The organism is Streptomyces zhaozhouensis (genome assembly GCF_900230195.1).
Taxonomy (GTDB): Bacteria; Actinomycetota; Actinomycetes; order Streptomycetales; family Streptomycetaceae; genus Streptomyces; species Streptomyces zhaozhouensis.
Map to the genome: position 1 here is coordinate 56,310 of NZ_OCNE01000017.1, position 82,332 is coordinate 138,641.

Consider the following 82,332-nt stretch of genomic DNA (forward strand, 5'->3'; position numbering starts at 1 on the left):
CTCGCCGGGTCGCCGCCCGCAAGCTGGACCAGGCCGTCAGCAAGGGTGTGCTGCACCCGAACAACGCGGCCAACAAGAAGTCCGCGCTGGCCGCCCGGGTCAACGAGCTCCAGGGCTGACCGACTCCGCGCCCGGGGCCGAACGCGCCCCGAGCCCGGGTGGACGACGACGCCGGTCCGGCTCTCGCGGCCCCTCTCTCCGCGCCGACCGACGCTCACCGGCACCGCGCTGATCCCAAGTTCGCCACGCGGGTGCGGTGCTCACCGCCCGGACACCAACCGGCGGAGCCGGCAGGACCGGACAACACGCGCAACACGGCCGCACACGCGGCATTCGAGGGGCCCCGGCCGCCACCCCAGGCGGCCGGGGCCCCTCGGCGTGTGCCCGGTCCGGGGCTCAGCGACGGGCGTGGGCGATGGTGATCACCGCGTGCTCCAGGGCGTACGCCGGGTCGTAACCGCCGCCCTTGACCGCGGCGTCCGCGTCCGCGACAGCGCGCAGGGCGGTGGCGACGCCGTCGGCCGACCAGCCGCGGGCCTGCTGGCGGACGCGGTCCACCTTCCACGGCGGCATCCCCAGCTCACGCGCCAGATCGCCGGGGCGCATCCCGCCGGGCGCCGACGCCAACTTGCCGATCGCCCGCACCCCCTGGGCCAGCGCGCTCGTCACCAGCACCGGGGCCACGCCGGTGGCCAGCGCCCAGCGCAGCGCCTCCAGGGCGTCCGCCGTGCGGCCCTCGACCGCCCGGTCCGCCACCGTGAAGCTGGAGGCCTCGGCGCGGCCCGTGTAGTAACGGCCCACCACCGCCTCGTCGATGGCGCCCTCGATGTCGGCGGCCAACTGCGCGCAGGCCGAGGCCAGCTCCCGCAGGTCGGCGCCGATGGCGTCGACCAGGGCCTGACAGGCGCCCGGCGTGGCCGAACGGCCCAGCGCGCGGAACTCGCCCCTGGCGAACGCGACCCGGTCCGCCGGCTTGGTCATCTTCGGGCAGGCGACCTCGACCGCACCGGCCTTGCGGGCGGCGTCCAGCAGGCCCTTGCCCTTGGCGGCGCCGGCGTGCACCAGCACCAGACTGATCTCCTCGGCGGGCGCCGCCAGATAGTCCTTGACGTCCTTGATCGTGTCGGCGGCCAGATCCTGGGCCGCCCTGACCACCACCACCTTGCGCTCCGCGAAGAGCGAGGGGCTGGTCAGCTCGGCCAGCGTCCCGGGACGCAGCTCGGGGGCGGCCAACTCCCGCACGTCGGTGTCCGGGTCGGTCGCCTTCGCCGCGTCGACCACCTCGCGCACCGCGCGGTCCAGCAGCAACTCCTCCTGGCCCACGGCCAGCGTCACCGCCGCCGGCTGCCCCGTACTTCCGCTTCCCCTGCCAGCCATGCCGCCCAGCATCGCACGCGCCACTGACAGCGGAGACCAGGTCCACGTCGGCCGGTGCGCGGCGCGCGGGAGAATGGCGGGGTGACTGACGCGCGACTCATCCTGGTGCTGCCGGACCGCGAGGCCGCCGAGGAGGTGGCGGAGCGGGTGGCCGAGCTGCTGGAACTCCCGGAGGAGCCCGAGCCGCTGCGGGACGCGCTGGCCGGCGAGGACGACGCCGAGGACGCCCAGTGGCTGGTCGTCCTGGAGGGGCCGGTGGCCGACCCCGCGCCGCTGTCCGCCCTCGCCGAGGAGCACGAGGGCTGGCTGGAGCGGGAGTAGGACCCCCGGCCGACCCCGGGGCCCGTCGGCCTCGGCCCGCCGCCCGATCCGGCCGCCCCCGCGCGGGGGCTAGCCTCCGCCCCATGAGCGAGAACCCGAACACGCCCCGCACCGGCGCCCAGCGGCGGCGGGACCTCCAGACCCGGATGGAGCAGGAGCCGGACTGCTGGGTGGCGACGGCGGGCACGGAGGCGTCCGACGGGGGCGCGGCGCCGTGCATGGTGCCGCTCTCCTTCCTGTGGTGGGACGGGACCGTGCTGTGCAACACCCGGCGCACCAACCCGACCGCCCGCAACGTGGCGGCGAACGGGCGGGCGGTGATCAGCCTCGGCGACACCAGGGACGTGGTGTTGATGGAGACGACGGGCGAACTCCTGCCGGATGAGGCGCTGCCGCCGGCCGTGAGCGAGGCGTTCGTCACCAAGTCCGGCTGGGACCCGAGAGGGCGGGCGCCCTGGCGGTTTCTGCGCTTCCGCCCGCACCGGATCCGCGCCTGGCACGAGGAGCACGAGATCGAGGGCTGGGAACTGATGCGCGACGGCCGCTGGCTGGTCTGAGCCCGGCCGTCGCGGACCACCCCGCCGGGGCGGCCGGGGGCGGTCTCCACCACGGCCAGCGCGCCGTCGGTGTCGGTGCGCAGCACCAGGGCGCCGGCGTCGGTCAGGGCCGTGACCGTGTCGGGCGCCGGATGGCCGTAGGCGTTGTCCGCGCCGGCGGAGATCAGCGCCAGCCGGGGCCGCAGGGCCCGCAGCAGCGGCGGGTGCTGGTGGGCCGAGCCGTGGTGGGGGACCTTGAGCACGTCGACCGGGCCGAGGTCCGGATGGGCGGCCAACAGGCGGCGCTGACCGGACGGTTCGAGGTCTCCGGGGAGCAGCAGCGTCAGTCCGCCGGCGCGCAGCAGCAGGGTCACGCTGGCGTCGTTGTCTCCCAGCCCGGTCGCTTCCGCCGGCGGCCACAGCACCTGCCAGCTCAACTCGGGTCCCGCGCGGCGTCGTTCGCCCGGGACCGCGCGACGCAGCGGGACTCCGGCCTCGGCGGCGGAGCGCGCCACCCGGGCGGCCTCGACCGGGGACTCCCCCGCCGGCCCCGTCTGGATCGCCGCCACCTCCCGGCCGCGCAACACGCCCTCCAGGCCCGCCACATGATCGGTGTGGAAGTGGGTGAGCACCAGCAGCGGCACCCGGCGCACCCCGAGGCCGGTCAGGCAGCGGTCCACGGAGGCCGGATCCGGGCCGGCGTCCACCACCAGCGCCGTGTCCCGGCCCGCGGCCACCACCAGGGCGTCCCCCTGGCCGACATCGCACGCCACCAACCGCCAGGAGTCCGGCGGCCAGCCGGTGAGCACCCGGGTGAGGGGCGCGGGGCGCAGCACGGCCACCAGCAGCGCCAGGACGGCGAGCAGCGCCCACCGGCGCCGCCACGGTGAACGGCGGGCCAGCAGCACCACCAGCGCGGCGCTGACCGCGGCCAACAGCGCCGCGCCCCACCAGCCGGCCGGCCAGGCCAACTCGGGGCCGGGCAGCGCCGCGCCACCCCGCGCGACGGCCGCGATCCACCGGGCGGGCCAGCTCGCCAGCCAGGCCAACGCCTCCGCCCCCGCCGGCCACCACGGGGCCAGCACCAACAGCGCCCAGCCCAGCACCAGCACGGGTGCCACCGCCGGCTCGGCCAGCAGGTTGCACGGGACGGCGACCAGGCTGACCTGCCCCGCGAAGACGGTGACGACCGGGGCGCAGACCAGGTGCGCGGCCGCCGCCACCGCCAGGGCGTCGGCCAGCCGCACCGGAACGCCGCGCCCTCGCAGCGCCCTGCTCCAGCCGGGGGCGAGCAACAGCAGGGCGCCCGTCGCCAGCACGGAGAGCAGAAAGCCGAACGAGCGTGCCAGGGACGGGTCGTGGAGCACCAGCAGCAGCGAGGCCGCGGCCAAAGTCGGCAGCAGCGCGCGATGGCGACCGGTCACCACGGCCAGCAGCGCGATTCCGCCGCACAGCGCGGCCCTCAGCACGCTGGGCTCCGGTCGGCAGACGAGCAGGAAGCCCAGCAGCAACAGTCCGCCGCACAGCGCCGTGCCGCGCAGCGGCAGACCCAACCGGGCGGCCAGGCCGCCGCGTTCGCCCCGGGAGACGCTGCCGGGGGTGCCGATCAGCAGGGCGAAGAGCACCGCGAGGTGACCGCCGCTGACCACGATCAGGTGACTCAGCCCGGTCGCCACCACCGCCTCGTGCAACTCCTCGGGCACGCCGGAGCCGTCCCCGACGATCAGCGCGGGCAGCAGCGCCTCGGCGTCCGGGGGCAGCCCCTCGACCGCCTCGCGCAGCGCGGAACGCAGTGTCCCCGCGAATCGCTGGAGCGCCTCGGGCGCGTCGGTGACCCGGGGCGCGGACGCGCCGTCGGCGCGCAGCACCGCGCCCCACTCGCCGTCCCGGTGCGGCATCGGCTCGCCGACCCGGGCGCTCAGGCCCAACCGGGTGGAGGGCAGCAACTCCAGCCAGGGCTCCGGGTCCTCGGCCGCCACCACCAGCAGCACGGGCCCTGCCGAGGACCACTCCTCACCGGGGCCGGCCGTCAGCCGGCGCACCTCGGCGACGAGCAGGACCGGGCGCGTCGGCCGCTCCGGCCGGGCGGCGGCCAGGCGCGGGTCCTCGGTCAGCCGGACCTCGACGGCCACCTGCCGCCCGGTCAGCTCGGGCCAGGGGCCGGAGCTGACCGTCGCCACATGGCTGGTGGCGGCCACGGCGCCGGCCGCCGCGCAGAGCAACGCCAGGCTGAGCGCGGTCACCACCGGCCGTGGGCGGCGCCGCAGGGTAAGACCCAGCAGGGCGAGTCCGGCCAGGCAGCAGACGGCGGCGCCGAGGACGCCGGCCCGCGGGGGCAGATCCCAGGCGACGGCCGCCGCTCCCCAGGCCGCCACGGCGCCCGGCACCAGCCGCAGGTCCAACGGACCGCGCGCGGCGGGCGGCAGGGCGGACCGCCGGCCGCCCCGGGCGTCGGACGGACCCCCGGGCGGGGCCGCCGGCGGGTCGTCGACGACCGCGCGGAGAGGGCCGGAGGGCCGGGGGTGGTCGGGGCGGTGCGGGATGTCAGGGCGGTGCGGGAGGCCGGGGCGGTGCGGACGGTCGAGGGGATGGGGGCGGTCGGCGGAGTGGGGGTGGGGATGGGGGTGGTCGAGGCGGTGAAGGCGGTCGGCGGAGCGAGGGTGGTCGGGGTGGTGCGGGCGGTCAGTCGGAGGGAGGCGGTCGCGGGAAGGGAGGCCGTCAGAGGGTGACACGGTCGCGCAACTCCGCCAGCCGGCGCTCGCCGATGCCCGAGACCTCGCCCAGCTGGTCGACCGCGGTGAAGCCGCCCCGCTCCTGGCGGTGAGCCACGATCTCCCCGGCCAGCACCGGGCCGATGCCCGGGAGCGTCTCCAACTGCTGGGCGGTGGCCGAGTTGAGACTGACCGGGCCGGTAGGTGGGCCGCCGCCCGACCCGCCGCCCTCGGGTGTCGGCGCGGCGGCCGGGGCCGGCGTCTGTGCACCGACCAGCAACTGCTCACCGTCGATCAACAACCGTGCCTGGTTGAGCCCCTCGGCGTCGTCCGAGGCGACCGGACCGCCGGCGGCCTCCAGGGCGTCCGCGACCCGGGATCCGGTCGGCAGCCGGTAGAGCCCCGGCTCCCGCACCTCGCCCGCCACATCGACCACCACGACCGTCTCCGCGCCAGGCTCGCCGCCCGGATCGGCGGCGGTCTCCCCCGCGACGGAATCGTCCTCCGCCGCCCGCTCGGTCGCCAGCCCGGTCGTCGGCTCGTCGCCCGTGGTGGCCGGCTCGGTGACGGGGACGGCGCGCGCCCGCTCCGACCAGAAGTGATGGACGGCGAACCCGGAGGCGACGACCAGCACCAGCACCAGGGCGAGCCACGAGCGTGGTTCGAGGCCGCAGCGCCCCCGCAGCCAGGCCGGCATCCGCTCGGAGAGCGCCAGCCGTGCCCGCTGCCGCCAGGGCAGCGGGGCCGGCGAGGGCTCAGGCGACTCCGACAGCCCTCCGTGGGGGTCGTCGCTGTCGGGGGCACCGACGCGTTCCCCCGCCGCGCCCGGCGTGCCGGTGCCCGTGCCGTTGGCGGTGCCCGTGCCGGTGCCGTTGGCGGTGCCCGTGCCGGTGCCGTTGGCGTTGCCGTCGCCGTCGCCGTCGCCGACGATCTCGGTCAGACCGTCCGACGCCCCGAGCCCACCCGCCGTGCCCTCCCGTCGCCCCACGCCCACTCCGCCGGCCCATGGCCACGGCCGCGGCTCGGACGACGGGTCCAGTCGCGACCACGGCTCGGGCGGAGGGTCGAGACGGGCCGTCGTCGTCACCGGCGCCGGCGGCGCCTCCCGGCCGGTCGGGAAGAGATCCGCCGCGCGCCGCTCCACTCCGCCCGGCGGTGGCGCACCGGGCCGGCCGAGGCGCGGCCGACGCCGCACCGCGTGCCGTGGCCCGGCGCCACGCCCCGGCCCACGACCGCTCTCCCGCCCGTCGCCGGGCCCTCGGCGCCAGGCGCCCCTGTGGCGCCCCGGGCGCCCATCGAACTGCTGAGTCTCCATGGCCCAGGAAACTAGCCCGATTTCACACTCCGTGACCGAACAGGGGGAAATCTGTGGACAACCCGCCCCCTGTGGATAACCTCGTCACCCTCCGGAGTGAAACCGCGGAAACGGTGGCGCGGCGGGAACCGGCCCCGGCACCGCTCGCGTTCACCGAGGCGAGACCACCGCACCCAGCAGTCCGGGCCCCGTGTGGGCCCCCAACACCGCACCCACCTCGCTCACATGGAGGTCCACCAGCCCGGAGAGCCTTCCCCGCAGCCGCTCCGCGAGCTGACCCGCGCGTTCCTCAGCCGCCAGATGGTGCACCGCCACGTCGACCGGCCCCGCGCCCGCGTGCTCCACCGCCAGCTCCTCCAGGCGGGCGATGGCCCGGGAGGCGGTGCGCACCTTCTCCAACGGCTCGATGCGCCCGTCCGTCAGTTCGAGCAGCGGCTTGACCGCCAACGCCGAGCCCAGCAGCGCCTGAGCCGTGCCGATCCGGCCGCCCCTCCTGAGGTGTTCCAGGGTGTCGACATAGAACACCGCCCGGGTCGCCTCGGCCCGCTTCACGGCGGCGGCGACGGCCTCGTCCAGGGAACCGCCGGCGTCCACGACGTCGGCCGCGGCGAGGACACTGAAGCCGAGCGCCATGGCGATCATGCCGCTGTCCACCACCCGCACGGGCACCGGTGCCTCCCGTGCCGCCAGCACCGCGGCGTCGTGGGTGCCGGAGATCTCGGACGACAGATGAAGGGAGACGATGCCCGTGGCACCCCCCTCCGCCACACGCCGGTAGGTCTCGGAGAACTCGGCGGGGCTGGGGCGGGAGGTGGTCACCGGCTGCTTCTGCCCGAGCGCCTGCGCCAGCCGGCGGGCGGCGTGCTCCGTGCCGTCCTCCAGTGCCTCGTCGCCGAGCACCACGGTCAGCGGGACGACCCGCACCCCCCGTCGCTCGACCGTCGGTCGCGGCAGGTAGGCCGTGGAATCGGTGACGAGGGCGACGGGCATAGACCGGAGACTAGCGGAGCGGACCCCCCGGCTTCGCCTCGGACTCCCGGCGGCCGCCGCGCCGCCCCCGCCCTGCCGCAGCAGACAAACCTAGCCGCGCCGCTCCCCCTGCTCGTCACCCCGCGCGGCGCCGGGACGCTCCTCGCCCCCCGCGACACCCGAGCGCTCCTCGCCCGGCGCGAGACCGGAACGCTCCTCTGCCGGCGCGACGCCCGGAGGCTCCTCGCTCGGCGCCGGGACCCCGGCGCGCCGGCCCTCGGCCGGCGACCAGTGCCGCAGCGCCGTCGCCTCCAGCTCGATCTGCCGCTGGAGGGAGTCGAGGTCCGAGCCCTCGTCGTGCTGCGCGCGGTCCCTGGCCGCGTCCCGCAGGGACTCGGCCGAGGCGCGGATGCGCTCGGCCCGCTTCTTCAGCTCGGGGAGCCGGGCGCCGATCCTGGCGCGGTCCCGCTCGCCGCCGGCGACCAGCGCGTTCAGCTCGCCGTCCAGCCGTTCCGCGTGCCCGGAGAGCTGCTCGCAGAGCGCCAGCGCCTCTCTCAGCGACTCGTCCGAGGCGGAACCGGCCAGCAGCACGGACCTGGTGTTCTCCACGCTGGCGCGCAACTCCCTGCGCACCCGCGCCACTTCACCGACGGCGCCGGGCTGCGCCGCGCGCGCCGTCAGCGAGGCGTTGGCGGCACGCCGACGCAGCTCCTGGTTGGCCTGCCCCAGGCGCGCGCGCAGCTCGCGCACGACCCGTCGCACCACGACGACCGCCGCCGCGACGCTCATCGCGAACAGCACCAACAGGACGAGGACCCACTCCATGCCTCCAGAGTAGGCCCTCGCCCGGCGGAACCCTTCCGGTCAGCGGCGGTCGGATCCGGTCAGGCCCCGTCAGAGCCAGCCCGGGGAGCCGACCGGACTCCGCTCACGCCGGTCCGCTCACGCCGGAACGATGTTGACCAGCTTGGGTGCCCGCACGATCACCTTGCGGATCTCGGCGCCGCCCAGGGCAGCGACCACCGCCGGCTCCGCCAACGCCAGCCGCTCCAGTTCGGCCTCGCCGATCCCCGGCGCGACCTCCAGCCGCGCCCTGACCTTCCCGCGCACCTGGACCACGCACGTCACCGTCTGGTCCGCGACATACGCCGGGTTGGCCACCGGGAAGCGCGCGTGCGCCACGCTCGGCTCGTGTCCCAGCCGCCGCCACAGCTCCTCGGCGACGTGCGGCGCCAGCGGGGCGATCAGCAGCACCAGCGTCTCCGCCGTGCTCCTCGGCACCTCGCGCAGCTTGGTCACGTGGTTGTTCAGCGCCGTGATCTTCGCGATCGCCGTGTTGAAACGCAGCTGGTCCAGGTCCTGCCCGACGCCGTGGATCGTCTTGTGGGTGATCCGCAGCGTCTCGTCGTCCGGCTCCGCCTCGACGACGGAGACCTCGCCGGTCTCCTCGTCCAGCACGTTCCGCCAGATCCGTTGCAGCAGCCGGAACTGGCCGACCACCGCGCGGGTCTCCCACGGCCGGGAGACGTCCAGCGGCCCCATCGCCATCTCGTACAGCCGCAGCGTGTCGGCGCCGTAGGCGGTGAAGATCTCGTCCGGCGAGACCACGTTCTTCAGGGACTTGCCGATCTTCCCGATCTCCCTGCTGACCTGCTCGTCGCCGTGGAAGAAGGCGCCGTCGCGCTCCTCGACCTCGGCGGCCGGCACCGGGAAGCCCCGGGCGTCGCGGTAGACGTACGCCTGGATCATGCCCTGGTTGAACAGCTTGTGGTACGGCTCGGACGAGGAGACATACCCCAGGTCGAAGAGCACCTTCTGCCAGAAGCGCGCGTACAGCAGGTGCAGCACCGCGTGCTCGGAGCCGCCGATGTACAGGTCGACGCCGCCGGAGGCCACGCCCTCGCGGGGCGCCATCCAGTACGCGTCGATCTCCGGGTCGACCAGCTTGTCCCGGTTGCGCGGGTCCAGGTAGCGCAGGTGGTACCAGCACGAACCCGCCCAGTTGGGCATGGTGTTGGTCTCCCTGCGGTACCGCTTGGGGCCGTCGCCCAGGTCCAGGGTGACCTCGGTCCACTCGGCGTTCCGCGACAGCGGGGTCTCCGGCCGGGTGTCGGAGTCCTCCGGGTCGAAGGTGCGCGGCGAGTAGTCGTCGACCTCCGGCAGCTCCAGCGGCAGCATCGAGTCGGGCAGCGCGTGCGCCACCCCGTCCTCGTCGTAGACGATGGGGAACGGCTCGCCCCAGTACCGCTGCCGGCTGAACAGCCAGTCGCGCAGCCGGTAGGTGACGGTGCCCTCGCCCAGGCCGGTGGACTCCAGCCAGGCCGAGGTGCGGGCCTTGGCCTCGGGGACGCTCAGCTCGTTCAACGACAGCGAGTCGTTGGCCGAGTTGACCAGCGTCGCCTCGTAGGAGGTGAACGAGTCGTCCCAGGTGTCCGGGTCCGTGCCGCGCCCGTCCGTCGGTCGGACGACGCAGCGCATCGGCAGCCGGAAGGCGCGCGCGAACGCGAAGTCCCTGGAGTCGTGCGCCGGGACGGCCATGATCGCGCCGGTGCCGTAGCCGACCAGCACATAGTCGGCGACGAAGACGGGGACCCGCTCGTCGTTGGCCGGGTTGACGGCGTAGGCGCCGGTGAAGACGCCGGTCTTCTCCCGCGCGTCGGACTGCCGTTCCACGTCGGACTTGGCGCCGGCCTGCCGCCGGTAGGCGGCGACCGCCTCGGCCGGCGTCGCGTGCCCGCCGGTCCACTCCTCGCGGGTGCCCTCGGGCCAGGCCGCCGGCAGCACCTCGTCGACCAGCTCGTGTTCCGGGGCCAGCACCAGATAGGTGGCGCCGAAGACCGTGTCCTGGCGGGTGGTGAAGACAGTGACCGTGCGCCCCTTCTCCGCCTCCCCGATCCCGAACGCGATCCGCGCGCCCTCCGAGCGCCCGATCCAGTTGCGCTGCTGGATCTTGATGGCCTCCGGCCACTCCACCGTGTCCAGGCCGCTCAGCAGGCGCTCGGCATAGGCCGTGATGCGCATGTTCCACTGGCGCAGCTTGGACTTGAAGACCGGGAAGTTGCCGCGCTCGGAGCGGCCGTCGGCCGTGACCTCCTCGTTGGCCAGCACGGTGCCCAGGCCAGGACACCAGTTGACCGGGGCGTCGGAGGCGTAGGCCAGCCGGTACTCGCCCAGCAGCTCGGCGCGTTCGACGGCGGACAGCTCACTCCAGGGGCGCCCGTCGGGCGTCTTGCGCTCCCCCGAGGCGAACGCGGCGATCAGCTCGTCGATCGGCCGGGCGCGCCCCTCCTCGGTGTCGTACCAGGAGTCGAAGATCCGGGAGAAGATCCACTGCGTCCAGCGGTAGTACTCCGGGTCGATCGTGGCGAACGAGCGCCGCTCGTCGTAGCCCAGGCCCAGGCGCCGCACCTGGCGGCGGTAGGTCTCGATGTTGGCCTCGGTGGAGACCCGCGGATGGGTGCCCGTCTGCACGGCGTACTGCTCGGCGGGCAGCCCGAAAGCGTCGTAACCCAGCGCGTGCAGTACGTTGTGGCCGGTCATCCGCTGGTAGCGGGCGTAGACGTCCGTCGCGATGTACCCCAACGGGTGGCCGACGTGCAGCCCCGCGCCCGAGGGGTAGGGGAACATGTCCATCACGAACTTCTTCGGCCGGGCGGCCAGCTCGGCGTCGTCCGCCAGGTCTCCGGTGGGGTTGGGCGCCTCGAAGGTGCCGTGCTCCGCCCAGTAGTCCTGCCAGCGGGCCTCGATCTCGGTCGCCAGCGCCGCGTCGTACCTGTGTGTCTCGCTCATCGTCCTCGAAGTCCCCAAAAAGCGTCGTCGATCCTGCTGGCCCGGCGGCGCCGGCCGACGAACCGGCCGCGCCCGCCCACGAAAAAGCCCCTCGCACAGGAGGGGCTGGCCGCGCCGGCGTCGTCTCTACGTCGCTCAGCGCGGCCGGAGAAGAAGGAGGCGTACGGCACGCATGGCAGACAGGGTAGCGCACCGGGCTCCCTCCGGCGGATCCTCACCGGCCGGCCCCCCGAGGGACCGAAACGCCGTGGACCGGCTCAGGGCACCGGGAACTGGCGCCTGACGAACGCGTCGAACGCCCGGTCCGGCAGCACCCGGCGCAGCTGGATCGTGGTGCGCGCCAGCAGCCCGACGCGGTAACGGGCGCGGGGGCGGCGCGCGTCCGCCGCCCGGACGACGGCGCGCGCCACGTCCTCCGGCTCCACCACGAACGCACCAGCCAGCGAACGCCCCTCGCCCCGGAAGATCCGCTCGTAGTAGGCGGCGCCGCGCCGGCGGAACTCCCCATACGGGTCGCCCTCCGGCACCGTGCCCTCCGCCTCGTCGCGGAACCCCGCGACGAACCGTTCGCCGAAGCGGGTGCGCACCGGTCCCGGTTCGATCAGCGCGACCCGCACGCCGAACGGCGCGACCTCCAGCCGCAGCGCGTCGCTGAACGCCTCCAGGGCGTGCTTGGAGGCGTGGTAGTAGGCGCCGCCCGGCACCGCGTAGCGACCGAAGATCGACGAGATGTTGACGACGGTGCCCCGCCCCCGGGCCCGCATCGCCGGCAGCGTCAGCTGGGTGAGCCGGGCCGCGCCGAAGACGTTGGTCTCGAACTGCTCGCGCACGGCGTCGAGCGACGCCTCCTCGGCCGGGCCGGTGAGCCCGTAGCCCGCGCAGTTCACGAGGGTGGTCACCGCGCCGTGCGCGGACTCGACCTCGTCGACGGCCGCGGCCATCGACGACTCGTCCGTGACGTCGAGGGCGAGCGGTCGTGGGCCCTTCTCGGCGAGCGCGGCCAGCGTCCCGGGGCGGCGGGCCGTGGCGTACACGCGGTGTCCGGCGCGGTGCAGGGCGAGGGCGGTCGCCCGGCCGATGCCGGAGGAGCAGCCGGTGACGAGCGCGGCGCCCCGGCCGGTCGGCGCGGGTTCGGGCGGCATGGGTTTCCCCTCTCGGGTGGCGCGGTGCGGCGCGATGCGGCGCGGTGTGGGCGGGTCGAGTGGCGGGGGCGGCGGGACTCCGCGGTTCAGGGCGCGCGTTCCGACCGTACCGGCGGCGGGGGCGGCACGGGGTGCGGCGGGGCGGCCGGGCCGGGCCCTCCGTCCCCGGCCCGGCCTGCCTCCGCCAGCCCGATCCTGGCGTGCAGCCGGCGCAGCGGCCCGGGTGCCCACCAGTTGGCGCGGCCGGCGACGCGCATGAACGCGGGCACCAGCACGCCCCTGATCAGCGTGGCGTCCACGAGCACGGCGAGGGCGAGGCCCAGGCCGAGCAGCTTCACATAGGTGATGCCGGAGGAGAGGAAGGCGACGAAGACGACGGCCACCAGCGCCGCCGCCGCGGTCACCAACCGGCCTGTGCGTTCCAGGCCGACGGCCACGGCCCGGGTGTTGTCGCCGTCGCGGTCGTACTCCTCCTTGATCCGGGAGAGCAGGAAGACCTCGTAGTCCATCGACAGGCCGAACGCGATGCACAGCACCAGCACCGGCACGGGCGCGACGATGCCACCGGTGAGGATGAAGTCGCCGACGAGCCAGCTCAGATGGCCCTCCTGGAAGACCCAGACCATCGCGCCAAACGTGGCGGTGAGGCTGAGCGCGTTGAGCACGAGGGCCTTCAGCGGCAGCAGCAGTCCGCCGGTGAAGAGGAAGAGCAGGACGAAGGTGGCGGCGGCGACCAGCCCGAGGGCCAGCGGCAGCGCGTCTCCCAGCGCGTCCATGGTGTCGCGGAACTCGGCGGCGGGGCCGGTGACGTCGACGGGGAACGCGGCCTCGGTGGCCCGGACGGCGGCGACCATCTCGCGCGCCTCGTCGGTGAACGGACCGACCTCCGGCACCACGTGCACGAGGCTCGCCGAGCCGTCGTCGGCGACGTGGCGGGCCCCGGCGTCCGCCGGTTCGGCGATCCGGGAACCGTCGACGTAGGAGCCGGTGAGCGCGTCGACGCGGCTGACGTGCGGGGCCGTCGAGAGCCTGGCGGCGTAGTCGGCCAGTGCCTCGGGGTCGGCGTCGGGGCCGGTCGTCGGCTGGTGGGCGACGGCGCTGAGGCTCTCCGCCTCGCGGGTGGGGAAGTCCTGCCGGACGGCCTCGGAGACCTGGTGCGCCTCGGCGGACTCGGGCAGCACCCGGTCGTCGGCCTGGGAGAACTCGATGCGCAGGAACGGCGAACCGAGCAGGAGCAGCAGCGCGATCACGCCGGTGGCCAGCGGGATCGGGCGCCGCATCACCAGGGTGGCGAGCCGGTGCCAGAAGCCGGGCCCGGCGGCGGCCACCGGTGCGCGTCGCCGGAGCACGGGCAGCGCGTCGATCCGGTGGCCGACGAGGGCCAGCAGCGCGGGGAGCACCACCAGCGCCGCGGCGGCGGCGAAGAGGGTGACGGCCATGCCCGCGTAGGCGAACGAACGCAGGAAGTAGAGCGGGAAGACCAGCAGGCCGGCCAGGGAGAGCATCACGGTGAGCGCCGAGAACGCGACCGTGCGGCCGGCGGTGGCGAGTGCCGCGCCGAGCGCGTCCGGGACGGGCAGGCCGCGCGCCAACTCCTCCCGGTAGCGGCTGACCACGAAGAGGCTGTAGTCGATGGAGAGCCCGAGCCCGAGGCCGATGGTGACGTTCATCGCCAGGAAGGAGACGTCCGTGACCAGGGTGAGCAGGTAGAGGATGAGCGTCGTGCCGGGCACGGCGACGGCGGCGATGGCCAGGGGCAGTGCGGCGGCGACCAGGCCGCGGAAGACCAGCACCAGGATCACCATCACCACCGGGGCGATGATCAACTCGGCGCGCAGCAGGTCGCGTTGGGTCTGCTCGTTGGTCTCGACCGCGACCTGGGCCTCGCCGCCGACCCGCACGCGCAGACCGTCCCGGTCGCCCTCGTACCTGTCGGCGAGGGCGCCGACGCGTTCCTGGGCGCGGGTCTCGTCGCCGTCGATCCGGGCGAGGACCAGCGCCTCGGTTCCGTCGTCGGAACGGAGGGCGGCGGCGCGGTCGAGGCTCCAGTAGGACTCGGCGTAGGCCAGGTGCTCCTCGTCGGCCAGGGCCTCGGTCAGCGCCGTGCCGGCGGCGACCGCCTCCGGCCGGTCGACGCCCGCCTCGGTCTCGACCAGCAGCACCAGGTTGGCCTCGCCGGTCGCGAAGCGCTCCCCGATGACGGCGGAGGCGCGGGCGGACGCGGAGTCCGAGTCGGTGTAGCCGCCTGCGCCCAGCCGGTCGGCGACGCCGCCGCCCAACGCCCCGGCGAGCGCGGTGAACAGCAGCGCGGCGAGCAGTACCCACTTCTTGCGGCGGGCCATCAGCCGGCCCCAGGTGCTCAACATGTCTTCCCCCGTGTCGCGATGCCGGTGTGATGCTGTCGGTGGTGCCCGTCGGACGGTTCAGGAGGTCAGCGGCCGTTCGGTGGCCTCCGGGTAGCCGAGAGCGGCGGCGTGCGCGCACGCCCTGGCGACCACGGACCGGTCCCACGCCTGGTGCACGGTGGCTATCCGTCCCCACCGCAGGGTGAGGGTGTGGGTGCCGGTGTTCTCGAAGACGGTCCCGTCGTGCGCGGTGACCGGGTCGGTCCAGTGCACGACGACCGTGGCGCGCAGCGGCGAGCCGGTGACCTCGACGCGGTGGGCGCGCGGCCGGATCGAGGCGGTGAGCCGGAACATCCGGCCGAACCAGGCCCCGTAGGAGCGGCGTCCGACGCGGGCGCCGCCGAGGCAGCTGTCGCCGTCGGCGCTGTTGCGCACGTCGCCCGCGCACATGGCGAGCACCAGCCAGCAGCGCCCACGCGAGACGTGCCGGTAGAGCAGCGGCACGGTGACGCGGCGGACGAAGGAGTGGAAAAGGAACACGGGTCGCCCCCTCGGACGGATGGTGTGGGCCGTCTTGTCCGCCCCCGCCGCCCCGGGCCGCCCGGTGGTCGGGGCTACGCGGCGTCGCGGTCGGTGATCGGTGCGGCGTGGGCCTCCTCGGTGCCGCTGGCGGCGACCACGTCCAGCGCCCGCTGGAGGCGTTGCAGGTCCTCCAGGGTGCTGACCTCGGTGATCCGCCCCCAGCGCATCCGCAGGAACTGGTGGACGTCGTTGCGGTAGGTGGTGCCGTCCGGCAGCGGCGCGGTGATCACCGCGTGCAGCGCCACCGTGGTGCGCCAGGGCCAGCCGGCGACCAGCACCTGGCGCACGTCGAACGTGCCGCCGGGGATGAGGCGGAAGACGCGTTCCCACCACAGCCGCATCGCCGGCAGCGTGGTGCGGGTGCCGCCCAGGGCGTGCTCGCCGTGGAAGTGGTAGCGGAAGTCGGGGGCCAGCGAGTCCAGCACGGGCTGGTAGTCGCCCTCGTTGATCCGGCGGAAGGTGGCGCGGACCTTGGCGGCCACGATGGTGTGGTACACGGGGGTTTCCTTCGCTCGGGGTCGGGAGCGGGGCCCGTGCCCGGGTGGCGCTCACGACGGTCGGGGGGAGGACGGGGTCGAGGACAGATAGGAACCGAGCGGCCCCAGGCGTCCGTTGACCAGCCGTTGGCCGAGTCCTCTGGCCAGACGGGTGCGCCCGGCGGGGCCGCCGACCAGGGCGCGCAGCGCGCGCAGTCGCCAGTGTGTCAGCCCGCCGCCCGCCGGGCCGGTCAACAGGCGCGCCATCGACTCGATCGAGAAGAACTCCTGTGGCGACGTGGTCTGCGCGAACAGCCCGGACAGGCCCCTGGCGTGCGGTTCGCTGCGGGTGGCGGCGTCCAGCAGTTCGAGCACGTCGGGCGGGTAGTCGTCGAGGGTCGCGAAGTCGCAGGTGTACTCGTAGTACGGACGGCTGGCGGCGTCGCGGCGGCGCTGGTAGTCGGCGAGGGCCTCGGCCATCGGTCGGACGCCCGCGAGCCCGTCGTGGAGTGCGTCGGCGAGGAGTTCGGCGGCGCGGGTGGCCTCGGTGATGCCGGAGGCGGTGCAGGGGTCGCGGCTGTAGCCGGCGTCGCCGACGAGTGCCCAGCCGGGGCCGTGCGCGGTGCGGAAGAAGTTGGGCACCGACCCGCTCATCCAGCGTTCGGCGCGTTCGGCGTGGCGCAGCCGTTCGGCGAAGGCGGGGGCGATCTCCTGAAGGGCGGGCAGGAAGACGTCGTCGGCGCCGCCCGGCAGCCGTTTGAAGTCGGCACTGCGCCAGGCCATGCCGACGAGCACCAGGTCGTCGTTGGTGGGCCAGGCGAACGCGTAGCGGTGGCGGGCGCGGAAAGTGGGCACGTCCTTGACGGCGAGCCCGCCGAAGTAGCTCCAGTAGCTGGTCAGCAGGGGCGGGCGGGCGAGGTAGGAGGTGGCGCCGACGAGTCGCGCGACGCGGGAGCGGGTGCCGTCGGCACCGACCACGACACGGGCGCGTTCCTCCACGACCGAGCCCTCCCGGCCGCGTCCCCGGACGCCGACGACCGTCCCGTCCGGATCGGTGAGCAGCTCCTGGACGGAGACGCCCTCCCGCAGCTCGGCGCCGGCGGCGACGGCGGCGCGCACCAGGATGTCGTCGAGCACCCGGCGGCGCGGGGCGTAGGCGACGGTGACGCCGCCGGCCGGCGGCAGCGGCGCCATCAGGTCGACCGGGCCGCACTCCAACCCGTACTCGTGGATCGGCGGGCAGCCGGAGGCGCGCAACTCGTCGAGCAGGCCCCAGCGTTCGAGCCGCATGATGGCCGGCGGGTGCACCAGGTGGGTGGAGACCGGGCTGTCGCTGGGGAAGCTCGCCCGGTCCAGCAGCAGCACCCTGTGGCCCTGCCGGGCGAGCAGCATCGCCGTCGGCGATCCGGCGCAGCGCGCGCCCACCACGATCACGTCATACATCGCGCCTCTTCCCCCGATTCCCCCGCGCGGATTCCCGCTCCGCCGGGGAGTGATTTCGCAGCGAGGCTACTCAAGGGGGAACTCCCGACTCGACGGAACTGACCACTTGCTGTCATCGGGTTCCACGGAGAGCGGCATTCCGCATTTCCTATGTTGAATGCGAACTTCTACTTATGACAGAACCGCGACATAGGAAACCCACCGCTCACCCGGAGGTCGATCGACCGACCCCCTACACGACAGTATGTGAGCACATACACGCGGAGCGCTACGAAAAGTGCTGAACTCCGGCCTCGGAGGGGACTGACAGGGAGTTGCCACGGCGATTGACAGCCTTCGGCGCGGCCCCGGACGATGCTGACGATTCTTCGGTGAAACGCGGCACGGGGGTGTGCCGATCCCGGCGTCCGTCGCCGGCACCGCGCGCCTGTCCGTTCGCCACGTCGCCGCGCGGGGCGTTTCCCGGAAACGGAGAAAGTCCTTCCGCGCGACGTTTTCGAATGGCTTCCGCATTTCACCGTCGTGTACCGGCCGCCGTGAGGCGGCCTCGAAGACCATGGGGGTTTCATGTCTGTCGCACACACCACTCTGCTGTTCCCGGGTCAGGGCGCCTGGGCGCCCGGGCTGCTCGCGCGGCTGGCGGACCGCTCGGCCGTCGTCGACGAGGTCGTGGGGGCCGTCGCGCCGGTCGCGAAGGAGGAGTTGGGGGTCGACCTCACGGCGCTGTCGACGGACCGGACCTCCGATGTCCAGACGCTGCTGGAGACCTCGCCCGAGCTGCTCCAGGTCGCGATCTTCACCGCCTCGGTCGCCTCCGCGCGGGCGCTGCGCGAGGACGGGGTGGTGGCGCGTCTGCACATCGGCCACAGCTTCGGTGAGATAGCCGCGCTCACCGCGGCCGGCGTCTGCTCGGTCGAGGACGGCGCGCGGATCGTGGCCCGCCGCGTGCGGGCGCTCGACGCCCTGGCGGGTGCCGAGGGCGTGATGCTGGCGGTGCGCACCAGCCGGGAGCGCGCCGAGGGCCTGCTGGCCTTCCTCGACGACGCGTCGGTGACGATGGCCGGGGTCAACGCCGAACGGCAGGTGGTGCTCTCGGGCGGGACCGAGTCGATGCTGCTGGCACGCGAGGTGCTGCGGCAGGCGGACGTTCCCGCGGTTCGGCTCGACTCGCCGCACCCCTTCCACAGCCCGCTGCTGCGAGGCGCCGCGGAGGAGTTCGCCGCCGCCCTGGGTGACATCGCGTGGCACACGCCCGAGGTGCCGGTCCACTCCCCGATCCTGGGGCGGCGCTACGCCGAGGGCGACGACTTCGCGGCGCTGCTGGCGAGCCACCTGGTGACTCCGTTCGACTTCCCCGAGGCGCTGCGGACGGCGCGCGCGGAGGGCACCGAGCTGTTCGTCGAGTGCGGCGGCCGACAGGTGCTGACCGACCTGGTCGGCCGGGTGCTGGAAGAGGAGTCCGGGTGGACGGCGGTGGCCGTGGACGAGAGCGGGCGGCGCGGTACCTCGCTCGACGATGTCGCGCGGCTGGCCGACGGCGGCGAAGCGCGGCTGCGGGCCGCGGTCCGGCACCTGTTGGGCGACGACGCGACCGAGTTCGACCGGTTCTGGCGGGAGGAGGGGATCGCCGCGCTGCGCGCGATCCGGCGGTCCTACGACCGGTTCACCGGCCGGGAGTCCGTGCCGGAGGCGCCCGCCGCGCCGGGCGAGGAGCCGGCGGCGCCCGCCGTGAGGCCCGCGCCGCCCGTCGAGGAGCCGGCCGCGGCGGCGGAGCCCGCCCCGGTGCGGGCCGTCCCCGCGCCGGCCCCCGCGCCCGCGCGGGCGTTGGACCGGGCCACCGTCCTGGCCGAGCTGGCCGAGCTGTACGGGGCCGCGTTGGAGTACCCGACCGAGGTGTTCACCGAGGACGTGATGTTGGAGGCCGACCTCGGCGTGGACTCGGTCAAGCAGACCGACCTCCTGGGCCGTGTCGCCAAGCAGTACCAACTGCCGCCGCAGCCCGAGGAGTTCAACATCTCGGACTACGCCACCTTCGGCCGCGTCGCCGACATGGTGCTGCACGCCGAGCCCGAAGCGACGGCCGCGGCCGCCTGAGCCGGCGGCCCGACGACTCCCCGAGACCCGACGAGCGAGACAGGCATCATGCAGCGATTCAGTGGCAGGACCGCCCTGGTCACCGGAGGGGCCCGAGGCATCGGCCGGATCATCACCACCCGGCTGGCGGAACTCGGCGCCCACGTCATCGTCAACTGCTTCCACTCCTACGCCGAGGCCAAGTCCTTCCGCTCGGAACTCGCCGAGCGCGGCCTGTCGGTCGAGGTCCTCCGGGCCTCGGTGGGACGCAGAGCCCAGGTCGACCGGATGTTCGACGAGATCCGGCAGCGGCACGGGCGGTTGGACCTCCTCGTCAACAACGCGGCGAGCGGCAGCTTCGCCCGGGTCACCGACACCGAGGACGACGCGTTCGACCGTTCCCTCGACGTCAACCTCAAGGGCGCGCTGTGGTGCGCCCAGCGGGCGGAGCCGCTGATGCGGGCGGCCGGCGGCGGGGCGATCGTCAACCTCTCCTCGGTGGGCGCCGGGCTGACCGTCGGCAACTACGTGACGGTCGGCACCGCCAAGGCGGCGGTCGAGTCGTTGAGCCGCTATCTGGCGGTGGAGTTCGCCGCCGGCAACATCCGGGTCAACACCGCGTCAGGCGGGCTGATCGAGGGGGACGTCGCCAACCTCTTCCCCAGCCCGGAGGAAATGCACCGCCAGGTGGCGCGGAACACCCCGCTGGGGCGGCTGGGGCGGCCGGAGGAGCTGGCCGAGGTGGTGGTCTTCCTGCTCTCCGAGCAGGCGAGTTGGATCACCGGCCAGACCCTCGTCGCCGACGGCGGCCTCTCGCTGGGCGGCGCGATGCTCACCCCGCCCAGCCACTGGCACACCAGGGAGGAGCCGCGGCCGGCTGACACCACGCCCCCGGAGCGCCCGCGCGCCTCCCTCCATGTCGCCGAACCGGAGCGCGCGCCGGCGCCCACGCCGCAGCACGCGCCCCCGGCGCAGGCCCCGCCCGAGCCGGTGTCCACCGCCCCCGCCGTCGCCCCCTTGGAGGACGTGCCGGCCGCCGAACGCGCCACCATCGCCGTCGTCGGCATGGGCCTGGTGGTACCGGGCGCCAACAACCCCGAGGAGTTCTGGCGGTTGCTCGCCGAGGGCCCCGACCTGCTCGACGGGGACCGCCCCGACCGGTTCCGCAGCGAGGCGTTCTACTCGGCCGACACCGCGGCCGAGGACAAGACGTACCAGGTCCGCTCCGGCTACGTCGACGACTACGTCCCGCACCCCGCACTCGCCGCGGAGCTGGGCGCCGACCGCAGGGACACCGACTACACCACCCAGTGGTTCCGGCACGCCGTCCACGAGGCACTGGACGGGGTGCGGCTGCCCGCCGGCGACCGGCTCTCCTGCGTCATCGGCTACACCGCCGACGGCAACCAGCACCTGGAGGAGGCGCTGGTCACCGACAGCCTGCTGGAGGACCTGGACCGCGCCGGAGTCGCGGCCGGCTGGGGTGCGGCGCGCCGCACCCGGCTGCTCGACGAGGCCAGGAAGGCGCTGGAGGACCACTACCCGCTGCACCGCGCCCCGTTGACGACCCTGCTGCCCCACCAGGTCGGCAACCGCTCGGTCGCCGGACTGCTTCCGGACGGCACCGAGACGCTGATGGTGGACACCGCGTGCTCCTCCGCGCTGTACGCCGTGGACATCGCGATCAAGGGCATCTTGGAGGGCCGCCACGACGCCGCGGTCTGCGGCGGCAGCTTCGCCGTCGGGCCGCGCAACGCGGTGCTCTTCGCCAAGCTGCACGGGCTCTCCGTCAGCGGCCGGCTGCGCCCGCTGGACCGGGACGCGGACGGGGTGCTCTTCTCCGACGGCGCCGCCGCCGTCACCCTCAAGCGGCTGGACCTCGCCCGGCGCGACGGCGACCGCGTGCTGGGCTACGTCTCCGCCATCGGCACCTCGTCCGACGGCAAGGGCAAGGCCATCTACGCCCCCAACGCCGCCGGCCAGAAGCTCGCCATCGAACGCGCCCTGGCCAAGGCGCCCGACCCCGCGCGCCGCCCCGACTGGGTCGTCGCCCACGCCACCGGCACCCCGGCCGGCGACCTGTGCGAGATCACCAGCATCCGGCAGACCATGGCCGGCGCCGGGCCGACCTATGTGACCTCCAACAAGTCCCTGATCGGGCACACCGGTTGGGCCGCGGGCGTGGTCTCGCTGATCCAGGTGCTCCAGAGCTTCGAGCGGAACACCATCCTGCCGCAGCACCACTTCGCCCGGAGCCCCGAGGCGTACGGCCTCGACGACGCCGGGCTGCGGGTGCCGACCGCGCCGGTCGACTGGCCGGCCGACCCCGAACGGGCGCGGGTCGCCTCGGTCTCCGGGTTCGGCTTCGGCGGCACCAACGCGCACCTGATGGTGCAGGACCGCCCCGCGCCGCAGCCGCTCCCGCCCGGCCCCGAGGGGAACGGCGAGGAGGTCGTGGTCACCGCATGGTCCGCGCACGTCCCGGGGCTCGACGACGCCGACGCGGTGCGCGGCTGGCTCGACGGCACCGGCGCGGCGCCGGCCAACGGGTTCGGCGCCACCTACGACTTCGCCGGGATGGGGCTGCGGATGCCCCCGAAGGTGCTGCGCACCCTGGACCGCTGCCAGCTGATGGTGCTGCGCTGCGCCCAGGAGTTGAGGGAGTCCTTTGGCGAGGCGCTGTGGGACCGCCACCGCGCCCGCACCGGGGTCTTCCTCGGCCACATGGGCCCGACCCGGCACGCGGTGCTCTACGGCAAGCGCTGCCACCTGGACAACGCGCTGACCGCGCTGCGCCGGCTCCCCGCCGATGTCGCGCCGGACGAGGAACTCACCGCCGCCCTCACCGAGACGGTCCGCGCGGGCGTCCAGCCGTCCAACGAGGACTCGTTCCCCGGCATCATGCCCAACGTCATCTCGGCCCGGGTCTCGAACTACTTCGACCTCAACGGCCCCAACCTCACCGTCGACCTCGGCTTCGGCTCGGCACTCGGCTCCTTCGAGGTGGGCGCCCGCTATCTGCGCGCCCACGACGTGGACGTGGCCCTGGTCGGCGGCGTCAACGGCAACTCGACCCGAGTGCTGACCCGACTCGCCCGCGAGCTGCTGGGCTCGGCCGATGTCGAACTGGCCGAGGGCGCCTTCATGTTCGCGCTGACCCGGCGCTCCACCGCCGAGGCCGCCGGACTGCCGGTCCTGGCCCGGCTGGGCCGGCTCGGTCGGGACGCGGCCCGCGACGACCGGCCCACGTTCCCCGCCGGCGCCGCGCACCCGGGCCAGGACGCCCCGCGCTATCTCGGCGCCGACTCCGCCGTCGCGGTGCTGCGCGCGCTGCGCGCCGCCGAGACCGGCGACGTGACCCGCGCCGTGGTGGTCGCCGGAGACGCGCCGGGCGAGCCCGAGCTGTCCCTCGACCTGCGCTTCACGGACGGGGCGGCGGACGGGGCCGGACGGGAGACGGCTGACGGGGCGCCGCGCGACCTGGTGCGCCGCCATGTCTCGCGCTGGCAGCCGACCGCCGACGACCACGTCCACCCCGCCGTCGAACCGCTGCCCGCCGACGCCGTGGTGCTCACCGGAACGCCCGAACTGCTGGGCGCGCTGGGCACCGCGCCCGGCGACCCGCTGGTACTCTCCACGGTCCCGACCGAGGGCGTGCGCCGGCGCGTGCTCGACGAGATCAGCCGCGAGAGCGTGCGGGCCGCGCTGGGCGACGCCGTGGCGACCGTCACCCATCTGCGGCTGCTCACCGACCTGTCGGCGCCGGCCGACGCCGGGACGGCGCTGGACGCCGATCCCGCGCCGTACTTCCGGCTCCAGGACGCGCTCTTCCTCACCCTCCAGGCGTGCGAGCCCGCGCTGCGCGCCCGCGAGGGAACGGTGCTCGCCGCGTTCGCCCGTGCCTTCGACGCGGGGAGCGGGGTCGCCCACCCGTTCTCCGGACTCTTCACCGGGGTGCTCAAGAGCGCCGCGCTGGAGCTGTCCGGGCGGCGGGTCGCGGGGGTGCTCAGCACAAGCGACGAACTGCCGCGTCTGCTCACGGAGTTGGCGGACGAGTCGCGGTCGACGCAGCTACTGCCGGTCACCGTGCGCGTCGACGGGGTGCGCCACACCCTGGTCACCGACGAGGCACCCGCGCCCGCGCCAGGCCCGCTGCCGCCGCTGGGCCACGACAGCGTGGTGGTGGCCACCGGCGGCGGCCGGGGCATCACCTCCGAGCTGCTGAAGTCGGTCGCGGAGCGGTACCGGCCGGTGATCTACGCCCTGGGCACCAAGCCCGTCGCCGAACTCACCGACCGTATCGAGGGCTACGGCGGCCCCGACGCGCTGCCCAGCCGGGTCACCTTTCTGCGCGAGGCGATGGCCGCCGCCCCGGGACGCCCGGTGCGGGAGATCTCCCGCGAGTACGAGCAGCTGGCCGGCGCCGCCGAGATCCTGCGCAACCTCACCGCCATGGAGGCCCACTGCGGTGCCGGTCGCGTCCACTACCTGCGGGCCGACGTGCTGGACGCCGACGGGCTGACCGCCGCCTTCGACCGGATCGAGGCCGAGTCCGGCGCCGTCGACCTGCTGATCCACGCCGCCGGCGTCAACCGGGCCGGCGCGCTGGCCACCAAGCCGCTCGACCACTTCCGCGAGGTGCGGGCCGTCAAGGCCGGCGGGTACCTCAACCTGCGGCGCGCGCTGCGCGGCCGACTGCCAGGCACCTGGTGCAGCTTCGCCTCGCTGATCGGTCTGACCGGGCAGCTCGGCGAGACGGACTACGCCGCGAGCAACGACTTCCTCGGCACCGCCGCGCTCCACAACGCCACAGCCGGCCAGGGCGAGTTCGCCATCGGCTGGACGCTGTGGAAGGAGGTCGGGATGGCCTCCAGCGAGGTCCACCAGTCGTTCTTCAGCGACGGCGAGATGGCCAACGTGCTGACGCTGATGCCGACCGCCGAGGGCGTGCGGCACTTCCTCGCCGAGCTGGAGGCCGCCGAACGGGCGCCCGTCACCCACCACCTGGGCGACGTGGAACGCGCCGCGATGGAGCAGATGATCCCGGGCTACTTCGCCCCCCGGCGCGCTCCCGGGGAGGCCGCCGGAGCGAAACGGGCCGGCGGCAGGGGCCGGTTCTACATCGACCGGGTGGTCAGGAACGGGCCCCGCTCGCTGACCGTGGAGCGGCAGTTCGACGAGCGGGACGGCTACCTGACCGACCACGCGGTGCGCGGGGTGCCCACCCTCCCCGGCTGCTTCGTCACCGAACTGGCGGCGGAGGCCGCCCTGGAGCTGGTGCCCGACCTGCGGGTGGTCGGCTTCCGCGACATCACCTTCGACCACTTCCTGCGGCTCGGCGGCACCACCGACCGCAGCCCGCGCCGGATCACCGCCACGCTCGCGCGCCGCGAGGCCGGCCGCGCCGTGGTCGACGTCCGCGTCACCGGCGACGTGCTCGCGCCCGGCGGCGTCGTCCTGGTCCGCGACCGGCAGCACTTCGGCGCCACCGTGGTGCTCGCCGACGCGTACCCGAGCGCGCCGCGCTGGTCGCCCTGGCCGGCGGCCGAGGAGACGCCGATCCCCGACCCGTACCACGCGGAGGGCGCCTCCGTGCGGCTCGGCGGCGCGTTCGTCACCACCGCGGACACCCGGCTCCACCCGCTGGGCAAGCGGGCCCGCTACACCGCGCCGGTCGGTCCGGGCAGCGTCTACGAACGGTTCCTGGTGCCGGGGCTGATGCTCGACGGGATGGCCAGGCTCGCCGTACTCGAACTGGTCCGCGGTCGCTACATCCCGGTCGCCGCGCCCAGCGGCATCGGCCGGATCGACCTCTACCTCCCGGACAACGACGTGGAGTTGGGCGCGCGCGGCGTGGAGATCGAGCTGACCGCCACACCCAGGGGTCTGCTGCTCGACGGGTCGGGTCAGCCCAGCAGGTTCACCGCGACCCTGCCCGACGGGCGGATGGTGCTCCAGATGCGGGACGTGGCCGGCTTCGCGCTCGGCTACCTCGACACCCGCACCGGCCGCCACGTCGACCTGGCCACCGTCGAGAACGCGCCCGACGCGGCCGACGAACCCCACCGGATCGGAGCGTTGCCGCTGTGACCAGTACCTCCAGCCCCTCCCTGAAGCCCTCGTCGGGCCCCGCGCCCCGGATCGCCCCGGGACCGCGCGGGACGCCCGGGCTCGGCTCGCTCGTGCCCTACCGCCGGGATCCGGCGCGGTTCCTGCTGCGGCTGCAACGCGACCACGGCCAGCTCAGCCGGCTGCGGATGGGCCCGTACACCGTGCACCTGGCGACCTCGCCGGACGCGGTGCGGCGGGTGCTGACCGAGAACCAGTCCAACTACGTGCGCGGCAAGCTCTACGAGCAGTTCCGGCTGGTCATGGGCACCGGGCTGCTGACCTCCGACGGACGCGCCTGGCGCGGCCACCGCCGGGCGATGCAGCCGGCGTTCGCCAGGAGCGCGGTCGAGGCGATCGTGCCCAACGTCGTGCGCGCGACCGAGGAGATGCTGACCCGCTGGCGGGCGGCCGAACGGGCGGGCGAGCCGGTCGAGTTGGTCGCCGAGATGATGCGGCTGACGCTGCTCACCCTCAGCCGTTCGCTCTTCGGCTACGACATCGGGGCCAGGACGGCGCTGCTGAAGCGGGTCGTCGACGACAGCATCGAGGTGATGTTCCCGCACGGCTACGTCACGGAGATGCTGCCGGGCTGGCTGCCCACCTCCCGCAACCGGCTGATCCGGCGGAACCGCGCGATCTACGACCAGGTGGTCGCCGACATCAGGGCGCACCACGCGGAGACCGGCGAGGGCGAGCTGGTGCGCCTCGCCGAGCAGGCACGCGACCCCGAGACCGGCGCGCCGTGGACGGACCGGGAGATCCGCGACGAGCTGCTGACCGTCTACCTCGCCGGCCACGAGACCACGGCGACCGCCGCCTGCTGGACGCTGTACTCGGTGGCCACGCACCGTTCCGTGCGGGAGGAGTTGGAGGGCGAGCTGGCCACCGCCCTCGGCGGCGCCGCCCCGGAGGCGGGCGGGCTGCCCGCCCTGGAGTACACGCGGATGGTGATCGAGGAGAGCCTGCGGCTGTACCCGCCGATCTGGCTCTACCCCAGGGACGCCGTCGAGGACGACGTGCTCGACGGCTACCACATACCGGGCGGCAGCTCGCTGCTGCTGTCGCCGCTGGTCTCGCACCGCAACCCGGAGGTCTGGGCGAACCCGGAGGAGTTCGACCCGCGGCGCTTCACCCCCGAGGCGGTGCGGGAACGGCCGAGGATGGCGTACTTCCCGTTCGGCGGCGGGCCGCGGATGTGCATCGGCAACATGATGGCCATGCTGGAGCTGAAGATCATCCTGGCGATGGTCTGCCAGCGCTTCCGGCTGGAGCCGGTCCCCGGTGAACTGCTCGGCTACGGCGACTCGTTGATCTCGCTGCGGCCGACGGCCGAGATGTGGGTGAGGCCGCGCTCGCGCGGGGGCGCCGACCATGGGTGAGGCGACTGTGGACGCGGCGGCCTCGGACGAGGCGCTCCTCACGCCCGGAGCCGAGGCCCCGATCCTGCGGCACGTGCTCGGGCTCGCCCCGCTGCCGCCCGTGCCGGCCCCCGCCGCCGACGCCTTGGCGGGACGGCGGGTGCTGGTGCTCGGCGGCGACGCGCGGTTCCGGGGTTCGGTGCGGGCCGCCGTCGCCGAGCACGGCGGCGCGCCGGTCGACTGGGACGAGGCGGCCGGCGAGCCCGCCGAGCCCGGCGCGGTGGACGCCGTCGTCGACGGCGGGCTGGCGCCGGGAACTCCGGTCGCGGCGGGGAGTTGGAGCGCGGCGTTCGGGCGCACGCTGGCCGCGCTGCGGTGGCTCTACGCCGACTGGGCGCGGGAGACCGACGCGCGGCGGCTGTGCTATCTCGCGGTGACCTGGATGGGCGGCTCGATGGGGCTGACGGCCGCGCCCGACGCGCAGCCGCTCGGCGGACTGTGGGCGGGGCTGGCCAAGACGCTGCCCCGCGAGTTCCCCGCCGTCGACGTGCGGGTCGTCGACCTGGACCCGACGCTCAGCCCGGGCGGGCCGGCCGTCGCCGAGATGGTGGGCGGGCGGCTGTGGGAGGTGGGGCACGGCCCGTCCGGGCGGCTTGCGCTGCTGGCGCACGCCACCGAATCGGCCGGCGAGCCGGTCGAACTGGGCACCGGCGACACCCTGCTGATGACGGGCGGCGCGCGCGGCATCGGCTTCGAGTTCGCGCTGCACGCGGCGGTCCGCACCGGCTGCCGGGTGCTGGTCAGCGGGCGTGCCGAGCTGCCCGTCGACCGGCCGGTGTGGCTGACCGCGTCGGCCGAGGAGTTCGCCGCGTGGGAACGCCGCGCCTACGCCGAACGCGACCCGGCCGAGCCGCTGCCCGACGTGCGGCGCAGACTCGGCCGTATGCGCCAACTCCGGGAGATCGCGGCCAACCTGGAGCGCGCCAGGCTGGCCGGCGCCGAGATCGTCTACCAGCGGTGCGAGGTCACCGACCCCGCCCAGGTCGCCGCGCTGGTGGAACGCGCGGGCCCCGGGCTGGCCGTGGTGGTGCACAACGCGGGCCTCGACCTGCCGACGCGACTGCCGGGGAAGACCGCGGCGCAGGTGGAGCGGGTCGTCGGCGTCAAGGTGGACGGCTTCCTGCACCTGGTCGAGGCGCTGGGCGACCGGCCGTTGCGGATGCTCTGCGCGGTGGGCTCGCTGACCGGCCGCTACGGCGGTATGACGGGGCAGACCGACTACGCGGCGGCCAACGAGGGGCTGGCCCGGCTGGCGCTGCGCGCCGGGCACCGGCTGCCGTACCCGGTCGCCTGCCTCTCCTGGCCCACCTGGGACGGCGTCGGGTTGATCACCAACCTGGACGCGGCCGCCCGCTACATGACGCCGATCGGCGTGGCGGAGGGGGTCGCGGCATGGCTGGCCGAGATCACCGGCGGAGGCCGGGGCGAGATCTGCTTCATGGGCGGCATCGGACTGGTCTCCCCGCAGCATCTGCGGGGCATCGCGGTGCCCTCCGACTGGCACGGCCGCACCGCGATGCTCTCCCGGCGCTTCTTCCTGGGCGAGGTCGCCCACTACGCGCCGACCGCGCACGTCGTCACGGAGCACCGGCTCGACCCGACCTGGGCGACCTGTCTGACCGAGGTGGAGGTGGACGGCGCCCCCGCGCTGCCGCTCTCGTTGGCGGTGGAGTACCTGCGGGACGGCGCCGGCTGGCTGCTGCCGGGTGGCGAACCGGCCGTGGCCGTCGCCCTGTGCGACCTCGCCGTCCGTCCGGAGCGGCTGCGACTGCGCGGCCCGGCACTGGAGTTGACGCGCGAGGCCCGGCTGGACGCCGAGGTGCGCGACGGGCTGCGGACGGCCTCGGTGCGGTTGACGACGCGGGACGGCGGCGTCGTCGCCGAGGCGCGGGCGCTGCTGGCGCCGACGACGGGACCGTGGCCGGCCCAGGGGGCACTGGCCGCGGCGCCCGGCCCCCTCGTCGCCGCCGCGCGGTGGGAGGGGAAAGCGCCGCCTGGCGGCTACGCCTGGCCGGGGCGGCTGTGGGCCGTGGGCGAGCCGACGGCGGCCGACGGCGGGCGGCGGGCCGAGGTGCGGCCGGTCGCGGCGGCCGAGTGGTTCGCGCTGGTCGACCCGCCGCACCCGGTGCTGCCGGTGGCCGCCGTCGAGGCGGTGGCCGCGTTCTCACCGGTGGTCGGTGCGGCGGGCGCGGCGGGCGTCGGGCCCGCCGTGTGGCGTGCCGACCGGCTGTCGCTCGCCGCGCGCGGCGGCGAGGCCACCGAGGTGTGGCTGGCCGACGACGGCCGGGCCGCGCTGCGGGGCCCGGCCGGCACGGTCGCCGAAGTGCGGGGCCAGCGCTGGGAGTCGGCATGACCGTGCCGGCCGGGGTGCCGCCTGTCGAGATCTGGTGGGCGCACGAGGGGGACGCCGCGCCCGGGCTGCGGGCGTTGCTCGCTCCCCCGGAGCTTGACCGGCTCGACCGCTACCGGCTGCCGGCCACCGCCCGCCGCTATCTCGCGGGGCGTGCCCTGCTGCGGCTGGCGCTCGGGCGGCGGCTCGGACTGCCGCCCGAGCAGGTGCCGTTGGACTCCTCCTGCGCCGGGTGCGGGGGGCCGCACGGCCGGCCACGGCTGCCGGCGCGGCTCGGCCCGTGGAACGCTTCGGTCTCACACGCGGGCGTGCGGATCGGGGTCGCCGTCGGCCGCGGCCGGCTCGGCCTCGACGTCGCCGCACACGACGCGGCGCTCGATCTGACCCCGGACAGCGGTCTGGTGGACCGGGCGCTGGCACCAATCGAAGCACGCGCCCTGCTGCGGCTGCCGGGGCGCGCGCGCCCCGGCGCGTTCGCGCGCGTCTGGGCGCGGAAGGAGGCGGTGCTCAAGGCGTGCGACGTCGGACTGTCCCGACCGCCCTCCCGGCTCATCGTGACGCCGGCCGACGAGCCGGCGGACGTCCGCGCCGCCCCTCCCGAACTGCGCTTCGCAGTAGCGAACTTGACCCTGCGGGACCTGGAGCGGGCGCCGACGGGTCCCGGCTACGCGGTGGCACTCGCACACGAGTCCGCCGGACCGGACGGAGCGCCTCCTCCCCTGCGGACACGCGACGGGAGCGCGTTGCTTGCCACCGCCGCACGGACGAATCCGGCCAACCCGCCACACGGCACCCGAGGCGGAACCCAGGCTTCACCCGAGCGACGTTGACTCTCCACAGGACGTCCCCATAGGCTTCCTGACATAGTCGCCAGGCTTGTTTCACACGGGGGAAAGTGAGTGGCCTGACAGCGCGCCTGACCAGCTGTTCCGCCGGGCCTTCCGCCTGGGGCGGCGGCCCGTCGGGCTCTCGCGCTCTCCCATGTCCTGTCAGGGGTGCCCCTGCGGACGTGCCCGCGGCGCGTCCCTCCCGGGCCGGCGACGCCCTGACACGAACGGGGAATCGTGTTTGTCCTGGGCAACAGCAACGCGGAAAGCACGCCACTCGCCTCTCGTCCCACCGGCGCTCCCGGTGTGGAACGCACTCTGCTGGAGGCGACGGCGCTGATCGACACCGCCGTCACAGCCTGCCGGCGCCGGCCGACGGCCCGCTCCGCCGTCCGCCACCTCGACGGGTCGCAACTCCGCGCCACCGCGAGGCGGTTGATCGACGAAGCCGACCACTTCGTGGTGGTCACCACCAGTGGCCGACCGGACCTGACCACACTGCTCGCCGGCGGACTGCGCTCGCTGGAGGCGGCACGGGCACGCGGGGTGCCGGCCCGCGTGCTGTTGGCGCCGCGCGTGGTGCGCGCCTCCCGTGCACGGCTGCTCGCCCTCGCTGCCGACGGCTGCGAGATCCGGGTGGACGCGGGCGAGCCACGGGAGATCCTGCTGGTGGACGGCGTGCTGGCGCTGATCGTGCCCGCGCGGGACGCCGACGGTCAACGCCCGGCCCTGGTGCGCGACCCGGCCATGGTCGGCGTCACCTGCCAGCTGCTGAAGGGCACCTGGAACGCGGCCAGGCCGCTGCGCGACTTCCACGGCGCGGTCGCCAGGCTGCGCGCCGAACCGGCGCAGGACGTGCTGCGCTGCCTGCACGACGGCCTCACCGACGAGGCCGCGGCACGCCGGATGTCCGTCTCGCTGCGCACCTACCGGCGGAAGGTCGCCCAGATCATGGAGGAGTTGGGCATCACCTCGCGTTTCCAGGCCGGCCTGCGCGCCGCCGAGTTGGGCGTGCTACCCGCCGGCGACTCCTGAGGCGGAACCCGCCGGCCGACCGGCCGGTCGGCCCCGGAGGAGTGGCGGGGCCGCCGACGCCCCGAGCGGGCGGCACCCGGTGAGGACATGCGATGACACAGGGGGACTCGGCCATGCGCACCAACCACCCATCCGTTGACGACGAGAACGAGGAGCTGGACTCCGCGCTGCTCGAGGTGCGGGGGCTGCTGGACACCATCCTCAGCCGCCACCGCGACCTGCGTTCCAGCCGCGGTTCGATCACCCCGGTCCGCTGCGAGGGCGAGGCGCTGGCCGAACGGGTCGCGCGGCTGTGCGCGACGGCGAGACGCCACGTCGAGGTGATCCTCGCGCCCGCGAGCCTGCCCGGCCAGCCGTCAACCGACGCGCTGCACGACGCCCTCGCGCGGTACGAGGGGCCTGCGCTGGTGCGGGTGTTGACCGCGGAGACCGCCGAGACGGCCGACCGGGGCGGGCCCCGCCCGCCGGGCACCTGGCGCACGGCGCCGCTGCCCCCGATGCGGCTGCTGCTGGTCGACCGCGCCACGGCGCTGGTCCGCGTCGACTCGCCGCTCGGCCGGAACGCGGCGCAGGTCAACGACGCCACCCTGGTGGGCACGCTGCTGTCCCTCTTCGAGGGGCTCTGGCGGCGTTCCGCGCCGCTGGTGCTCCCCGAATGGGACGGCCGGGGCGACGCCCGGCTGACCCGCGCGGTGCTCCGGGCGCTGAGCGAGGGCGTGACGGACGAGACGGCCGCGCGCGAGCTGGGGATGTCGGTGCGGACCTACCGGCGCCATGTCGCGGAGATCATGGGCCGGTTGGGCGCCCGCTCCCGTTTCCAGGCCGGCGCCCTCGCCGCCGGCCTGGGGCCCCTCGGCAGCTGAGGGTGGCGAGGAGCACGCGCGGGCGCCGGCGGGGCCCGGCCCCGCCGTCAGCCGACCAACGCGGCGACCTCGTCCCGCAGTTGCGGCAGCATCTCGTGGAAGACGCCGGGGCACAGCGTGTCGCCGAAGTCCATGTGCCCGTAGATCTCCTGCGGGTCGATCGTGTACTGCCAGGCCGCGTGCGCGCACAACTGCACCAGGGCGTCCCACTGCGCGGCGGGCGGCGTGGCGCCGTCGTGGTAGGCGCCCTCGTTGGCTATGCCGATGCCGACGTCGTTCTGTCCCGACGTGTGGGCGCCGAAGACGAAGCTGCTGCCTCCGCGCAGCGTGGCGAGGCTGCGGTGGCGGCCCTCGGTGATGAAGCCGCCCCTGCTGACCAGGAAGTTGTAGCCGGTGTCCACCCAGCCGTTGCCGTCCATGTGCAGGTCCTGGACCCACTTGCTGTGCGCGTGGGCCTGGGCGCGGGAGAAGTCGTTGGAGTTCTCGCTCACCGTGTGGTGCACGATGATCATGCTGGGCGTGTAGTTGAGCGTGGATATCTCCCCGGAAGGCGGCCGCGCGGCCCAGGCGTCCGTGGCGTCGATGGGCGGCTCGGCCACCCGCGGCCGGGAGGAGGAACGCCCGGCGGCGCGGGCGACGCCGGGAACGGCGGCCGCCGCGGTGACACCGGCGGCGGCGGCGAAGAAGGTCCGGCGTCCGAGGGAGAGGTCACGTGCCATGGGGGACTCCTTGGGCTCTGCGGGGTCGCCGGGCGTCAGGGAGCGCCCGGCGGGGTGTGGGGGGCTGCGCGGCCGTGCGGAAGAAGCGGTGACGTGCGGGGGAGACGGAACACCCCGAAGGAACGGAGCGGGCGGAACGAACGAGCGGTGGGCCGGCGCCGGCGCCGGCCCACCGCGGGGAGCGAGCCAACAACCGTGTCAGGCGGTGTTGTTGGCGAGCGCCAGCAGCCGCTCCCTGGACCCGTTGAACTTGTTGCGGTCGACGCCGCCGGAGACGCCGGGCACCGAGCCGCGGTCGGTGTACTGCCAGGCCGTCCAGGTCGGGAAGCCGGCCGGGATGGTCGGGCTGCCGGTCGTCCAGTGGGCCACCCACAGCGGGGCCTTGGTGGACATCCCCGACCAGTTGCCGGTGCAGGTGTTCCACCAGCTGGCGGTCGTGTAGATCACCATGTCGCGGGTGGTCCTGGACTTGTAGGTGTTGTAGAAGTCGTTGATCCAGGTGCGCATCTGGGTCTGCGAGAGGCCGTAGCACTGCGCGCCGTACGGGTTGTGCTCGATGTCGAGCACGCCGGGCAGCGTAAGGTTGTCGCGCGACCAGGCGCCGCCGTTGGAGGCGAAGAAGTTGGCCTGGGTGGCGCCGTTCGACACGTCGGGGCGGGCGAAGTGGTAGGCGCCCCTGATCACGCCGGCACCGTGCGCGGCCGGGTAGTTGGTGTTGAAGCTGGAGTCCCGGAAGCTGGTGCCCTCGGTGGCCTTCATCCAGGCGAACTGGATGCCCGAGCCGCGCACGGAGGTCCAGTTGATGGCCCCCTGCCAGTGCGAGACGTCGATTCCCTGAACACCGGAGGTGTCCATCGGCTCGTTGGTGCCGCCGCCCCGGGCGTCCAGGTCACGGCCCTCGTGGATGGCGGTCCCCGCACCCATGAAAGCCTCGCCCTCGGCGAGCGTACCGACGGCGGCGGGCACCTCGCTCGGCCCGGCCGCCGCCTCGGAGGCGTCGGCGGCCGCCGACGGGGTGGTGAGCAGCAGCCCGAACACGGCGGTGAAGACACCACCCACGGTGGCCATGCGCAACCGCGCACGACGGGTGAGGGAACGGGAGAAGAGCATGACTGACTCCTGAGTCATCGAGGGGGATGGTACGGATCAGCTGCACTTGACGAGAGCACGTCACGTTGGGGCCAGTTTACGCACGTAGACCCGCCCCTTCGGAAGGGGCTTCGGCGCACCCCACCGGTCTAGCCCAGTGAAGAACCCGCCCAACTGCACCGACACACCCCCGTATCAGCGAACTTTCACCGCTTCGCCATCGCCCGCCACCTCGCGGCCACCTCATCCCCCTCAACCACCGAACCACGCACGGCGCATGACAGGCCCTCACCTATTCGGCGCCCGACCCGTCCCAGAACTCGCGCTTATTTCACGCCACCCAGGCGTGCGAGCGGCTCACCCGCCACCGCGAGAGAGGCAACGGGAGCACGGGACACCGACCCGACAGGTCCTCACTCCAGCAAGAACGGAGCCAGCCGCTCCAGGTCGTCCACCGCCGACGGAAGGTCAACCGTCAGCGGATGCAACAGCACGTGGTCGGCCCCCGCCTCCAGGTGCTCCCGCGCGCGTGTCACCACCGCCGGCGGCTCACCATGCGCCAGCAGCGCGTCCACCAGCGCGTCGCTCCCACCGTCCGCCAGGTCGGCGTCCCCGAAGCCAAGACGCCGATAGCTGCGGTCATACGCGTTCTCCACGCCCCCCTCGCTCCCCCCGCTCTTCTCGTGCTCCCCACCCTCCCTCAGCGCACGCCCGGAGCCACTGGCCCTGCGCACGGCCCGAATGGCCTCCCGCGCCAGCGCGGGCTCCGGCTCCAGACTCACCGCCAAGTGCGGCACGACCAGCGGCCCCTCTCCCACCACCCGTCTGGCGAACGCCGTATGCGCCACCGGCTGGAGGAACGGGTGCACACCGTCGACGCGTTCACGCGCCAACCGCAGCGCCTTCGGCCCGAGCGCCGCCAGCACCCGGGGATACCGCGCGCCCGGCAACGCGCGCGCCGCCACGGTGTCCAGAGCGTCGAGATACTCCCGCAGCGCGCGCAACGGCCGGGGCCCGCCCGCTCCGCCGAGCCCCAGCACCAGCCGGTCCGGGTACGCCTCGGCCAGCGTGGCCGACGCGGTGTGCGTCGCCGACGGCACCCGCGCCGCCACATTCGCGATCCCCGCCCCCAGCACCAATCGGTCGGTGGCCGCCAGCGCCACCGCGAGCTGGCTGAACACCTCGCGCCCCGCCACCGGCGCCCCCGCCGGCGGCTCCCCCGTCCAGAACGACCCGTAACCCACCCCCTCCAGCCTGCGCAGCTGCGCGCGCATGACGGCCACCGGCGTGGCGAGCAGCGTGGCCGGCGCGATCCACACCCCGAAAGGACCGAGTCGCGCCCTGGCCCGTTCCGCCGTCCACCAGCGGTCGGCCGCCCCGTCGAATCCCGCGCTCTCCATGCTCGTTCGCCCTCCCAGCCGCCGGCCGCCGGAAGCCCGCCAACCGAGGACAAAAACGGAGCCTACCTCCGTTTCCCGGGGAACTACCATACGGAGGCGACCCTCTGCTGCCCAGAGGGAAGACCGAACGGGGAGGTGGAGCAGTGCACGAGGCCAAGGGCCCGTCGCGCCGCGCCGACGCCAGGAGGAACCGCGAGCGGTTGCTCGCCGAGGCGCAGACGACCTTCGCCGAGCACGGGACGCGCGCCTCACTGGAGCAGATCGCCACCCGCGCCGGCGTGGGGATCGGCACCCTCTACCGCCACTTCCCCACCCGCCAGGACCTGCTGGAGGCACTGCTCGGCGCGCGCTTCGACACCCTGACGGCCACCGGCCGCACGCTGCTGGCGACGCGCCCGCCCGAAGCCGCCCTCACCGAGTGGACCCACGCCTTCGTCACCGCGACGACCACCTTCCGCGGCCTGACCGCCGAGGTCGCCAGGCCGCTGGACGACGAGACCACCCGGCTCCACGCCTCCTGCACCGCGATGCGCGAGGTCGGCGCCGAACTCCTGCGCCGCGCCCAGGAGTCGGGGACCGTCCGGGCCGACGTCTCCCCCGCCGACTTCTTCGTCCTGGTCACCGGCGTCGCCTGGGCCCACGAGCAGTGCGCCCCCGACGCGCCGGAGCGCGTCGCCCGACTGCTCGACCTGCTCTTCGACGGACTGCGCCGGTAAGCGGGGCACCAGCGACGGGGCGCGCGGGCGCCGGAAATCGCTTGCCCTCCCCCACGCGCGCCCCTAGGTTGTCTCGTTTGGATCTTCGTGGATCAGGGCGCGGCGTCAGATGTGGTGCATCGCAAGGCGCCGGATCGCAGCTCATACTTGGTCGTATTCGCGCGATTCGGTAACGCAGCGAGGTGCCGTAGCTGGCGTCGCGCCCCCGCGAAGATCCAAACGAGGCGACCTAGCCTCCGGCGGTGTGAACTCCGTGGAGGCTCCGCACTCACCGCTCTTCTCACGCGCCCTGTCGGCGCTGCTGACCGCCGTCGCCGAGACCCCCGACGAGGATTTCGCGTTGCCCTCCGGCTGCGCCGGCTGGCTGGTGCGCGACCTGGTCTGCCATCTGGTGATCGACGCCCAGGACGTGCTGATCACCCTGGCCACCCCGGCTGAGACGGAACCGACGGCGGACGCCGACAGCTACTGGCGCCTCCTCGTCGAGGCCCCGACCGGCGACGCCCCGCTCGACGCGCTGGTCCCCCGCCTCGCCGCCGCCTACGGCGACCCGGCGCTGCTCAGGGCCCACCTGGACGACGTCGGCTCCGCCGCCGGCCGCGCCGCCCGGCTCGCGGACCCGGCCGCCCGCGTCGGCACCCAGGAGATGGTGCTGACCGTGGAGGACTTCCTCTCCTCCTACGTGCTGGAGTGGACCCTCCACCACCTCGACCTGGTCGCCCACCGTCCGACCGCCCCCGGACCCGCCGCCGAACCGCTCTCCGCCGCGCGCGCCGCCCTGGAACGCCTCGCGGGCGCGGCGTTCCCCGCCACGCTCACCGACGCGGACGCGCTCACCGTCGCCACCGGCCGGCGCCCACCGACCGAGGCGGAACGGGAGACCCTCGGCGACCTCGCGGCCAGGCTCCCGCTCGTCCTGAGCTGAGCCGGCGCCCGGCCGCCGGGGCCGGCCCGGTCACGCCCCCGGCGGGGTCACTCGCTGATGCTCCACGGCATGACGATGCCGTACTTCCACACGTAGACCGCCAGCAGCGCCCCGCATATCACCAGACCGACCGTGGTCAGGATGATGTTCCGCCGCCGCACCCGGGGATCGAGCGCCCGCTGCGCGTACTCGGTGACCTTCCGCTTGGTCCACCGCAGCACCAGCTGCGCCCAGACGAACTCGGTGGCCCAGATCGCCATCCCCGCGAAGATCACCAGCCAGCCGGGGCCCGGCAGCGGCAGCATGATGATGCCGACCACCACGACCACCAGACCGACGATGAAGACGCCGACCTGCCAACACATGTGCAGTGGGCGCGAACCGCGCACGAACGACGGCGCGCGCGTACCGAGCGGCTTCTCGTCGACCGGAACCGGAACCGGAACGGGAACGGGCTCGGTGACCGCCCCCACCCCGCCGGGCGCGGCCGCGAGGTCCCCTTCGTTGCTCTGCGTATCGGTATGGGTCATCGCGTCGGGCAACTCCTCGTCAGCAACCGGCACCGTCCGCCCGACCCTGCCACCAGGACACCACCCGAGCAAACCCGGAACGCCCGCCCCGGACGCCCCGTACCTTCCCAGACGCCCGACCCCCCACAAAAGGTTGCGGACCACGGACGGTCATTTCCCGAAGTTGCGGCCTGCCGGGAGGGGAGAGGGGAAGAACGGGAAGGCGCGCGCGGCGGTGAGTGGCGGAACGACCCCGGGGTCCCGGCGACTGGCGACTGGCGACTGGCGACTGGCGACTGTACCTACTGGTATGTACAGTCGGGGCATGGACACTCGAAAGCGCCTGCTCACCGCGGCCCAGGAGCTGCTCTGGGAGCGGGGCTACGCGGCGACCAGCCCCAAGGTCATCCAGGCCGCGGCCTCAGCCGGGCAGGGCAGCATGTACCACCACTTCCACAGCAAGGAGGACCTGGCGATCGCGGCACTTGAGGAGAGCGCACGGTCGCTGCGGCACGACGCGCAGGCGGTGCTCTCCGGCCCGGGGACCGCACTGGAGAAACTGGAGGGTTACCTGCGTCGCCAGCGCGACAGCCTTCGCGGCTGCCGGATGGGGCGGATGACCTATGACGCCGACGTGCTCGCTTCGCCGGTGTTGATGGCACCCGTGACGAGAACGATGGACTGGCTGGTGGAGACGATCGCCGGTGTCGTACGTCAAGGTGTCGAGAACGGTGAGCTGCGCGACGACGTCGATCCGGAGGCACTGGCCTGCACCGTCGCCGCGGTCGTGCAGGGCGGCTACGTCCTCGCGCGGGCTCATGGCGACACCTCGCCCTTCGACGCCGCGGTGGACGGCGCCGTCGGCCTGTTGGAACGAGCCGCGGCGTGACCCTCCCGGAACATGCGACGTTCACCGGCCGGGTCAGCGCCAAGGCGCTGCGTGTCGCGGACGACGATTCGAGGCTGGTGGCCTACGAGGTCACGTTCGCCGCGCAGGCACGTACGCACTGGCACACGCATCCGCACGGGCAGCTCCTCCTCGTGACCTCCGGGACCGCCCGCGTCCAGCTCGAAGGAGCTCCCGTCGTGGAGCTCGGTCCCGGAGACTCCCGGTGGGTCCCGCCCGACACCCGGCACTGGCACGGAGCCGCGCCAGCCGGGCCGATGACGCACATCGCCGTGCAGGAAGCCGCGGCCGACGGCAGCACCGTGACCTGGGGTGAACCCCTCTCGGACACCACGTACCACGACGAACGACCCATGCCTTCGAAAGGGACCCTCTGATGTACGCCATGCAGTACTCCGTCCCGCTGCCCGCCGACTACGACATGCGGATCATTCGCGAGCGCGTCGCCCGCACCGGCCATCTCCTGGACGGATTCCGCGGCCTGAACTTCAAGGCGTATCTGATCCGCGAGAAGGCGAACGGGGCCGCGGGCAACGAGTACGCCCCGTTCTACGTCTGGAACGACATCGACGGGATGCGGGCGTTCTGCTGGGGCGAGCCCGGTTACTCCGCGATCGTCCGCGACTTCGGCCGGCGCCCCATCCAGGACTGGACCCTCGTCGGCCTCTCCGAAGGGCCTCGCGGTCTTGACCAGGCCCGCACGATGTCGCTCTCGACCCGACCACTGCCCGCCGGCGTCGCCCCCGTCGAGGTGATCGAGGATCTCACCGGGGACTTCCTCGCCTCGGGCGGCCCGTGGACCGTACGCAGGGTGGCCGCGGTCGACGTCACGACCTGGACCCTGCTGCTGGCCGAACTCACCGCCGACCAGCCGACGACGGACCACGGGGCCACCGGCTACGAGGTCCTGCACGTCTCACCGGGGCCCCGCGGCTGAGCCGGACGGCCCCGCGGCGCAGTGGCACGCGGGTCAGTGGAGGGGGAACGGTCCGAAGCGCCCCCAGGCCACGAAGATCATCGCGGCGAGAAAGACCAGGTCCCCGAGGAGTTCCCGGTACTCGGCCCGCCGGATGCGCTCGGTGACGGCACCGGCCATGTACAGGGCCATCCCCGAGGCGGCCACCGGCACGAGGACGGGCGCGATGTCGAACAGCCCGGGAAGGACCAGGCCGAGCCCGCCGAGGAGCTCGGCGGCCCCCATGAACCTCACGTTGCCGGGCGTGAAGTCCCGTGGCCAGTGCAGCTTCGCGGCGTACTTCTCGTACGGCCAGGTCAGCTTGACGACGCCGCCGACGACAAAGCCGGCGGCGAAGAGGCCGGCGACCACCCAGAGTGCGATGTCCATGGTTCCGCTCCCGCTCGCGATGACGCTTTCGAGACCGAGACGAGACGGCCTCCGCCGGTGTGACATCGCCTCGGGGCCGGCCCGCCGTGTCACAGCCCGGGGCGCCGCGTCGTCTCGTATCGGGAAGTCCACGGCAGGGAGGGGACGGAAGTGGGACGACAGAGCGCACGCGCCGGCGAACGGGTGGCCGAGTTCGAGGAGTTGCGTCCGACCCTCTTCGCCGTGGCCTACCAGATCCTCGGCAGTGTCGCCGAGGCGGAGGACGCGGTTCAGGAGACGTGGCTGCGCTACGCGAGGACGAGGGTCGAGCCGGACTCGCTCCAGGCCTATCTGTGCACCATCGTCACGCGCCTCTCCATCGACGTGCTGCGCTCGGCGCGGGTGCGCCGGGAGACGTATGTGGGACCGTGGTTCCCGGAGCCGCTCCCGACCGAGACCGGCGACGGCGGCTCGTGGCACGCGCACGGGGCCGTTGACCCCATGGCGGCCGCTGAGCTCGCCGACTCGGTGTCGATGGCGGTGCTGGTGCTGCTCGAACGGCTCAGCCCCGCTGGAGCGTGCGGTGTTCGTGCTGCACGACGTCTTCGGTTTCGACTACGCGCGGATCTCCGGGATCGTGGGCCGTACCGAGGGCGCGTGCCGTCAGCTCAGGTCACGCGCGCGGCGCCATGTCGACGCCGGACGCCCGCGCTTCGAGGCCGACCGCCGCAAGCGGTCCGAGCTCGCCGACCGCTTCCTCTCCGCGCTCCGGGACGGCGACGTCGAGGCGTTGGAGACCTTCCTGGCCGCCGACGTCGCCGCGCTCAACGACGGCGGCGGCATCGTCGGCGGCACCGGGGGGACCTACGGTCCCCGGCGCACCGCACGGTTGCTGGCGAACGCCGTCTCGCCGCTGCTCACCCTCGGGGCGACGCTCCGGCGGCGCGAGCTCAACGGGCAGCCCGGCGCGCTCGTTCTGGACCGTGGGGGAAACGTCCTCGCCGCGTGGGTGCTGGAGATCCTCGACGACCGGATCCAGACGCTCCGCTCCGTGACGAACCCGGAGAAGCTGGCGCATCTCGGGCCCGTCGGCGACCTCCGCGCGACCGCACGCGAACGCAACCGGGCCCGCCGGGACGCTCGGCGCGACACGGACTGAGCGGCGCGACGGCCGCCTCTCACCCGCCGAGGGCCGCCCGGACGATCTTCCGCACCTCCGCGTGCGGCGGAGGGGCGCACTCCCGTTCCGTGCAGAGCAGATGGACCGCGCCGGTGAGCAGCGGGGCGATGGTGCCCACGTCCGCCTCGCCGGCCAGGCGTCCTCGTCGCCGCGCGGCGGCCAGACAGGCGCGGATCGTCTCCGTACCCTCCCCCAGAAGCGGGATGCGAGCCGTTCCCGCCTCGCGCAGCCGGTCCCGCAGGGCGGGGCGAGCGATGATCAGCCCGACGATGGAGACCGTCACCGGTGAGAACAACCGCACCAGCGCTTCGGTGAGATGCTCGACGACATCGTCCTGTCCTGCGGATGCCGACAACGCGCTCGCCTGCCGCTCCCATCGGGCCGTGCGGTCGAGCACGAGACCGGCGAGGAACGCGTCGAAATCCGCGAAGTGCCGGTGCACCAGCCCTTTCGCGACGCCGGCTTCGGCGGCGACCGCCCGACTGGTCAACGCGCTCGGCCCGTCGCGAAGCAGGACGCGTTCGGCGGCGGCGAACAACTGCTGCTCCGCGTCCCGTATCGGCACTCCGGTGGGCACGCGGCTCTCCTTCCTTCGCGCGAACGCGCGTGTGCCGCCTGGTGGGCACCCGGCCACTCTACGTCGGGGACCATCCGCCGGTCACCGGGAACGTGACCCGTCGCTGGCTTTGTGGGCGTGCGCCCACTCATAATGGGCGCACGCCCATTCCATCCATCGGACGACAGGGAGCTCTCCCATGACGGACTCAACCCCCACCGACGTCCTGATCGTCGGTGCCGGGCCAGTGGGGCTCACGCTGGCGTGCGATCTCGCCCGCCGCGGCGTCGATGCGCGCGTCGTCGAGCGTGCCGACGCCCACCCGGTCGGGACGCGGGCTCGCGGGGTGCGCGCCCGCACCCAGGAGGTGCTGGAGGATCTCGGCGTGCTCGGCGACGTGACCAGGCACGCCGAGACGCCGCTCCCGACGCGCTTCTACGACACCGAGGGGCGGCTGGTGCGCGAGGCGACGCTCTACGAGGCACCACCTGTTCCGGGCGCCCCGTACCCGGGCAGCCTCATCGTGGGGCAGCAGTTCACCGAGGCCGCGCTGCGCGCGAGGCTGGCATCACTCGGCCGGCACGTCGAACTCGGCGCGGAACTGACCGATGTCGCGCAGGACCACGAGGGGGTCACGGCGTCGATCCGTGCCGGCGGAGAGCCGCGGGCGGTACGGGCGCGCTATCTCGTCGGCTGCGACGGCGCCGGCAGCACCGTGCGCAAGCTGGCCGGGATCAGCTTTCTCGGGGAGACCTGGGACCGGCAGCGCATGTTGTTCGGCAATCTCGGCGTCGACGGGCTGGACCCCGCGGTGGCGCACATGTGGGCCACCGGCACCGGCGGCATGGTGACCCTGTACCCGATGCCGAGGAGCCGCACCTGGTTCTTCACCGCGCCACTGCCGCCGAAGGACGGCCGGGACGACGCGCCCGTCACCCTGGAGACCGTCACCGCGGCGTTCGACCGGCACGTCGGGCTGCCCGGGGTGAGCTTCCGCGACGCCGTCTACCTCTCCGTGTATCAGGTCAACATCCGCATGGTCGACCGGTTCCGCCGGGGGCGCGTCTTCCTGGCCGGCGACGCCGCTCATGTGCACACCCCCGCGGGCGGCCAGGGCATGAACACCGGCATCCAGGACGCCTACAACCTCGGCTGGAAGCTCGCGGAAGCCCTCCGCGGCGCCCCGGCCTCGCTGCTCGACACCTACGAGGAGGAGCGGAAGCCCGTCGCCGAACGCGTGCTGGCCTCGACGACCGCACGCGGGAAGTCCTGGGCCGGCTCCGACACCGCGCGGGTATCGGGGCGCATCGTCGACGCCTTCCGGGGCCGCGACCCGTTCGCCGACACCAGCCAGCTCGCCCTCACCTACCGGGGTGGCAGCCTCGCCGTCGACTCGGCCTCCCAGATCGGGATCCGCGCGGGCGACCGCGCTCCGGACGCGCGCTGCACCAGCCCGGCGAACGGCGAACGCGTCAGGCTGTTCGACCTGTTCCGCGGCACGCACGTCACGCTGCTCGTCTTCGGCCGCGCCCCCTTCCCACACCTTCCGGCGGCGACGCGAAGCGCCGTGCGCGCCCACCGCGTCCTCGCCGCCGGCTCCTCGCCCGACCCCTCGGAACCGGCCCTCGTCGACAGCGCCGGTGAGGCGCACGACCTCTACGGCATCGCGGACAGCGGCCTCGTGCTGGTTCGTCCCGACGGCCATGTGGGGATGACGGCGGAGGGTCCGGATGCCGCCGCCGTGGCCGCGTACCTGCGAAGGATCACCGCCGCCGACCCGTCACACCCGGCCCCGTCCCGCGCGGAACGGTGCGCGACGCCGGTGCGCCCACGGACGAACCCCCGTGAGGGGTCCGACCACTTCAGGCTCTGAGACACCGCGGGGACGGTCCAGCAACCGTGCCCAGCGACACCAAGAGGCCGCCTCCCTCGCGGGAGACGGCCTCTGAGCTGTGGAGCTAAGGAGAATTGAACTCCTGACCTCTTGCATGCCATGCAAGCGCTCTACCAACTGAGCTATAGCCCCTTGCCTGGTCCGCCCGAGGTTTCCCTTCCGGGTTCCCCCTGGCGGCGATGCCTACTTTACACACTCCCCCGGGTCCTTTGCCAAATCCGTTGAGGGCGGCCGCCGGACGGGCGGGACAGGGGGCGGGTCAGACGCTCGCGAAGGAGTAGAAGCGCTTCAGAGCGCAGTGTTCGTCCAGGAGACGGCCGTAGATCGGCTCGCCCTCCAGCTCGCGGTAGACCTCGATCGGGTCGCCCTTGATGATCAACGCGCGCGCGCACTCCACGCACCAGTACTGGTAGGCGACGTTCACCGGCTGGAGGTCGCGCACGATGGGCGTGCCAGCGCCGCACCAGTCGCACTTCCTGCTGTGTGCACCCATACGGTCAGCTCCACCCTCGGTTGTGGGCCGTGCACACGAGGCATACCCCTCCGTCGCCGCCGGGTCACTCGCCGGAGCGCCCGCTGCCCGGCGTGTCCACGATTCTGCCATGTCACGGGCTTTCCGATAAGCCGCTTGATCCCGCCTCCCCGACAAGGAGACGGGATCGAGACCAGCGAACCCCCCGCGTCGCCCGCCGTTGGGCGGGATGTCACCGGCCCTTCCCGCCCGCGCGAGCGGCGCGGGATCGCCCCGGCGCGCCCGGGAGGATCACCCCCCGGCGGTCAGTTCCTCCAGCACCGGCACCAGCTGTTCGAGGGCGTGGGGGATGGACAGCGGGGTGTTGGCGGCGAACGGTTCACCCACCTCGGGGTCCATGACGGTCGCGCGGCCGTCCCGGACGGCCGGCAGCGTGCGGTACAGCGGGTCGTCCTCGATCATGGAGGCGTCCACGCCGATGACGGTCATCAGCATGACGTCGGCGTCGAGGAGTTCGAGCCGTTCGTGGGAGACCGAGACGGAGAACGCGTCGGTGGCCTGCTCCTGGACGGCCGGGTTGTTCTCGAAGCCCAGCGCCTCGACGAACTCCACACGCCCGCCGCCCCGCACGTAGGCGCCCCAACCGCCGCTGTAGAGGCTGCCGACGGTGATCTCCTTGCCGGCGAACTCGGGGTGCGCCTCGGCCTGCTCGGCGAACTGCCCCTCCAGGTCGGCGATCAGCTCCTCGCCACGCTCCTCGCGGCCCAGCGCGGTGGCGACCATCCGCGTCTGCTCCTGCCAGGAGATCTTGTACTCGTCGGCGTCCGCGTCCGGCACGCCGACGGTCGGCGCGATCCGCGACAGCTGCTCGTAACGCTCCTCGTCGCCGCTGGACTTGGTGTCGAGGATGAGGTCGGGGTTCAGCTCGCTGATGCGGTCGTACTCCGGCTCCAGCGTGCCGATGATCTCCGGCGACTCGTCGTAGAGGCCCTCCGCCCAGGGGCCGACGCCGTCGCCGCCGAAGGCGAGCCAGTCGCTGGCGCCGACCGGCTGGACGCCCAGCGCCAGCGCCGTCTCGGCGTCGCCCCAGCCGAGGGCGAGGACCCGCTGCGGCTCCTCGGGGACGGTGACGTCACCGAACTTGGTCGGGACCTCGACGGGGAACGCGTCCCCTGGCTCGCCGGACGCGCCGGACTCCGGGGACGACTGCCCGTCCTCCTCGTCCTCTCCGGACCAGGCGCAGGCGGTGGACAGGGTCAGGAGCAACGCCGACAGGCCCACTCCGGTGCGGGTGAGCCGGGAGCGCCGGCCGTGGCGGGAGACACGTGCGTACATGACGGTTAGGGTAGCCTAACCTCACTTGCTTTCGGCCGGGAGGTGCCGGTCGTCACAGTGATGCCGCCCCACGGGCACCACCATCGGCGTCCCGGAGAGCGGGTCGGTCAGCAGCAGGCAGCCCATCCCGAAGACCTCGGCCACCACGTCCTCGGTCAGCACCTCGGCCGGCGCGCCCTGGGCGACGATCCGCCCGTCGCGCATCGCCACCAGATGGTCGGCGTAGCGGCAGGCCAGGTTGAGGTCGTGGAGCACGGTCACCACCGTGGTGCCCTCGGCCCGGTTGAGGTCGGTCAGCAGGTCCAGGACCTCCACCTGGTGCGGCAGGTCGAGATAGGTGGTCGGTTCGTCCAGCAGCAGCAGATCCGTGTGCTGCGCCAACGCCATCGCGATCCACACCCGTTGGCGCTGCCCGCCGGACAGCTCGTCGACCGGGCGGGCCGCCAGCTCCGCCACGTCCGTGGCGACCAGCGCCTCGGCCACCGCCGTCTCGTCCTCGGCCGTCCACCGCCGGAACCAGCCCTGGTGCGGGTAGCGCCCCCGGCTGACCAGATCGGTCACCGTGATGCCCTCCGGGGCCAGGGGGCTCTGCGGCAGCATCCCGAGCCGCGCGGCCACCTCCCGGGTGGACAGCTCGTGGATCGCGCGCCCGTCCAGCAGCACCGCGCCCGAGGCCGGGGCGAGCAGCCGCGCCATCCCGCGCAGCAGCGTCGACTTGCCGCAGGCGTTGGGCCCGACGACGGCCGTGAACCGGCCGGGCGGCACCTCGAACGACAGCTCCCGGACGACCTCGCGCCCGTCGTAGGCCAGCACCAGCCGTTCGGTGCTCAGCGTGTGCCTGTCCGTCATCGCGCTCTCCTCCCGCCGCCTGCGTCCGCCTCGTTGCCCCGGTGCCGGCTCATCCACCGCGCCCCCTCCGGTTGGCCCGGGTGAGCAGCCACAGCAGATAGGGCGCGCCGATGATGCTGGTGACCATGCCGACCGGGAACTGGTTGGAGCCCAGGGCGTGTTGGGCGACCTGGTCGGAGACCAGCACGATCAGCGCGCCGATCAGCGCCGAGGGCAGCAGCGCCGGCGCCTCGCGCCCGAGCAGCCGCCGCGCGATCGGCCCCGAGACGAAGGCGACGAAGCCCACGGGCCCGGCCGCCGCCGTCGCCACCCCGGTCAGCGCGACCGCGCAGCCGATAAGCGCAAGCCGTGCGCGCTCCACCCGGGTGCCGAGCGCGCTCGCCGCCTCGTCGCCGAGTTGCAGCGTGCCGAGCGACCGCGCCGCCGCCACCGTCATCGGGAGGAGCAGCGCCGCGGCGAACAGCAGCGTGCCGACGTGCTCCCAGGTCCTGCCGTTGAGGCTGCCGGCCAGCCAGATCCGCGCCTCCTGCGCGACCACGGCCGAGGAGCGCGTCATCATGTGCGAGACGACGCTGGTCAACGCGGCGGCCACGCCGATGCCGACGAGCACCAGGCGCTGCCCCGACACCCCGTTCCGCCAGGCCAGCAGGTAGATCAGCGTGGCGGCCAGCAGCGCCCCGCCCAGCGCGGAGAGCGACATCGCGGCGCCGCTCAGTCCGAAGGCCACGCTGGCGACCACGGCCGCCGCGCTGGCCCCGGCGCTGATGCCGATCACGTCGGGGCTGGCCAGCGGGTTGCGCAGCAGCGTCTGGAAGAGCGCGCCGGCCAGGCCGAAGCAGAGCCCGACCAGCAGTCCGGTCAGCACGCGCGGCAGCCGCAACTCGACGACCAGGTAGTACGTGCCGCGCGTCCCGCCCCCGCCGACGGCCTCGACCACCTCGCCGAGCGAGACGGTCCGGGTGCCGTAGAGCACGCTGCCGACGAACGCCGCGACCACCAGCACCGCCAGCACCGCGGAGACCAGGACCTCGCGTCGCTGCCGCGTCCGGCGCGTGCCGCGCACCGAGGCGCGGGCCGCCGCCACCCGCTCGGTGACCACCGCGCTCACAGCTCGGCCGCCTTCCAGCGCCGCACCAGCAGGATGAACGGAACGGAGCCCAGCAGCGCCGTCACGATCCCGACCTGCACCTCGGAGGGCCGGGCCACCAGCCGCCCGATCACGTCCGCGGTCAGCAGCAGCGCCGGGGCCACGACGGCCGCGTAGGGCAGCACCCAGCGGTAGTCGGAGCCGGTCAGGGTGCGCACCAGGTGCGGCACCACCAGCCCGACGAAGACGATCGGCCCGCACAGCGCCGTCGCCGAGCCGCAGAGCAGCACCACGGACAGCGCGCCCATGGCCCGGACGAGACCGACGCGCTGCCCCAGCGTGCGGGCCATGTCCTCGCCCAGCGCGAGCGTGTTGAGGAACCGCCCGCTCAGCAGCGCGCCGACGGCGCCCACAAGGATGAACGGCGCGGCCTGGCCCACGATGTCGGCGGTCCTGGAGAGCGTCCCGACCTGCCAGAACCGGTACTGGTCGAAGGTGTCGGTGTCGCTGAGCACCAGGGCCCCGGTGATCGAGCCGAGCGCGGCCGTGGTGGTGGCGCCCGCCAGCGCCAGCTTGACGGGCGTCGCTCCCTCGCGGCCCACCGCGCTCACCCCGTAGACCAGCAGCGCCGCCAGCAGCGCGCCGACGAAGCCGCACCAGACGTAGCCGGAGAACGAGGAGAGCCCCAGCCAGCCGATGCCGATCACCACGAACAGCGCGGCGCCCGCGTTGATCCCCAGCATCCCGGGGTCGGCCAGCGGGTTGCGGGCCACGCCCTGCATCACGGTGCCGGCCAGGCCGAGGGCGGCGCCGACCAGCAGCCCGGAGAGGGTGCGGGGCAGCCGCAGATGGCGAACGACCAACTGGTCGCGGTCGGTCGGGTCGTAGTCGGTGAGCGCGGTCACGACCTTGCCCGGCGGCACGCTCTCGGCGCCGAACGCGAGGCTCGCCGCACAGGCCAGCAGCAGACAGAGCAGCCCGACCAGCAGCCCGGCCACCAGCCTCGGCCGCCCGGTGACGCGGCGGCGCCCGGTCTCTCCGGTCTCTCCGGCCTCCCGGGGCGGGGCGGTCACCACGGCGGCGCCCCGGTGGCGGGCATGACGACCGCTGTGCTCCCTGCCGACATGCCGTTCCCCGCTGCTCGCCCTTGCCGCTACTTAGGCAAGGCTAGCCTATGCTTCGACGACGATCGGAGGGGGCTTGGGAGCGGTGGCCGGCCAGGTCTCCGGCTTCCACAGGCCGCTCTTGGTCAGCGCGCGCGAGCAGTGCCGGTAGACCTGGCGCGTGCGGATGACCAGCGCCATCCTGGGCGGCACCCCGTCGAGGGCGAGCTGGTCGAAGAACGGCGCGTCGCGCACCAGTTGCGCGGTGCCGTTGATGCGCAACGTCTCGCCGTGGCCCGGCAGGAAGAAGACGGTGCCCACCTGCCCGTTGCTCAGCACGTTCCGCCAGCCGTCGGCCCGCCGGTTCCCCGGGCGGTCGGGGATGACCAGGGTGGTCGAGTCCAGCACCTTGGCGAAGCCGGGCGGGTCGCCCTTGGGCGTCACGTCGCAGCTGCCGTCCGCGGCCGAGGTGGCGATCAGGCAGAACGGCGAGAGCGCCAGCCACTGACGCTCGAAGTCGCCCAGGTCGGACCGGACCTTGGCGATCACGATCGGGTGCGGGGGGCCGAGCAGCTCGGTGATCTCGTCCTCCGAGGTGACGGGCACGACCCCCGCCAACGGGTCGTCCACCACAGTCGTCGCCCGGTCAGGCTCCACGGCCGACCACCCCTCCTCGATCGGCAACAGGTCGCACACCCGCCCGAATCGTGCCGGACGAGCCGACACCACCCTGACACGGACACGCGACGGCCGGACACCCAGGTGCCCGCAACGGGGTCGCGCGACCACCGCGAGGGGGCGAAGGGGCTACGCGCCCCGCCGGGGGCTAGCCCCGCCGGGGGCTAGACGTCGTCGCCGATGACCGGCTCGGGGAGGGACCCCGCGTTGTGCTCCAGCAGACGCCACCCGCGCACGCCCTCGCCGAGGACGGACCAGCAGCAGTTGGAGACGCTGCCCAGCGCCTCCCAGCTCTCCGGCGCCAGACCCAGCAGCCGCCCGATGGTCGTGCGGATGGTCCCGCCGTGGCTGGCCACCACCAGCAGCCCGCCCGGCGGGAGCTTCTCCACCGCGCGCTCCACCACCGGCGCCGCCCGGTCCGCGACCTCCGTCTCCAGCTCGCCGCCGCCGCGCCGCACCGGCTCCCCGCGCTTCCACGCCGCGTACTGCTCGCCGAAGCGCTCCTCGATCTCCGCGTGCGTCAGGCCCTGCCAGTCCCCGGCGAACGACTCGCGCAGCGCCGCGTCGTACGACACCGGAAGACCGGTGACGGCGGCCAACTCGGCGGCCGTGGCCACCGCGCGCCGCAGGTCGGAGGAGACCACCGCGTCCGGACCCAGCCGCGCCAGCAGCCCGGCGGCCCGCCTGGCCTGCGCGACGCCCACCTCGGTCAGCTCGATGTCCGTGGTGCCCTGGAAGCGGCTCTCCAGATTCCAAGCCGTCTGACCGTGCCGCCACAGCACGATCCGCCGGCCGCCCGGGGCGCTCAGGAGGACTCACCGCCCGCCGTGTCGTCCGCCCCGGCGCCGGACTCGGCGCCCCGGCCCCTGGTCGCCACGGCGTCCTCGGGGAGCGCGATCTCCGGGCAGTCCTTCCACAGGCGCTCCAGGGCGTAGAAGACACGCTCCTCCGAGTGCTGCACATGGACCACGATGTCCACGTAGTCCAGCAGCACCCAGCGGCCGTCCCGCTCGCCCTCGCGCCGCACCGGCTTGGCGTCCAGCTCGCGCAGCGCCTCCTCTATGCCGTCCACGATCGCCCTGACCTGCCGGTCGTTGGGCGCGGACGCCAGCAGGAAGGCGTCGGTGATGGCCAGCACGTCGCTGACGTCGTAGGCGATGATGTCGTGCGCCAGCTTGTCGGCGGCGGCCTGGGCGGCGGCCCTGACCAGCTGGGTGGCGCGGTCCGTGGCGGTCACAGCTGCGGCAGTCTCCTCGGTGATCAGAGGTCGGTGCGCTCCGGCTGTCACGGGCGTCGGCAGTCCCGCGACCCGACCCTGGAACCCCAGGGTCTCATGCCGCACTGACAGTCACGGCTCATAGTCCTGCCCCAGCACCACCGTCACGTCCGCCGTCCCCGGACCGTCGCCCTCGGTGACCACGTCCTCCGGAAGGCCCAGGGTCCGCGCCGCGTCGAGGGCGGTCTCCCGGTGCTCCGGGACCTCGTAGAGGATGCTCGACTCCGTCGCGGTGTCGTCCACCACCCGGTTGTCGACCACCGTCAGACCGGCGCCGACCAGCGCGATCCTCGCCATCTCGCCCAGCGCGCCGGTACCGGACGCGTCCCTGACCCCGAAACGGACCGCGCCGCCGGACTGCGCATTGCTGACCGAGCCGCCCAGCACCTCGTGGACCAGGCCGTCGGCCGTCTCGTCACTGACCGTGCCGTCGTCCTCGACGGGGAGCGGTGCGGTGGTGTAGTCACCGGACTGCGCGTAGCCGGCGAGCGTGGCCAGGCTCACTCCCAACTCCTGCTCCGAGAGCGAGGGGTCGTGGATCTGGCGGAGGTTCTCCATGGCGGTGACGGCCCCCGAGTCGGTGGCCGGCAGCTTGTCCAGCACCGCCTCCATCACCTGCCCGAAGCGGACCAGCTGCGCGGACTGCGGCTCCTCGTCGGCGCGGTAGGTGGCGTAGGCGACGGCCTCCTGACCGGCCAGCCGCACCTCGTCGCCCGCCTCGACCAGCGGGCCCTCGTCGTCCTCGCCGCCGGGCACCTCGGTGTCGGTGGCGACGGTGATGCCGCTGACGAGGTCGACCAGGTTCGCCAACGAGGGGGTGTTCAGCCGCCAGGTGCCCTTGATCTCCGCGCCCAGCAGCGCGCCGACCGCGTCCCGCACCGAGCCGGCGCTCTCGTCGGCGACGGCCTGGCCCAGGGTGGTGGCGCCGCCGTCGGGGGTGACCGCGAGCTCGTTGGGCAGCAGCAGCGTGGTGCCGCTGCCGGCCGAGTCGTTGGCGACCAGCAGCGCGGTGGAGGTCTCCTCCGAGTCCACCGGCCACAGATGGACCACGATCACGTCCCGCGCCTCCGCGCCGCCCCCCGCGGCGCCCTCCTCGGCGTCGCCGCCCAGGAACGGCAGCCGGTCGGTCGACCACAGGAAGCCGACCCCGCCGAGCAGCGCCAGCACCAGCGCCACCACCAGCAGCCGCTTGCGGCTGCGCCCGCGCCGCTTGGCCTCCTCGCGGCGCTCGGTGCGGCTCTCGCTGAACTTCAGCCAGTCGATGACGTCCTCGGACTCCTCGGACTGCTCGTCGACGAAGGAGAACTGCTCGGTCTCGTACGCCTCGTCGGGCGAGGCCCGACGCTGCTCGGGAACGGTCGCCCGGGGCGGCGCGGTGTCCGCCGGCGGCACGGGCGCCTGCTGGCCGGTGTCCTCCACGGGCGCCTGCCGCCCCGTGTCCCACTCCCCCACGACCGGCGCCTGCCGCCCCGTGTCCCAGCCCTGCTCCGTGACCGGCGCCTGCCGCCCCGTGTCCCAACCCTGCTCCGCGACCGGCGCCTGCCGCCCGGTGTCCCAGCCCTGCTCCGTGACCGGCGCCTGCCGCCCCGTGTCCCAACCCTGCTCCGCGACCGGCGCCTGCCGCCCCGTGTCCCAGCCCTGCTCCGTGACCGGCGCCTGCCGCCCGGTGTCCCACTCCCCCGTGACCGGCGGCTGCGGGCCGGTGTCCTGGCCGGTGCCCTGCGGGTAGCCGTGGCCGGGTCCCTGGTAGCCGTAGTCGGGAGCCGGGGGCACCGGGCGCTGGGCGCCGGTGTCGGAGGCGTAGGGGCCCCACTGGTCGTGGTCGGACGGCGTTCCGCCGTAGCCCTCCTGGCCCTGGTAGCCGGGGTCCTGGTAACCGGGCTCCTGGTAGCCCTGGCCTCCGCCCCGGTAGTCGTGCTCCTGGTACCCGTAACCGCCGCCGTAGCCGTAGCCGGAGTGGTCCGCGGTCCCCTGGTCGCCGGCCTGGTCCTGCGGGGGCTGGTGGTACAGCGGGCGCCCGTACGCGTCATAGCCGTAGATCTGCCCGTACGGCTGCTGTCGGTCGTTCACCAGTGCCGCCCTTCGGTCCGTTCAGCGGGTGGGTTGCGACGGGTCCCGGTAGAGAGCGCGCTTGTTGATGTAGCGCACCACGCCGTCGGGCACCAGATACCAGACGGGATCGCCACGGGCCACCCGGGCCCGGCAGTCGGTGGAGGAGATGGCCAACGCCGGCACCTCGATCAGCGAGACGCCGCCCTGCGGCAACCCCGGGTCGGCCAGCACATGGCCCGGCCGCGTCACCCCGATGAAGTGCGCCAACGAGAACAGCTCGCCGGCGTCCCGCCACCCCAGGATCTGCGCGAGCGCGTCGGCACCCGTGATGAAGAACAGGTCGGCGTCCGCGTACTCGGCACGCAACTCGCGCAACGTGTCGATGGTGTACGTCTTGCCGCCCCGGTCGATGTCGATCCTGCTGACCGAGAACTGCGGGTTGGAGGCCGTCGCGATGACGGTCATCAGATAGCGGTCCTCGGCGGGCGAGACCGACCGGTGCCCCTTCTGCCAGGGCTGTCCGGTCGGCACGAAGACGACCTCGTCCAGGTCGAACCGCGCGGCCACCTCACTGGCCGCGACGAGGTGCCCGTGGTGGATGGGGTCGAAGGTGCCGCCCATCACCCCGAGCCGCCGCTTGCCGTCGGCTATCCGGTCTCGCATGGAGCAGACCCTAGCGGTCGCGGTTGAGCCGGGTGGTGATCCAGAGCAGCAACAACAGGCCAGCCAGCGCGCCACCACCGATGGCGTAGGCGTTCAGACTGTCGTGCGCACCTCCCTCGGAGGCGAGCGGGAGCAGTGCCTCGGTGACGGAACTGTCGGCGGTCAGAGCGTTGATCTGGGTCATGCGACGGCCTATCCGGGAACGGGACGCTGGGACGTAGGGTCATGGTATGCGGAGGCGGAGGCGGCAGCCTCTTGCCCCCACCCGTCCGTGCGGTTCAGGGTGGGCTGACGGCCGCATCACGGACGGAGGGGGCGGACATGACGGACAACACGGGGCACGGGAACGACGCGGACGGCCCGGAGCACACCCGCGGGGAGGGCGCCGAGGGCCGGGAGCGCCCGGGAGACGACGTGGCGGGCCGGTCGGAGGCGGGGGTCGAGTCCGCCGTGCGACGACCCGACGACGGGCGGCGGCGCTTCCCGGGGATCTCCTCGCGCGCCTATGAACACCCGGCTGATCGTTCGGCGTTGGTCGCCCTTCGGAAGTTGACCGGTTTTGACACCGTGTTCAAGGCGCTGAGCGGGATGGTGCCGGAGCGCAGCCTGCGGCTGCTGTTCCTCTCCGACTCGGTGCGGGTCGACGAGCGGCAGTTCGCGCATCTCCACGAGATGCTGCTGGACGCCTGCGCGATCCTCGACCTGGACCGCGTCCCGCCGCTGTACGTCTCGCAGGACCCGAAGCCCAACGCGATGTGCATCGGGCTCGACCAGCCGGTGATCGTGCTGACCACCGGCCTGGTCGAACTCCTCGACGACGAGCACGAGATGCGGGCCGTCATCGGTCACGAGGTGGGCCACGCCCTCTCCGGCCACGCGGTCTACCGCACCCTGCTGCTCTTCCTGACCAACCTCGCGGTCCGGGTCGCGTGGATCCCGCTGGGGAACGTGGCGATCATGGCGATCGTCACCGCGCTGCGCGAGTGGTTCCGCAAGTCGGAACTCTCCGCCGACCGCGCCGGCCTGCTCGTCGGCCAGGACCCCGAGGCGTCGATGCGCGGCCTGATGAAGCTGGCCGGCGGCAACCACCTGCACGAGATGAACGTCGACGCGTTCCTCGACCAGGCCAGGGAGTACGAGGCCGGGGGCGATCTGCGCGACTCGGTGCTGAAGATCCTCAACGTGCTGCCGCGCACCCACCCGTTCGCCGCCGTCCGGGCCGCCGAGCTGCACGACTGGGCGAGGACCCGGGACTACCAGCGGCTGATGGACGGCCACTACCCGCGCCGCGACGAGGACGGCGACGCGTCCGTCAGCGACTCGATGCGCGAGTCGGCCGGCCACTACGCGCGGACGGTCCGCACCAGCAAGGACCCGCTGATGCGGCTGGTCAACGACGTGGCGGGCGGCGCGAGCGACCTCGGCGGCAAGCTGCGGGACTTCGCGACCGGGCGTCGCCCCGGAGGCGAGACACCGCCTGATCAGTGACCCGCGCGGCGGCCGACCGCCCCGGGCCCCCGGCACCGCTGTCGACCGCCCCCGCCGCCGGGCACCGCGCGGTCCCCCGCGCCCCTCAGGCCGCCACCGGCCCTAGGTCACGTTCAACTGGCTAGGTCACGTTCAACTGGCCGGGGGTGAGGGCCGCGCAGAGGACGGGGCGGTCCTGCTCGGCGGTCAACGGGTCGATGCCGCCGGCCAGCCGCTGGGACGCCGTCTCCCCGGCCAACAGCGGCGCGTACGCGTCCGCCGGGTCGGCCTCGCAGGCCATCGGCCCGGCCAGGGTGTCCACCTGCCGCAGCACCACGTTGCGATCCCGCAGCTCCTCCTTGCCGAACTGGAAGCGCACCTCGCGCCGCACCCCGAAGAGCGAGGCCGGCGCCCCCATCGACTCCGAGGAGCGCAGGGCGTAGACGAAGACGTGGTGCCCGGCTATCTCCAGCATGTCGTCGGTCGCCTCGGTGAACGTGAAGACGCCGTCGACCCGCACGTGCGGGTCGGCCATCTCCACCCGGTCCTGGTCGAAGCGCACCAGCCAGTCCGTCGCCCAGGACGGGCCGCCTTCGCCGTCCATCGCCACGTCGAACTGGTCCTGCTGCTCGACCCCCAGCAGCTCGCGCACCTCGCTGCGGGAGCCTCCGACGAGGACGTCCGGGTTGAGCGCGCTGGCCGTCAGGTACTCCTTGGCGAGGGTCAGCGCGGTCATCACCTGCTCGCGGGAGAAGTGCGTGGTCGGCTTCGGGTCGGGCAGCTCAAGGCCGCCGGGGCCCACGCCGAACTCGCGGACCGGGCCCGTGCCGTAGAGCAGCTCCACGTCGATGTCGCCCGGCACCTCGCCGTCCGGCACCAGCGCCACCGTGCTGCCGGCGGGGCGGCCGGCGGCCAGCGAGCGCGGGGACTGGTAGGGGTTGTTGGCGCCCAGGTAGATCGCGGCGGCGAACGCCAACAGGATGATCATCGCCAGCGCCAGCCCCTGCTTGGGCACCGTGCGGACGATGCCCAACGGCTGCTCGGGCGCCCGGTCGCGCACGGCGACCGTGTGGTCCACCAGCCGCTGCTCCGCCGAGTACTCCTGGAGGCGCGCGGAACTGACGAACGAGTCGTCGAAGACGATCGATCGGTACTCCTCGTCCCCGGCTCCCGAGGAGCCACCGGGGCCTCCTTCGGGAGGGTCAGATCTCCCGGCCACCGCTCCAGCCTAGGACTCTCCCCGGGGTGCCAAAAGCCCCCTCGGGCGGCGATTTTGTCCGACCGGCGCCCAGGCGACCGCCGGCGTCGGAGGGTTGGGGCGCGCGAGCGGTGCTCACGGGCCCCCTTCGACCAGCTCCACGCCCCCCGCGAACGTCTCGCCGGCGGGCGTCCCCGTGGCCTGCGGCGCGCTCTGCTCGGGGCGGACGGTGGGCGGCGGCGCCGGCCGCTGCTCGCGGCTGGAGTTGGCGCGCTGGATCGCTATCAGGGTCAGCGCGATGACGCTCAGGCTCATCACCATCGCCAGCACGCAGGCCACCGGCCGCTGCCAGCGCATCGGCCGCCGCACCGGGCCCGCGGGCGCCGGAGGGCGGTGCGGGGGCAGCGCGGACCCCGGCTCCGCGCGCTCGTGCGACTCGACGGGATCGGCGGGATCGGCGGGATCAGGGAGATAGCGGGTGTAGTCGGAGCGGTCGAAACGGCCCTCGTTCTCCGGGGAGTCGGGGTCGTCCAGGCCCGCCAGCTCCTCCGGGTCGTAGGGGCCGTCCCGCTCGGCCAGCCCGTCGGCGTCCGCCCGTCCCTCGGCGCGCTCCCACGCCTCCGCCCCCTCGAAGCGGCCGAACGACCGGCCGCCCCCGGGGTCGAGGTCGGGGTCGCGGTAGAAGCCCGGCCCCTCGGGGTCGGCCCAGCCGGCGGCGGCCGCGCGGGACCGCTCCTCCGCGCTGGGCTCGTGGATGCGGGCGGCGGTCACGAACTCCTCGTCGAACACCACGGCGGCAAGGGCCTCGTCGGCCGCCCCCGCGTCCTGGCTGTCGGGCCCCTCGCCGTCCGGGAACGGCGGGCCTCCCACGTCGTCCGGCACCCTTCCAGCGTAGGGCGAAGAACGCGGCTTAGGGAGGCCCGAGGGGAATTCACCCCCGGGTGTGACCCTCTCCGGTCACCACATAGGTGGTCGAGGTCAGCTCGGGCAGCCCCATCGGGCCCCGGGCGTGGAGCTTCTGCGTGGAGATCCCGATCTCGGCGCCGAAGCCGAACTGGCCGCCGTCGGTGAAGCGGGTCGAGGCGTTCACCATCACGGCCGCCGAGTCCATCCGGGAGACGAAGCGCCGCGCGGCCGCCGTGTCCCCGGTGACGATCGCCTCCGTGTGGCCCGAGGTCCAACGGCGGATGTGCGCCACCGCCGCGTCCAGGTCGGGCACCACACCGGCGGCGATGTCGTAGCTCAGGTACTCGACCGCCCAGTCCTCGTCCGTGACGGCGGCCACCTCGATGCCCGCCTCAGCGCCCGCGCGGCGCCAGGACTCGTCGCCGTGCACCGTCACCCCGGCCGAGGTCAGCGCGGCCAGCGCCATCGGCAGGAAGCGGTCGGCGACCGCCTCGTGCACCAGCACCGTCTCCGCCGCGTTGCACACGCTGGGACGGTCGGCCTTGGAGTCGACCAGGATCTCCACAGCGCGCTCCAGGTCGGCCGCCGCGTCCACGTAGACATGGCAGTTGCCCGTGCCGGTCTCGATCACCGGGACCGTGGACTCGGTGACCACCGTCTCGATCAACGAGGCGCCGCCGCGCGGGATCAGCACGTCCACCAGGCCGCGCGCCGTCATCAGCTCGTGCACCGAGTCCCGGCTCTCGCCCGGGACCAGCTGCACCGCGTCCGCCGGCAGCCCGACCGAGGCCACGGCGTCCCGCAGCACGGCCACCAGCGCCGTGTTGGAGGCGTGGGCGGAGGAGGAGCCGCGCAGCAGCACCGCGTTGCCCGACTTCAGGCAGAGCGCGGCGGCGTCCACCGTCACGTTGGGCCTGGCCTCGTAGATGATGCCGACGACGCCCAGCGGCACCCGGACCTGGCGCAGCTCGAGCCCGTTGGGCAGGGTCGAGCCGCGCACCACCTCGCCGACCGGGTCGGGCAGCGCGATCACGTCCCGCACGTCGGCGGCGATCGCGGCGATCCGCTCCTCGGTGAGCGTCAGCCGGTCCACGATGCCGGCGGAGGTGCCGTTGGCCCTGGCCCGCCCGACATCCGCCGCGTTGGCCTCGACCACCTCGGCCGCCCTGGCGACCAGCGCGTCCGCGACGGCCGCCAGCGCCGCGTCCCGCGCGGTGCGCGGCAGCGGCGCGAGGTCGGCCGCGGCCGTCCTGGCGCGGCGCGCGGTGGCGAGGACGGCGGACTCGGACGAGGCGTTCACTGAGGGCGCTGTGCTGCTCATGCGTGTCACCCTAGCGGCCGGCACCGACAACGGGCGCGCCCGCGGCCTCAGTACGGGTGGACCCCGACCGGGTGCGCCGGCGGCGGGCCGTACCCCTCGGAGATCCGCTGCTGGTAGGTGTCCCGGCCGATGACCTCCAGGCCGACGATCTCCCAGGCCGGCAGCTTGGCGGTGCGACGGTGCTCCCCCCAGAGCCGCAGCGCCAGCGCGGCGGCGTCGTGCAGGTCCCTGGCCTCCTCCCAGTACCTGATCTCCGCGTGGTCCTCGGCGTAGCGGCTGGTGAGCAGGAACGGATGGTCGTCAGCCAGCCGTTCCAGGGCCCGCCGCACGTCGGTCAGCGGAACGGACCGCCCCGCGACGCTCAACGTGATGTGCCACAGCCGCGACGGCTGCTCCTCGGTGCTCCCCCGTGCTCGCTCCGCGTGCGCGGGATCGTCCCGCTCGCGGGCCGGCCGGCCTCCTTCGACGCTGGCCAGTCGTCTCACCGACAGCCTCCTGACATGGTGCGAAGTCGTGCTGCGTGTGCGGTCGGGTGCCGGTCCGGCACCACGCACGAGTGGACCAGCTCGCCCGCCCCGCCGGGTGCTTTTCCCGGAACCTTCGGTGGAAAGGCTGGTCTTTCACAGATCCGGCACCGGCCCGGCGAGCCTCCCGTGTACGGCCCCCTCAGGATGACTTATGCCCGCAACAGCACCAGGTCATCGCGATGGATCACTTCTCTTTCGTAGTCGGGGCCCAGCTCGCGCGCCAGTTCCCTGGTGGAACGCCCGAGCAGGCGCGGCAGCTCCCTGGCGTCGAAGTTGACCAGCCCGCGGGCGATGGCGCGGCCCGACTCGTCGCGCAGTTCGATCGGTTCACCGGCGACGAACTCGCCGATCACCCCGGTGATCCCGGCCGGCAGCAGCGAGCCCCCGCGCTCGGTGACGGCCCGCACCGCGCCGGCGTCCAGGACCACCGCGCCGCGCGGTACCGAGGCGTGGGCGAGCCACAGCAGGCGGCCGGTGGCGCGGCGCCCGGTCGGCCGGAAGTAGGTGCCGGTCGCCGCGCCGGACAGCGCGTCGGCGACCTGGCTGGCGGCCGTCAACACCACGGGGATGCCGGCCTCGTTGGCGATGCCCGCCGCCTCCACCTTGGTGACCATCCCGCCGGTGCCGACCCCCGCCCTGCCGGCGCGGCCCAGCTCGATGCCGGCGAGGTCGCCCGGCCCGGTGACCTCCGGGACGCGGCTGCTGGTGGGGCGGGCCGGGTCGCCGTCGTAGAGTCCGTCGACGTCGGAGAGCAGCACCAGCAGGTCGGCCTTGACCAGATGGGCCACCAGCGCCGCCAGCCGGTCGTTGTCGCCGAACCTGATCTCGTCGGTCGCCACCGTGTCGTTCTCGTTGACCACCGGAACCGCGCCCATGGCGAAGAGCTGGTCCAGCGTCCGGTAGGCGTTGCGGTAGTGCGCGCGGCGGCTGGTGTCGGTCGTGGTCAGCAGCACCTGCCCGACGCGGCGGCCGTAACGGGCGAACGAGGCGGTGTAGCGCGCCAGCAGCAGCCCCTGGCCGACGCTGGCCGCGGCCTGCTGGCGGGCGAGGTCCCGCGGTCGGCCGGTGAGGCCCAACGGCGCGAGCCCCGCGGCGATCGCACCGGACGAAACCAGTACGATCTGCCTCCCGTCCTGTTTCACCAGCACATCGACCAGCGCGTCCACCCGGTCGGCGTCCAGCCCGCCGGCCGCCGTGGTCAGCGAGGATGAGCCGATCTTGACCACGATCCTGCGGGCGTCGGAGACGTCCTGCCGTGCCGCTGTCATGGCACCTTCCTGTTCACGTTCGCTCTCCGGCCCGACCGCGCGGCGCGCGATATCCGGGGTCCGGCGCCCCCGCGTCTAGGGCGCCCCGCGGAGCGCGGGTGCGAGCCGTCCGGCCGCCGTGACTCCCGCACGACCTGGTACTTCCCGGGGCACGCCCGACGCCGGGCCGGTCTGCCGACCGTAATGTATGCCACCCCGCCCGTCGGGCGCCGTGCCGTTTCACCGGAGGCTCCCGTGCGCGGCCACCCACAAGGGTGAAATTCCCCGCCTCCGGGATGACCTCGGCCCCTCCGCGCGATAAATGGCTTGCCCACGGGTTCCGTGGGTTCCGCGCACTCCTCCCCGCCGCCCGCCCCGGGTGGTCTCCTCGCCCCACGTCCGAAGAGCGTCTCGTTCTCTCGCACGCCTCACACCGGAGCTGAACTTCCTGTGGCTGCTGGACCGTCTCCGCGCCGCGCCGCCCAAGGGCTCGCCCTGGGTGTGCTGCTGCTGCTTCTCTGCGCCCAGTTGGTGGGCGCCCAACTCCCCCACGCCGCGCTGCTGTGCGTCGCCGGCGCCGGGGGGCTCGCCCTCGATCTCGTGCTGCGCCGCTGGTGGCCGGCGGCGCTGGTGCCGCTCGGCCGGGTCCGCTGCGACGAGACGGTGCGCCAACTGCTGCGCGACCTGCTGGTGGTGCTCGGTCTCGCGCATCTGGCGGAGGTCTCGACGACCGTCAGGATGCTGGTGGTCGCCGGTCTGCTGGCCTGCTACGGCGCGCACTTCCTCACGAGGGGGCTGGCGGTGCTGGTGCGCCGTTCGCGGACGCTGCCGGTGCTCACGCGCAACATCGACGCCTCCGAGCTGCGGCTGAGCCCCGCCCCGCCCCGGGTGCTGACCGTCGCGCACCGGAGGATGCCGCTGTTCTCCGTGCCGGCCACGGCCGGGATGCTGGGGACGGTGGCCAGCGGCGAGGCGGTGTGGAGCCTGCTGGGCATCGGCTGCTCGCTGCTGCTCTTCGCCGGCGCCGCCGTCTGGTTGGCCGGCTGGCTGCTGCCGGGCAGACGGCCGCCGGCGACCGAGGAGGTGGTCGCCTGGTTCCAGCGCTGGCTGGAGTCCTACCGGCCCGATGTCGGCCTCTACTTCTCCGGCGGCAGCGGCACCGCCTACCAGGTCAACATGTGGCTGGGCGCCGTCGCGGCACTGGAGGGCAACGGACTGGTGGTGCTGAGGGAACGCGCCCTGGTGCCCCAACTGGCGCCGACCGAGCTGCCGGTGGTCTGCGTGCCGAAGGTGGTGCACCTGATGCTGCTTGAGCACTCCACCCTCAAGGTGCTGATCCACCCGGCCAACGCGCCCAAGACCTCCCAGGTGTTGCGCATCCCGACCATCAAGCACGCCTTCGTCAACCACGGCGAGAGCGACAAGCTCTCCAGCTGCAACCCGTACGCCAAGGTCTACGACGAGGTGTGGGTCGCCGGCCCGGCGGCGAGGGAGCGCTACGCGCTGGCCGACGTCGGGGTGGACGACCGGGACGTGGTGGAGATCGGCCGGCCCCAGCTCGCGCCGATCCACCCCTACACCGGGCCGCCGCCCGCCGACGGGCCGATCACCGTGCTGTACGCACCGACCTGGGAGGGATGGACGAACGACCCGGGCAACACCTCGGTGCTGCTCGCCGGCGAGCAGTTGGTCACCGCGCTGCTGTCCGACCCCCGGGTGCGGCTCCTCTACAAGCCGCACCCGATGACCGGTTCGGTCGATCCGCGCTTCGGCGAGGCCGACCGGCGCATCAGGGCGCTCGTCGAGGCGGCCGAGACACGTCGAGCGGCGCGCGCCGGCTCCTCCGCGCCGGCGCTCGCCAACCGCCGCGCGCTGCTGCGGCGTTCGACGGGCGCGTTGGCCGAACGAGGCGCGCTCACCGCCACCCGCGCGCCGGTGGACGACGCGGCCGCCGCGGAACTGGCCCGACGCACCGCGCGGTTGGAGGCCCTGACCACCGCCTGCGCGCGGCCGGGCGCCGACGACGCCGAGCGGATGCTGCGCGAGTCGGCTCCCGACGAGGGCCGCGCGGAGGCCGTGGCCGCCGCGACCCGAGCCTGGCGCGCCGCGTTCTGGGCGGCACAGGACTCCGAGGGCCATCTGGTGCTGACCGGGCCGCGCCCCGACCTCTACAGCTGCTTCAACCAGGCCGACCTGCTGATCTCCGACGTCTCCAGCGTGGTCGCCGACTACCTGGCCGGGGTGAAGCCCTACGCGGTGGTCAACACCAGCGGCCTCGACGAACGGTCCTTCCGCGCCGCCAACCCGACGGTCAGGGCCGCCACCGTGCTCGGCCCCGACGCGTCCGGGCTCCCCGCCCTGCTCGCCTCGGTCGTCGACCCCCGCCGCGACCGGCTGGCCGGGGCGCGGCGGGAGCTGCGGGAGTTCCTGCTCGGCCCGAGCGACCCCCCGTCCCAGGTCCGCTTCCAGCGGGCGGTCACCGCCCTGTGCGCGGCGGCGGAGGCCCGCAGGGCGCGCGAGGCCCTGCGAGGGAACGGGGAGCGGCAGCGCAGCGACGTCACCAGGTGAGCCGCCGGGCGCCCCGGCGGCCGACCGCTCAAACCCCTCCCGCACCGGGGCACGGCCTGAGGGGGCGTGCCCCGCGCCCCCCAGGCCACTAGCGCACCGTCGCCAGCCAGTCGGCGACCGCGTCCGTCAGCACCGTCAGCGCGGCCTCCTGCCCCGGCACCGCCCGCTTCGGGACCGCGAAGGAGTGGTCCGCCTCGGGCACCTCCACCGGGCGCACCCCCGCGGGGAACTCCGCCGGCCTGCCGAACGGGTCGCGCCCACCCTGCACCACCAGCAACGGCAGCTGCCCCAGCGGCAGTTCGTCCGCCCGGGAACGCTCGGGGCGGCCCGGCGGGTGGAGCGGGAAGGCCAGCGCCACCACCCCGCGCGCGCCCGTTTCGAGCGCCGTGCGGCACGCCACCCGCGCGCCGGCGCTGCGCCCGCCGACCACCAGCGGCAGCCCCGACTCCGCCAGCACGGGCATCAGCGCGCGCCACGCGGTGTCCAGCGTGCGCGGCGCCGGCGCCAGCTTCCGCCCCGCCACCCGCCACGGCTGCTCGACCAGCGCCACGCTCACCCCGTTCGCCGGCAGCGCGGCGGCCAGCGCCGCCAGGTCGCGCGCCTCGATCCCGCCGCCGGCTCCGTGCCCCAGCGCCAGCACACACCCGGCGTCCGGCGCGTCCCACCAGCTGATCCGCGCCTCGCCCGCCGGCGTCTCCACGGACTGCCGCCTGCTCGCCCCGCCGCTCGTCCTCGTCCTCGTCCTCGCGTCCATGGCGGCCAGTCTGCCGCGCCCCACGCCCCGCCCGGCCGACGGACACCTGCGGGACACCGCCGGGTCACCGACGCGCCCACTGCCGTTAGGGTTCGTGAGTGATGAGCGTTACCCCTCCCCACACCCGCAGCGACGAGCCTCAGGGGGCGTCATGACCGGATCGCCGCAGTCCCCACCCGAGCGGTCCGCCGAGCAGACCATGGCGCTGCGCCTGCCGAAGCAGGCCAAGGCGCCCAAGCAGCGCGACGCGTTCTTCGACAACGCCAAGTACCTGGCGATCGTGCTGGTCGCCATGGGCCACGCCTGGGAGCCGCTGCGCGCCGACTCGCGCGCGGTGACCGCGCTGTACATGTTCGTGTACGCGTTCCACATGCCGGCGTTCATCCTGGTGGCCGGCTACTTCTCCCGTAACTGGGACGGCCGCCCCGACCGGGTGCGGCGGCTGGTCACGGGCGTGCTGGTGCCGTACGTGCTCTTCCAGATCGCCTACACGTACTTCCTGCGCCACCTCGACGACAACGACGACAACTATCTGCCGCTCTTCGAACCGCGCTGGCTGCTGTGGTTCCTGGTGGCGCTCTTCATATGGCGGCTGACCGTGCCGCTGTGGAGGACGGTGCGCTGGCCGGTGCCGCTGGCGCTGGCGCTGGCCGCGGTGGCCACCGCCTCCCCGACGATGGGCGGCGACCTCCAGCTCCAGCGCGTGGTGCAGTTCCTGCCGTTCTTCGTGCTGGGCATGACGGTGCGCGCCGAGCACTTCCAGATGCTGCGCCGCCGGGCCGCCCGGCTGCTGGCGCTGCCGGTCGGCGCCGCCGCCGCGCTCTTCGCCTACTGGGCCGAGCCGAGGATGGAGTACGCCTGGTTCTACCACCGGGGCAGCGCCCAGGAGCTGGGCGAGCCGTGGTGGGTCGGGGTGCTGATGACGCTGGCGATCTTCGGCTGCTCGGTGCTGCTGACCTGCTGCTTCCTCGCGCTGGTGCCCGGCCGCCACGGCTGGTTCACCGCGCTGGGCGCCGGCACGCTCTACGGCTATCTGCTGCACGGCTTCCTGATCCGCGGCTCCGTGGAGTGGGGCTGGTACGACGGGGAGCTGATGGAGAGCACCCCGACGGCGCTGCTGATCAGCTCGGTGGTGGCCGCCGTCGGCATCTCGCTGCTCTGCTCGACGCCCGTGCAACGGCTGCTGCGCCCGGTGGTCGAGCCGAACATGCGCTGGTTCTTCCGTCCCGACGAGCCGAAGGGCGGCGCGGGCGGGAAGGACGCCGCGCCGAAGGCCGAGCCCGGGACGTCCACCGCGGCGAAGGGCGCCGACCCGGCCGGGAAGACCACGTCGACGCCCCACTGAGAACCCCCGCGGGGGGCGGCTACGCGCCGCCTCCCGCGCGTTCCCTGCCGATCTCCAGCATCCGGTCCACCACGCGGCTGGTGGCCAGCCCGTCCGACGGCTCGCAGAAGTCCTTCACGAACCTGGCGTACTTGCCGAGGTAGTCCCGCTCCACCTTGTCGATGTCCCGGATGGACCTGACCAGTTCCTCCGAGGTCTTGATCAGCGGCCCCGGCGCCTTCTCCGTGAAGTCGAAGTAGAAGCCGCGCAGCGTGTCCCGGTAGTGCTCCAGGTCGTAGGTGAAGAAGAGCATCGGCCGGCCCGAGTGCGCGAAGTCGAAGAGCACCGACGAGTAGTCCGTGATCAGCACGTCCGTGATCAGGTACAGCTCGGCGATGTCCGGGTACGCGGAGACGTCCCACACGAAGCCCTGCCCCGCGCCCGGGATGGCGTCCAGGATCTTGGGGTGCTTGCGGAAGAGGAAGACGTGGTCGTCGCTGAGCGCCCGCTCGGCGGCCGTCAGGTCGACCTGGAGGTCCAGCTTGAACTTCGAGGCCGTGTGCCGCTGGTCGTCCCGCCAGGTCGGGGCGTAGAGCACCACCTTCTTGCCCTCGGGGATGCCGAGCGTGGCGCGCACCCGCTGCGCGATCTTCTCCCGGTCCGGCCGGTGGAAGATGTCGTTGCGCGGGTAGCCCGCCTCCAGTACCTCGCCCTCGCAGCGGAACGCGTTCCGCATGATCGGGGTGGTGAACGCGTTCGGGGAGACCACGATGTCGAACTGGCGGAAACGGTGCGGCAGGCTCGCGATGTAGGCCAGGTTGGCCTTCGGCGTGCCCAGCAGGTCGGCGCCGATCTTCTTCAGCGGGGTGCCGTGCCAGGTCTGCACCACGCACTGCCCGTCGCGCCGCTCGTACCAGTCGCCGAGGCCGACGTTGGTGACCACGTAGCGGCTGCGGGCCAGCGCCTCGTACCACTCGGTGCTGTGCCACTCCACCGGGCGGACCCCGGGCGGCAGCGCGACCTGCTCGTCGGCGACCGACCACAGGTGCTCCACCTCGATGCCGCGCCGCTCGAACTCCTCGAAGATCGCGCGGGGGGAGTCGGAGAACTGCTTGCCGCCGAAGCTGTTGTAGAAGACCGTCTCGCGCAGCGGCTCCTTCTTGAACCGGGGCGTGTGCACCTGGCGCAGTTCCCGCTGCCGCCACGCGCCGCGCTCCTCGGCCTTGAGCACCGGGCCCGAGCCGAGGAAGAGCCGGTCGAAGTAGCGGCGGTTGACGGTGTAGGTGCGGCCGGCGACGCGCTTGCGCAGCGGCAGCGTCTCGTCGATCAGGTCGGCGCGCAGCTTGACCGGGGTGTCGGCGCCGTTGCCCCAGGCGTTCCTGTCGCGCAGCCACATGTACCAGCGGCCGGCGCGCAGCGGGAGCGTCGCGTCGTAGACCGCCATCCGGTCCGGGGTGATCCGCACGCGGAAACGGCCGTCGGCCCACTCCAGCGGCAGCACGTGCTCCTCGAAGCGCTCGCCGTGGCGCAGGATGAAGCGCTTGGTGTCGCCGGGGCCCTCGTAGTCGCCCTCGGCGACCAGCGCGCCGTCCTCCCAGCGCAGCGAGTCGACGACCGCCTGCCGCGCCCGGTCGTGCAGCTTCAACAGGCCGGGGCCGTCCGTGGTCACCGCGATCTCGCGGTTCGACGGGCGGGCGTAGCGGCCGGGCACGAAGCCCTCGCGCACGGTGGCGCGGCGGTCGCTGCCGTCGGCGAAGTCGATGTGGGTGACGAAGTCCTGGGTCTTCTGGTCGGCGCTGGTCGCGACCGTCAGGTTCTTCAGCGGGATGTCCGCGGTGTACCGGGCGAAGCCGACCTCGCCGTCCCCCTGCTCCAGGGCGTAGGCGTCGCCGGACTGCTGGCCCTTGCGGGCGATCCGCAGCTTCGTCGGCCGCTTGCCGCCGGCCGGGGCGCGCAGCCCCAGGCGCAGCGTCTCCCCGTCGACCAGCTCCTGGTCGGTGACCTCTGCCTCGGGCATCTCGACGGCCACCTGGAAGCGGCCCTCGACGAAGCTGGCCACCAGGCGGGCGCCGTCCCCCAGGTCGCGTGACTGGGAGTGGCCGGCCGAGCCGATGTCGACGCGGTCGACATGGCCCGGCACATAGCCGCCCGGCCGGGGCAGCGCCAGCGTCAGCCCCCAGGTGCCCGCCTTCCAGCGGCCCCTGGACTTCAGCTTGGCCGGGTCGATGACCAGCTCGAAGCCGGCGTTGTCGTAGTTGTGCAGCGCCTGCTTGGAGTCCCTGGTCGCCCGGGTCGCCTCCTCGGTGCGCAGCTTGACCGGCACCCGCCGGCCGCCCTTGGCGCGCAGCCACGCGAGCCTGGGCAGCGGCGCGTGCGCGCCGTCCGGGAGGTTGAGCACGTAGCCGAAGCCGCGCAGGACCAGCTTGCCGTCCTGCCACAGCACCTCGGTGGCCTTGGCCCGCACCGGCATCTCGCGCAGCCGCAGCCGGCTGACGGAGGCCGGCAGCCGCGCGGTGTCGGCGCCCGGTATCGCGACGGCCGGCCGCAGCCGACCGCGCACCGGGAACGCCGACGGGTTCTCCCGCTCGAACGCCAGCACCGCCAGCAGCTCGTCGACGCGCCGCTCCTTGGCCAGGTGCCACTTGATGCGGGCCACCGGCGGGAACTTCCGCAGCTTGTTCTCGTCGGCGCCCGCCAGGAAGGCGGTGACCTCCTCGAAGAACTCCTCGCGCTCCGCCCCGGTGGCCTCCGGGAGGAACCGCATCCGTCGCCGGAGTTCCTCCGGGATCATCTCTTCAGGCTTCGCGACCACGGACTCGTGCCTCTTCCTCTTACTGCGAACGATGGGCGGCGGGACGGACCCGCCGCACCGGATGCTGCTCGGACGGTCAAAACAGGGCGGACACGACTAGGACGTGCTCACCACGGCCGCCGTTCCCGCCTCGCCGAGGGCCTGGTTGCGCGCCTCGGCCCGCGCGGCGAGCGCGTTGACCGCCGCGTTGAACCGCTCCAACGAGGTGGGCTCGTCGGGACCGAGCAGGTAGTGCTTGAGCTCGACACGGTCCTGGGCGAGCGCGTCGGCGCCCGGCGAGGTGACGGCGTCCAGCAGCTCGTCGAGCTGCGCCGCGTCGTTGGACAGGATCACGGCGGCCCGCACTGCGGTGTTCTGCCGGCGGAACTCGTCCGCGCCCAGCTCGGCCGAGTCGGAGACCGCGTACGGCTTGCCGCTGGCGATCCAGTCGGAGACCACGCTGGAGATGTCGGAGACGAGCGCGTCCGACTCGTTGAAGCAGTCGAACAGGCGCGGCTGCGAGCCGGTGATCACCCGGTGCTCCCACCAGCCGAACGAGCGCCAGAACGCCTCGTTCCACTCGGCGAAGGCACGTTCCTCCACCGCCGCCTGGTCGGCCGGGGTCTGGGCGTCCCGGGAGACCGAGGCGTCGTCCCAGACGGTCGCCAGCTTCGCCGCGCTCCCGCCGCCCGCCTGCTCGACGGCGCGCAGCGTCGCCTGCGCCGTCGCGCGGTCGGCGGCCGTGCGCTCGGCCTCGGCGGCCCAGCGCGGGTCGGCGGCGCGCGCGGCGGCCGCCTCCTCGATCAGCGCGACGATCCGCTGGTGGGCGGCGCCGGCCGCCGGGTTGCGGGTGCCGGTGAACGGGTGCGGCTTGTAGATCACCCGCACCGGGCGCTCGGCGGTGAGCAGCTTGCGGACGATGTTCTCGCCGGCCAGCAGGAGCGAGGTGTTCCCCGGGTCGTCGGTCCAGCCCTCCCAGGTGGGGGCGTAGAGCACGGTCGGGACGCGCCCCTCGGGCCTGGCGCTCGCCGGGAGGATCGACGCCAGCTGCGGGCGCCCGACCTCGACGATGTCCTCGTCCCGCACGCCGACGTCGGCCAGCGCGTAGCGGTCGCGGCCTGCGCGGCCGGCGGACCACACCTCGTCGTACGCCTTGGCGTACGGGTTGATGCTGGCGATCTTGTCGCTGTCGCCGTGCCCGATGAAGACGTGCTTCATGGTGGGGACCCGCAACAGGTGCAGGTTCTTGCCGACGTTGGCCGGGTAGAGGCCGACGCGCAGCATGGAGAGGTCCATGTTCATCAGGTGGACCGCGCTCGGCACGCAGACCACCGGCACGGTGGTGGTGGCCAGCCGGTTGAGGATGGCCCGCTCCCGCAGGATCACCAGCGGCTTGCTGTCCAGCCGCTCCATGGTCTCCAGCCACATGTCGGCCTGGTAGACCGACTCCTTGGAACCGGAGAAGTAGAGCGCGGTCTCCGGCCGGTGCTCGCGCAGCCAGCCGTCGAACCACTCCAGCGCGCCCTCCGGGTCCGGCGGCAGCTTGGCGGCGCGCAGGTAGGGCAGCAGCGCCAGCAGGTACAGCAGCACCAGCGCGGGCGCGGCCACCGTCCCGACGTAGCCGGGGAGCGTCTCCTCGGTGAGCACCATCGCCAGCAGCCCCGCGAACATCGGGACCTCGGCGTGCAGCACCTTCTCGACCGCCCGGTGGGTCAGCCAGCGCGGGGCGCCGTCGGGCACCGGCATCGTCGACAGGTCGATGTTGCGGGTGGCGAACGGCAGCCGCCGCTTCCGCCGCAGCACGGTGACCAGCGCGGTGTGCGGGACCTGGAGCGCGTAGAACGCCAGCAGCCCGACGACCGCGACCTGCGCCACCGTCTCGTCCGTCCAGCCGGTGCGTGCCAGCAGCAGCACGAGCAGCAGCTGGCGGACGAGGAAGCGGACCGTCAGGCCGACCCGCGCCTTGCCCATCCGCACCAGCAGATAGCTGCCGCTGCGGTGCAGGTAGTGGTCGCCCAGATAGCTGAGGGCCGCCACGACGGCGAACGCGCCGGTGGCCGGCAGCAGTGCGGTGAGCAGCATCAGCGGGTAGCTGACCACCACGACCAGCGCCGCGAGCAGCTCGGCGCCGGACGTCACGCCGACGAGACGGCGCAGCAGTCCTGCCGTCATGCCACCCCCCCGTCGGCCTCGGAGCTGAGGGCGGCGGCCAGGGCGCGTTCGAACGAGCCGGCCTGCGTCGCGTCGGCGGTCGGGTCCTGCTGCCGGACGTCGATGACGTGCCCGGTCATGGCGGAGAGCAGCACGTCGAGCGAGGTGCGGGCCACGGCCTCCGAGGAGAGCAGCGTGCCGGCCGGCTCCTGCCCGAACGCCTTGGTGCGCATGGGGGTGGCGGTCCGCTCCGGGTTGACGCAGTTGACGCGGATGCCGTCGCCGGCCCACTCGTCGGCGAGCGCCTGGGTCAGGTTGACCATGGCGGCCTTGGTCGACGAGTACAGGCTGTACTCGGCCCGGCCCCGGGTGTAGCTGCTCGAGGTGTACAGCAGCAACTGGCCGCCGCTCTCCGCGAGGTAGCGGTGGGCGGCCCTGGCGATCCGCACGGGGGCCAGGTAGTTGACCTTCAGCGCCTCCTCGATGGTGGCGTCGTCGGTCTCGTCGAGCCGGCCGATGCGCAGCACGCCCGCCGTGTTCACCACGTAGTCGATCCGGCCGGTGTCCGCGTGCGCCTTGGCGAGAGCGGCGGCGACGTCCTCCGGGTTCTCCACATGGGTGCCGGTGGTCGAGCGGCCCAGCGGGTAGACGGTCGCGCCGTAGCCGGCGGCCAGGTCGGAGATGTCCTTGCCGATGCCGTAGGAGCCGCCGAAGACGACCACGGTCTTGCCGGCCAGACGCTCCCGGTAGGCGGCCTCGTCGGACTGCGCGGGGGCGGCGGTGGAGGCCAGCTGGAAGAGCTTGTCCGTGAGGAACACGTCGACCGGCTGGGTCACCTTCATGTTGAACTCGTCGCCCGGCACCACGTGGATCGGCACGTCCGGCAGGTACTTCAGGACCACGGAGCAGTCGTCGGTGGCCTGGAAGTTCGGGTCGTCGGCCGCGACCTCGTACGCCCGGCGGATCGTGGAGAGCCGGAACGCCTGGGGTGTCTGGCCGCGCCGCAGCCGGGACCGGTCGGGGACGTCGGTGATGAACTCGCCGTCCTCACCGTGCGTGCGGGTCACGATGATCGTGTCCGCGGACGGTATGGCGACGTCCACCGCCTGGTAACGCTCCAACGCGCGCACGCAGTCGGTGATCACCCGCTGCGAGAGCAGCGGCCGGACGGCGTCGTGGAAGAGGACGTTCCGGTCCTCGCCCTCGGCGAGGCCCTCCCCCAGGGCGTCGATGGCGCGCTGGGTGGTCTCGTTCCGCGTGCTGCCGCCCTCCAGGACGCGGCTGACCTTGGTCAGCCCACTCTTGGCGACGATGCGCTCCACGTCGGGCGCGTATCCGGGGGCCATCAGCACGATGACGTCGTCGATGTCATCGGCCTCCTCGAAGATGGCCAGCGTGTGCTCGATGACGGCCTTACCGGCGACCTTGATCAGCTGCTTCGGTATGGAAAGCCCCACACGCTGGCCCGTGCCACCGGCGAGAACGACCGCTGTGGTGTGCGGGGACGGCCCTTTGGGTTGCATGGTCAAGGAAGCTCCTGCCGGTATCAAGAAGTGTCGCCTACGCGAGGAGAAGGTTAACCCCCGTGGAAGCTTGACCCCTAAGCCGGACTAACCGTTGCCGACCGTTATCGCTTTGAGACAGCGTACCGTTACCCTGCGGGGCCCCCAAACGACGAACCCCGCAAGGGTTTTCCGAACTCTCCGTAACGCTCGCCCGAAACGCGCAAATCAGTCAAAGGGTCGGAATTCCTCGAATTCCCGCTGGGCGGCGTCCTTCCGCCTGGCCTCCCGGTCCCTGCGGCGCGCGGCCGCCGGTCGCAGCGGGTTCATCCGGTGATCCTCGCCACGCCTGCCCAGCATCTCCGCGCCGGCCGTGACGGACGGCTCCCAGTCGAATACCACCGCGTCGTCCTCGGGCCCGATGGCGACGCCGTCGCCCTCCCTGGCGCCCTGGCGCAGCAGTTCGTCCTCCACGCCGAGCCGGTTGAGGCGGTCGGCGAGATATCCGACGGCCTCCTCGTTGCTGAAGTCGGTCTGGAGCACCCAACGTTCCGGCTTCTCCCCCCGAACCCGAAACAAACCTTCACCTTCCGGGGTAACGGTGAAGCCGACCTCGTTAACGGCCTTGGGGCGGATCACCACGCGCGTCGCCTCCTCGCGCGGTTTCGCCGCCCGAGCGCTGGTCACCAGCTCACCGAGAGCGAAGGAAAGCTCCCGAAGGCCCTTTCGGGAAACGGCGGAGACCTCGAAAACGCGCAGGCCGCGCGCCTCCAGTTCGGGCCGGACGATGTCCGCGAGATCCTGTCCCTCGGGAATGTCGGTCTTGTTCAGCACCACCAGCCGGGGCCGGTCGTCCAACCCGCCGTACTGCGACAGCTCCTCCTCGATCACCCCGAAGTCGGTGAGCGGGTCGCGCTCGGTCTCCAGCGTCGCGCAGTCCAGCACGTGCACCAGCACCTCACAGCGCTCCACGTGCCGGAGGAACTCGAGCCCCAGTCCGCGCCCCTCGCTGGCGCCGGGGATCAGCCCCGGCACGTCGGCGACCGTGTAGACGGTCTCGCCCGCGGTGACCACACCGAGGTTGGGCACCAGGGTGGTGAACGGGTAGTCGGCGATCTTCGGCCGGGCCGCCGAGAGCACCGAGATCAGCGAGGACTTCCCGGCGCTCGGGTAGCCGACCAGCGCCACGTCCGCGATGGTCTTCAGCTCCAGCACCAGGTCGCGGCTCTCGCCCGGCTCACCCAGCAGCGCGAACCCCGGCGCCTTGCGACGCGGCGAGGCCAGCGCCGCGTTGCCGAGCCCGCCCCTGCCGCCCTGTCCCGCGACGAACGAGGTCCCCGGGCCGACCAGGTCCGCCAGCACCTCGCCCGAGGGGCTGAGCACCACGGTGCCGTCCGGCACCGGCAGCACCAGGTCCTTGCCGAGCGCGCCCGTCCGGTTCCCGCCGGCGCCCGGCTTGCCGTTGGTCGCCTTGCGGTGCGGCCGGTGGTGGTACTCCAGCAGCGTGGTCACCTCGGGGTCCACGACCAGGATCACGTCGCCGCCGCGCCCGCCGTCGCCGCCGTCGGGACCGCCGAGCGGCTTGAACTTCTCCCGGTGCACGGAGGCGCAGCCGTGGCCCCCGTTACCCGCGGCGACATGCAGCTCGACGCGGTCCACGAAGGTTGTCATGACGAATGCCTCCCGGCGATCGAACGGTGCCCGCCCTCGGCTGGGCACGGGGTGATGAGGCGCGGAGCGCCGGCGTCGGCGGTGCGCGACCTTCACGGTGCGCAACAACGCGAGGGGCGGACCGCTTCCCGGCGAGGGAAGTGCGGTCCGCCCCGGTACTGCTTCCGGTCGCGCCTTACTTGGCGACCGACACGATGTTCACGACCCGGCGGTCACGGTGGGTGCCGAACTGCACCGCGCCGGCCTGGAGGGCGAACAGGGTGTCGTCCTTGCCACGGCCCACGCCCTTGCCGGGGTGGAAGTGGGTACCGCGCTGGCGGACCAGGATCTCGCCCGCGCTGACCACCTGGCCGCCGAACCGCTTCACGCCCAGGAACTGGGGGTTGGAGTCACGGCCGTTCCTCGTCGAGGACGCGCCCTTCTTGTGTGCCATCTCGGTTCAGTCCCTTACTTCGCGGCCGGGGCGGGGATCTCGGTGACCTTCAGCTGGGTGTGCAGCTGACGGTGACCCATCCGCCGGCGGTAGCCGGTCTTGTTCTTGTACTTCTGGATGCGGATCTTCTCGCCCTTGTGGTGGTCGAGGACCTCCGCCTGGACCTTCACGCCGGCCAGCACCCACGGGTCGCTGGTGACGGTCTCGCCGTCCACCACGAGCAGGGTGGAGAGCTCGACGGTGTCGCCGACCTCCTTGGTGGCCAGCCGGTCGACCTCGATGACGTCACCCACGGCGACCTTCTGCTGACGGCCGCCGGTGCGCACAATCGCGTACACGCCAAACTCTCTCTCACTCGGTGCGGAGCCCCCGATGCCAGCGACGGGCGCGAGCCCGGCCTCTCCCGACCAGCGCGGCGCGGAGCCGGTGGCAGTCGTCGGGAGGAAGATGCTCAGAGGCATGGCGTGTCCAGTGACACGCCAGTCGCCAAGAATACGGACGGCGCAACAAGCCGGTCAAATCCGCCCGCCCGGCCACCCCGCCCGGTGGGGACGGGGTGGCCGGGCGGGGGCGCTTCCGGCGTGCGGCGGGACGCTCAGTCCTCGGACGGCGCGGCCGTCTTGGCCGCCGTCGCCTTCTTGGTGGCCGCCTTCTTCGTGGTGGCCTTCTTGGTCGTGGCCTTCTTCGCCGCCGTCTTCTTCGCCGGGGCGCTCTTGGCCGTCTTCTTGGTGGTGGCCTTCTTGGTCGCCGTCTTCTTGGCCGTGGACTTCGCCGTGGTCTTGGTCGCCTTCTTGGCGGCCGTCTTGCGCGGCGCGCGCCCGGCGGGCTTCTCCTCGCCGGCGTCCGCGGCCTCGGCCTTCACCGGCTCCGCCTCGCCGGACGCGGCCTCGGCGGCCTCCGCCGGCTCGGCGACGACCACGGTGACCACGGCCTCCTCGGCCCCGCCCGGCGAGCCGGCGGCCCTGCGGGCCACCCGGCGACGGGCCGGCGCGGGCGCCGAGCCGTTGACCGTCTCGGCGACCGACTCGGACGCCTCCCCGGGGGCGGCGGTCGCCTCCGCGGCCTCGCGGGAGACCACCAGCACCTCGGGCTCGGCGGCGGCACGCGGGGCGCCGGCCGGGACCGACACCTTGCGGCTGCCCCGGCGACGCGCCGGCTTCGGCTCCTCGGCCACGACGGGCTCGGGCGCCGGCTCGGGCTCGGGCGCCTTCTCGGCCTCGGGCTCGGGCGCCTTCTCGGCCTCCGGCTCGGAAGCCGTCACGACCGTGACCACGCCCTCCTCCGCGACCTTGGGCGGACCGGCCGGCGCGCTCACCTTGCGGGTGGCCCGCCGACGCCGGCGACCGCCCCGCTCGGGCTCCTCCTCGGGAACGGAGGAACCGACCCGCTCCACCGGCTCCGGCTCGCCGACGACCTCGGCGGTCTCCTCGGGCACGAGCGGCTCGACCGCGTCCTCGGAGCCGGCCGGCTCCGGCGACTCGGTGACGCCGGTCGGCTCGGGCACCTCGGTCGGCTCGGGCGCGTTCCCGCCCTTGCCGCGCCGGCGGCTCTTCTTGCCGCCGCCACCGCCGCCGCCGGCCAGGTGCGCCTGCTCCATGTGGACCAGGACACCGCGCCCGTTGCAGTGCACGCAGGACTCGGAGAACGACTCCAGCAGCCCCTGCCCCACCCGCTTGCGGGTCATCTGGACCAGGCCCAGCGAGGTGACCTCCGCCACCTGGTGCTTGGTCCGGTCCCGGCCCAGGCACTCCAGCAGGCGGCGCAGCACCAGGTCCCGGTTGGACTCCAGCACCATGTCGATGAAGTCGATCACGATGATCCCGCCGAGGTCGCGCAGCCGCAGCTGACGAACGATTTCCTCGGCCGCCTCCAGGTTGTTCCTGGTGACGGTCTCCTCCAGGTTGCCGCCCTGGCCCGTGAACCGACCGGTGTTGACGTCGATGACGACCATGGCCTCGGTCCGGTCGATCACCAGCGAACCGCCGCTGGGCAGCCAGACCTTGCGGTCCAGCGCCTTCATCAGCTGCTCGTCGACGCGGTAGGTGGCGAAGACGTCCACCTCTGAGGTCCACCGCTCCAGCCGGTCGCTCAGGTCGGGCGCCACGTGCGAGACATAGCCGTAAATGGTCTTCCACGCCTCGTCGCCGCTGACGATGACCTTGGAGAAGTCCTCGTTGAAGATGTCCCTGACCACCCGGACGGTCATGTCCGGCTCGCCGTACAGGAGGGTGGGCGCGTTGCCCTTCTTGGCCTTCTTCTGGATCTCGGCCCACTGCGCCTGGAGCCGCTCCACGTCCCGCGTCAGCTCGTCCTCGGTCGCGCCCTCGGCCGCGGTGCGCACGATCACGCCCGCGTCGTCGGGAACGATCTTCTTCAGGATCTGCTTCAGCCGCGAACGCTCGGTGTCGGGCAGCTTCCGGCTGATCCCGGTCATCGAGCCCTCGGGCACATAGACCAGGTAACGGCCGGGCAGCGAGATCTGGCTGGTCAGCCGCGCGCCCTTGTGCCCGATGGGGTCCTTGGTGACCTGCACCAGCACCGGCTGGCCGGACTTCAGCGCGGTCTCGATGCGCCGGGGGCCGTGACCGAGGCCCAGCGCCTCGAAGTTGACCTCGCCGGCGTAGAGCACCGCGTTGCGGCCCTTGCCGATGTCGACGAACGCCGCCTCCATCGAGGGCAGCACGTTCTGCACCTTGCCCAGGTAGACGTTGCCCACGTACGAGGAGGACTGCTCCTTGTTGACGAAGTGCTCGACGAGGACGTTGTCCTCCAGCACCCCGATCTGGGTCCGCTCGCCCTGCTGGCGCACCACCATCACGCGCTCGACCGCCTCACGGCGGGCCAGGAACTCGGCCTCGGTGATGATCGGCACCCGGCGGCGGCCCTGCTCGCGGCCCTCGCGGCGGCGCTGCTTCTTGGCCTCCAGGCGGGTCGAACCCTTGATGGACTGCACGCCGTCGGACGCCTCGGTGGGCTCGTCGCGCTTGCGGCGCGGCTCGCGGACCTTGACGACGGTGCGCTCCGGGTCGTCGCCCCCGGCGGCCGGCTCCGGCGAGTCGCCGCTGCGCCGGCGGCGGCGCCGGCGGCGCCGGGACGAGCCGCCGCCCTCGTCGGCGGAGTGCTCGCCGTCCTCGGCGCCCTCCGCGGCCTCGGGCTCGGACTCCGCTTCGGCACGGTCGTCGGCGGCGTCCTTGGGCCCGTCGTCGCCGTCGGACTCACCGGCGGCGGTGGCCGCCGCGCGCTCGGCCAGCTCGCCCCTGCGGCGACGCCGGCCGCCCCTGCGGCGGCGGCGGGCCGGGCGCTCGCGACCGCCCTCGTCGGCCGCGCCGTCGCCGGCCTCGGCCTCGGGCTCCTCGCCCGCGCCGGCCTCGGCGGCGGTCCCCTCGGTCAGCTCCTCGTCCTCCTCCGGCTCTTCCTCGGGCCCGGAGTCGGCCGAACGGTACGCCTCCTCGGCGGCGCGCTGCGGCGTCTGGAACATCGGCGCCTGGAAGACCGGCGCGCGGAAGACCGCGGTCGGGGCGGCCGGGGGCTGCGGCTGGCGCTCCTCCGGCTGGGCCTCGCCGGCCCGCTCGTCCGGCCGGGCGGCGGGCTCGGCGGGCGCCTCGGCCGCGCGGGTGGCGCGGCGGCGCTTGCGCGCCGGCTCGCGCTCCTGGGCGCCGTCGGCCTCCGCCTTCTTCCGCGCGCTCTTCTCCGACTCGGCCCGCTCGGACTTCTTCGGCTGCTCCGGCTGTTCGGCCTGCTCGGCCTGCTCAGTCTGCTCGGCCTGTTCGGTCTGCGCGGTCGAGGCGGCGGCCCGGGTGGCGCGGCGCCTGCGGCGCGGGGCCTCGGGCTCCTCGCTCGGCTCGGCGGCCTCGTTCCGCTCCTCGGCCTTGGCACCGGCGCGCTTGGCCTTCGCGCCCTTGGCGGTCTTCCCGGCCTTGGCGCTCCCGGTTTCCTCGGACGGCGCGTCGTCCGGCCCGGCCTCGCCCCGCGGCACGTCGTCCGGCTCGGCGTCGTCCGGCTTGGCGTCGCCCCGCGGCGCGTCGTCGGAAGCCGCCTGCCCCGGCAGGGTGTCCTCCGGCTCGGGGGCCGAGGCCGCCTTGGTCGCCCGCCGGCGGCGCGCCGGCGCCTCGGCGGTCTCGGGCTCGGCGGTGGGGCGGGTCGCCCGGCGCCTGCGGCGCGGCGGCGTGGGCTCCTCGGCCGCGGGGGCCTCGGGCTCGGCCACGTCCACCAGCTCGGCGACCTCCGGCACCCCGGTCGCCTCGGCCACGGGCGCGGTCTCGGCGGCGGTCACCGGGGTCTCGGCCCCGGTCGGCTCGGAGACCGGGCGGGTCGCCCGGCGCCTGCGGCGGGGCGGGGCCGGCTCCTCGACGACCTGCGGCGCGGGCGCGGGGACTGGCTCCACGGGGATCTGCTCCGCCGCCGGCTCGGCGGCGGTCTCGGCGCTCGACGTCGGCGGGCCGGCCGGGCGGCTGGCCACGCGGCGGCGCCGGCGCGGGGGGAGGGTGTCGCTCGGTGTGCTGTGGTCTTCGGTGCGATCCGCACCGTCCGCGTGGGCGGACTCGTGTTGTTCGGGCATTGCGGGCGGTTCTCCCGTCACGCTCCCGGGCGCCCCACCGGTGAAGGCGGGCGCCGCTCGGGAGCTGTCGTGTCACTCGCCGGTTCCGGGCCTGCCAGGTCCGGCTACGGCGAAAGTCTGCTGGTCGGTGCGCCGGCCGGAACTGTCGGGCCCGAGTGGCTCCCTGGACCAAGCGGTTCGTCGGCGCTGCGACGGCCTCACTGTCCGGCGGCTCCCGGCGCCGCCGCGGGTCGCTGCCCACCGGCCGTGGCGAGCACGGCTCGGGCGGCGTCGCGGTCGGGCGCGAACGGATCGAGCACCGTGGCGGTCTCCTCATCGAGCGGCCCCTGCGCCAGCCTGGTCACCGCTACGGGGACCGGCGGCGCCAGGTCGGCCACAGCGCGGAGACCGGACAGGACGTCGTCGGGTCGCACGGCAGGGGTGAGATGCCGTACTACCAGGCGCAGTATCGCACAGGGAACGGACTCGGGCCTATCGGACCCTCCCGGCTCCACGCTCAGCGCCGCGACGGCGCCCCTCGCGTCGAAGTCCCGCATCCCCTTCTTCGTCTGCCGGCGGACCACGACCTCCTCGGCGGCGAGGAAGGTCTCCACCGCCCGCCGGGCCTCGTCCGGCGCGACGCCGTCCATCCGCAGCCGCCACTCGGAGGCGGCCAGCCGCTCGGCGAAGTCGCCGGTCGCCGCGGGAACGGCCTCGACGATGTCGAGCCCGTCGGGCAGCGACGCGTCGAGGCGTTCCCGCAGCAGCTCCGGCTCCCTGGGCGCGGCGAGCGCGATCTCCAGGTACTCCGCCTCGCTGGCCGTGCCGGTGGGCGCGGCGTTGGCGTAGGAGACCCGGGGGTGCGGGGTGAACCCGGCCGAGTAGGCCATCGGCACCTCGGACCTGCGGAGCGCGCGCTCGAAGGCGCGCTGGAAGTCGCGGTGGCTGGTGAACCGCAGACGGCCGCGTTTGGTGTACCGCAGCCGCACGCGCTGCACCACGGGTGCCGGCGGCGGTCCTACGGGCTGTCGCTTGCCCAGTTGTCCTCAGTCCCTCGGTCGTTCAGGGCCGCGCGGGCCACGGGCGGTGGCGCGCGGCGGTGGGCCGTGTCGCGGGGGCCGCGTGCCGGCGCTGCGGCTGTTCCCCTGGAGCGGCCCTCCCCCAGGTTACGACGGGGAGGTGGGAATCCAGTACCTCAGCTTCTCCCCGCGCTTGTCCTCGAAGACGCCACCGCTGGCCTCGATGACCTTGCGGGAGGCGATGTTCTCCGCGTCGCAGGTGACGAGCACGGGATCGAAGCCGAGGCCCCAGGCGTGGGGCAACGCGGCGCGCAGCATGGCGCGTCCGTGGCCCCGGTTGCGGGCGGAGGGTCGGATGTCGTAGCCGATGGTGCCGCCCCACTCCATCAGCCGCGGGGTTAACCGATGGCGGATGGACAGCCTGCCCAGCCAGGTCTCGCCGTCGACGAACCAGAGCGTGGTGGACGGCACCATGCCCTGGGGCCTGGGCGTCTCGGGGCGCGCGTCGGCGATCAGGGACCTGACGTACTCGTCGAATCCGGCCTCGTCGGCCCAGCGGTCGCGCCAGACCGATATCTGGTGGCCGAGCATCGTGTCGTCGGACGCGCCGCCGCGCCCTTCACCGCGGAACTCGCGAACGGCCTCAAGGAAAGTGCTCCGCAGAGCATTGCGGGGTGTGATCAAAATGGACACCGCACCATCCTGCGACCGTGCTCAGCCCCCGGCAACAGTGCCTGCCGGCCCTCCGCCGGGCACGCCGCCATAACGCCAGGTCAGAGCGGGACTACGGAGAGCGCACTTTCCGGCGGCGCCCGCACCGGGCCGCCCCGGAAGCCCCCGACCACCGCTCCCGGCCGGTGGGCCGCCTCAGCCGAGGTCGTATCGCGTCTGCGCGTACTCCCCCTTGGCGAAGCCGAAGGCCCGGCTCGGGACGATCTCGAAGAGCAGCGCCTCGCCGGCCTCCTGGGTGAGCACCCCGTCACCGACCCCGAACGCCCAGTCCGGCCCGTACTTGTCCGCGTAGGCGTCGGCGAGGGCACGCAGCACGGCGGGCTCGACGACCCGGGCCGCCGTGCCCTCGACGACGACGTCCAGGCCCTCGGAGAGCAGGTTGCGGCCGGTGGTGAGCACCACGGCGGGGTTGGCCGCGAGATTGCGGGCCTTGCGCTCCTCCGCGCCGGTCACGAGGTACGCCCGGCCGTCGCGCCAGACCGCCAGCAGCGGGGTGACATGGGGGCGGCCGTCGGGCCTGACGGTCGAGAGCCAGTAGAGCTCGGCCGTCCGCAGCAGCTCGACGACGTCGGCCCACGGGGTGGGCCGCGCGCCGGGCTGGCTGTACTCGGGGGCGACGGTGGCGGTCGGCTCGGACACGGGCACGGGGTACCTCCGGGGATGGTGGACGTTGCCTTGCCCCGGTGGACCCGCGTCGCCCCGGAAACTCATCGGCGGCGCCCCGCCACGACGGGCGCCGTCCCGCGCCCCCTCTCCGGGGGACACGGGACGGCGCGCGGTGGGGGGAACCCGGGTGGTGACCGTGGGGGCCCGGGCCGATGGTGCGGGTCAGCCGCCCTGGGTGGCCGACGAGTGCGGCGGAACGGTCAGGGTGGTGCCGTCCGAGAACGTCACCGTCTGCTCGCTGTCGCCGTGGTTGTGCGCGGTGTAGGTGGTGGAGGAACCGTCGGAGAACGCCGCCGCGGTCGGACTGTCGGCCGTCACCGAGGTGTCCGGCGCCCCGACCGCGTCCAGCGTGTATATCCAGTGGTAGACGTGCGCCCAGGACTCGCCCGCCTCGGGCTCGCCGCTGCCGCCGCCGTCGCCGTCGTAGGCCGCGCGGGCCGCCGCCGGGTCGGCGAGCGCCTGGAACTCCCAGAGGATGTCCTTCCACTCCACCGGCGGGCCGCCGTTCTCCTCGACCATCTCCTCCAGGTTGCGGATGATGGCGTCCTTGTCCTGCGCGAGGTGGAGCGAGCCACCGGTCACCGGCAGGACGTTGATGCCGTGGATCTCCTCGGGGTTGCCCGTCCACCAGGTGGAGTGGGCGCCGCCGTTGCCCCAGACCATGCCGAGGGTGTTGTGCTGGTAGTCGGCCGGGAAGTTGGTCTCGTCGGCGTCGAACCAGTACTGCCTGATCGCCTCGGACTCGGTCGTCAGCAGGTAGACCCCGAGGTCGCGCAGCTCGGTGTCGCCCGTGGCCGAGCCCCAGAGGATCAGCCCCGCGGAGAGGTTGACCGACTCGGAGGACGACTCCTGGTTGTTGCCCGCGGCGAACCCCTGGTGCCCGGCGGCCCAGCTGTGGCCCGCGTACACGTCGAAGCCGCGCAGGAACGGGTAGCGGTCGTCGTCGCGCGCCGGGTTGGCCGCGTCGCCTATCAGCTCCTCGACCATGCCGCCCCAGGCGGACTCGGCGGCCCACTCCGGGTCGTACTGGGCGACGACGGCCGCCGCGTAGACGAAGTAGGAGTAGTGGAAGTGGTGGTCGTTCAGCTCCTGGTCGCTGCCGTAGGAGGCCGGGTAGCCGGTGAGCGTGCGCCACTCCGCGTCGTAGGCGAACTCGGCCGCGCCGCCCGCCGTGAACCACTCCTCGAAGCCGGCCTTCATGGCGTCGATGAGGGTGTCCCTGGCGGCGGTCTCACCTATCTGGTCGGCTATCCCGACCACCTGGGCGAGACGGCCGAACTGCTTGCCGCTCCAGTAGGTGTCACCGAACTCGACGGCCGCGTCGGCGGCGACCTCGTTGACCATCCCCGCGAGCTGGGCCTGGTCCGGGCCGCCGCTCTCGGGCAGCGTCGGCAGGACACCGACCACGTCCTGGGTGGTGGTGAACGAGGCGCCGTCGCGCACCCGCATCACGCCGCGCGGCGAGGTGTACTCGTAGTCGGTCAGCTCGTCGCCGGTGTGCTGCCACTGGTGCGGGTAGAGGGCCTGGATGGTGCCGGTCTCCTCGCCCTCCCTGGCCTCGGTCTCCAGCGTGTAGGTCGCGCTCATCCGCCCGCCGGCCTCGTCGTAGGACCAGTCGACGGTGGAGCCGGTGACAAAGCTGTAGGCGTACTGGGCGTAGAGGTCGAGCGCGCCCTGGTCGGGCAGCACGGCGACGGAGTAGTAGTCGTTGCCGCCCAGGTCCGAGCTGATGGTCTCGCCGGAGACCGTCCAGCCGCTGCCCCCGGGGGCGAACAGCGCGTAGTCGCGACCGTTGACCGTGACACCGAGGGTGCTGCCCTCGTCGGCGAAGACCTCGGGCGTCGCGCCGGCGGTGATCTCGGCGGCGCCGCCGGTGCCCTCGGCGTAGACGAACGGGCTGCCGTGGCCGATGGTGGCGCGGAAGGTCCGGCTGCCGTCCTCCCAGTAGGGGGTGACGGTCCAGTCGGACCAGCTGTCGGCCTTGGTGTCCGGCGAGTCGAGCCCGGCGAGGCCGAGGGTCAGGTCGGCCACGTGGGGGTAGTTGTAGCCGGCGCCGTCCACGGTCGCCTGTGTCTGGTAGCCGACCTCGAGACCGCCGGCCACCGCCTGGTAGCTCAACGGGTGCCCGTACATGGGCTGGGAGTGGGGGATGTCCGCGTACCGCTTGAAGACCAGCGAGGACCACCAGTCGTTGGTGGGCACCGGCTGGTCGGCGACGGCGTCCGTCACCTGGGGAAGAACGGGGTTGCCGTCGGCGTCCGTGGGGCCGAGTGCCCCTTCCGGCCTGGTGTCCGAGTAACTGCCGCTGCCGACCGGGACCTCGGCCGCGGTCGCCGACCCCGGGATCAGGGTGAGCCCGGCGACCGCCGTGGCCGCGGCCGTCAGGGCCAGGGCGAGGCGTCGGGGATGGGTGAGTGGCCGCATGAAAGGTCGTACCTCGCAACCAGTGGGGGAAAGGTGGCTGAGAGCGCTCTCTTGTGCGCTCGAACCTAGAGACCTGCAAAATTTGTGTCAATGGATCGACCGGAAACCGGAACCGGAGCCGCCGCTCCTGCCCGGCGGGTACCGACTCCCGGCACGGCGGCCGGAGTTGGCGTCTCAGGCGGGTCGGGTGGCGCTCCATGCCCACACTCCACCATCCACCACTGACAGTCACGATCCCCCGCGCACGAACGGGCGCCTCCACCGGCGAAAACGATCAGGAGTTCGACTGCATCGAAGCGGATGTCACCAAGAGTGACGACTTTCGGGCACCCCCTTCCCCGGCCGCCGCGAGCGGCCCTAGCGTGACTCTCGGTCACGAAAGTGTGCGGTTGGTGAAGGAGAGGGACATGTCGAGGAGACCACGGGTGGTCGGAGCCGGAGGCGCGGCGTGCGGGCGGGGGCGCGGTCGCCCGCCCCGGGGAGCGCTCACCCCCTCCCCGCGCAGCACGAGGGCCCGGACCCCGTCGGATGACGGGACCCGGGCCCTGGTGAGGTCCTCCGGCTCCGGAGGGCGCCGGTCGGGTGTGTCAGTAGGCGCTGTCGACGTTGTCCATGGAGCCGTAGCGGTCGGCGGCGTAGTTGGCGGCGGCGGTGATGTTGGCGACGGGGTCGTAGAT

64 protein-coding genes, 1 tRNA gene and 3 pseudogenes (1 of these 68 cut by a window edge) are annotated in these 82,332 nt (G+C 73.7%); 21 read left to right on the forward strand and 47 right to left on the reverse strand.

The window, feature by feature from the left end:
- On the forward strand, positions 1-119 hold the 3' end of the coding sequence (gene rpsT / locus CRP51_RS21390) for a 30S ribosomal protein S20 (protein WP_097232921.1). 148 nt of this gene lie to the left of the window's left edge; only the last 119 of its 267 coding nucleotides appear in the window; the start codon falls outside the window, past its left edge; its stop codon occupies positions 117-119.
- 277 nt (positions 120-396) lie between these two features.
- Here the strand turns inward: rpsT and holA are convergent, their stop codons facing one another.
- A complete protein-coding gene (gene holA, locus CRP51_RS21395; protein WP_097232976.1) occupies positions 397-1,377 on the reverse strand; it encodes a DNA polymerase III subunit delta in 981 nt (326 codons plus the stop codon).
- Between the two features lie 81 nt (positions 1,378-1,458).
- On the opposite strand from holA, the gene CRP51_RS29695 reads away from it, so the two are divergent.
- Both CRP51_RS29695 and CRP51_RS30250 read left to right on the forward strand, forming a co-directional pair.
- Positions 1,459-1,698: a hypothetical protein gene (locus CRP51_RS29695; protein WP_097232922.1), complete on the forward strand. Its 240-nt coding sequence runs from the start codon at positions 1,459-1,461 to the stop codon at positions 1,696-1,698.
- A gap of 146 nt (positions 1,699-1,844) precedes the next feature.
- Positions 1,845-2,255 (forward strand): pyridoxamine 5'-phosphate oxidase family protein, encoded by a 411-nt coding sequence (locus CRP51_RS30250; protein WP_439333204.1) that lies wholly within the window; start codon positions 1,845-1,847, stop codon positions 2,253-2,255.
- A 272-nt stretch (positions 2,256-2,527) separates the two neighbouring features.
- Here CRP51_RS30250 and CRP51_RS21410 read toward each other — a convergent pair.
- Positions 2,528-4,132, reverse strand: a pseudogene (locus CRP51_RS21410) (ComEC/Rec2 family competence protein); the annotation flags it as partial.
- A gap of 636 nt (positions 4,133-4,768) precedes the next feature.
- Here CRP51_RS21410 and CRP51_RS28930 point away from each other — a divergent pair.
- On the forward strand, positions 4,769-4,963 hold the full coding sequence (locus CRP51_RS28930; RefSeq protein WP_170970630.1) for a hypothetical protein: 195 nt from the start codon (positions 4,769-4,771) through the stop codon (positions 4,961-4,963).
- Here the strand turns inward: CRP51_RS28930 and CRP51_RS21420 are convergent.
- From CRP51_RS21420 to CRP51_RS21460, 9 genes are all read right to left on the reverse strand, one after another.
- Entirely contained in the window at positions 4,953-5,933 is a 981-nt protein-coding gene (locus tag CRP51_RS21420; protein WP_245880727.1) for a ComEA family DNA-binding protein, read from the reverse strand. The two genes, CRP51_RS28930 and CRP51_RS21420, sit on opposite strands and share 11 nt — an antisense overlap.
- Before the next feature lie 477 nt (positions 5,934-6,410).
- A complete protein-coding gene (locus tag CRP51_RS21425; RefSeq protein ID WP_097232923.1) occupies positions 6,411-7,250 on the reverse strand; it encodes a DegV family protein in 840 nt (279 codons plus the stop codon).
- Between the two features lie 90 nt (positions 7,251-7,340).
- Positions 7,341-8,054: a hypothetical protein gene (locus CRP51_RS21430; protein WP_212615961.1), complete on the reverse strand. Its 714-nt coding sequence runs from the start codon at positions 8,052-8,054 to the stop codon at positions 7,341-7,343.
- 117 nt (positions 8,055-8,171) lie between these two features.
- Positions 8,172-11,018, reverse strand: coding sequence for a leucine--tRNA ligase (leuS, locus tag CRP51_RS21435; RefSeq protein ID WP_097232924.1), 2,847 nt, complete (start codon positions 11,016-11,018; stop codon positions 8,172-8,174).
- Positions 11,019-11,275: 257 nt separating this feature from the next.
- Complete coding sequence (locus CRP51_RS21440) at positions 11,276-12,160, reverse strand: SDR family NAD(P)-dependent oxidoreductase (protein ID WP_097232925.1); 885 nt, start codon at positions 12,158-12,160, stop codon at positions 11,276-11,278.
- An 86-nt stretch (positions 12,161-12,246) separates the two neighbouring features.
- Positions 12,247-14,526: an MMPL family transporter gene (locus tag CRP51_RS21445; RefSeq protein ID WP_097232926.1), complete on the reverse strand. Its 2,280-nt coding sequence runs from the start codon at positions 14,524-14,526 to the stop codon at positions 12,247-12,249.
- Positions 14,527-14,583: 57 nt separating this feature from the next.
- Positions 14,584-15,045 carry a nuclear transport factor 2 family protein gene (locus tag CRP51_RS21450; RefSeq protein ID WP_097232927.1) on the reverse strand — a complete coding sequence of 154 codons (462 nt, stop codon included), beginning with the start codon at positions 15,043-15,045 and terminating at the stop codon, positions 14,584-14,586.
- A gap of 74 nt (positions 15,046-15,119) precedes the next feature.
- A complete protein-coding gene (locus CRP51_RS21455; RefSeq protein ID WP_097232928.1) occupies positions 15,120-15,584 on the reverse strand; it encodes a nuclear transport factor 2 family protein in 465 nt (154 codons plus the stop codon).
- 51 nt (positions 15,585-15,635) lie between these two features.
- Positions 15,636-17,006, reverse strand: a complete 1,371-nt coding sequence (locus tag CRP51_RS21460) for an NAD(P)/FAD-dependent oxidoreductase (RefSeq protein WP_212615963.1) — start codon at positions 17,004-17,006, stop codon at positions 15,636-15,638.
- Positions 17,007-17,573: 567 nt separating this feature from the next.
- On the opposite strand from CRP51_RS21460, the gene CRP51_RS21465 reads away from it, so the two are divergent.
- The 7 genes from CRP51_RS21465 to CRP51_RS21495 all read left to right on the forward strand — a co-directional run bounded on the left by CRP51_RS21465 (position 17,574) and on the right by CRP51_RS21495 (position 31,683).
- Positions 17,574-19,100 (forward strand): acyltransferase domain-containing protein, encoded by a 1,527-nt coding sequence (locus CRP51_RS21465; protein WP_097232929.1) that lies wholly within the window; start codon positions 17,574-17,576, stop codon positions 19,098-19,100.
- Positions 19,101-19,148: 48 nt separating this feature from the next.
- A complete protein-coding gene (locus tag CRP51_RS21470; protein ID WP_097232930.1) occupies positions 19,149-25,169 on the forward strand; it encodes an SDR family oxidoreductase in 6,021 nt (2,006 codons plus the stop codon).
- A complete protein-coding gene (locus CRP51_RS21475; protein WP_097232931.1) occupies positions 25,166-26,569 on the forward strand; it encodes a cytochrome P450 in 1,404 nt (467 codons plus the stop codon). Before CRP51_RS21470 ends, CRP51_RS21475 begins: the two co-directional genes overlap by 4 nt.
- Positions 26,562-28,961 carry an SDR family NAD(P)-dependent oxidoreductase gene (locus tag CRP51_RS21480; RefSeq protein ID WP_097232932.1) on the forward strand — a complete coding sequence of 800 codons (2,400 nt, stop codon included), beginning with the start codon at positions 26,562-26,564 and terminating at the stop codon, positions 28,959-28,961. Before CRP51_RS21475 ends, CRP51_RS21480 begins: the two co-directional genes overlap by 8 nt.
- Positions 28,958-29,788 (forward strand): 4'-phosphopantetheinyl transferase family protein, encoded by an 831-nt coding sequence (locus CRP51_RS28935; RefSeq protein ID WP_170970634.1) that lies wholly within the window; start codon positions 28,958-28,960, stop codon positions 29,786-29,788. Before CRP51_RS21480 ends, CRP51_RS28935 begins: the two co-directional genes overlap by 4 nt.
- Before the next feature lie 303 nt (positions 29,789-30,091).
- The gene (locus CRP51_RS21490) at positions 30,092-30,820 is read left to right on the forward strand and encodes a LuxR family transcriptional regulator (protein WP_097232933.1); all 729 of its coding nucleotides are present in this window, start codon (positions 30,092-30,094) and stop codon (positions 30,818-30,820) included.
- A gap of 92 nt (positions 30,821-30,912) precedes the next feature.
- Positions 30,913-31,683: a helix-turn-helix transcriptional regulator gene (locus CRP51_RS21495; protein ID WP_097232934.1), complete on the forward strand. Its 771-nt coding sequence runs from the start codon at positions 30,913-30,915 to the stop codon at positions 31,681-31,683.
- Positions 31,684-31,730: 47 nt separating this feature from the next.
- Here CRP51_RS21495 and CRP51_RS21500 read toward each other — a convergent pair whose 3' ends face one another.
- The 3 genes from CRP51_RS21500 to CRP51_RS21510 all read right to left on the reverse strand — a co-directional run bounded on the left by CRP51_RS21500 (position 31,731) and on the right by CRP51_RS21510 (position 34,891).
- Positions 31,731-32,402, reverse strand: a complete 672-nt coding sequence (locus CRP51_RS21500; RefSeq protein WP_097232935.1) for a peptidoglycan recognition protein family protein — start codon at positions 32,400-32,402, stop codon at positions 31,731-31,733.
- A gap of 198 nt (positions 32,403-32,600) precedes the next feature.
- Positions 32,601-33,512 (reverse strand): lysozyme, encoded by a 912-nt coding sequence (locus CRP51_RS21505; RefSeq protein WP_439333205.1) that lies wholly within the window; start codon positions 33,510-33,512, stop codon positions 32,601-32,603.
- Positions 33,513-33,904: 392 nt separating this feature from the next.
- Positions 33,905-34,891, reverse strand: a complete 987-nt coding sequence (locus tag CRP51_RS21510; protein WP_097232936.1) for an LLM class flavin-dependent oxidoreductase — start codon at positions 34,889-34,891, stop codon at positions 33,905-33,907.
- 143 nt (positions 34,892-35,034) lie between these two features.
- Between CRP51_RS21510 and CRP51_RS21515 the strand changes: the two genes are divergently transcribed.
- Positions 35,035-35,607, forward strand: a complete 573-nt coding sequence (locus CRP51_RS21515; protein ID WP_097232937.1) for a TetR/AcrR family transcriptional regulator — start codon at positions 35,035-35,037, stop codon at positions 35,605-35,607.
- Between the two features lie 244 nt (positions 35,608-35,851).
- Positions 35,852-36,532 (forward strand): maleylpyruvate isomerase N-terminal domain-containing protein, encoded by a 681-nt coding sequence (locus CRP51_RS21520; protein ID WP_245880729.1) that lies wholly within the window; start codon positions 35,852-35,854, stop codon positions 36,530-36,532.
- A gap of 47 nt (positions 36,533-36,579) precedes the next feature.
- Here CRP51_RS21520 and CRP51_RS21525 read toward each other — a convergent pair whose 3' ends face one another.
- Positions 36,580-37,062 carry a TIGR02611 family protein gene (locus tag CRP51_RS21525; protein ID WP_097232938.1) on the reverse strand — a complete coding sequence of 161 codons (483 nt, stop codon included), beginning with the start codon at positions 37,060-37,062 and terminating at the stop codon, positions 36,580-36,582.
- A gap of 304 nt (positions 37,063-37,366) precedes the next feature.
- Between CRP51_RS21525 and CRP51_RS21530 the strand changes: the two genes are divergently transcribed.
- Genes CRP51_RS21530 through CRP51_RS21540 form a run of 3 tightly spaced genes read left to right on the forward strand, consistent with a single transcriptional unit; the run spans position 37,367 to position 38,885 of the window.
- A complete protein-coding gene (locus CRP51_RS21530; RefSeq protein WP_245880730.1) occupies positions 37,367-37,930 on the forward strand; it encodes a TetR/AcrR family transcriptional regulator in 564 nt (187 codons plus the stop codon).
- Positions 37,927-38,325 carry a cupin domain-containing protein gene (locus CRP51_RS21535; RefSeq protein WP_097232940.1) on the forward strand — a complete coding sequence of 133 codons (399 nt, stop codon included), beginning with the start codon at positions 37,927-37,929 and terminating at the stop codon, positions 38,323-38,325. Before CRP51_RS21530 ends, CRP51_RS21535 begins: the two co-directional genes overlap by 4 nt.
- Positions 38,325-38,885 carry a DUF4865 family protein gene (locus CRP51_RS21540; RefSeq protein ID WP_097232941.1) on the forward strand — a complete coding sequence of 187 codons (561 nt, stop codon included), beginning with the start codon at positions 38,325-38,327 and terminating at the stop codon, positions 38,883-38,885. The genes CRP51_RS21535 and CRP51_RS21540 overlap by 1 nt, the downstream gene beginning before the upstream one ends.
- A 33-nt stretch (positions 38,886-38,918) precedes the next feature.
- Here CRP51_RS21540 and CRP51_RS21545 read toward each other — a convergent pair whose 3' ends face one another.
- On the reverse strand, positions 38,919-39,293 hold the full coding sequence (locus tag CRP51_RS21545) for a DoxX family protein (protein WP_097232942.1): 375 nt from the start codon (positions 39,291-39,293) through the stop codon (positions 38,919-38,921).
- Between the two features lie 150 nt (positions 39,294-39,443).
- Between CRP51_RS21545 and sigJ the strand changes: the two are divergent.
- Positions 39,444-40,431 (forward strand): annotated as a pseudogene (gene sigJ, locus CRP51_RS21550) (RNA polymerase sigma factor SigJ).
- Positions 40,432-40,450: 19 nt separating this feature from the next.
- Here sigJ and CRP51_RS21555 read toward each other — a convergent pair.
- Positions 40,451-41,029 carry a TetR/AcrR family transcriptional regulator gene (locus tag CRP51_RS21555; protein ID WP_097232943.1) on the reverse strand — a complete coding sequence of 193 codons (579 nt, stop codon included), beginning with the start codon at positions 41,027-41,029 and terminating at the stop codon, positions 40,451-40,453.
- Positions 41,030-41,207: 178 nt separating this feature from the next.
- Here CRP51_RS21555 and CRP51_RS21560 point away from each other — a divergent pair, with 178 nt between their 5' ends.
- Complete coding sequence (locus CRP51_RS21560) at positions 41,208-42,881, forward strand: FAD-dependent monooxygenase (RefSeq protein WP_097232944.1); 1,674 nt, start codon at positions 41,208-41,210, stop codon at positions 42,879-42,881.
- A gap of 80 nt (positions 42,882-42,961) precedes the next feature.
- On the opposite strand, the gene CRP51_RS21565 is transcribed toward CRP51_RS21560, so the two are convergent.
- From CRP51_RS21565 to CRP51_RS28945, 12 genes are all read right to left on the reverse strand, one after another.
- Positions 42,962-43,034: transfer RNA gene (locus tag CRP51_RS21565), tRNA-Ala, on the reverse strand.
- Positions 43,035-43,161: 127 nt separating this feature from the next.
- The gene (locus CRP51_RS21570) at positions 43,162-43,395 is read right to left on the reverse strand and encodes a hypothetical protein (protein ID WP_049575784.1); all 234 of its coding nucleotides are present in this window, start codon (positions 43,393-43,395) and stop codon (positions 43,162-43,164) included.
- A 270-nt stretch (positions 43,396-43,665) separates the two neighbouring features.
- The gene (locus CRP51_RS21575) at positions 43,666-44,709 is read right to left on the reverse strand and encodes an iron-siderophore ABC transporter substrate-binding protein (RefSeq protein WP_097232945.1); all 1,044 of its coding nucleotides are present in this window, start codon (positions 44,707-44,709) and stop codon (positions 43,666-43,668) included.
- Between the two features lie 21 nt (positions 44,710-44,730).
- Positions 44,731-45,558, reverse strand: a complete 828-nt coding sequence (locus tag CRP51_RS21580; RefSeq protein WP_097232946.1) for an ABC transporter ATP-binding protein — start codon at positions 45,556-45,558, stop codon at positions 44,731-44,733.
- 49 nt (positions 45,559-45,607) lie between these two features.
- On the reverse strand, positions 45,608-46,666 hold the full coding sequence (locus CRP51_RS21585) for a FecCD family ABC transporter permease (RefSeq protein WP_439333201.1): 1,059 nt from the start codon (positions 46,664-46,666) through the stop codon (positions 45,608-45,610).
- Positions 46,663-47,718, reverse strand: a complete 1,056-nt coding sequence (locus CRP51_RS21590; RefSeq protein WP_212615965.1) for a FecCD family ABC transporter permease — start codon at positions 47,716-47,718, stop codon at positions 46,663-46,665. The genes CRP51_RS21585 and CRP51_RS21590 overlap by 4 nt, the downstream gene beginning before the upstream one ends.
- A gap of 99 nt (positions 47,719-47,817) precedes the next feature.
- A complete protein-coding gene (locus tag CRP51_RS21595; protein ID WP_245880731.1) occupies positions 47,818-48,444 on the reverse strand; it encodes an MSMEG_1061 family FMN-dependent PPOX-type flavoprotein in 627 nt (208 codons plus the stop codon).
- A 146-nt stretch (positions 48,445-48,590) separates the two neighbouring features.
- Positions 48,591-49,211 carry a histidine phosphatase family protein gene (locus tag CRP51_RS21600; protein WP_170970636.1) on the reverse strand — a complete coding sequence of 207 codons (621 nt, stop codon included), beginning with the start codon at positions 49,209-49,211 and terminating at the stop codon, positions 48,591-48,593.
- Positions 49,212-49,231: 20 nt separating this feature from the next.
- Complete coding sequence (gene rsfS, locus CRP51_RS21605) at positions 49,232-49,663, reverse strand: ribosome silencing factor (RefSeq protein WP_097232949.1); 432 nt, start codon at positions 49,661-49,663, stop codon at positions 49,232-49,234.
- 111 nt (positions 49,664-49,774) lie between these two features.
- Positions 49,775-51,772 (reverse strand): LCP family protein, encoded by a 1,998-nt coding sequence (locus tag CRP51_RS30030; protein ID WP_097232950.1) that lies wholly within the window; start codon positions 51,770-51,772, stop codon positions 49,775-49,777.
- 21 nt (positions 51,773-51,793) lie between these two features.
- Positions 51,794-52,417 (reverse strand): nicotinate-nucleotide adenylyltransferase, encoded by a 624-nt coding sequence (gene nadD / locus CRP51_RS21615; RefSeq protein ID WP_097232951.1) that lies wholly within the window; start codon positions 52,415-52,417, stop codon positions 51,794-51,796.
- Positions 52,418-52,427: 10 nt separating this feature from the next.
- Positions 52,428-52,601, reverse strand: coding sequence for a hypothetical protein (locus CRP51_RS28945; RefSeq protein ID WP_170184595.1), 174 nt, complete (start codon positions 52,599-52,601; stop codon positions 52,428-52,430).
- Between the two features lie 137 nt (positions 52,602-52,738).
- Here CRP51_RS28945 and CRP51_RS21620 point away from each other — a divergent pair, with 137 nt between their 5' ends.
- On the forward strand, positions 52,739-53,905 hold the full coding sequence (locus tag CRP51_RS21620; RefSeq protein WP_097232952.1) for a M48 family metallopeptidase: 1,167 nt from the start codon (positions 52,739-52,741) through the stop codon (positions 53,903-53,905).
- 121 nt (positions 53,906-54,026) lie between these two features.
- Here CRP51_RS21620 and CRP51_RS21625 read toward each other — a convergent pair whose 3' ends face one another.
- The 5 genes from CRP51_RS21625 to proB all read right to left on the reverse strand — a co-directional run bounded on the left by CRP51_RS21625 (position 54,027) and on the right by proB (position 59,104).
- On the reverse strand, positions 54,027-55,103 hold the full coding sequence (locus tag CRP51_RS21625; RefSeq protein ID WP_097232953.1) for an SCO2583 family membrane protein: 1,077 nt from the start codon (positions 55,101-55,103) through the stop codon (positions 54,027-54,029).
- Positions 55,104-55,217: 114 nt separating this feature from the next.
- Positions 55,218-55,964, reverse strand: coding sequence for an SCO2584 family spore wall biosynthesis protein (locus CRP51_RS21630; RefSeq protein WP_097232954.1), 747 nt, complete (start codon positions 55,962-55,964; stop codon positions 55,218-55,220).
- Positions 55,965-56,013: 49 nt separating this feature from the next.
- The gene (locus CRP51_RS21635) at positions 56,014-57,309 is read right to left on the reverse strand and encodes a glutamate-5-semialdehyde dehydrogenase (RefSeq protein ID WP_097232955.1); all 1,296 of its coding nucleotides are present in this window, start codon (positions 57,307-57,309) and stop codon (positions 56,014-56,016) included.
- 47 nt (positions 57,310-57,356) lie between these two features.
- Positions 57,357-57,863, reverse strand: coding sequence for a DUF8830 family protein (locus tag CRP51_RS21640; protein WP_439333202.1), 507 nt, complete (start codon positions 57,861-57,863; stop codon positions 57,357-57,359).
- A gap of 122 nt (positions 57,864-57,985) precedes the next feature.
- On the reverse strand, positions 57,986-59,104 hold the full coding sequence (gene proB, locus CRP51_RS21645) for a glutamate 5-kinase (protein WP_097232957.1): 1,119 nt from the start codon (positions 59,102-59,104) through the stop codon (positions 57,986-57,988).
- A 429-nt stretch (positions 59,105-59,533) separates the two neighbouring features.
- Between proB and CRP51_RS21650 the strand changes: the two genes are divergently transcribed.
- Positions 59,534-61,651, forward strand: coding sequence for a hypothetical protein (locus tag CRP51_RS21650; RefSeq protein ID WP_141514641.1), 2,118 nt, complete (start codon positions 59,534-59,536; stop codon positions 61,649-61,651).
- A gap of 88 nt (positions 61,652-61,739) precedes the next feature.
- Here CRP51_RS21650 and CRP51_RS21655 read toward each other — a convergent pair whose 3' ends face one another.
- Complete coding sequence (locus CRP51_RS21655; protein ID WP_097232985.1) at positions 61,740-62,405, reverse strand: alpha/beta hydrolase family protein; 666 nt, start codon at positions 62,403-62,405, stop codon at positions 61,740-61,742.
- A 151-nt stretch (positions 62,406-62,556) separates the two neighbouring features.
- Between CRP51_RS21655 and CRP51_RS21660 the strand changes: the two genes are divergently transcribed.
- Positions 62,557-63,750 (forward strand): acyltransferase family protein, encoded by a 1,194-nt coding sequence (locus CRP51_RS21660; RefSeq protein ID WP_097232959.1) that lies wholly within the window; start codon positions 62,557-62,559, stop codon positions 63,748-63,750.
- 19 nt (positions 63,751-63,769) lie between these two features.
- On the opposite strand, the gene CRP51_RS21665 is transcribed toward CRP51_RS21660, so the two are convergent.
- The 12 genes and pseudogenes from CRP51_RS21665 to CRP51_RS29705 all read right to left on the reverse strand — a co-directional run.
- A complete protein-coding gene (locus CRP51_RS21665) occupies positions 63,770-66,520 on the reverse strand; it encodes a CDP-glycerol glycerophosphotransferase family protein (RefSeq protein ID WP_097232960.1) in 2,751 nt (916 codons plus the stop codon).
- 117 nt (positions 66,521-66,637) lie between these two features.
- Positions 66,638-68,692, reverse strand: coding sequence for a hypothetical protein (locus CRP51_RS21670; RefSeq protein WP_097232961.1), 2,055 nt, complete (start codon positions 68,690-68,692; stop codon positions 66,638-66,640).
- Positions 68,689-70,194, reverse strand: coding sequence for a bifunctional cytidylyltransferase/SDR family oxidoreductase (locus tag CRP51_RS21675; RefSeq protein WP_097232962.1), 1,506 nt, complete (start codon positions 70,192-70,194; stop codon positions 68,689-68,691). The genes CRP51_RS21670 and CRP51_RS21675 overlap by 4 nt, the downstream gene beginning before the upstream one ends.
- A 207-nt stretch (positions 70,195-70,401) precedes the next feature.
- On the reverse strand, positions 70,402-71,844 hold the full coding sequence (obgE, locus tag CRP51_RS21680) for a GTPase ObgE (RefSeq protein ID WP_097232963.1): 1,443 nt from the start codon (positions 71,842-71,844) through the stop codon (positions 70,402-70,404).
- Between the two features lie 175 nt (positions 71,845-72,019).
- Positions 72,020-72,277 carry a 50S ribosomal protein L27 gene (rpmA, locus tag CRP51_RS21685; protein ID WP_097232964.1) on the reverse strand — a complete coding sequence of 86 codons (258 nt, stop codon included), beginning with the start codon at positions 72,275-72,277 and terminating at the stop codon, positions 72,020-72,022.
- A gap of 14 nt (positions 72,278-72,291) precedes the next feature.
- Positions 72,292-72,615 carry a 50S ribosomal protein L21 gene (rplU, locus tag CRP51_RS21690; RefSeq protein WP_097232965.1) on the reverse strand — a complete coding sequence of 108 codons (324 nt, stop codon included), beginning with the start codon at positions 72,613-72,615 and terminating at the stop codon, positions 72,292-72,294.
- A gap of 257 nt (positions 72,616-72,872) precedes the next feature.
- Positions 72,873-76,835 carry an Rne/Rng family ribonuclease gene (locus CRP51_RS21695; RefSeq protein ID WP_097232966.1) on the reverse strand — a complete coding sequence of 1,321 codons (3,963 nt, stop codon included), beginning with the start codon at positions 76,833-76,835 and terminating at the stop codon, positions 72,873-72,875.
- 197 nt (positions 76,836-77,032) lie between these two features.
- Positions 77,033-77,812, reverse strand: a complete 780-nt coding sequence (locus CRP51_RS21700; RefSeq protein WP_097232986.1) for a TIGR03936 family radical SAM-associated protein — start codon at positions 77,810-77,812, stop codon at positions 77,033-77,035.
- 168 nt (positions 77,813-77,980) lie between these two features.
- Entirely contained in the window at positions 77,981-78,526 is a 546-nt protein-coding gene (locus CRP51_RS21705) for a GNAT family N-acetyltransferase (protein WP_245880732.1), read from the reverse strand.
- A 174-nt stretch (positions 78,527-78,700) separates the two neighbouring features.
- Positions 78,701-79,204, reverse strand: coding sequence for a pyridoxamine 5'-phosphate oxidase family protein (locus CRP51_RS21710; protein WP_245880733.1), 504 nt, complete (start codon positions 79,202-79,204; stop codon positions 78,701-78,703).
- 189 nt (positions 79,205-79,393) lie between these two features.
- Positions 79,394-81,655, reverse strand: coding sequence for a glycosyl hydrolase (locus tag CRP51_RS21715; protein WP_097232969.1), 2,262 nt, complete (start codon positions 81,653-81,655; stop codon positions 79,394-79,396).
- 587 nt (positions 81,656-82,242) lie between these two features.
- Positions 82,243-82,332 (reverse strand): annotated as a pseudogene (locus tag CRP51_RS29705) (transglycosylase SLT domain-containing protein); the annotation flags it as partial.

Bases quoted from the DNA above. Each gene is read 5' to 3' on its own strand.
- CRP51_RS21660 (WP_097232959.1), top strand. From the start codon at position 62,557: ATGACCGGATCGCCGCAGTCCCCACCCGAGCGGTCCGCCGAGCAGACC.
- CRP51_RS21495 (WP_097232934.1), top strand. From the start codon at position 30,913: ATGACACAGGGGGACTCGGCCATGCGCACCAACCACCCATCCGTTGAC.
- CRP51_RS21545 (WP_097232942.1), bottom strand. From the start codon at position 39,293: ATGGACATCGCACTCTGGGTGGTCGCCGGCCTCTTCGCCGCCGGCTTT.
- CRP51_RS21500 (WP_097232935.1), bottom strand. From the start codon at position 32,402: ATGGCACGTGACCTCTCCCTCGGACGCCGGACCTTCTTCGCCGCCGCC.
- CRP51_RS30250 (WP_439333204.1), top strand. From the start codon at position 1,845: ATGGAGCAGGAGCCGGACTGCTGGGTGGCGACGGCGGGCACGGAGGCG.
- CRP51_RS21670 (WP_097232961.1), bottom strand. From the start codon at position 68,692: ATGACGGCAGGACTGCTGCGCCGTCTCGTCGGCGTGACGTCCGGCGCC.
- CRP51_RS21715 (WP_097232969.1), bottom strand. From the start codon at position 81,655: ATGCGGCCACTCACCCATCCCCGACGCCTCGCCCTGGCCCTGACGGCC.
- CRP51_RS21510 (WP_097232936.1), bottom strand. From the start codon at position 34,891: ATGGAGAGCGCGGGATTCGACGGGGCGGCCGACCGCTGGTGGACGGCG.
- CRP51_RS21480 (WP_097232932.1), top strand. From the start codon at position 26,562: ATGGGTGAGGCGACTGTGGACGCGGCGGCCTCGGACGAGGCGCTCCTC.
- CRP51_RS21655 (WP_097232985.1), bottom strand. From the start codon at position 62,405: ATGGACGCGAGGACGAGGACGAGGACGAGCGGCGGGGCGAGCAGGCGG.
- CRP51_RS21440 (WP_097232925.1), bottom strand. From the start codon at position 12,160: ATGCCGCCCGAACCCGCGCCGACCGGCCGGGGCGCCGCGCTCGTCACC.
- proB (WP_097232957.1), bottom strand. From the start codon at position 59,104: ATGACAGCGGCACGGCAGGACGTCTCCGACGCCCGCAGGATCGTGGTC.
- holA (WP_097232976.1), bottom strand. From the start codon at position 1,377: ATGGCTGGCAGGGGAAGCGGAAGTACGGGGCAGCCGGCGGCGGTGACG.
- CRP51_RS21425 (WP_097232923.1), bottom strand. From the start codon at position 7,250: ATGCCCGTCGCCCTCGTCACCGATTCCACGGCCTACCTGCCGCGACCG.
- CRP51_RS21530 (WP_245880730.1), top strand. From the start codon at position 37,367: ATGGACACTCGAAAGCGCCTGCTCACCGCGGCCCAGGAGCTGCTCTGG.
- CRP51_RS21665 (WP_097232960.1), bottom strand. From the start codon at position 66,520: ATGATCCCGGAGGAACTCCGGCGACGGATGCGGTTCCTCCCGGAGGCC.
- CRP51_RS21465 (WP_097232929.1), top strand. From the start codon at position 17,574: ATGTCTGTCGCACACACCACTCTGCTGTTCCCGGGTCAGGGCGCCTGG.
- obgE (WP_097232963.1), bottom strand. From the start codon at position 71,844: ATGACAACCTTCGTGGACCGCGTCGAGCTGCATGTCGCCGCGGGTAAC.
- leuS (WP_097232924.1), bottom strand. From the start codon at position 11,018: ATGAGCGAGACACACAGGTACGACGCGGCGCTGGCGACCGAGATCGAG.
- CRP51_RS21460 (WP_212615963.1), bottom strand. From the start codon at position 17,006: ATGTATGACGTGATCGTGGTGGGCGCGCGCTGCGCCGGATCGCCGACG.
- CRP51_RS21525 (WP_097232938.1), bottom strand. From the start codon at position 37,062: ATGACCCATACCGATACGCAGAGCAACGAAGGGGACCTCGCGGCCGCG.
- CRP51_RS21580 (WP_097232946.1), bottom strand. From the start codon at position 45,558: ATGACGGACAGGCACACGCTGAGCACCGAACGGCTGGTGCTGGCCTAC.
- CRP51_RS21575 (WP_097232945.1), bottom strand. From the start codon at position 44,709: ATGTACGCACGTGTCTCCCGCCACGGCCGGCGCTCCCGGCTCACCCGC.
- CRP51_RS21430 (WP_212615961.1), bottom strand. From the start codon at position 8,054: ATGGAGTGGGTCCTCGTCCTGTTGGTGCTGTTCGCGATGAGCGTCGCG.
- rpmA (WP_097232964.1), bottom strand. From the start codon at position 72,277: ATGGCACACAAGAAGGGCGCGTCCTCGACGAGGAACGGCCGTGACTCC.
- CRP51_RS21570 (WP_049575784.1), bottom strand. From the start codon at position 43,395: ATGGGTGCACACAGCAGGAAGTGCGACTGGTGCGGCGCTGGCACGCCC.
- CRP51_RS21560 (WP_097232944.1), top strand. From the start codon at position 41,208: ATGACGGACTCAACCCCCACCGACGTCCTGATCGTCGGTGCCGGGCCA.
- CRP51_RS21470 (WP_097232930.1), top strand. From the start codon at position 19,149: ATGCAGCGATTCAGTGGCAGGACCGCCCTGGTCACCGGAGGGGCCCGA.
- CRP51_RS21620 (WP_097232952.1), top strand. From the start codon at position 52,739: ATGACGGACAACACGGGGCACGGGAACGACGCGGACGGCCCGGAGCAC.
- CRP51_RS28935 (WP_170970634.1), top strand. From the start codon at position 28,958: ATGACCGTGCCGGCCGGGGTGCCGCCTGTCGAGATCTGGTGGGCGCAC.
- nadD (WP_097232951.1), bottom strand. From the start codon at position 52,417: ATGCGAGACCGGATAGCCGACGGCAAGCGGCGGCTCGGGGTGATGGGC.
- CRP51_RS21505 (WP_439333205.1), bottom strand. From the start codon at position 33,512: ATGCTCTTCTCCCGTTCCCTCACCCGTCGTGCGCGGTTGCGCATGGCC.
- CRP51_RS21695 (WP_097232966.1), bottom strand. From the start codon at position 76,835: ATGCCCGAACAACACGAGTCCGCCCACGCGGACGGTGCGGATCGCACC.
- CRP51_RS21540 (WP_097232941.1), top strand. From the start codon at position 38,325: ATGTACGCCATGCAGTACTCCGTCCCGCTGCCCGCCGACTACGACATG.
- CRP51_RS21635 (WP_097232955.1), bottom strand. From the start codon at position 57,309: ATGAGCAGCACAGCGCCCTCAGTGAACGCCTCGTCCGAGTCCGCCGTC.
- CRP51_RS21445 (WP_097232926.1), bottom strand. From the start codon at position 14,526: ATGTTGAGCACCTGGGGCCGGCTGATGGCCCGCCGCAAGAAGTGGGTA.
- CRP51_RS28945 (WP_170184595.1), bottom strand. From the start codon at position 52,601: ATGACCCAGATCAACGCTCTGACCGCCGACAGTTCCGTCACCGAGGCA.
- CRP51_RS21675 (WP_097232962.1), bottom strand. From the start codon at position 70,194: ATGCAACCCAAAGGGCCGTCCCCGCACACCACAGCGGTCGTTCTCGCC.